Source organism: Alphaproteobacteria bacterium (assembly GCA_033762625.1).
GTDB lineage: Bacteria > Pseudomonadota > Alphaproteobacteria > UBA9219 > RGZA01 > RGZA01.
The window spans coordinates 115,344-230,686 of sequence record JANRLI010000003.1 but is presented as its reverse complement, the minus strand read 5'-3'; the positions used below and the strand labels follow the sequence as shown (position 1 = coordinate 230,686).

Here is a 115,343-nt window from a genome sequence, read left to right as displayed (position 1 = left end):
GCTCATGGTTTCCGCGCCAATCACCAGCGCCTTGCGGATTAGCCCGCCTTTGATCATCTGGTCGGCAACGGTGAGCGCATAAATGAAGCCGGAGCATACCGCCTGTACGTCGAATGCAAAGCCGCGCGTCATACCCAAATTCATTTGCACGCGCGTGGCGGTGGCAGGAAATGTTTCATCAGGCGTTGTGGTGGCAACAATAATGGCATCAATTGCATCAATACCAAGCCCTGCATGGGTCAATGCGGCCTGCGCAGCTTTGGTTGCAAGGTCAGATGTTTTTTCGCCTTCGGCGGCGACATGGCGCTGTTTGATACCGGTGCGCTGGGTAATCCATTCATCATTGGTTTCAACGCGCGCTGCGATTTCCGCATTGGTCAGAATTTTTTCAGGAAGCGCGGAACCAACACCTTTGATAACTGAACGCAACACAGTCATGGGAGTATTTCACCTTCAATGGCTTTGGGCGCAGCATTTGCACCGCTGTTTGGAAGCGCGCCGTAAAGTTTTGCAAATTCGTCTTTAATGCGTTCGTTCAGGCCTTCTTCAATCAATTGTGCAGCAACGAGTACGGAGTTGGTAAAGCCGCGCGCATCGGTTCCGCCGTGGCTTTTTACGCACACGCCCTGCAACCCGACCAGCATCGCGCCGTTATAAGCGCGGGGATCCATGCGTGCTTTCATTTGCATGAATGCACCTCGGGCCAACAACGCGCCCAGTTTGGCAAGCAGCGAAGACTGTAATGCTTCCTTTAAAAAGTTCGAGCAAAGCTTGGCTGTGCCTTCAATCGTTTTCAATGTGATGTTACCGGTAAACCCATCGGTCACCACCACGTCCACATCACCATGTGGGATTTGATCGGCTTCAATATAGCCGATGAATTTTCCATGCAGCGGCGTTTCACGTAAAATGGCGGCAGCAGCGCGCAATTCATCATGCCCCTTCATTTCTTCACTGCCAATGTTCAAAAGGCCTACGCGCGGCGTTTGAATACGCAAGGCTGCACGTGCATACAGCGTGCCCATAATTGCAAATTGTACAAGGTTATCCGCGTCGCATTCCAAATTCGCGCCCATGTCCAACATCACACTTCGGCCAGTCATGGTTGGCACGGTTGAAACAATTGCGGGGCGATCAATACCAGGAAGCGAACCCAGCACAAGGCGCGCCAACGCCATCAATGCGCCGGTGTTACCTGCGCTCACGATACCTTGGGCTTGGCCGTCGGCCACCGCATTAATCGCAAGCCGCATGCTGGAATTGCGGCCCTGACGCAGCGCGGCAGATGGCTTCATATCGCCTGGAATAAAATCCGGTGTATGATGGAAAATAGCGTTTGCAAGGTTAGCATGACGCGCGATAAGCGGGCGCACGCGCGCTTCATCACCAAAGATGCGGAATTTGATATTGGGGTTGATAATCAGCGCTGCTGCGGCACCATCAATAACCGCATCGGGCGCTTTGTCCCCGCCCATAGCATCAAGCGCAATGATTGTCGGCTGAGGCATATATAATCCCGAATTGGGAGACCAACAGAAAACTTAAAACGTACTGCGAATTAGGCAGCAGCCTTATCCTGCTTGCTATTAACCTGACGGCTATCGTAATAGCCACATGAACCGCACACATGGTGTGGGCGTTTGATTTCACCGCAATTGGCGCATTCGGATGTGCCAACAGCTTTCAATGCGTGGTGCGAGCGGCGCATGTTGCGCACTGACTTGCTGGTTTTTCTCTTTGGAACTGCCATATCGGTAACCTTTACTGTTTAAAATCGTGATGTTTATTACCTAAGCAGCAGGGGAAAAGCAAGAACATCCTTCACTTGCGTCGATATTAACATTTTTATTAATAAATACACGGGTTTCTAATCAAACAAGCATGCCAAACCGTCAACAAAAAACTTGGTTTTTCACTGTTTTCACCATATTTGATGTGTTTCACGTGAAACATTTTTTATAAGCGATTGTTCTGCCAACGCTTTTCAAAAACAGCTACTTGTCTTTTTTATCATTCTTTTTGTCACGGAATTCCGCAAGCACCGCGAAGGGATTTATCGGCTTTTCCCCCACCCCCACCTTGGCATTTTTTGGAACTTCGAACGTAGCGCCGGGTTTGCGCGGATGCGGGTCTATCGCCAATGCCAGATGCTGCGCAGTCAATTCACCCAAATCAATATCGCCATTTGCGGAAATAGGTTCTGGCGAATTGTCATCATCAATGTCCATTTCATCCGCTTTTGGAATGGTATCAGGACGCGCATAATAGGCCGTAAATTCTTCTTCCACCAATGCTTCAAACGGTTCCAATGTTACAACGCAATCCTGCACAACATTAGCTTTAAAATGGCCCTTCACTTCTACCATTTCGCCGGAGTGAATGCGTTGCAAACGCAACTTTGCTTCAAGGCTTTTCAGCGCAACAAGCCCCATGCGTTTGGCTAATGCCTCCAGCTCTTCTTCATTCGCTTCGATGCGTTCATCCATTTCATGGCTGCGCAATTTATCAACGGGAAATAGCCGTGAAAATTCAACTTCGGGTTCATGCATAAAATGGGTTCCTTAAATCGCCTTAAACGAAATTTTGCCATCTAAGATATCTGGCGTGGGCTGCGCGGCGAGTATTTGCGCTTGTGCTTCAATATAGTCACGCATCATGTCCAGTTTGGCAAGATCTGTTGATGACGCACCATACAGGTTACGATCTAGCGCGCGGAGAATTTCTTTTTTATCGGCACTGTTTAGCGCAGCTTCATAGGCATTCATCCGGCCATAAAACCCTTCCATAAAATGTTTCATGCGTTTGACAACACCCACATCACCCACACCCATTTCGCGCAGCGTACGGTCTAAATCACTCACCATAAAATCCATCAGCGCTTGCTTAACTTCCTGCCCCTCGCCCTTTAAACGGCGCATCACCAGCAGCATATGCAGGATAAGGGATTCAAATCGTGTCTCGAAATCATCACTTAGACCAAAACGAATAAAAAAATCTTTTGAGCGCGCCTGCGCCATGATAGCGCCATAAAGCAACGCGATTTTATGCGCATCCGGTTCATTTTTCAGAAAGAGTTTGAAAAAGCTTTTCATAAGGGTATGTTCTACCAAAATCATATTGATGTTTTCCATGGTTATCTTTCAATTCCTTACCACTACTGCGGCCATCTTGATGCTGGGGTTAACCCTTGCATCATGCACCCCAACGGTTGCCAAGCGCGGCAACACGATTGAGGACGATCAATTGCAGCAAATCAAAATCGGTGAAAGCACCAGAGAAGATGTGGCCAAGGTTTTGGGAACGCCAACGCAAATGGCAACCTTTGATGACAAGACATGGTACTACATCGGCCAGCGCACCGAAAAAGAAGCCTTCTTTGATCCAGAGTTGAAGGAACAAAAAATCGTTACCGTTGAGTTTACGCCGGAAGGAAAAGTTTCATCCGTGAACAAATCCGGCGCGGAACTTGCGCGCAACATCGACCCTGTTTCGGGTAAGACACCCACCTATGGAAAAGACATCACCATCTTACAGCAATTGCTTGGCAATATTGGCCGCCCGAGCGTGCCCAAGGGTAAAGAAGGCAGATAATTTAGTTTTGATTTTTATTCCGCAACCATTTGTTCAGGTTCGCCGCGCTGCGCTATCCACGACTTTATGTCCTGAATAATTTTTGCCAAATCGCGCTTCAGTACTGCGAAATTTGCTGAACGCTCCAGCGTTTCTTCATCCATATAAAGTGCGCGGTTTATTTCCAGCTGGACGCTGTGAAATCCGGCACGCGGATGGCCGTAGCGATGCACAATTTCAACGCCCTTATAAGGGTCATTATGCGCAACCGAATATCCCAGACGCTTGATAGCATCGGTAAGAACATGGATAAATTCAGGTTCGGATGATGCGCCATCACGGTCACCCAAAATAAAATCCGGACGTGCCTTCACCGCCATATGTGACGGCATAGAATGACAATTGATATGCCACACAGCACCGAACTGGCTATGCACATCATTGATGAGTTTTTTGAGTAGCGCATGATATGGCGTATAGCATTCCTGCAAGCGCTTTTGAATTTCTTCGGCCGATAGTTTGTTGGCATAAACCGCCTGACCACGGCACAAATGACGGATAAGTCCATACCCTGCAAAGCTGCGTTCTGTTGGTTCCAGCGCAAAGGGTAGCGTGCCGGAAATCATCGTCGGATCCAAATCATCGATCGCGCGATTGACATCAATATAACTGCGCGTGAAATTTGCTTTCATGAGCGTTGCGCCAAGTGATGGCGCAAACGAAAATAATTCATCCACGTAGCTGTCTTCGGTTTGGCGCAGCCAGAATTGCGGAACAATATAATGAAAATCCTCAGGATACATGCTGCCGCTATGCGGGCTATCCAACACTAATGGCGCTGCACTGCTCTGCGGGATGCTTACATCTATCATCGCGTTGGATAACACATTGCGCATTATTTTGTTACCATACAGCCGGGGCTGTTACAGGTTGCATTTTTTACCATGAATGCACCGCATTTGGGGCACTGCACGGTATCCTGCACAGGAATTTGCGGATTAACCGGCTTTGTATCGGTCACGGCGGAAGAAAACGGCGCAGCCTTGGGTTTATCTTCGCGCGCCATGCGGCGCACGCCGCTGACCACAATTATTGCCAATATGCCAAAGATTATCCATTGCATGCGCGTATTCTAAAACCATATTGCGAAACTGTCACGCGCCTTATACCGTTTATTTATGAACGAGAGCGCTTCATCTTTTATAACCGTAGAAACACGGTATGGCAAATTCATGGTCAATCGCCATGATGTGTTTGTCGGCAAATCACTGATTCATTATGGCGAATACATTGAGCATGAGTGGCTGCTTATGCAGCGCTTCATCAATCTGGGCGATTGCGTTGTGGATGCCGGCGCAAATATTGGCGGGTTCTCACTCCCCATGGCACACAAGGTTGGAATTGCCGGAAAGGTTCACGCATTTGAGCCACAGCCCGTTTTAAATCACTGCCTTAAACAAAACGCCGCGATAAACAATCTAACCCAGCTTATCCCGCACATTGAGGGGCTGGGCGAAACAGCAGGCATGATTGAAACTGCCGTCCCCGATTATGACAAAGCCAATAACCTTGGCGCGTTTTCGTTTGATACGGTTGGTGATGATTTAAACATAAAGGTTATTACGCTGGATAGTTTGAACCTTCCCAAAATCTCATTCATCAAAATGGATATTGAAGGAATGGAACTTAGCGCATTAAAAGGCGCAGCCAAAACAATCGCGCGCGACCGGCCGGTGATGTATGTGGAAAACGACAAGATGGATGGCGCATCAGCCCTTATTCAATGGTTGCAAGGCCAACGCTATCGGTTGTGGTGGCATACCGCACGGCTGTTTAATCCGGATAACTACAATAAAGTTTCAGAAAATATTTTTCGCGGATTTCGCACCGTGAATATGATTTGTCTGCCGATGGAACGCATTGATTTATTGCCCCTTATCCCAACAGTATTAAAGCCAGTGATTGACGGGGAAGACACTCAGCGCATGCTGGATGGCACAATTGATAGTTATTGTTTTTAACTATCCCATAAATTATCTGCGACCACGTTTTTTTGGCTCGAACCGTTTGGATGCGCGCGGCACGGGAGCCGCAATACCCAGTTCCTTTGCTTCGAGCCGGTGAATTTCATCACGCAGACGCGCTGCTTCTTCAAATTCCAGATTACTTGCAGCTTCCATCATCTGCTCATTCAGCGCCTTTAAATGTGCCTTCATATTATTGCCCACCAGCGCGCCCTCTTCCACGCTAGTATCCACGCTTAAATAATCGCGCTCATAGGCGGAATGTAGAATATCACCGATTTGCTTCTTGATGGTTTCAGGCGTGATGTTATGCGCAATATTATATTCTTTTTGCTTATCGCGGCGGCGATTGGTTTCATCAATCGCAGCTTGCATACTTTTGGTGATACTATCTGCATATAAAATCGCGCGTCCATCCACATTACGTGCCGCGCGGCCAATGGTTTGAATAAGCGATGTACGGGAACGCAAATACCCTTCTTTATCCGCATCCAAAATAGCGACCAAACCGCATTCCGGAATATCAAGACCTTCGCGCAGCAAGTTAATGCCAATCAGAATGTCATATACCCCCAAGCGCAAATCACGAATGATTTCGATGCGCTCCAGCGTTTCAACATCGCTGTGGATGTAGCACACCTTTAATCCCGCATCGCCCATATATTCGGTAAGTGCTTCCGCCATTTTTTTGGTAAGCGTGGTAACCAGAACGCGCAAACCCTTTTCAACCACGCGGCGGCATTCGGCCAATAAATCATCCACCTGATGTTCGGTTGGACGAATAATAACGGGAGGGTCAGTCAGCCCGGTGGGGCGTACAATTTGCTCTGTGAACACACCGCCTGTTTGATTAAGTTCCCAAGGGCCGGGCGTTGCAGACACATAAATGGTTTGCGGACGAAATGCCTCCCATTCCTCGAACTTCAATGGCCGGTTATCAATACACGATGGCAAGCGAAAACCGAATTCCGCCAGCGTGGATTTACGCGCATAGTCGCCCTTATACATTGCGGAGAGCTGAGGAACCATGACGTGGCTTTCATCCAAAATCAGCAACGCATTTTTTGGAAGATATTCAAACAGGGTTGGCGGCGCTTCGCCGGGTTTGCGGCCCGTTAAATAGCGCGAATAGTTTTCGATACCCGCGCAGCTTCCCGTCGCTAGCATCATTTCCACATCAAACTGGGTGCGCTCGCCAATGCGTTGCGCTTCGATCAACTTGCCAGCCTGTGTAAATGCCTCCACCTGCTCTTTCGCATCCCGTTTGATTTGGGCAATTGCCTGATTAATCGTGGGTTTTGGTGTTACGTAGTGGCTGTTAGCATAAAGCTTGACCAAATCGAGTGCGGCGATTTTTTCGCCGGTGAGCGGGTCAACTTCCGTGATACTTTCCAACTCATCACCAAAGAACGACAATCGCCATGCGCGGTCTTCCAAATGCGATGGGAATATTTCAACAATATCACCGCGCACACGGAAGAAGCCGCGACCAAAACTGTCATCGTTGCGCTTATAATGCATTTCAACAAGGTGCCGAAGCACATCATCACGCGACTTTGCCTCGCCCTTTTGCAATACCAGCGTCATGTTGCTATAGGATTCAACCGAGCCAATACCGTAAATACAAGATACCGATGCAACGATAATCACATCATCACGTTCCAGCAGCGCGCGCGTGGCCGAATGGCGCATACGGTCAATCTGTTCATTCACGCTCGATTCTTTTTCAATATAGGTATCGGTGCGCGGGACATAGGCTTCGGGCTGATAGTAGTCGTAATAGGACACAAAGTATTCAACCGCGTTATTCGGGAAGAATGATTTCATCTCCCCGTAAAGCTGGGCCGCAAGTGTTTTGTTGGGGGCAAGAATGAGCGTGGGGCGCTGCACCTGCTGAATGACATGCGCAATCGTGAATGTTTTTCCTGAACCGGTAACGCCCAATAATACCTGGTCACGCGTTTCAGCGCTCAAGCCTTCCAATAGCTCCGCGATTGCCTGCGGTTGGTCACCTGCCGGCGTGTAATCCGAGACCAGCTCGAACTTCTTGCCGCTTTCGGGGCGGAATTCCGGCCGGATTACGTCAGCCATGATAGGAAAAGCGGTTGGATTGGACATAAGGCAGTTTACCTTTATGAAATAGCTCTTGCAGCAATTTTATTAGGCTTCATATTGGTGGGACTGGTTGATTTCTCAAGTGTTTTCCCGAAAGTTTTAAGGCCCATGTCCACTCTTGTACGTATTGCTCCCTCCCCCACTGGATTTTTGCATGTAGGAAATGTACGCACCGCGCTCATGAACTGGCTGTTCACGCGTAAGCAAGGCGGCAAATTCATGCTACGGTTGGATGACACGGATATGGAGCGTTCAACGCAGGCTTTTGCCGATGCAATTGAACGCGATTTCAAATGGCTGGGCTTAAGCTGGGATTTATTCGCCAAACAATCGGACCGCTTTGCGCGCTATAACGAAGTGTTAGAACAGTTCAAGGCAGCGGGCCGTGCCTATCCATGTTTTGAAAATCAGGAAGAATTGGCGCTCAAGCGCAAATCGCAACTCAGCCGCGGGATGCCGCCGATTTATAACCGCGACGCATTAAAACTGACCAAAGAAGAAATCGCTGCAAAGATTGCCGCAGGCCAGAAACCCCATTGGCGCTTTAAGTTAAATGATACACCCGTTGTGTGGGATGATTTGGTGCAAGGCCATAAATCCTTTGCGGGCGGCGCACTCAGCGACCCCGTTTTGGTGCGCGAAGATGGCGTGCCGCTTTATACCTTCTGTTCAGTAGTTGACGATGCGGATATGAAAATCACCCACGTTATTCGCGGCGAAGATCACGTGGCGAATACCGCCGTGCAAATCCAGATTTGGGAAGCGATGAACGCGCCTGTTCCTACCTTCGCGCATTTGCCGCTTATTACCCTCGCCAGCGGTGAAGAGCTTTCCAAACGTCTGGGTAGTATGAGTGTTGCGGGTCTGCGTGACGAAATGGGCGTTGAGCCCTTGGCGATTGCCAGCCTTCTTGCCAAAACCGGAACATCGGATCCAATTGAAGCAGCCAATAGCATGGATGAATTGGTGAATAGCTTCGATTTCAAGAAAATTGGCCGCTCGCCCCCAAAATTTGATACCAAGGATTTGATGCGGATTAACGCACGCATTATTCATCATATGAGTTATGCGCAGGCTGCGCCGCGTCTTGCCGCAATGGGGTTAAGTGCAGTTGATGAAACATTCTGGAACGCGGTTCACCAGAATATGACCCAGTTCAACGAGATTAAAAACTGGTGGCAGATTACGAATGAAAAACTTAGCCCTAAAATTGAAGATGCGGAATTTATCAAGCAAGCTGCTGCATTATTGCCCGCCGCGCCATGGGATGAAACCACATGGGGCACATGGACCAAAGCATTAGGTGCGGCAACAGGGCGTTCAGGCAAACAATTATTCATGCCGCTGCGCCTTGCGCTAACAGGACAAGAACACGGGCCTGAAATGAAGATGATGTTGCCGTTGATTGGCGAAGTACGCGCAAAGGCTCGTCTTGCTGGACAGACCGCATAAAGGTTTCGAAATGCAGCTTTATAATACTCTTACCCGTACAAAAGAAAACTTCACGCCATTGGATGCAAAGAATGTGCGCATGTATGTGTGCGGACCAACGGTGTATGACTTCGCACATCTTGGCAATGCACGGCCTGTGGTGGTGTTTGATACGCTGTACCGCATATTGAAATCGCATTATCCGAAGGTCACATACGTTCGCAACATCACGGATGTGGACGATAAGATCATGGCAAAAGCCAAAGAAACCGGCGAGCCGATTGATAGCATCACAACGCGTACAACCAAAGCGTATCATGATGATATGGCTGCACTGCTAGCGCTGCCGCCGGATATTGAACCGCGTGCTACTGCGCACATTCCGCATATGCTCGCGCTGATTGCTAGGCTAATTGAAAAAGGCCATGCCTACGCAGTAGATGGTCATGTATTATTCAATGTGCCATCGATGCCAAATTACGGCGAGTTATCACGCCGTTCACGCGATGAATTGATTGCAGGCGCACGCGTAGAAGTTGCGCCATATAAGAAAGACGCAGCTGACTTTGTATTATGGAAACCATCGGCTCCTGACCAAGTGGGATGGGATAGCCCCTATGGCCGTGGCCGGCCCGGTTGGCATATTGAATGCTCCGCGATGGCAAAGGAACATTTGGGGGAAACATTTGATATTCACGGCGGGGGATTGGATTTAATCTTCCCGCACCATGAAAACGAAATCGCGCAAAGCCGCTGCGCGCACAATGATGCCCCGCTGGCAAAACTGTGGATGCATAATGGGTTCCTGACCATCAACAATGATAAAATGAGCAAATCATTAGGGAATTTCTTCACGGTTCGCGATTTGCTTTCGATCGCGCCCGGGGAAGCATTACGGCTTGCGCTGCTTACCGCGCATTACCGCCAGCCGCTGGATTTCAGCGAAGATGCATTAAAGAAAGCCAAGCATACACTGGATGGATGGTACGGCGCATTGCGCAACAGCAAGGACATTCCGGTTGATAAAACCATTCCTGCCCCTGCTGCATTCACACAAGCCATGGATGATGATTTGAATACGCCGCAGGCATTCGCTATTTTGCATGATTTGGTATCGCAGCTCAATAAAACGCCGGATACAAAAACCAAATCGGCTTTCGTGAATGCCGCAAACCTCATCGGGTTCCTGACCCAGGATGCTGAAAGCTGGATGCGCGGGCCAAGCGCTGGCGGGATGGATGAGCAAAAAATCATCGCCCTTATTGCAGCACGCAAGGATGCAAAGGCCGCCAAGAACTTTGCCGAGGCTGACCGCATCCGCAAAGAATTGCTGGATAGCGGCATTATTCTTGAAGATAAAGCCAATGAAACGCTGTGGAGGCGTGTATAAACACGCTTGAATCCCACTAGTATCACGCGTTTTGTTTGTATAAGATTTGCTATCTTCATTAACCGGAGCATGCCATGCAACCCACTCGTTCTGATAATCAACTTGGTTTCAACCTCATCGAAGCAGCGTTGGTGCTGGGCATAGTAGGGCTCGTCATCGGTGGTATTTTTGCTGCATGGGGTAATGTGGAATCCCAGCAACGTGTGCGCCGCGCAGCCGATATGACCACAACCATCGTCCAGCAAATCCGCACCACCTATGCTGCACGCACGACATTTGATGCAACCGACACCGCGAGCGGCGCGACCTTTACACAAGCATTAATTGCTGCAAACTTAATTCCTGTTGAATATCTTTCAGGCACAACATTAAAAAATCCATGGGGTGGCGATACACTGATTACGCCAAACACCACGGGTATGAACGTAAGCTATAGCCTGGTTAGAAGATCAGACTGTCTCAAGCTTGCTCAGGCTATTCTCAGCACTGGCAAGACCCAAGGTCTTACAGATATCAGCGGGCAAGCAATTACCAACACCACGCAGTTTTCAACGATTTCAGGTTCGATTTGCGCGACGGATCCTGCAACGCTCAATCTGTTCTTCCTTTTGAAGGCAAACTAAACACCCCATTTTTTAGTACAACGTGAGCGCCACACCCACCATCATTCTGGTTCGCCCACAAATGGTCGAGAATATCGGCACGACTGCGCGCGCGATGATGAATTGTGCGCTGCCGAATTTACGGCTTGTTGAGCCGCGCGACCCATGGCCACTTTCCAATACTTTACAGGAACGGATTGATGCGACATCTGCAGGCGCAACCGATATTCTCAAACAAACCAAAATATATCCAACAACGCAGGAAGGCGTTGGCGATTTGAACAGCGTTTATGCACTGACCGCGCGAACGCGCGATATGGCAAAGGAAATACTTACTCCCCGCGCCGCTATTGCTGAAATTCATAAAAAAATTCAAGCCGGCGAGAAAGTCGGTCTAATGTTTGGACCAGAACGTACTGGTCTTATCAATGAGGATTTGGTCTGCGCTGAAAAACTAATTTGTATTCCGGCAAATCCTGAATTCTCTTCCTTCAACCTTGCGCAATCGGTTCTAATTATGGGGTATGAATGGTTTACCCATGCGCAGTCGCGATTGGGCGAAGCCCAGAGCAGTCGCGCATTAAACTATGGCAAGACACGCCCAGCAACCAAAGCCGAAGTCTTTCATTTATTTGACCATTTGGAGCGTGAATTGGAAGAAGGCGGGTTCTTTACATCGCTTGAGATGAAGCCTGCGATGACGCAAAATTTACGTAATGCTATTTTGCGCGCGGAACTGACCGAACAGGAAGTGCGCACATGGCATGGCATGATTACCGCCTTGGCCGAAGGCCCCAAGAAACCGCGCAACCAAAATGGCTGAAGACGAAAAACAGCATTTCCGTATTTTGTATTACAAAGGCAATAGCAGTATTATTGGCGTGGGAGATTTATTTATAGAAGTGGGCAACCCAGTGCCCGAACCCAGAGATGGAGCATTTATTGTTTCCGACGCCCACGCACATCCGCTTGATTGGAATGCGATAAAAGATACGCCTTATGTACAAAGTCTTTCCGTTGGAGTTCAGAAAATGATTAAACAAACCTTGCTGGAAGAAAAACTAAAAGCCGCACGGCCTGTTGTGGGAAAAGATGCAATGATTTTGGATGATAAAAAAACATTATGAACAAGACCATTCTCATCACTGGTGCGGCACGGCGCATTGGACGGGCAATGGCATTGCATTATGCGGCAAAGGGCTGGCATATCGCCGCGCATTACAGCGATGCAGCCACAGACGCAGAACATTTGCGGGATGACATCAACGCAAAAGGAGGAAAAATAACCCTGTTTCAAGCCGACTTTACGAAGAGTGATGCCGCACAGGAATTATTCAGCGATGTAGTAAAGATATGTGGCACACCTCATGTATTAATCAATAATGCTGCACGGTTTGAACGCGATGATGGTGGCATTACGCAAAAAAGTTTACAGGCACATATGGCAGTAAACGCTGCTACCCCGATTGCTCTCGCACAGCTGATGCGCACGGGTGAAGCCACAGAAAATTCTGGTCCGCGTTTCGTATTTAATATTCTCGACCGTTCACTGGATTGGTCATGGCCTCTTCTTCCCGCTTACGTGCTCAGCAAGCTTGCGCTAGAAGAGTGGACCAAAAAAAACGCTGCCGCATACCAACCCGACTTGTATCTGTTTGGTCTTCGCCTTGGTCCCACGTTGCGTAACCCGCGCGAAAGCAAGACGCATTTTGAAAAAGCCAGTGCCGCGCTAACCGTCACGAAGATTGAAGATATTTTGAGCGTGATGGATGCATCTATGGAAAGCCCAGCGACACAGCCTTGCTTTGTGAATGTGTAGTTTTTGGAGTTCTGGGCGTTTATCAACAGCGAGCAAAATTTTTTACGTTTCGTTAGCAAATTGTGGGTGTATTTCTGAATAAAACCGCTAACTATCGACACTATCGTGGTTAATTTCCTTTTTTAAATGCCTGTTTTTTAAGCAAAGCGGTGAAAACATCGTTTTTCTTGGCCATAATTGGCAAAAAACAAATTTCATCCCAAGACTTATCCACAGGAATCGGGGATATGTTCAAGGTCAGCGACTGCCACCCCCCCCCGAGTTAATACGAGCTGAGCCACCCCGCGTTTGAGCTATATATAATTCCATGAGTAACGACGATCCCAATAATCCTAACCGTATCAGCCGCAGCGCATCTTCCCTGCCCGGCGGTACGGATGATTTGCCAAAAGGTGGTTTCGCGCGGGGCGCGGCAGTGCTCAAGGAGTATTTAAAGAACGTGCCGTTTAGCCCCGGCGTGTACCGCATGGTTTCGGCCAAGGGCGATGTGCTTTATGTGGGCAAAGCCAAAAATCTGAAGAAGCGTGTGACGCACTATACGCAGTTGGAGCGTAACACCAACCGCATTCAACGCATGGTGGCGCAAACCCACCATCTGGAAGTAGTGGTTACGCACACCGAAGCCGAAGCTTTATTGCTTGAAGCCAATCTTATACGACATTACCAGCCACCATTTAACGTGCTGCTGCGCGATGATAAAAGCTACCCCTATATTTTAATCACCAAGAATCATGATTTTCCGCAATTGGTGAAATACCGCGGCAGCAAAGACCGCGAGGGTTGGTATTTTGGCCCGTTTGCATCGGGTGAAGCCGTAACTGAAACCATGACCGTGCTGATGCGCGGATTCTTGCTGCGCAATTGCACCGATAGTTTCTTTGCGGCACGCAAACGCCCATGCCTTCAATATCATATCAAACGCTGCACGGCGCCTTGTGTTGCCAAGGTGAGCGTTGAGGATTACGCGCAGCAGGTAAAGGAAGCACGGGAATTTTTGCTCGGCAAAAACGATGCAGTGTTGGAAGATTTGCAGAACGATATGCAAAAAGCCAGCGCAGATAAGGATTTTGAATATGCCGCACATTTGCGTGACCGCATTAAAATCCTCGCTACTATTCAATCGAAGCAAGTCATCAATATGAATAATATCGGCGATGCGGATGTGGTGGCATTAGCGCGTGAAGCTGGGCAAATCTGCATTCAGGTATTCTTTATTCGAAATGACCGCAACTACGGCAACCGTGCGTTTTTTCCGCAGGCCGATACAACATTAGAAGATGGTGAAATCCTTTCCACTTTCCTTGCACAATTTTATTCCGATAAACCTGCACCAAAGCAGTTATTTGTGAATGAGGCACCCCATGATCTGGAATTACTGGCGGAAGCCTTTAAAACCGATATTATCATTCCAAAACTAGGCGATAAAAAACGGCTGATTGACATGGCGGCACAAAATGCATCGGCGGCATTAGCGCGGCGCTTGGCCGAACGCAAAAGCCAGAATGTGCTATTAGAAGGCGTTGCCAAGACATTCAATTTGCCCGAACCACCGCAACGGATTGAAGTTTACGATAACAGCCATATCTCCGGCACGCATGCGGTAGGTGCAATGATTGTCGCTGGCCCCGATGGGTTTATTAAAAAGGCATACCGCAAGTTTAATATCAAAAGCACCGAGCTTTCAAAAGGTGATGATTACGGCATGATGCGTGAAATGCTCAAACGCCGCTTCACGCGCATGAATGAGGAAACCGATAGCGAAAAATGGAGCCGCCCTGATTTGGTGCTCATTGACGGCGGTTTGGGTCAATTGAATGCGGCCTTGGAAACACTCGCAGAATTGGGGTTGAACGACATTCCTGTGGTGGGGATTGCCAAAGGGCCCGATAGAAATGCTGGCCGCGAACGGTTCTTCATGCCGGGACGTGATGATTTCCAATTGGACATGCGCGATCCTGTCTTGTATTTCCTGCAACGTCTACGGGATGAATCACACCGTTTTGTCATCGGCAGCCACCGCGCGCGGCGCATGAAAGCCATAACCAATTCACCGCTCGACGGTATTGCAGGTATTGGGCCTACACGTAAGAAAAAGCTATTGCTGCATTTTGGATCCGCGCAAGGCGTTTCAAAAGCAGGTATGAGCGATTTACAGCGCGTGCCCGGTATTAATGCGGAGCTAGCGAAGCTAATCTACGATTATTTCCACAGCGGATAATTAAGTCGTTAGTCTTTGTGCGGACGCAGCGTTGGGAATGCAATCACTTCGCGGATGGTCGGGCTATCGGTCATCAGCATCACCAGACGGTCAACCCCGATACCAAGACCGCCCATGGGCGGCATACCAAATGACATGGCTTTCAAAAATTCTTCGTCGACCGGATGCGCTTCGGCATTTCCGGTATCACGCTGCGCCGATTGATGCTCGAAGTTCTTGCGCTGTTCGCGGGGGTCATTCAATTCCGAAAACGCATTGGCGATTTCCCAGCCATTGACATAGGTTTCAAATCGCTGCGCCACATGCGGCTTATCCGGATAAGCTTTGGCCAGCGGCGAAATTTCCTTGGGTAAATCCATGACATGAACGGGCTGAACCAGTTTTTCTTCAACCTTTTCACCAAACACAGCTTCCACAATCTGGCCCCAGTTGGATTTAGGGTCGGTTGGAACTTTTAGCTTTGCTGCTTGCTCGCGCGCAGCTTCTACCGTGGGGAACTGGTGGAAATCAACGCCTGTATGCTCTTTGATTAAATCGAAAATCGATGCACGGCGAAATGGCGGCGTGAAATCCAGTTCCATATCATTAAAGATACACTTGGTCGAACCGTGGATGAGGCGACATGCACCTGAAATCAGCGTTTCGGTCAGCGTCATCATTTCTGCGAAATCCACATAAGCCTGATAGATTTCAACCGATGTAAATTCAGGGTTATGCCGCGGGCTGATGCCTTCGTTGCGGAAAATACGGCCAATTTCATAAACTTTTTCTGATAGCCCGCCAATAACCAAACGCTTTAGATGAAGTTCGGTTGCAATGCGCAGATACAAAGGAATATCAAGTGCGTTATGATGGGTATTGAATGGTTTTGCGAGCGCCCCACCTGCCACATTATGCAAAATGGGTGTTTCAACTTCCAGAAAACCCGCATCATCTAATGTGCGACGCATCGATGAAATGATACGAAAGCGATTACGCAAGGTTTCGCGCGCCTTGTCATTCGCCACCAAATCCTGTTCGCGGTGGCGGTAACGAAATTCGGTATCTTTAAGGCCATGATATTTTTCAGGGGGCGGTTCCAGAGCCTTTGCAAGCACAACGAGGCTGGTTGCATCCACGGTTAGTTCCCCGCGCGGGGTGCGGCGCATAATTCCTTCCACGCCGATAATATCCCCCAGATCAAGCAGCTTCAGAAGCTTTAAAACCGGTTCAGGTGTTTCCTTTAAATTATGGAACACCTGAATGCGGCCACTATCGTCCAGCAAATCGATAAACATACCATTATTGCGCACCGCCATGGCGCGGCCAGCAATCTTGACGACGGCATCTGTCTTTTCGCCATTCGCCAGATGTTCGTATTGTTTCTTTAATGCTGCCGCATGATGGGTTTTATCAAAACGCGTGATATTGAATGGATTACCATAATCCTTCGTCATCTCCGCAAGTTTGTGCGCACGCTGCGCCAGCAAATCATGTTCGGCTGGAGGTGTAGTCGCGTCTGGTAAATCGTTCTTTTTTACTTCCGGCATCTTATCTTCTTTATTCATAAAAAAACGTCATGTCTATTTGCCATTCAGCAGCAGACATGACGTTATACAACTGCGTTAGTGGTGAACTGCGTTCGGATCGGCTGCGGGCGTTGCTTCTTTCTTGGGTCCCTCGGCCTTATTGTTTTCCATCGTCTTCATCGCCTTGCGTGCGGCGCGATCCTTGCTGGCTTGCTGTTTGATTTTTGCCATCAGAATGGAACGCTGTTCTTTGTTTAGCTTGGTGATTTCAGCCATGATGTTTTTGATGTTTTCTTGCTCTGCGGTTTTCAGACGGTCATACCGGTCATTCAAACGGCCTTCGGCCTTCTTTTTCATTTCTTCTTTTTGTTCTGGGGTCATTTTTTTCCAGCGGTCGCGCATTTTTCCAACCGTTGGTTTTGCGGTTTCGGTTTTCGCTGGCTCAGTCTTTGGTGCTTCAGCCTTTGGCGTTTCAACGGCAGGGGCTTCGGGGGCAGTTGGCGCTGCGGCTGCAGGCGTTTCAACTTTTGATGCTTCAGGAGTTGCTGGAACAGGCGCGACCGCTGGCGCTTCGGGAGCGGCTGGAGCAGCAGCCGCAGCAGGTGTTGCCGCATGCGTTTCGGCAAAAGCTGGAGCGGATAAGAGCGCCAGAAGAGCAGCGAATGCGAGTGATTGGGATGCAGAACGCAACATGGGGGGAACCTCTTGAATGGAAGGAGCGAAAGACGACGCGCCAATCATAGTGAGGGGTTTTAGGCTTGTCTATTAGGAAGAATGACTTCTTTTTCGGTAATGATTAGATCTAACCGCTGGTCATATTTGCCCAAAGGAACCGCCTCCACCTCCTGCACGGCATAACCAAGGCCTACTGCGATAATGCTCTTTTGGGCGCGAAGGCTTTGCAAAGTCGCATCGTAATAACCACCGCCATAACCAAGGCGTGCGCCGGTACGGTCAAAAGCCAGCAATGGGCACAACAAAATATCGGGAACACAGATGGGTTGTGTCGAGGCAGGCACACCAATGTTCCACACATGGGGAATCAGGATATCGCCTGTTTTATAAGCGCGGAACAACAGCGGTGTTGCGCGTTCACCGGTAATGGGCAGACAAAGCCGGTGGCCTTTTTTCTCCAGCGCTTCCATCAGCGGCATGGGGTCCATCTCGTTTTTAATAGATGATGTGCCTGCTACAACAAGCTTTCTATCCAAATTCGTGAAGTGCGATAGAAAATGGTCCCGGATTTTCTGCCCTGCATCGCGGTCTTCATGCGCGCGTAAAATCACGTGAATATGTTCGCGAAGTTTTTTCTTGAGGGCTTTTAAATCTGGCATGAAGAACTGCAACGAAAGAAGCGGAAGTAGCCACACAATCGTTAGTACAGTGTATCCCTCACGGCCTGTTGGTACAGGTGGGAACCATATAACAAGACCACGGCCTTGCCAGAGACAGCTCCCTAGAGGTTTTAATTATGGGCCCTGGGGATGATTGACCTCTCGAAGAGCGCAGCATACTTCCACTGAGTAGAATACTCCATTTTCAGAAAAAAGGGGAAATCTTTACGTTTTTAAACCATAAATTTTTGCGGTGTTTTCACAAGAAATATGCCCAATAAGCAATCATTAACCGCATTCGACGATAATTCGGTTTAAGTTATAAAAATGTTTGATGGATTTAATAGTGGGCATTGAAAATAAACCAGCCGAATACGCACTGCCTACTCAAGGCAGACGTTACGCAAATCTTGATATGACAAGGCCATCGACAGGGGGTGGCGGGTATGATGGGCCAGCAGAACCGCCAACACCCACGCCCGCGCCTACCCCGCCCACAAAACGGGCGCAGACAATTATAAAATCCACACTTGGTTGATTAGTGCGCATCAATCCGCGATGTGATGCTGTTGATGCGTTGCGACAGGTGTTCTACCGCTGTTACCAGCATGTTTTCTTCATCGCTTAGGTTACTGCGTTCTTGGGCGATAAATTTATCCTGTGCAGCTTTTGCTTCCAGCACCTCATCCGCCAACATCAAGCCAGCCAGTAAAAACAAGCGTACTTCACCCACTGTTCCCTGGCTGGTTGATATGGCAAGACGCATTTTTTCTTCCACCATTCCGGCTAATTGTCTGACACGCTCATGTTGGTCTGGCGGGCAAGCGAGTTGATAGGAACGACCCATCAGGGAAATTTCAATCATGTTTTTGTCCATAATTATTCCCCTACTATTTTTTCTAAACGAACAATCGCTTGATCAAGGCGACTGGCAACCAGCGAAGTAAGTTCGCGCTGCTTACTTTCTCTGGTCACTGCTTCGCGCTCTTTGGTAAGCGCTTCGCGTTCATTGGCTACGGCTTGGCTTTCGCGTTGCTGGGCCTGTTTTAATGCGCGTTCTGCAGTTTCATTCGCAGCCTTTACGCGTTTGGCGGCTCTCGCTTCAATCACCTTGTCCAGTTCTTTTTGACGGCGCGCCAACGCATCCACTAATCCGTCGATGGATTGGTCTAGATTTTCGAGCGCGGCTTTCAAACGGTCCAAGTGGTATTCCCTACAGCATCTAAGCAAAATTAGATTCGTAGGGATGATGGTAACGAATACTTTCGGATTCGGTCAATTCATTCCGTAGCAAGAAGGGTTGATTTGCATCACGCTACTTTGAAGTAATTCTGAATCGGCTCGAACTGCATATTCCCTGCTTGCAACGCAGCAATTCCCTGCACCACCGCACTGGCTTCGGCCACCGTGGTGTAATAGGGAATTTTATTGAGCAGTGCCGTCTGGCGAAGGCTGAAACTATCCGCCAATGCCTTCGCGCCCTCGGTTGTATTCATGACCAACTGGATATCGCCATTAATCATCGCATCGACGATATGCGGGGAACCTTCCAACACCTTGTTGATGCTGGTGACTTTTAAGCCCTTTTCCTGCAAGGTTTTTGCTGTGCCAGAGGTTGCCACAATTCCAAAGCCCATGCTGATAAGTTGGGTTGCAATCGCAATAACGCTTGGTTTATCGCGGTCACGCACGGAGATGAATACATTGCCTTTTAATGGCAAGTTAACGCCGGCACCCAATTGTGATTTCGCAAAGGCCTTGGGGAAATCCACATCAATACCCATGACTTCGCCGGTTGATTTCATTTCAGGGCCCAGCAATACATCCACACCCGGAAAACGGCTGAACGGGAAAACAGCTTCCTTCACCGCGACATGTTTATAAACAGGTGGCTTTAATTTAAAGCTAGCTAATTTTTCTCCTGCCATGACCCGTGCGGCTATTTTGGCAACCGCAACGCCTGTTGCCTTGGCAACAAAAGGCACGGTACGACTGGCGCGTGGGTTAACTTCCAGAACATAGATATTCTGGTCTTTAACGGCAAACTGCACATTCATAAGACCAATAACGCCGATTTCCTTAGCCATTAATTCAGCTTGTCTGCCCATCTCATCAATCAGCTTTTGTGATAGCGAATATGGCGGCAAGGAACACGCGCTGTCGCCTGAATGGATGCCGGCTTCTTCAATGTGTTCCATAACACCCGCAATATAAACGGTGTCGCCATCGCAAATCACATCCACATCCACTTCAGTGGCATCCGACAAATAGCGGTCAATCAGTACAGGGTTTTTATCCGAAACTTTTACTGCTTCTGTCGCATACTTTGTAACTTCAAGGTTGAAAGTGACTTGATCTCCGCTTGGTATAATTTTCATGCCTCGCCCACCTAAAACATAGGAAGGACGCATCAGGATTGAAAATTCTGAATTCTGACTAACGGCTGCACTAACAGTTGCAACCTGATCCTCAGAAAAGGCAATGCCGCTCTCTGGCTGACGTATGCCACTGTCTGGATAACGCACAGCAAGATCTTCCAGAAATTTCTGGAAGCGTTCGCGGTCTTCAGTCAAATCAATCTTATCGGGCTGCGTGCCAAGTATGGGAATATTGGCTGCTTGCAATTCATCCGCCAATTTTAGCGGTGTTTGACCGCCAAATTGCACAATCACGCCCAGAACATGACCTTTGGATTGTTCGATACGCACGATTTCAATTACGTCTTCGGCGGTTAATGGCTCGAAATACAATCTATCTGATGTATCATAATCAGTAGATACAGTTTCAGGGTTGCAGTTGATCATGATGGTTTCGATACCTGCTTCACGCAATGCAAACACGGCATGCACGCAGCAATAGTCAAATTCGATCCCCTGCCCGATGCGGTTTGGACCGCCGCCAAGGATGATGACTTTCTTTTTATCGGAAACACGTGCTTCGGATTCCGCGCCAATACCTTCATACGATGAATACATATAAGCCGTGGCGGATGCGAATTCGCCGCCGCAGGTATCAATACGTTTATAAACCGGACGCACATTCAACGCGTGGCGCAGGCTTGCTATTTCTTCTTTGGATTTACCGGTTAATGTAGCAAGGCGCGCATCAGCAAAACCCATTTGTTTCAGGCGCATTAATTCATCGGCTGATTTCGGCAAGCCATTTTTCTTAATCGCGCTTTCGGTATCAATAATGCCTTTGATCTGCTCAAGGAACCATGGATCAACCTTACAAATCGCATGAATATCCGCAACGCTCATGCCGTGGCGCATGGCCTGCGCAATCACTAGCAAACGGTCATGGGTTGGCTTACCCAATGCTTCACGCAACACCAGCGGGTCTTTATCCGCACCCGGCAAATTCACATCGTTAAATCCATGAAGACCCGTTTCCATGGAGCGCAGCGCCTTTTGTACGGATTCCTGCCATGAACGGCCAACCGCCATCACCTCGCCCACTGACTTCATTGCGGTGGTTAGCAACGGATCGCAGCCCGGGAATTTTTCAAACGCAAAGCGCGGGATTTTGGTAACTACGTAATCAATCGTTGGTTCGAATGATGCCGGCGTAACCTGCGTCATATCATTTTTCAATTCATCCAGCGTGTAACCGACCGCCAGCTTTGCAGCAATTTTTGCAATGGGGAATCCCGTTGCCTTTGATGCCAGTGCGGATGAACGCGAGACGCGCGGGTTCATTTCAATAACGACCATGCGGCCATCAGCAGGGTTGACGGCAAATTGCACATTTGAACCACCAGTATCCACGCCGATTTCACGCAACACCGCGATGGATGCATTGCGCATAATCTGGTATTCTTTATCGGTGAGGGTTAGTGCGGGCGCAACCGTAATGCTATCGCCGGTGTGGATGCCCATGGGGTCCACATTTTCAATCGCGCAGATGATAATGCAGTTATCTGCCTTATCGCGCACAACTTCCATTTCATATTCTTTCCAACCCAATACCGACTCTTCGACCAACACTTCGGTCACAGGGCTGGCGTCCAACCCACTTGCCACGATGTCGTTATACTGTTGCTTGTTATAAGCGATACCGCCTCCGGTACCTGCAAGAGTAAAGCTTGGACGGATAATGGCGGGCAAGCCTATTTCAGCAAGCGCCGCCTGCCCTTCGGCAAGGTTTTTTACCACACGTGATTTGGGACTGGTAAGGCCAATTTTGTCCATCGCATCCCGGAATAGCTGACGGTCTTCGGCTTTTTCAATCGCGTCTTTCTTTGCGCCAATTAGTTCGATGTTCAGCCGTTTAAGCGTGCCATCTTTATCAAGCGCCATAGCGGTGTTGAGCGCAGTTTGTCCGCCCATAGTTGGCAATAACGCATCGGGTTTTTCTTTTTCTAAAATCTTCGCAACAATTGCGGGAGTGATGGGTTCGATATAGGTCGCATCCGCCAGATTGGGATCGGTCATAATGGTGGCGGGATTGGAATTGATAAGAATAACACGGTAACCTTCCGCGCGAAGCGCCTTACATGCCTGCGCGCCGGAATAGTCAAATTCACAGGCTTGACCAATCACAATCGGGCCAGCACCGATGATGCAGATGGATTTTATGTCTGTTCTTTTAGGCATGTTCTTTTCCTTACTTACCAAAACCAAGATTTAAAATGGGTACAATTGAAATGTGATCATCTGTCCAGTAGAGCGGCGATACTTCATCAACCGATATCCACCCGCCCTTATCCAGCAAAGCTTGAATAACCTGCTTATCCGGGCTTAACACCGCATATTCACTCGGCGTTAAATTCGGCGCATCACGTTCGGGTACATGGTCTTTAATGGCGCCATGCCAGCTTAACTGCTTGGCCGCGCCCGCAACTACATGGCGTAAATTCAGATAGCGATTGGAAATGTGCAATAGCAGCACACCATTTCGATCAAGACGTTCACGATACACCTTGAACATTTCCTCTGTCAGCAAATGCACCGGAATAGCATCGGATGAGAATGCATCAAGGATTAATAGATCATAATAGTTCCTATCACTCGCCAGCGTCATGCGCGCATCACCAATCACGATTTCGGCAGGACAATCATGTAAATAGGTGAAGTATTGCTTTGCCAGCGCTTCCACGCCGGGGTCGATTTCAAAATAACGAATATCGGAGCTACGCGGCGGAATACATGCAATCGCACCCATGCCCAACCCGACAATACCAACATGATGTGGCTGCATAACTTCGACCACATCCTGCAACCCACTGCCCGGCGCATAATAAAGTTGCGGCGCTGTAGTCACACTTGGCGTGCGCTGCTGCATGCCGTGGCTGGTGGTGCCGTGCAATAAGGTTCGGTAGACAACGCCATCATCAAAGGTTCTGTCCATCACGCGCTTCACACCAAAGAAATCGCGCTGCAAGGCAATTGGCGTTGGTGTTACAATTAATGAAATGGCAATCAGCGCTGCTGATGCAACCGCCAATACGGATGGCAGCATCGTAAGCAACATAAGCGACACGACCAACGCAACAGGCGTAACCATACGCGCAACCGCGACATTCAAATTCTGCACTGCCAGCATTACCAAGGTCACCGCAAGCAAACCAAAGATAAGGATGTGCAGCTTTTTAAACTGCGGCATCTTTAAACGTGCGACATCATCCTTCCAATTTGGCAACAGCGTAATCAGCAGGAACAGCATGAATTCCATGGGCAATGGCAGGATGAATGGAACAACGAATACGTTGAATATGCCGCCCAGTGCGCCGCCCAACGCAAGGGTGAGATAGAACGCCGTAAGATATCGTGAAGAAGGACGAAGCTTTACCAATTCACGGTGGCAGCGCCATGCGGTTAGGAAAAACGCCGCAAGGATAATAAGAATATCAAATAGATGCGACGGCTTGAAGTTAGTGAAAATTTCGCGGAACACATAAAACGCAATCAGGAAAATCTGCGCGATGGCTAAATCATCGCTGAAACGGTCTTTGCGTGAAAATGCCAACACAAAAGTCAGCAGATAAAGTGCCAATGGCACCATCGATAACAATGGCAGCGGCGCAATATCGCTTATCAGGTGCGATGTTGCACCAAAGGATAACGCGCATGGCATGAAAGAATAGAACAGCCATTTTAGATAGTGCGGCTTTACTTCATCAATTGCACTGGGCACAGCATCAACCACAGGCGCAGCTTTGGCCGAAAACGCCAAGCAGGAATTAAGCAGAATGACGAATAAACCCGCGCCCCAGAACCAAATCGTCTGGCTCATCCTCACGCCAAATAATGGCTCCAGCAATAACGGAAAAACCAGTAAACCCGCAAAGCTGCCAAAATTGCTGGCGCTGTATAAGAAGTACGGATCTTTCGCATCCGGCTGCGGCAACCCTGCATAGATGTTTTGCAGCATGGGTGAAATAAGCGAAAGCACAAACAGACTAAACCCCGAAAGCCCAAGCAACGCGATAATCACCGATGGTGCATCAATCGCCGTGGAGCTGCCAAGCGCCGCCATATCGGGATACAGGAAATGCTGTGCACCTGCCGCGATAACCAGTAATACAATCGATGACAATGCAAACCATCGCGGCCATGTGTGCGATAAATGCGCAAAGGCATAGGCACCAAGCAATACAGTTTGAAACACAACCAGCGAGACAAGCCAAACGGTTGGCACAGAACCGAATACTGGCAACAGCAAACGGCCCAGCATAAGTTGCTGCCAGAAAAGCAACGCCGCCCCCAGCCCGATTGTCAGGCCGAATACTAGGCGCACGATATTCGTGCGCGATGATGAAGCGATAGCTTGCATAATTCTTTCTTTAAGCGGCCTTACTGATTTTAGCGCGCATCAATTCAACAAAACGCTCAAACAAATGATGGCTGTCTTCCGGTCCGGGAGAGGCTTCGGGGTGGTATTGCACCGAAAACACTGGCGCATTTTTCATGCGCATGCCTTCATTCGTGCCATCAAATAAACTGATATGGGTTTCTTCTGCATAGGCCGGCAATGTTTCAGGCATCACGACAAAGCCGTGGTTCTGACTGGTAATCTCTACCTTGCCTGTCTTTAAATCCTTTACAGGATGGTTGGCGCCGCGATGGCCCGTTTTCATCTTCTTGGTTTTTGCGCCTAAAGCGAGCGATAGCAATTGATGACCAAGACATATGCCGAATAATGGCACGCCGCTGTCGATGATCTTTTGAATAACTGGCACTGCGTATTTACCCGTTGCGGCCGGGTCGCCAGGGCCGTTGGAAAGGAAGACGCCATCAGGCTTTAATGCGGCGATTTCTTCATAAGATGTGGTTGCCGGAACAACGGTAACTTTTGAACCCGTTGCGGCAAGGCAGCGCAAAATGTTCAGCTTTGCGCCGTAATCAATTGCCACGACATGAAATTGCGGTTTGGTTTGCTTTTGATAACCAGAACCCAGAACCCATTTCGCTTCATCCCATGAATAACGCTGCTTGCAGGTTACTTCCGGGACCAAATCCATGCCATCAAGGCCAGAAAACTCTTTTGCTTTTTTGGTGAGTGCGGCGATGTCGAACACGCCTTTTTTATTGTGCGCGACAACGCCGTTCACTGAAACCTGCGCATCACGAATGCGGTGGGTTAACGCGCGCGTATCAATTCCACACAACCCCACAAGATTATTCAGCTCAAGCCATGCTTGCAGATGTTGGGTAGAACGGAAGTTGGATGGCTGCGTGATGTCTTCCCGCAAGATTAAACCGCGCGCTGCAACCTTTTGTGTCTCGATGTCTTCAGGGTTGGTACCGATATTTCCGACATGCGGAAAGGTAAAGGTAATAATCTGGCCTGCATAGCTGGGATCAGTCAGGATTTCCTGATAGCCCGTCATGGAGGTGTTAAAGCAGATTTCGCCAACAGCATCGCCTTCCTTACCGATGCCCCTTCCCCAAAACACTGATCCATCACTTAATACTAAAACAGCATTGGCGGCGGCAGGTTTTTGTGGATAATGGGACGCAGTTGCTTCGGGCATCGCTTTTTCTTTTCTACTTTATATATAATAGGTAAAACGGCGAGAGTATCCACACACTACCCCGCCCCTGCAATCGTTTTTTATAACGCCTGTAAATGCTAAGGAAATAGCCCCATGACCAACAGTTTACGCGAAAAAATCACCGAGTCCTTAAAGGCAGCCATGATCGCCAAGGACGAAGCTAGCGTTTCCATCCTGCGCATGATCAATGCCGCAATTAAGCAAAAAGACATCGATGTGGCCCGCCCGCGCGGGGATCAACAGATCTCCCCCGAAGAAGTTTTATCCTTGATGCAAGGCATGATCAAACAGCGCCGTGAATCCATCGAGCTGTATAAACAAGGTGGTCGCCAAGAATTGGTGGATAAAGAAAATGCCGAAATCGCGGCGATTGAAAAATTCCTGCCTAAGCAAATGAGCGAAGATGAAGTGCGCGGCGTCGTCAAAGGCCTCATCGCTTCCACCGGCGCAGCGGGCATCAAAGACATGGGCAAAATCATGGGCGTTTTAAAAACCCAATATGCAGGTCAACTGGATATGGGCAAAGCTAGCGGTATCATCAAAGAAATGCTGAGCGCAGCGGCGTAACCTTATCCAGAAACAGATGTCCACATTTTCACCCGCCTTTCTTGATGAACTAAGAAATCGCCTGACCTTGTCAGAAGTGATTGGGCGGCGCGTGAAGATAACGCGCGCTGGGCGGGAGTTTAAAGCATGCTGCCCTTTCCATAAGGAAAAATCGCCAAGCTTTACCATCAATGATGCGAAGGGTTTTTTTCACTGTTTTGGCTGCGGAGCACATGGTGACGTGATTGGCTTTACGATGCGCCAAGAAAACCGTTCATTCCCCGAAGCGGTGGAAATATTGGCAGGCATGGCGGGAATGCAGGTTCCCAAATCTTCGCCAGAAGAAGCCAAGCGCTATGAAGAAGAAAAAAACCTTTATACGTTAATTGACGAAGCCGCACGTTGGTTTGAAGAACAGCTGCGTATTCCATCAGGCCGCATGGCATTAGAATATGCAAAGCGCCGTAATCTGTCGCAGGAAACGATTGACCGTTTCCGCCTAGGCTATGCGCCAAATGATGCGCAAGCATTGATTAAATATCTAACCGCCAAAGGTTATAGGCCGCAACAAATGGTGGATGCAGGCCTTGCGAAAAAGTCAGAACGCGATGATGGCGTATACAGTTTCTTTCGTGGCCGTTTGATATTTCCCGTAGGTGACCGGCGGGGGCGCATCGTTGCGTTTGGCGCGCGATTACTGGAAGGCGATGGCCCGAAATACATCAACAGCGCAGACCATGGCTTATTCCATAAGGGCCAATTGCTGTATGGGTTTTCACGCGCGCGCGCCGCAGCGGCGGATGGCAAACCACTGATTATTACCGAAGGATATATGGATGTTATTCGGTTGGTGGAGGCAGGATTTATGGGCGCGGTTGCGCCGTTGGGCACAGCATTAACCGAAGAACAAATCCAATTACTTTGGAAAATTATTCCAAAGCCGCCTGTGCGCCCTGACCTCCTCAATCACATTCCGATTTTATGCTTTGATGGTGATAATGCGGGCAGTAAGGCAGCAGAACGTGCATTGGAACGCATCCTTCCGCATCTTGCGCCAGACCAATCCGTGCGCTTTGCGGCCATGCCTGCGGGTGAAGACCCCGATACACTTATTTTGAACAAGGGCCCCGCTGCGATGCAGGCAGTGTTGGATGCTGCACAACCACTCATTGACTTTATGTGGCAGCGCACGGCGGGCGAGCGCCCACTCAACACACCCGAAGACCGCGCAGGGTTCCGCAGAGCGCTTGATGCACGTATTGCCTTAATCAAAGACCGTGCGTTACAGCAAGATTATAAAAATTCCATTCAGGAACGCTTGCAGCAAAATTTCAGTTCACAAAGCGGCAACGACAACCGACCACAAAACAGATTTGAAAAGCGCACAGGAAACAATTCTAATTCAAAACCTTATGCGCGTTCCTTCATGCCGGTTATCAAGCCGCGCCCGCTGCCCAATAATTTACAGGAACGCATAGTTCTGGCCCTGCTCATCAACCACCCCGCCCTTTTTAGTGAAATGGAAAGCGCGCTTGATACCCTTCCTATTACGGATACGTCATTAGAGCCATTAAGGCAGGGTGTTTTCGATTTCATGTCGGAAAGCGACCTGGAACACGAAAATCCCGTCGCTTTACGCGATTATTTGGAAAAAGCAGGGCTTGGGCAGGTACTTTCGAGGGTTTTGAGCCCCGATTTGTACGTTCATGCCGGTTTTGCCCGCCCTGAACGGCCATTAAGCGCCGCTTTAGCCGGTTGGCACGACATTTGGAACCGTCATGAACGGGTTTCGGCAGAAAATGAGCTAAAAAACCTGAGTTTGGAGCTAAAAAACACGGGTGATTCGGCTATTTTGGAGCGAATTAGCCAGCTTCAAGCCATGCTTATTGATATGGATGAAAAGGCTGAACGCGAAGTTGTGGAGCTTTAAAGGTATACCCCCCCCCAATTCTGCACCCTCATCCCGCCGTTGAAGGTAAAAAAAACATACATATATACTTGTATAGCAAGCGTTCAGCCACTAAACCTTTAAGTCAAGTTTCAGGGATTTTGCCGTCCAGCCAGGTCACCCGGCATTTCGGGATTAAGAAGATCATATGCGCTTTTGGACGACCGCACACATCCTCTGTCTTTTACGGCCCCGACTTCCGCGTGACACAACGCGTGCGCAAGCTTTTGTTTGCGCGCGCATGACGATGTTTTTTTATGTAATCCATTTTAGGAAAAATCATGCCTGCTAAAAAACCTGCAAAGAAATCTTCCGCCAAGCCCGCCGCCAAAGTTACCGCAAAAATCGCCGCTAAAAAAGCCGCCGGAAAACCCGCGCAAAAAACCAGCGCAAAAAAAGACGATAAGAAAAAAGTTGTAAAGATCGTTGCGCAAAAAGCGCTGCCGCTCAAAGGTGGCTCAGGCAAGAAACCGGACCTGAAACTGGTTGCAAAGGGCCCACTGCCAAAAGGCAAAGAAGCAGACAAGAAGAAGCTGCCGGAAAAAGTTCTGCCTAAGAATTTTAAACGCGTGGATATGTCAAAGGGCAAGCCTGCGGAAGCCACAACCGACGCAGCGCCGGTATTGGATGACGCATCGGTTGACGCGCTGAAAAAGCTTATCCGTAAAGGTAAAACACGTGGTTACGTAACCATTGATGAAATTAACAAGGTATTGCCACCCGATCAGGTTTCATCGGAACAGATTGAAGATACTCTTGCGCTATTCTCGGAAGCGGGCATCAACGTCATCGAAAGCGAAGAGGAAGAAGCCGACGATAATGCCGCCGATGAAAAGGAAGCGAAGGATGATGATGAACAGGCTTCAGGTAACATCAACGAAGAATCCGTAAGCCGTACCGATGACCCCGTGCGCATGTATTTGCGCGAAATGGGTTCGGTCGAATTGCTGTCGCGCGAAGGCGAAATCGCGCTTGCCAAACGGATTGAAGCTGGCCGTGAAATGATGATCAGCGGGATTTGTGAATCCCCGCTTACCATTCAGGCGATTTTGGCATGGCATGAAGCACTCTCTGAAGGAAAGATGCTGCTGCGTGAAATTATCGATCTGGAAGCAACCCATGCCGATGAAACTGGTGCACCAGAGCTCCCTGCCCTTGCGCCATCGGGCGGTGAAGGCAGCCTTGCGCTGACCCAAGACGAAAAAGAAGACGAGCCCAAGAAAGAAGGCGAAGAAGGCGGCGAAGGCGTTGGCGAAGATATGACCAGCGAATTCGATGATGAGGAAAACAGCCTTTCCCTATCAATGCTGGAAGAAAAGCTGAAACCCGGCGTTATGGATACGTTTGCACGTATTGCCGTGACCTATGCCAAGCTGTTCAAACTGGTGGCCCAACGCCATCAAGCCTTCATGAAGGGTGAAGCGCTTTCCAAACAATCCGACCGTAAGTTTGAAGAATTGAAAGTCGAACTGGTGGATTTGGTGCGCACCATTCGTTTCAACAACCACCGTTTGGAACAACTTGTTCAGCAACTCTACACCCTCAACCGCCGTTTGATTGGTTTGGAAGGCCGCTTGCTCCGCATGGCAACCGATTGCGGCGTGAACCGTGATGAGTTCCTTGCCCGTTATTATGGGCATGAACTTAATCCAGCTTGGCTCGGCGCTGTTATTGGCCCCAATGCCAAAACAGGCAAAGAAGGCCCATCTGCCTCAGTCATTAAAGGGTGGACGCGCTTTATTGAACGACACAACGAAGAAGTTGACCGTATGCGCGCGGAAATCACCGCAATTTGCAACGAAGCAGGCCTTCCCCTTCCCGACTTCCGCCGCATTGTTGCCACCGTACAGCGTGGCGAAAAGGAAAGCGCGAGAGCCAAGAAAGAAATGGTCGAAGCCAATTTGCGTTTGGTTATTTCGATTGCCAAGAAATATACCAATCGTGGCTTGCAATTCCTTGACCTTATTCAGGAAGGCAACATCGGCCTGATGAAAGCGGTTGATAAGTTTGAATATCGCCGTGGTTATAAATTCTCCACCTATGCAACATGGTGGATCCGACAAGCAATCACCCGCTCAATCGCCGACCAAGCACGCACCATCCGTATTCCGGTGCACATGATCGAAACCATCAACAAGCTGGTTCGCACAAGCCGCCAGATGCTGCACGAGATTGGCCGCGAGCCAACCCCGGAAGAATTGGCCGAGAAATTGATGATGCCACTGGAAAAAGTACGCAAGGTTCTCAAAATCGCTAAAGAGCCGATTAGCCTTGAAACCCCAATTGGTGACGAGGAGGATTCGCATCTCGGCGACTTCATCGAGGACAAAAACGCCATTCAGCCCCTCGATAACGCGATTCTTGGTAACTTACGCGAAACGACCACCCGGGTACTCTCCACCCTAACCCCCCGTGAGGAACGCGTTCTGCGTATGCGCTTTGGAATCGGGATGAATACAGACCATACCCTTGAAGAGGTGGGTACCCAATTCAGTGTTACCCGTGAACGTATTCGCCAAATTGAGGCAAAAGCCCTGCGTAAGCTGAAACACCCTTCCCGCAGCCGTAAATTGCGTAGCTTCCTGGATGACCGCTAGATAATCCTTGACATGCAACCATTTGGTTGCATATAGTGTTCGTATGGTTATTGAAGACGACGTGTTTAAAGCTCTAGCTGATGCAAGCCGCCGCGATTTATTAGACCGGCTTCGTGAGGATAATGGCTTGACACTAAATGCTCTTTGCGAAGGGCATGATATGAGCCGCCAAGCAGTAACCAAACATTTGGCTTTATTGGAAGCGGCAAACCTTGTCGTCACGGTAAAGCGTGGGCGTGAAAAGCTGCATTTTCTCAATCCCATCCCTATCCATGACATTTATACGCGCTGGATCGGTAAGTTTGAAGAAAATCGGGTTCAAGCGCTGCAAAACCTTAAGCAAGCACTAGAGGAGAATAGTGATGAGTAATATAGAACAAATCTACACTACTTACATAAGAAGCACTGAACAAAAAGTATGGGATGCCATTACAAATCCTGAATTTACCCGCCAATATTGGGGCCATGAAAATGTTTCCGATTGGAAAATCGGCTCAAAATGGGGACATGTGGCAAATGACGATCCGACCCGTACTCCCAAAATTATTGGTAAAGTACTGGAATGTAACCCACCTCGTCGTCTGGTTACATCTTGGGCATCCCCCAATAATCTGGCTGATGAATCCAAGGTAACTTATGAAATCCAGCAGGTTGAAGACATGGTTCGCCTGATAGTTACACATAACGAGTTCAAAGCCGGATCAACCATGGCAAATGGCGTTTCAAAAGGATGGCCACGCGTACTCTCTAGCATGAAGTCGTATTTAGAAACTGGAAAAGGTCTAAATGTGTTTGCAGGTATGGAAAAGTCAGCAAGCTGCTCTGCAACTGCTGCATAAACTTAAAACACCGCCCTAATAAAAACCCCGCAACCTAGTTGCGGGGTTTTTTATTGGAACGCTGATTTAAGTATACACACATATATATGTGGCTTCCTATAAACGCCGATATACATGCAACAGACAGCAGTTTATGTGCCACAAAATAAAATACCCCGCCATTTCTGGCGGGGTATTAAATTTAAAAGTAAGCAATTGCTTATCGCGAACTACTTCTTCTTAGCTTTTTTCTTTGCAGCTGGCTTTTTAGCCGGTGCTTTTTTAGCTTTCTTCTTAGCAGCCATTGTATACCTCCAGGTTGTCTAAGTTACGGATTACAATTTCCCACAAATAAAAAATTGTTCAATCTTTTTTTTCACTATTGCATCTCCCAAAATGCATTTTTGTGATGAGAAACGCAATTTCGTGTCTTCGATGCAACGCTTTTTGCGTTTTGACCCTACTTTCGCTCGCATGCGCGAGATGATTCCGTGGATAAGAATCGAAAAAAGCCGATTCCGGACTTCTGTTTCAAGTGCCAGCAACTGGATTCTAAAAATAAAAATGAGTGGAAAAGTTTTTTAAAACACGCGTGTGCGCAAAAATAAAACATGCAAATAACCACTGGTATCATTGAACAAATTGCATATCGATATTTTATTATCATCCATAATTGATGAGCGCGATTCCGTTTGTGCACCCAAGAATCTGTCCAAAAAAAAACCCTGCAGCCCTTTTTGAGGGGCAACAGGGTTTTTTATTGGTGGGCCCGGCAGGATTCGAACCTGCGACAACACCGTTATGAGCGGTGCGTTCTAACCGCTGAACTACAGGCCCTTTTTAATAAAAAAGTAACTAACAACGCGCGATTTCATACGCAATATGCACGCGCATTATAGCTATTCCGTTCATTACTGAAAGTGCTTTTAATACGCTGCAAACAGGCTTAATTGCCTGCTTCTGCGGTTGCCTTGCGGTCGTGGCTGCTGGGTTTTGCCGTGGTGGTGGGTTGATTACGCTCAACCCATGTCATGAGTTCTTTTTTGAAGTTCAATGGGTCAGCGATGTGGTCAATCGGGGTAATCCCACCGCCGGTGCCGTGCACAAATATAGAACCAAAGCCGAGGATACGCCCCCATACCGTCTGGTCGATATTGGCACCTTCCACACGGTTGAGCATCACTTCAAAGGTATTGCGGCTGATAAAACCGACTTTTGCGATTACGCGGCGGTTTGTAACCGCTAATTCCGTGCTGATGAAACGAAGATACGAATGAGCAATCATACCAACGCCTGCGAGCACCATCGACACACCCGTCCATACAATATAGGAACGCATTTCGCCCGCCAAACCGAGCAGGAATGTTTCATTGAGCACTTGCGGTGTAATCAAACATAAAAAGGAGCCGAAGATAGCGCTGGCAAAGCCGGGCACAAAAATAACCCAGTGCAGCGTGCCCGCATATTCTAGTTCTTCACCTTTTAACAGAACGGTCTCAACATATGATCTGGACATAGATAAGCCTTCGGCTGTTGCACACCATGCGATTTCACCCGTTTTGTTTTAACAATTTCTTAATAGAACTGGCAAGTTAACGCTGCACTAACCGTATTAGTGTTGCGCAAGCCAGCGTTCCGCTTCCAATGCGGCCATACAGCCCATACCCGCGGCTGTAACCGCCTGACGGAAGACTTTGTCCTTTACATCGCCCGCAGCAAAGAGGCCTGGGATGTTGGTCGCGGTACTATCCGGCGCGGTGATGATATAACCCGCATCATCCATATCCACATGACCTTTGAATAATTTGGTGGCTGGGTCATGACCAATGGCGATGAAAAGCCCGTGAACCGGAACGGTTGTCACGGCATTGGTCTTCACATTCTTTATCTTGATACCTGTTACGGATTTATGCGGCGTGGTTTCACCCACAATTTCATCCACAATACTGTCCCAGATCACTTTGATTTTGGGGTTGTTTGCCACGCGGTCTTGCAGGATTTTTTCACCGCGGAAGCTATCACGGCGGTGAATCATCGTAACGCTATTGGCAATATGGGAAAGATACAGCGCTTCTTCCATTGCACTGTTACCACCGCCCACCAATGCGACATCCTTGCCCTTGTAGAAAAAGCCATCACAGGTCGCACATGCAGATACGCCAAAACCCTGAAATGTTTTTTCGCTTTCAATACCCAGCCAGCGTGCCTGCGCGCCGGTTGCGATAATAACCGTATCGGCAATATACACATCGCCGCTATCGCCTTTGCAGCGGAACGGGCGGGTCTTGAAATCAACTTCGGTGATGATGTCGTAAAGCAATGTGGTTCCAACATGCTCCGCCTGCTTCTGGAATTGTTCCATCAGCCAAGGACCCTGAACCGCTTCAGCAAACCCCGGGTAGTTCTCAACATCGGTCGTAATCATCAATTGACCACCGGGCTGCATACCTTGCACCAGCACCGGTTTTAAGTTGGCGCGCGCGGCGTATATCGCTGCGGTATAACCTGCAGGCCCGGCGCCAATAATCAGTACTTTCATCTTATGTTCAGTCATCACAAAGCCTTAAGTGGTGAAATGGGATCGTTATATAAGGAATTATCTAGTTTAGGAGGGACACTAATTCAATGGGTTACACTTAGCCCAATAGCAACGGCCCAGAATCTACCTTTAAAATCCAAACATATGGTCAAGACAGAACGCTGCATTGCCATTCATAAGACCATGATAGCCGAATAAGCGGCACGTGATGTCACGGATGATCACATAGCCCCCCTCACCTGCTTCTCGCAACTGTTCAGCTGTAAACGTCTCGCTCACCTTCCAGAATTTTGAACCGCCGCATGGAATGGCGATATGTTGTTTGGCAACTTCCTTGCCGTCACGTGAAGTGAGGATGAGGTCGGTGTTCGATGTGCGATGCCACGGCGTTGATGCCGGATAAACAAGATGACACATCGTATCGTATGGTTTTTGCCCCAATCGAAGGAACAAACGCGTTGAAAGCCCGGGCGCGCGGCCCACATAGCTTTGCGGTTCGTTCTTATACGTCAACACCGTATTGAACATATGGCCACCAAAACTGCTTTCGGCGATGTGGCCTGTTTTCTCATCAACATAACGGAACAGTGCATGCAACCAGCCATCGGCCTCTTTGCCTGCGTTGAAATCATAGACCAGCTCGACATGCCCAAATCCGGATGGGAGTGAAATGTTTTGTGTTTGCAAAACCGCTTTTACATTTAAAAGGCTAGCATGGTTACGTGGCAGATTGCCGAATTTGTGTTCGCCCATCTGCGTACCATTGGCATCATAGATAAGCGCAGCAATCGGCAGGTGTTGTTGCCCTTCCGCCATTGGCGTTGGCAAAATAAGGCTATTGAAGCGGTTTAATGGTAAAATAGGCGCCGGCAAGATGTACCCCTTGCCCATTTCAGTACCAATTTCGGCAAGCATGGGGTCGGGCTTCAAATCGCTGCGCTCCACATTCACATGCGCGATGCGCTGGCGGCCATTTGCCTGAAATACTTCATAGCGCGGACGAACAAAGTATTTACCCGAATGCACTTCAATCTGTTGCGGCCATTTGGCTGTCGGCAATACATCCGCCACAGACAGGCGGTGGACCGCAAAGGCAGGAATAGTTTTATTAAACCAGACGATGGTTTCATCGCCCATCAGGTTTAGGCCGATTTCGCCCGCCGGAATTGGAAAGGGCTGGCTGTTTTGTACCCATAGCACAACATCCTCGCCTTCATCCGGGGCTGGAAGACCTGCATACAAATCAGATGGCCATGAATTTGCATCATGTGTACACGACAACACATCCTCGGCATCGCCATATGTATCAAGCGCATATTTAACGATATCATGTCCTGTAATATTAAAGGCATGCACAAAAATCTGCCCTGTAAATTCTGGCAGGTTAAAGCGCTTGCGTACTTCCGCGCTGTCAATAATCACCGATGCCTGCGCGCCGGGAAGTTTTTCAACCCAATCGGCAAGTACCTTGCCATTGGCATCATACAGACGGCACCAAAACTGGACATCTTTTGCGCCGTAACCGCCCCAGTAATTGGTACTTACGAAGCGTGTGTGCTTGCCATCCGCATCACGGAAGAACACAAAGTTTGTCGCAAAATTTAACGGCGCAAGATAACGCTGTTTATCACTTTGCATATCAATCGGCAGCTTCAAATCATCAAATGATACGACTTTGACATTCGCTGGCAGTAAATGGCGGATATGGTCAGCCATCTTTTGTGCATCAAAGGCCGTAATGAACACCCATGTTGCATCGGTTTTAGAAATTGTAGTAATGAGCTGGGCCTTATGTCCTGCAAAGCTGGTGTTTTTCTTTTCGATGTTCTGAATGAAATAACCGCAAAGAGGCAGCTTGGTTAAATTATAGAACTGGTTGAACGCCTCGACCTGCGATAGCGGGTCGTAGATCGCTACTTTTCCCTTTGCCATTTCGGCAAACAGCGCTTCTATCTTTGGTGCAACAAGCGGATGACTGATGGCTTTGAAAAACGCATTACCGCCGTTGATATTACTGAATGTCTCAAGATTAATAGGCATATTATCTATTTGCCTTTCAAGCGTTTGAAAAACGCGGAAATGCTGTGGCGTAGTCTTTCGCGCACGACTACGCCGTTATCAGTTACCCAGTTCAATTGAATGGACCGGCGCTGGCCTTCAAACGGTTCATGTCCATGCCACGCATTCGGCTTGTTAATAAACGCCAGCAACGTGCCCTGCACGGGGGGAACTTCGGCGATATAGTCATTCAAATTATCGGGGCCGCGCAACATGCGCAACCGGCCACCTGGCGCCTCCCACTTACCATTCAAGTAAACCAGCACGGTTACCAATTTGGTTTTACTATCGGTGTGGATTTGACCATCACGCGCACGTGCTTGCCCCCGCACCGTAATCATCGTCGGACGGTTATCAAGATTAATGCACAGCTTGCGTTCTACGGCATGCCTGAATTCTGGCCCGCGCAATTGCGCCATGAACTCGTTAAAGCCCGAACCATAGCGCAGTGTTTCCAAAGGAAAGCTTCCTGGTTTTGAAATTTCTGGAAAATCCTTTTCAATGACTTGCAACGCCGTTTCATCCACAAACCCTGGAACAATCAGGAATGGATAAGGTTCGCGTATAACTTCCGCATTATTTAAGGCTTCGATATTAAGCATAGACACCCGTAGCTGATGGTTAGCGGTGTATTTAATAGCAGAGCCACTTGATTTGTCAGGTATTTATTGTCGCAGGGACCAATAAATGCAAAATGCTGAATTACTTGGTATTTTTTGTAAGATATGCATCACGCACCAGCGACGCGACGCGGCTCATTTCATCCAGCGGTTTGGGTGACCAGTTAACAAGGGAACCATCGAAAAAACGGATGCGCTTATCAATTAACAGACTTTGATGAAAAGATGAGAACTTATCGGAATGCCCCGGCAGTTGCACCACATGCACGGGCTTACCCGTGCGGCAGGCTTCCGATACCATATTGATGGAATCGCAGGTTACGATAATCGCGTCCGCAAGACCCAACATGCCGTAATAGGGATTATCACTCTGCCCGTCCCATATCATATTGGGACAGTCATGCAACAGCGCGGAGAGCAAGACCATATTCGCATCACCCGTGCGCCGTGATGGAGTAACCAATAAACTGACTTTTTCTTTTTTGGAAAGCGCAGAAAGCTGTTCGCCAAACTGCATGATAAAGCGCGGATCAAGCTTATAAGCGCCGTTGGATCCACCCAGCAATACCGCCACATAAGGGCGAGGCAAATGCGCAAAGGCAGGCGCCCATTTATCAGCTTGCGCTTTCAGTATTTCCGGCGTGACACGATGAAGTGCGCCCTGAACCGATACGACATTTTTACCTTCCAGCTTGTCGTGCTCCGGCACGATAACCATATCGAAATTCGATGTCGGGATAGCCGGATTTTGAATTTGAATGAGAAATGTTTTTCCGCCGCTCATTTGCTTGATATGGAGCGCTGGTAAAATACTTTGACGGCCCGAGGCAATCACCATATCTGGCCAAGGCGGGCGAAGCCTGTCACCTTTGCGGCTGATGGCAAGGCGTTTCCATAGATTGATATAAGGGCTAAAGTCCCGCCAGAATTTGCGCAAGCGCACACGCTTGATAACGGGCGTCAACCCCAGCGCTTCGGCAAGCCCAACGCATTGGCTTTCCATGCCAGCCTTGCCATCGGTCACAACCCACACAGTTGGCGAAAATGCTTGTTCCAAGATTAGTGGTGCTTCACTAGAAAAATAAGCATAAGGCCAAGCAATACAAAAACACTAACGACACTGATTGCCATAGCCTTGGTAAAGCCACCCCAAAAATTGCGGTTATGTTCCACCATAGGCTTTAATTGTTCCGGTGTTGGTTGCTGTGCATGTGAACCCATATATTCCTCCGTAATTGAAACAGGCCGTCAGGATAATAGCGCAGGATTTAAAAGTCCAATTGGCGGCATGGAATCCGTATCTTTGCTTATAATTTTGCCGCCCTGATATCGGATGAAACCACGCGCAATCAACTGCACGGCATAGGGATATAGCTTGTGTTCCAAGGCAAGAACACGTGCAGCAAGTTCGCTTTCCGTATCACCCGGTTTAATGGGAACTGGCGCTTGCACTATAATTGCACCGGCATCCACCTCTTCTTCGACATAATGCACGGTGCATCCCGCGAATAACGCGCCGCTGTCAATCGCACGTTGATGGGTATGAAGCCCGGGAAACGCAGGCAATAAAGACGGATGGATGTTTATCATCCGTCCGCGCCAGCGGCTAATCAGGTAAGGTGAAATCACGCGCATGAACCCAGCAAGACAAATTAACTCAACGCCAGCTTTTTGATGCGCATCATCAATCGCTGCTTCGAACGCTTCCTTATCCGGAAAGGATTTATGCGGGATAGTCAGCGTTGGAATATTCGCAGCCTGAGCCTTAGCAAGCCCCTCCACCCCTTCGATATTGGAAATAACCAGCGCAATTTCGGCTGGAAAATTTTCCTGGGCACACGCATCAATCAAGGCTTGTAAGTTGCTGCCGCGCCCCGAGATTTGTACACCAAGCTTCAGTTTGCGCATAAACCCTCAAGCTTATCAAAGCGCATCACTTCATCAGCACCACTGCGGGCTTCAACTTTTCCAATCAGCATATTTTCGACGCCAGCGGCTTTTAAATTTGCTTGCGCTTTGGCTGCATCATCAGACTTCACCACCACAATCATACCGATACCGCAGTTGAATGTGCGCACCATATCAGCCGCCGAGATTTTGCCTTGTGCTGCAAGCCAGCCGAATACCGCCGGCAATTTCCATGCGGCGCAATCGATGGTAACGCCCAACCCTTCCGGTAAAACGCGTGGAATATTTTCCAACAACCCACCGCCCGTAATATGCGCCATGGCATTGACCGGCAACGCTTTGCACAGCGCCAATAAGGGCTTTACATAAATTCGCGTTGGTCGAAGAAGCGCTTCACCAAGCGTAACGGATGTTTCAAACGGCGCAGGCTTTTTATAATCATGCCCGCCATCTTTTACAATTTTGCGTACCAATGAATACCCGTTACTGTGCACTCCGTTCGATGCAAGGCCGATTACTGCGTCGCCAGCTTTTACATTTTTTCCGGTAATCACTTCATCACGTTCCACTGCGCCAACTGAAAAACCAGCAAGGTCGTAATCATCATTCGTATAGAGCCCTGGAAGTTCTGCGGTCTCACCGCCGACTAATGCTGCGCCTGCCTGTCTGCATCCTTCCGCAACACCGGCTATGACTTTTTCTGCAACATCAACATCCAGTTTGCCACAGGCAAAATAATCAAGGAAAAAAAGTGGTTCTGCGCGGCTTACGACTAAATCGTTCACACACATAGCAACGCAATCGACCCCTATGCCATCATGTAAACCGGTTTCAATGGCAATTTTCAATTTGGTACCAACGCCGTCATTGCTGCTTACAATTAGCGGGTCTTTATAGCCGGTTGCCTTAATGTCAAAAAAAGCACCAAACCCGCCAAGACCTGCATCGGCGCCGCGGCGCGCGGTTGATTTGGCTAGCGGTTTAATCCTGCGTACCAGTTCATTTCCAGCGTCAATATTAACGCCTGCTTTTGCATAAGCATCTTTGGCTGCGGTGTTAGTCGTCATTCACTATCCTGTACTAATAGCTAGAAATTGCCATAAACTTCGTTATGATACCCTCGTTTAGTTCGGTGGCATAAGCCGCCGCCGCGCCAGTCGGCGCGGATGCCCGCACGTTTATTTCATTTTTAAGTGCGCGGGCATGTTCTTTTTACCTAAGCTTGTGACTTTTGCCAATGCTACGTTTTATCTTTGTTTTTGCACTTATATTGCTGGAAGCTGCGCCAGCACTGGCAGCAAGCTCCTCGCCTCTGCCAACGATTGCTTCACCAACCCTTGCTGCGCCTGCCCCCAAAGCAGTAGCGCCCGCACCTGCACCGGCTGCAACAAAACCACAACCTGCACCTGTTAAAGATAATCCGCCGGCGGCGGTTTCAAAAATTGAAAGCGCGCCTGCTGCGAGTGATGGTTCGGGCGAAGTATCAGAAGATGATCCATATACCGTTCATGGCGTAAAGGTGGATGTAAGCGAAAGCACATCCATGAAAGCACGCGACAAGGCATTCACGCTTGGCCAGCAAACCGCCTTCATTGCTCTGGCAAAAAGCTTATCTGGTGATGAACCGCTTAAAGTTTATGATGAAGCCACCATCGGTAAACTTATAAAAAGCTTTGAAGTGGAAAGCGAACGTGCTTCAGGCACTCGTTATACTGCAACACTGACCTATCACTTTAAACCACAAGCTACGGCAGCATTACTGGGCAAAGGCGGCGCAGAAGTGAATGACGACCCCTATAACCGCCCTAAAAAGCCAGATGGTATTCAAGCATTAAGTGCAACCACCATGCCGCCGATGCGCATTCTGGTATTACCCATTTTGCGTGCTCCTGACCGTAGTATTTTATGGGAAGAGAAAACCCCATGGCATCTCGCGTGGTATAATGTGCTTTCCGACAAGCCCACACCGGATTTGATTTTACCCGATGGAACGGTTGAAGATGTGGGTGCAATCACATCCAGCGAAGCATTAGCAGGGCTAAACCTTCCGCTTACCCGCATCATGCGCAAATACCAGGCACGCGGCGCGATCGTTCCAGTGCTATTGGCCAACAATACTATGCCGCAAGCTAACCAGAGCCTTTCCGTACAACTGGCACGGTTTGATGAACGCGGCAAAATGATCAGCACCATCGTGTTGCCTGTGCCCGCGCAACCCAACCGCAAGGATATGGAATGGCTGCAAGCCAGCGTCACCAATTCAATCGCCGCATGGCGCGATAGCGTTTCAAAAACACAGCCCGTTATGCCACAATACGGTGTTGCGCAGCCGGCAATGCCAACCAATACCACGCCGAGCCAATTCTTGCGTGTAACCTTGACCGTGCCGTTTGCAAATATGGAGGAATGGTCAGCCAAGCGTGAAGCATTGCAAGCTATTCCCGGCATGGCGGCACTGGAAGTGTTGCGCATGAACCGTTACCGCGCAGTTGTACAAATTGATTATACTGGTGCACAAAGCCAGCTTGATCAGGCGCTTTCAACGCGTAACATGCAAATCATGCCAACCAACCCGCCCGATGGAACATATATGTTGAGCAGTACCGCGCAGCCGCAGGTGATAAATGGCACACCTGGCCAACCTGTATTCACCACCGTTTATCCAAATGCGCAACCACAGCAAATGCAGCCAACACAACAACCTTATCCGCAAGGCTATCAACCTGCGTATAATCCTGACTATCAGCAACAACAGATGGATGCTGGGCCAGCATCCGGCCAAGACCCAAATATCCAAGACCGATTTGAACAGCAATAATCAACCCCGATGAAACCCCATTCTTCAGACACCGATTATCAAGTACGGTTTTGGCTCTTAGCCATTCTTGGCTTTTGCGCAATTGTGTGGGTGCTTTCAGGTGTTTTGACCCCCTTTGTGCTCGCACTTGCGATTGCCTATTTCCTTAATCCTTTGGTCAGCGGCCTTTGCAAAATTGGGGCACCACGATGGCTTGGCGCAATCATTGTGCTCCTTATCTTCTTGGCGATTATTACCACCGCAACCATCTTCCTTGCACCGCTTATCCGCGCGCAGGTTGTGGAACTTGTAAACTCCCTCCCCTCGTACATCGATACTTTGCAGCGGGAATTATGGCCGCGGATTAAAGATGTGCTGGAGCACCTTCCTGCTGTTGACACCGGCAAGCTCCAAGACACCTTTAGTCAATACACGACGGATGTAGTGAATTTTGTCGGCCGCATGGTGGGCAACGTCGTAACCAGCAGCATGGCGTTACTTGATATTCTTGCGCTCATAGTTTTAACACCTGTAATCGCATTTTATCTGATGCGCGATTGGCAAGGCATGCTTTCAAAAGTAAATAGCTACCTCCCTGTACGCCATGCGCCTGCGATCCGTCAGGAACTCCATAACATCGATATGATGATTGCCGGTTTCATTCGCGGGCAAGCGTTGGTTAGTCTGGCGCTTGCCAGCTTTTATAGCATCACGCTAAGCCTCGCGGGATTGAAGTACGGTATGGTCATTGGCCTTATTAGCGGGCTTTTGTCGTTTATTCCAATTGTTGGAACGCTGATCGGTATCATCACCAGCCTTATTATGGCGTTTATCCAGTTTGATAATATGAACTCGATATTGATGGTGGGCGCGATTTTTGCGATTGCGCAGATACTGGATGGCTATTTTCTCACGCCCAAACTGGTGGGTGACCGCGTCGGTCTGCATCCTGTCTGGATTATTTTTGCCGTGCTTGCTGGCGGAAAGCTATTTGGTGCAATTGGCATCATCATCGCCGTACCGCTTGCAGGAACGGTAGCCATTCTTATCCGCCTTGGCCTGCGCCAATACCGTCGCAGTAAGTATTTCAGCCCCATTCCGCCGTCCACGTATTAGTATGTGCGCGCAACAAATCCCGTTTGCATTACCTGTTGAACCGAGTATGGGAGAAGATGATTTTCTCATCACGCCCAGCAACCAAACAGCGGCGGCCCAATTGAACAACGACAGCACAACATTGCTGCTAGGGCCAAAGGGCACCGGCAAAAGTCATCTCGCCCGCATTTGGCAAAAACGTCGCAATGCCTTTTCGTTTAACATATCAACCACAACCATCGGCACATTATCGCAAGCGGTGCTGTGGGAAGATGCGGATGCAACCAACTGGAACGCATACAGCCAAGAAACAGCATTTCATTTACTGAATACCGTAAAGGAAAAAAAGCTGCCGTTGCTTGTTACCGCAACGAAACCGCCAGCACAGTGGGATTTGACCCTGGCCGATTTGCGTTCACGCCTATTGGCTATTAATGTCGCAACAATAGATATGCCGGATGATGCGTTGGTGGCGGGATTGTTACTTAAACATTTCAAAGACAGACAGCTGCGCGTGAGCGAAGATGTGTTGAATTATATTATTCCGCGCATCGCTCGTGATGGCGCGGTGATTGAAGACACAGTGAAACAACTCGATGTATTATCGCTTGCAAATAACCACGCGATTACCATTCCGCTTATTAAAAAAGTACTGGAATCTGCTTAGGCGGCACAGGCCGTAAAGCCTTTTTGTAATTCATCCACCGGCAAATCGCGGCCAATAAATACCAAACGGCTTTGCTTGTTTTCATTTGCCTTCCATGGGCGTTGAAAGCCGCCTTCCTTTACCATGTGCACGGCTTGGAATACAAAGCGGTCGGGCTCGCCATTCAAATTCAAAATACCTTTTGAACGAAGGATATTTTGCCCATGATTGGCCAAAACATCGCTAATCCAGCCATCGAATTTTTCGGTATCTAGCGGTTTGTCACTACTCAGGGAAATGCTGCTAATCCCTTCGTAATGCGGGGCATGGTCATGGTCGTGTCCGTGATGGTCGTGACCATGGCCATGATCATGGCCGCAATGTTCATCATGCACGTGATGCGGATCATGCGAGTGATTGCACAGGAAATGCGGGTCAGCTTCCAGAATGCGGTTTAAATCAAATGCACCCCTATCAAGGATTTTATCCAGCGCGATAGATGAACGCTGCGTGTGGTAAATCGGTGCAAAGCGGTTAATGATTTTGATTGTCTTTTCGAGTTCTGATAATTCCTTTGGGCTTACCAAATCTGTTTTATTAAGAAGGATAACGTCAGCAAATGCAATTTGTTCCACCGCTTCGCGGCTATCATTTAAACGTGCCGATAAATGCTTGGCATCAACCACCGTAACAACAGCATCTAACTTTGTGCGGCGCGCAACGTCTTCATCCACAAAGAATGTTTGGGCAACAGGAGCCGGGTCAGCAAGACCCGTGGTTTCTACAATAATGCCGTCAAAGCTGCCCTTACGTTTCATCAGATTACTGATGATACGGATAAGATCACCGCGCACAGTGCAGCAGATGCACCCATTATTCATTTCGAACACTTCTTCATCGCTATCGACAATTAAATCATTATCAATGCCGATTTCACCAAATTCATTGACAATCACCGCGTATTTCTTGCCATGTGGTTCCGACAGGATGCGGTTGAGCAAGGTTGTTTTGCCAGCGCCCAGATAGCCTGTGAGTACGGTTACGGGTATTTTTTGTTCCATGATGAAGACCACATTTTTGATAGATTAGAGCACTTCTTTTTCATACAATCTTGCTATTAAGTCTAGTGTGTTCAGAAAGCCTTTCAATATGCCCAAAAATATCCTTGTCGCAGGCGGCGCCGGTTATATTGGCAGCCATTTTTGCAAATTGGCCGCTGCAAAAGGCTATACCCCCGTTACCATAGACAGATTAACCAGCCCTTCCCCGCGCGTGGAGGAATGGCGGCGCAATGCTGTGAAATGGGGCCCGCTGGAAATTGCCGATATGGGTGACGAGGATGCGGTTAAACGTATTGTACAAACCTATAAACCCGTTGCGGTTGTTTGTTTTGCCGCATTAATCGAAGTAGCGGAATCCGTTGCCAAACCTGATATCTACTGGGACAACAACTATCATAAGGCAGTACGTTTTTTCAAAACACTGGAACGTAATAAGGTAGAAAACGCCGTGTTTTCATCAACCGCTGCGGTGTATGGCAATCCCGTTAGTCCACGCCCACTGGTTGAAAACGATGTGCTTGCCCCAATTAATCCATACGGCATGACGAAATTAGCTTGCGAAGTTGCGTTGCAAGGATTATCGCAGCGCAAAGAAGTTTCAAAAAACTTTATCGATGAATTGATACAGCGCAGCGCGACATCTGAATTCAACTCATCCCTTTTTCCATCCATGCGTAGCGTAATCTTCCGCTACTTTAATGCAGCTGGAGCGGATGAAAGCGCAGTGATTGGCGAAATGCACGAACCCGAAACGCATCTGATTGCCAATGCTGTATTGGCCGCACAACATGCACGTGATTTTGCCAAGGATAAAAAATTTACCTTGAATGGAACCGATTACCCAACACCGGATGGCACCTGCGTGCGTGATTACATTCATGTGGAAGATTTGGCTCTATCGCATATTCTTGGCCTTGAATATCTTCTGGCCGGCGGCAAAAGCGATGTATTCAACCTTGGCACCGGTAAGGGGTATAGCGTTAGGGAAGTCATTAACGGCGTAAAGAAAGCGACAGGAAAAGATTTTACAGTGCAAGAAGGCCCGCGCCGCGCAGGTGACCCGGCGTTCCTTGTTGCCGACGCAAACAAAGCAGAACACGTATTAGGCTGGAAACCAACGCATCATCTGGAAACGATTATTAAAAGCGCCACAAATTTCCATGGCAAACACGGTTAGGCGACTTCTTTTCCGTAATACATAACACCGATTTTGATGTTTTCCTCGCCATGGTCGCGGCGGCGTTTATTGGTATCGCGCAAACTGTAGATGCACCCGCAATATTCCTGCTGGTAAAAATGTTCGCGCTTTGAAATATCAATCATGCGCTCGGCTCCGCCGCCTTTGCGCCAGTTATAATCCCAATAACTCAGCCCTTCATAACGGGCAGCAGCGCGGTGTCCGCAGCCATTAATCTGGTTCATATCTTTCCAGCGCGAAATACCAAGACATGATGTAAATAGATTGAAGCCGTGCTCATGTGCATAGAGCGCAGTACGTTCAAAACGCATATCAAAGCATTCGGTGCAGCGCTTACCCTTTTCCTTTTCCCACTCCATCCCTTTCATGCGGTCAAACCAGTTGTCGGTATCGTAATCCGCATCAATAAACGGAATACCCATTTTTTCGGCAAAGCGGATATTTTCTTGCTTGCGCAATTCATATTCTTCACGCGGATGGATATTGGGATTGTAGAAATAAATCATGATATCGAGGCCACTGGCCTGCATGGCTTCCATCACTTCGCCCGAACATGGCGCGCAGCAGGAATGCAGCAACACTTTGTCGGCGCCACCCGGAACAGGCAATTTCAAGCGTTCAGCAGTGGTATTAAAGGGATGCGTCATGCTCTGCTTCCAATGATAGTAAATAGCGTTTCTTTGATAAACCACCGGTGTAACCGCCAATTGAACCATCGTTGCTGATTACGCGGTGACATGGAACTAATACGCATAAGGGGTTTTTGCCATTGGCCGTACCCACCGCACGGCACGCCTTTGGGTTGCCAACCATCATGGCTATATCTTTGTAGCTCGCAGTTTTTCCATATGGAATTTTGGAGAGCGCTTTCCACACTTTTTTCTGGAATGGCGTACCCTTCACCTCAAGTGGCACATCAAAGGATGTGAGCTTGCCTTTGAAATACTTTTCCAATTGCTGTTTTGTTTTATTCAACACAGCATCACGTGCACCGGCGTCCAGTTCCGTTTTATTTGCTAATGGCTTTTCTGAAATACGCAACGCGGTCAGTGCATGACCGTTTCCATAAAGGGTCAAAACACCCAAAGGGCTCTCCATCACAGCCGCGCATGTAGTAGATTTCATGCCCGATTTAGGGGATAACTTGACTGTTCGTTTTATTAGCCTTTTCATTGCTTTTGGCATGATTTCTATCCAGAATTTATGCATTACTTATGCCAGAAGATCAGCAAAAATACACTCCAAATCAATGGCATGAGCGAATAGGCTTGCCAGTTATTGCCAAATTAGGGTAAAAACCATCACGTTTGGCTTAAGACTACGCCCAGATACAACCTATCTTGCGCTACGACTTTGACAAACTTTTGGAGCACATGCTCTTAAAGCAAAACTAAACTGGCAAGAAGGAGTATCACTATGCCATCAGGTACAGTAAAATGGTTCAACGCCCAAAAGGGTTATGGATTCATCACACCAGACGAAGGTGGCCGCGACGTGTTCGTTCACGTTACAGCTGTTGAACGCGCTGGCATGGACGGTTTGCGTGAAGGTCAAAAGATTTCCTACGAAATCGCGACACAAAAAGGCAAAGAATCAGCAGTAAATCTTAAAGCTGTTTAAGCCTTTCGACGAATTTCTGATAAACTCCCCGGAAGTGAATTCCGGGGAGTTTTTTTTATGCCCACAAAACTGTTAAGGTTCGAAAACAAGAAAGAGCCCCTACTGCCACGCAATAAGTGGGTACAACGCCTTATCAACACCGCTTGGCTAGCCACAGGCGTAATCGCCGGCTCCCTGACTATCGGTGTTACGGGTTATCATTTTATTTCAGGGCTTCCTTGGATCGATGCGCTTTTGGAAAGCTCGATGATTTTGGGCGGAATGGGCGCCGTTGCTCCAATGACAACGGATGCCGCAAAACTGTTCGCATCCTTTTATGCACTGATGAGCGGCCTCATCATTATGAGCACCACCGGCTTATTGCTTGCCCCGTTTTTGCACCGCATGATGCACCGCTTCCACGCCGACCCCGATAATCAGAATTAAATAAAAAATGATTGCACCGCTAAAACTCACCCACCAAGACACACTTACCGTTGCGGAATTAAAAGCCGAAGGCATTTGGCCCAATCATTACATATCGGCGATAGGCCTCATCCCACTGCTGCGTAATCTGGGCGACAATATAAAGGGGCTTGAAATTGGCGTATGTCGCGGTGAAAACATTGTGCGCTTTCTCGATGATTGCCCAAATATCGCACACATCGACGCAGTTGATCCTTATGAAGCTTATGATGACCCGAATGGCGGCATGGACCAAGCGATGATGGATACCTTCCATGCACTTGCGGTCAAAAACTTCGAAAGCTATCCGGGCCGCGTGACATTGCACCGTATGAGATCCGTCAATTTTGCGCGCACGATTGATGATCATTTTTATGATTATCTTTTTATTGATGGTGACCATTCCTATGCAGCGGTGCGCGATGATATTGCCGCGTGGTATCCCAAATTAAAAACCGGCGGATTATTTTGCGGACATGATGTGCTGGTGAAAGATGTGCAGCGCGCGATTGTAGAATTCCGTGATACGAATGGTATTAAAACGCCCGTGCAGCTTTGCAAAAACACCGTCTGGTACTGGAAAAAAGAATAGGCCGTCAGGGCGCAGGAATAGCACGTATATCCGCGATGCGGATAGGCGCGAAAGATGGATGGAGGATGATGTCGCCTTGCGGGGTCATGGTTCCGAGTTCTTTCATAATAACATCCCCCTTACCGCGCTTGTGGTTTGATGCGGTTTCAATGTAACCGATCTGGTCATGGTCGATAACCATCGCAACGCCAACGCCTGTTGATACGATACGTGAATCAAGACCGATGGAATTCGGCTTCACATTCGGGATAGTTTTTCCGCTTTTATGGCCATGAAACTGGATCATGCGGCGTACCGCCCCGCGCCGGATACGAATGCGGCTAGTGCTGTCATCGGCCTTGCGAACGCCAGTCTTAACTTCCAGCGACAGATCACGCAAATGAACAGTCTCCAGCAACCCAGTTTTGGCATGCAAAAATGCAAGGCGTGGCAAGTTTTCAGTCGGCATGCGTTCGGCAGACGCATAGAGTGCCGATAATATCTTGAGATGATTGCGCCGCTTCATCTCCACCTTCAACGCATCACGGATTTTTTCAAAATCAATATCCAGTTCCTGCGCGGCCTTGAGAACGTCATGGGAAATATCCCGCTCGCTTTTTGTCGCAGAGGGCGCGGCTTGAACAGGCCTCCTTCTTTGTATCTCCGCAACGCGGATGCGCAGTAATTCAAACCGCTCTTTTAGCTTATTCTTTATAACACCATAACTTTCGGCTGTTTGCAGGCCTCCGCCTTCCAAAAACCAGCAGAGGGACTCATACGTCCAACGCCGTTTTTCGCCGGTCAGCATTTCACGATGCAAATCTTTTGAAACATCGGTGTCCTGAAAGCGTTCACGCGACCCCAACAGAAATAGATTTAAGTTATATTCATGATTACCAACCAGCCCGCTAAAGCTGATGCGGTACTTATGATTTCTACTGCCCTTCTTACCTAACCCCATACGCTCGACCAAAATCTTGAACACGCCTGCGGTATCGGGGCCCTTATCGTTCATATCACCCAGAAATAAAATACGCGCGGTTTGATTTTTCTTTAGCGGATTTTGTTTGATATGACAGTGAACGAGATCAAGCAATCGTTCCAAAATCATCGCATGGCCATGATTATCCGTGATGACATATATTCGTTCATCACCTGAAATTTCCAAATGTTCGTTCAATAAAGGACGCATGTTTAAAAAATAAATATGGACTATATGCGCGTATAACTAACCCATGCTTTGACATATTTCCATGCTGGTTTTATTTTCCAGATACACCTCCTCAAGGCCTGTTTGGCTCCAGGTAATGTGCTGCTAGGAATCGAATTAATCCGCCCCCATAAAATGCCAAGGTGCCAAAAACCCCTATAAATTAAGGGTTTTCTAAACCCGTTTTTACTGATTTCTGTGGATTAAGCCCGTTTAGAAGGCATTTTTCTGCATTTTTTTTGCGAACATGCAAAAAATGCTATCGACAAAGGCGTTTAAAGCTGCTGAGAATTCATTCGTTCGGTGTCGTGATTCTAAGGTTGATAAACAAACCTCACTAAAACAGGCATTGAACAATGACTCTTTAATCTCTTCGAAACCTTAAAAAACAGGACCACTGCTCATGGCTACTGCAACTCAACCAACCGTAACTCTGAAGCAAATCGCAGCTGAACTCGCTGAAAAGAACGATATGCCAAAGAAGACCCTCAACACCCTGATGGAAGGCCTCGTAGCCTCCCTCGTTAAGAACCTGAAGAAGGGCAACCGCGTACGCATGGCTGGCCTCGGCATCTTGCAAGTTCGCAAGCGCGCTGCTCGCATGGGCCGCAACCCAGCTACCGGAGAAACCATCTCCATCCCAGCAAAGAAGAAGATCGCTTTCCGCGCTGCTAAGGAACTTAAAGAAGCAGTTGGCAAGTAATTGCTGATAATTATTCGCTTTATTGCGTAATAATGAACAAAACCCACCCTTTACAGGGTGGGTTTTTTCTTGCGCTTTTATTGGGCACCCCCTATAACAGCACCATTGTTTGACTTAAATGACCGCCTATTTCTGTTATTAGATGCTGTGCTGTCCCTTATGCAAACCTGAGCCAATAAGCCTAGACCGAGTTCTAGCAATGCTCGTGGGGATACCCAAGATGGGATATCCGGACACACACATAACCATGAACTGAACAGAAAGACCCCCATGTCATCCTTTAACGATTTTGCGTTACCGCAAGCCCTCCAACACGCCATCGAAAAACTGAATTTCACCATAGCCACCCCTATTCAAATGGGCGCCATTCCGCCTGCCCTTGAAGGTAAGGATATTTTAGGAACCGCACAAACAGGCACGGGCAAAACCGCAGCATTTGCTATTCCACTTATTGCCAAGCTAATGGCCAATCCCACCGCAACCGCCATCGTTCTTTTGCCGACCCGCGAATTGGCGGCACAGGTTGAAAAAGCAGTCATTGAATTATCGGCTGGTTCAAAGCTTCTTACCGCCCTGCTTATTGGCGGAGATTCCATGGGCAAACAGCTCAACCAGTTACAAAAGAAGCCTCGCGTAATTATTGGCACACCAGGCCGCGTAAACGACCATTTAAAGCGCGGCACATTAAAACTGTCACACGCCGAAGTATTGGTGCTCGATGAAACTGATCGTATGCTCGATATGGGTTTTGGCATTCAAATCGAAACGATTATTGAGAAAATGCCAAAACAGCGCCAGACGCTGATGTTCTCTGCAACCATGCCGGGCGAAATCGTCAAGCTGGCGGGGCGTTATTTGAACCACCCCGTACGCATTTCGGTAGGTGAAACCAACCAAACCGCAGCAAATGTCGAACTAAAGGTTGTTGAAACCGAAGATGGCAAGAAATATGAACATCTTATCCGTGAACTGGGCGAACGCCAAGGCAGCGTGATCATTTTCGTTAAAACCAAATACGGCGCAGACCGTTTGGCCAAACGCCTTCGTGGAGATGATTATGAATCCGATGCATTGCACGGCGATTTACGTCAGCACAAACGCGACAAAGTAACTCGTAATTTCCGTGAACAAAAATACCGCATTCTGGTTGCAACGGATGTGGCAGCCCGCGGTTTAGATATTCCGCACATTGAACACGTGATCAATTACGATCTGCCACAAGCTCCCGAAGATTTCATTCACCGTATTGGCCGCACCGGCCGCGCGGGCGCAAAAGGACAAGCGGTTAGCTTTGTTGCACCATCGGAATCCCGCAAATGGTTTGCAATTGAACGCTTGCTGGACCCAACCAAGAAACAAGGTAAGTCATCTTCCGGAAATTATGAAAAACGTGGCCGTGCTGGCAGTGATGGCGAAGGCTATAAGGGCAAGTCGTTCGGAAAGAAGTTTGGCGGTAAAAAATTTGGCGATAAAAAACGATTTGAACGTGATAATCGTGGAGATGATGATACACCACGATTTGAAAAGAAACGTGAATTCTTCAAGAAAGATCACGTAAACAAGCCAGAAGGCGAACGTGATGAACAGCGTTCATTCGCTAAAAAGCCGTTTAAGAAGGAACGTAGCTTTGACCGCGTAGAGCGTGGAGGTTTTGAACGCAATGAAGAACGCCGCGATGACCGCAAACCGTTTGGCGAGCGCAAGTCTTTTGGCGATAAAAAGCCATTTGGCAAGAAGCCCTTCAACAAAGGTAGCTTTGATCCATTAGATAAGCGTGAAGGTTTTGAGCGCGAGCGCAATGAATTCAACCGTGACGCCGCCGAACGCAAACCATTTGGCAAAAAGCCATTTAAAAAAGAATGGGGCAATAAGGAACGTAGTTTTGACCGCACGGAACGCAGTGGTTTTGATCGTGATGATCGTGAACCCAAGCCGTTCGGCAAAAAGCCGTTTAATAAAGAACGCCGCTTCGATAATGATAGCGAGCGCAAACCGTTCGGCAAAAAGTCATTTGATAAAGAACGTAGCTTTGGTAATGACAATCGCAGAGAAGATCGCCGTGACGATAGACGCTCTGAAAACCGTTTTGGAAAATCTGAGGGTGGCAATAAGCCGTTTGGTAAAAAATCATTTGGTAATAAGGGCGGCAAGCCTTCATTTGGCGGGAAGCCAGCTTTTGGCAAACGCAGAGATGAAGAAGGCGCTGGCAAGCCCCGCTCCTTCCATAAGAAACGCGGCTAGCACCTTTAAAACCGCTTGAATGACGATTCCATAAAATTGCTTATGGGATGCCATGCGGTCGCCTTAATTGGGGTAGAGCCTCTTTGGTGTTTTCCACCTTATCCATATCAGGAGCATCCTATGACACTTGCTAAATCACTAGCCCTTGCAGCGGTACTTACAGTTGGCGTTGCATCCAGCGCATTTGCATACCAAGTAACCGGCCCGATCCTTGAACTAACCGACAGCAAAATTGTTGTTCAAAAAGGCAAAGAAAAATGGGAAATCGCGCGCACCGGCGCAACCGAAATTCCAGTCGATGCAAAAGTTGGTGATAAAGTCACCATCGAATACGGCATGACTGCAGAAAAGGTTGAAATGAAGGGCGCAAAGAAAGCTGAAAAGCAGCCAACCGCTCACCCTGCAACGGCAACAGCAGGCGAGGCCGCACCGACCCATGTATCAACCAAAGCGCCAAAGCCGGTTCCAGCACCAGCCGTAAGCCACTAATTTAATAAAATCGTGAAACCGCCTTTTGGGGAAACCTGAAAGGCGGTTTTTACGTCTGAGTGGAAGCAGTAATGAGCGCATCCAGTTCAAGCCAGCGCTGTTCAGCCTTTTCCAGCTCATGCGTGGCTGCGGCGTGCCGCTTGGTTGCTTCATGAAATGCATCAATATCACGGGCATAGAAATCAGCATCTTGCAGCAGCGTATTTAAATCTGCGATTTCATGCTCCAGCTTTGCGATTTTATCAGGAAGCTGTTCCCATTCGTATTGATGCTTGTATGACAATTTAATAGCAGGTTTTTCAACCTTGCGCGGCTCGCTTTTTACCGGTTGCGCTTTCGGTTTTTCCTGAACTTGTTCTCCTGCGGGTTTCTTGGCATCGCGCTTTTGCTTGAACGCCAGGTAATCCTGATACCCGCCGATCACACCTTCCACTTTTCCATCGCCTTCAAACGCCAACATTTTGCTGACCGTTTGGTCTAAAAAATCACGGTCATGGCTAACAACAATCAAGGTACCCGTATAACCCGCTAGAATATCCTCCAGCATATCAAGCGTATCCATATCCAAATCATTGGTAGGTTCATCAAGGATAAGCAGGCTGCCGGGGTTCGCTAGAATTTTAGCAAGCAGTAAACGGTTTTTTTGCCCACCCGACAATGTGCTAACCGCGTGATGCACCATTTTGGGGTCGAACATGAAATCTTTTAAATAGCCGCAGATATGGCGGGTTTTGCCCATCACATCCAGATGGTCGCTGCCATTAGGACATAAGGTTTTATGAAGCGAATTTTCAGGGTTTAAGTCCTTGCGCTTTTGGTCGAAATACGAGAACTGTAAATCCTTGGTTAGCTTGACCTTGCCCATATCAGGGGCAAGTTCACCCACCAGCATTTTCAAGAAACTGGTTTTACCGGAACCGTTTTTACCCACAATGCCAATACGATCTCCGCGCATAATGCGCAGATTAAATCCATCAAGAATAGTTTTTGTGCGCCCTTCATCGACATAACTTTTGTGCACTTTGAAGAACTCCGCGACGATACGCGTAGATGATACTTCTTCTTCCTTTAACGGCGTGAATTCGATTTTGGATAACATGCGGGCAAGTGAATTTTTATCTGCGCGCAGTCTGTCACGCTCAATCTTCATCAGTTCTACGCGGCGCACATTGCGTTTACGGCGCGCTTTTACACCCCTACTTGCCCACTCCACCTCCTGATCCAACACCTTCTGGCGGTTTTTTAATTCGCGTTCTTCATGTTCCAATAACTGCGTTGACCATTCTTCGAAATGACCAAATCCTTTGGGGCATACGCGTAAGCGGCCTCTATCCAGCCAAAACACCTTATCGGATATATTCGCCAAAAACGCCTTGTCATGGCTGATACATACAATCGCGCCATGATAGAATTTCAGGTACGTTTCCAGCCATTCAATCACATCCAGATCCAGATGGTTGGTGGGTTCGTCTAACAACAGAATATCCGGACCTTCAACCAACGCGCGCGCCAGCGCCGCGCGGCGCAATTGTCCACCCGATAGCGCAGCCATTTTATCATCCAGATTCAGGTGCAATGGCGCGATGACCATTTCAATTTTATAATCCTGAGCGCCGTCTTGATTATCGGTATTCAGGCCTTCAAAAACAAAATCGTAAACGGTTTGGCCGGGTTTAAACGCCACTTCCTGCTGTAAATAACCAACGCTGGTGCCCTGCAATTGCCAACGCTCGCCTTCATCCAATTCTTTGATACCTTGGATAATATTCATCAGTGTTGTTTTGCCCACGCCGTTTTTACCGACCAAGCAAATCTTGTCGCCTTCACAGATTGAGAAGGATAGGTTTTCGAACAAGACTTTCTCGCCATACTGGATAGCGGCATCTTGAACGCTGAGCAAAAGGGTGGCGGCCACGAAAAGCTTTCAATAGTTGTGAAACGGATTAGCTAAATAGGCCTTAAATGGCCTGAAATCAAAGCAAACCTTGCATGATTTGGTAAAAAACCATAAATAAACAGCCATGAAAAAGCTAAAAACCAAACTGCTTGGTAAGGCAACACCCATACCGCAATCACCACATAAAGCGATATTGGAAGCCGTGCCCAACCCGCACCCAGACCATTATGTTGCGCGCTTTACTGCGCCGGAATTTACATCGCTGTGCCCCGTGACGGGCCAGCCGGATTTTGCGCATATCGTTGTTGATATTGTTGCTAACAAATGGCTGCTCGAAAGCAAATCATTCAAGCTGTACCTGTTCTCCTTCCGCAACCACGGTGCATTCCATGAAGATTGCACGGTGCGTATTGGCAAAGACATTGCCGCGACCATCAAGCCGCATTACCTGCGAATTGGTGGTTACTGGTACCCACGCGGCGGCATTCCGATTGATGTGTTCTGGCAAACCGGCACATTGCCCAAGGGCGTATGGCTCCCAGACCAAGGCGTTTCACCCTATAAGGGTCGCGGTTAAATGGTCTATTCGGTAAAGGAAATTTTTAAAACATTACAAGGCGAAGGCGGACAAGCCGGACGCGCCGCGGTGTTTTGCCGTTTTGCCGGATGCAATTTATGGACAGGCCGCGAAGAAGACCGCGCCAATGCCACATGCAATTTCTGTGACACCGATTTTGTTGGAACAGATGGCATTGGTGGCGGCAAATACACCGATGCTGTGGCATTATGTAATGCACTGGTCACGTGCTGGGGCGCAGATACACAGCGCCGCTTGGTTGTATTCACCGGCGGTGAACCCTTACTGCAATTAGATGACGCGGTCATCGCCGCCGTGCATAACGCCGGATTTGAAATTGCCATAGAAACGAATGGTACCCTTCATGCGCCCGCCAGCATTGACTGGATTTGCGTGAGCCCAAAAGCCAAGGCCGAACTAAAGCAAAAGACAGGCAAGGAATTAAAACTGGTTTACCCGCAAGACGGCGTATCCCCTGCTGATTTTGAAAATCTGCGCTTTGACCATTTCTGGCTACAACCCATGGATGGGGTGGACCGGGCAAAGAATACCCAATTGGCAGTCGAATTTTGCATGAATAATCCACGCTGGCGGGTCAGCCTGCAAACCCACAAGCTTATGGGCATTCCTTAATGTACGAACTCAGCAAACAATTCCGCTTTGATGCCGCACACACATTGAACCGCAATGTAAACAACGCGAAAGAAGAAAACCGTAGCCGTGAAATTCATGGCCATTCCTACCGTGCGGAAATTACCCTGCGCGGCGAGCCAAACCCGGCAACCGGAATGCTGATTGATTTATATCAGTTCGAGAAAATAATTGAAGAAGCACGTGATGGATTAGAACATAAGTTCCTTGATGATTTAAAAGACCTTGGTCCTGCCACAATGGAAAATCTATCCGCATGGATATGGAAGCAACTGGCGCCCAAGCTGCCAATGCTGCACAGCGTGACCGTTTACCGCGATAGCGGTAGCGAAAAATGCGTTTATTTTGGGCCTAAAAAATGAGTTCCGCACTGGTTCTTTTCTCCGGCGGGCAAGATAGCACCGTATGCCTTGCGTGGGCACTGAACCAATTCGAAACCGTACATACGATTGGGTTTGATTACGGGCAACGGCATAGTGTTGAATTGACCTGTCGTAAAACAGTCATCGAAAAAATAAAAACCGCATATCCTATGTGGAGCAAAAAAATTGGCAGCGATACGCTAATTGATTTGAAATCGCTGAGCAGTATTGCCGAGACATCGCTTACCCGTGAAATGGAAATCAAATTTAACAAAAACGGCCTACCCAATACATTTGTGCCGGGGCGCAATTTGCTGTTTTTCAATTACGCAGCTGCCCTTGCCTACCGCCTGGGCGTTAAAAACCTTGTGGGCGGAATGTGCGAAACGGATTATTCAGGTTATCCCGATTGCCGCGATGAAACATTGAAAGCGTTGGAACGCGCCATCAACTTTGGTATGGGCGAGGAATTTAAAATCCACACGCCACTGATGTGGGTAGATAAGGCGAAGACATGGGAATTAGCAAAAACCCTTGGTGGACAGCCGTTAATCGACATTATCGTAAATGAAACCCATAGCTGTTATATGGGTGACCACACAACTAAACATACATGGGGCTATGGCTGCGGCACTTGCCCTGCATGCGAATTGCGTGAAGCTGGCTATCATAAATATAAGGCGAGCTGACTATTCGAAAATACGCGTCACCTTGGGGCGTACGAACAACGTGTCGTCACGTTTAATGACCAATTTATCAAGAACACTTTTTGGAACTTCGGCTTGCAGCACGCGGTTGCTATTGGATTCCAGTTCCATTTTTACTAGCGGCCCCGCAGGGTTGATGTGAATGACCTTTACTTGGATGCCGTCATCATCTAGCGGGTCACGCGATACCAGCATTTCATGCGGGCGCGCATAAAGCTTAATGGCCTTCGCACCTTCGGGCATGCGCAAGATGCGTTTCTTTTCCGGCAATAGCAGGCGTTCGGTTTCTGCTTCTTCTTGGCTCGCAACTTCATCGGCGCTATCTACCACATCGGTTTCAGCGATATGGATGCGGCCATCGCGGTCCTTCCAACCGTCAAATTCGTTATAATTGCCCATGAAGTCATAGACGAATGCGTTGGCTGGCGTGTGATAAACCTGTTCTGGCGTCCCCACCTGTTCAATACGGCTGCTGTTCATGACCACCACGCGGTCAGCAACTTCCATTGCTTCTTCCTGATCATGCGTTACAAAAATACTGGTGATGTGCATATCGTTATGCAATTTACGCATCCAGCGACGAAGCTCTTTGCGCACCTTGGCATCAAGCGCACCAAAGGGTTCATCGAGCAGCAAGACTTGGGGCTCCACCGCAAGCGCACGCGCAAGCGCAACACGTTGGCGCTGCCCGCCCGACAACTGGCTTGGATATCGATCCCAAAATGCCTCTAAATGGACAAGGTTTAAAAGTTTCACGACCTTGCGGCGGATAGCAAATTCGGTTGGGCGGTATTTTTTATTACGTACACGCAACCCAAAGGCAATATTTTCAAACACGGTCATATGTTTGAACAGGGCATAATGTTGGAATACGAAGCCGACATGCCTGTCCTGATCATTTGTACGGGCTTCTGCGCCATCAAATTCCACGCTGCCACTATCCGGAAAATCAAGCCCAGAGATAATTCGCAGCAAGCTGGTTTTACCTGAACCCGATGGGCCAAGCAGTGCAACAAGTTCGCCTGATTTCACATCAAGGCTGACATTATCCAGCGCGACGAATTCCTTGTAACGCTTGCAGATGTTTTTTGCGCTAATACCCATTGTCTACCCTTACGTCGTTATCTTTTTGGTTTTGGCGCCGTATTTTTCAACCATGCGTTTGAGCATTAATGTGACGAGCGCCAATAAAGTGAGAATGGATGCCACTGAAAACGCAGCGACAAAATTATATTCGTTATACAAAATCTCAACCTGCAACGGGATGGTGTTGGTCTCACCTTTAATATGGCCTGACACCACCGAAACTGCGCCGAATTCGCCCATGGCGCGGGCATTGCACAGCAATACGCCATACAGCAACCCCCAGCGGATATTCGGTAAAGTGACTGATATAAAGGTTTGCCAGCCCGATGCACCAAGCAAAATGGCGGCTTCTTCCTCTTCCGTACCCTGCTCTTCCATCAATGGAATAAGTTCACGCGCAACAAAGGGGAACGTAACAAAGACGGTCGCAATAACCAGCGCAGGCACCGCAAACAGGATTTGAATATCATGCTCCAACAGCCACGAGCCAAGCAGCGATTGCGCACCAAACATCAACGCGTAAATCAAACCTGAAATTACAGGCGATACTGAAAACGGTAAATCAATCAGCGTGATCAGCAGACGCTTACCCGTAAATTCAAATTTGGTAATCGCCCAGCTGGCAGCAATGCCGAATACAATGTTTAATGGAACAGCAATCGCCGCAACCAGCAGCGTAAGACGAATGGCCGCCAGCGCATCCGGTTCGACAATACTGGCCATATAGGCATCAACACCTTTGCGCAAGGCTTCGGTGAACACCGCCGCCAATGGCAAGCCAATAACTGCGCCAAGGAACAGCATGCCCAGGATAATCAGCGTTATGCGTACCCATAACACTTCACCTATGCCATTTTGTTTATTTTGGGGAATGGAGAGCGACATTAATTATCCCTCAGCATCCGGGTTTGACCCCATTTTTGTAACGCGTTGATGAGGTAGAGCATAACAAAAGAAACAAGCAGCATAACGATTGCCAGCGCAGTTGCTCCTGCATGGTCGTATTGCTCCAGCTTCGTCATAATCAGCAGCGGGATGATTTCTGAAATCATCGGCTTGTTGCCTGCGATGAAAATTACCGAACCATATTCACCCAGCGCGCGGGCAAAAGCCATGGCAAATCCTGTCATCAATGCAGGCGTAATATGCGGCAAGAAAATCAGTAAAAAGATTTGTGTGCGGGTTGCACCTAAACTAGCTGCCGCCTCTTCCAATTCGCGGTTCATGTCTTCCAATACTGGCTGAACGGTGCGTACCACAAACGGCAACCCCACGAAGATAAGCGCAATCGTAATCCCAAGCGGGGTAAAGGCGATTTTGATGCCAAGGGGTTCCAGATACTGCCCAATCCAGCCCGACGGGGCATAGAGCGATGTCAGCGCAATACCGGCAACGGCGGTAGGCAACGCAAAAGGTAAATCCACCATCGCATCAAATATTTTTTTGAACGGAAAATCATACCGCACTAAAATCCATGCAACGATAAGACCGAATACAACATTGATAAGCGCCGCGACAAAAGCTGTGCCAAAGCTGACGCCATAGGCATGCATTACACGTTCAGCAGTAATAGTATTGAAAAATTCAGCCCAAGAAAGCTTGGCGGTTGCAAAAAACAAACCCGAAAGCGGTAAAAGTACAACAAGCGCAAGATAAACCAGCGTGAAGCCAAGCGTAAGACCAAATCCCGGCAACACGCTTGGCTTTTTAAGCTGTTTAAAAAAAGATGATGTCAGGGTTGTGGTCATGCTTATTTTTTCGAAAGCTCGTCGAATAACCCGCCATCATCAAAATGTTTTTTCTGCGCAGCTTTCCAGCCTCCGAAATCGGCAATGGTCATCATCGGCACAGTTGGGAAACGGTTTTTGTATTTTGCCAATACCGCTTTATCTTGCGGGCGGTAATAATGCTCGGCCGCCAATTCCTGGGCCTCTTTTGAATAGAGATAAGTCAGGTATTCTCTAGCGGCATCTTGGGTTTTCTTTTTCTCGGCATTCTTTTGGATAACTGCCACAGGCGGTTCTGCTAAAATGCCAACTGGTGGCACTACAATGTCGTACTTGTCTTTGCCAAGCTCGTTTACAGCCAAATAAGCCTCGTTTTCCCATGTCAGCAATACATCGCCAATACCGCGTTGAACAAATGTGGTCGTTGAACCGCGCGCCCCTGTATCCAACACCGGCACGTGTTTGAATAACTGTTTCATATAATCCATGATTTTAGCTTCATCGCCTTTGAATTTCTTGTCGGCATAACCATACGCAGCAAGATAATTCCAGCGCGCACCACCAGATGTTTTAGGGTTAGGCGTAATGACTTCCACGCCTTCTTTAATCAGATCGCCCCAATCCTTGATACCCTTGGGATTGCCTTTCTTTACCAAAAACACAATCGTCGATGTATAGGGTGAACTGTTATTCGGCAACAATTCCTGCCAGTTCTGGGGCAAGAGATTACGGTTTTGTGCAATGACGTCGATATCATAGGCAAGCGCAAGCGTAACAACATCTGCCTGCAATCCGTCAATCACTGCGCGTGCCTGTTTTGCCGAACCACCATGGGATTGGCGAATGGAAATATCGCCGGCAGTTTTATCTTTCCAATGCTTTTGAAACAGCGCGTTGTATTTTTCATAAAATTCACGCGTCGGATCATAGGAAACATTCAGCAATTCCAGCTTACCTGCAGCATGTGCAGGCCATGACGCGCCCAGCGCCAATAGCAACCAAAATGCAGCAATTACAGCTTTCAACATCGAAATCTCCCGGCTTGATTTGTCTTTTTAATTTAACCGGCCATATCAAGAATGGAGGTGTGATCAAGAACCTCCGACATTGCATCGCGCACTTTCTTCATCGTTTTGCGGATGGTGCAGGCACGTTCATCCTTACAATCATCACATTTCTGGTAAGCAGACAAACTCGCGCAGCGAACTGGCGCCAAGGGGCCATCGATAATACGCATTAATTCTGCGACAGTAATATCCTTGGCAGGTTTTGCCAGATAATATCCGCCAAACACCCCGCGCTTGCTTTCCACAAGATGATTACGTTTCAATTCCTGAAGGATGTTTTCAAGAAATTTGATAGGCACACCGGCTTCTCTGGCGATGACTTTACTTTGGGTCATCTCTTCTTTACTTTTTGCAAGGACTGTAAGAGCGCGCAGCGCATATTTGGCCTTCATCGACAGCATAAAACAAGCTCCCCAGCACTTAATAAACAAGAGTTGGTTTTAAGCCATATATCATACCGAGTAAATAGAGTTTACAAAATCAAGGCTATTACTTAATTACGCCGCTTGTTTCAGGCTTTGAAATAAATCGTCCTTCAGTTTCAAGCGCAGCTTTTTTAAGGTTTCAGTATGTTCATCACTTGCCGTTTCTATACCCGTTTCGATGCGCAAAATATCTTTGTTAACCTGGTTATATTGTTCAAATAATTTTGCAAAATGCCCATTGGTAGTTTTTAGTGTATGGATAGCCTGCTTGAATTCTGGAAATTCACTGGCAAAATCATGTGCTTCGGTAATCATCGTTTAAACTCCTTCATTAACAGATGCTTACATACTACCCCTTGTCCGCCTCTCCTGCCCCATGGCAAACTGACGCAGCTGAATTTACAAGTAAATCGCCATTTTTTTTGACAAATTACATGAAAAAAGCATAGTCTGCGGCCCATGAATTATACCGTTGCCGCATTATATCGTTTCACGCCGATTGCAGATATTTCTGCCCTCCGCAATGCTCTGAAACCTGCCTTTGCCGAATTGGGCATTTGCGGATCGCTGCTTATTGCACCGGAAGGAATCAATGGCACATTGGCGGGAAGCGAAAAAGCCGTGGATAGCATGCTGGAATTATTGAACCAGAATACCGGCCTCTCACGCAGCGAGGTAAAATTTTCTGTATCGCCGTTCAAGCCATTTGACCGTTTGAAAGTGCGCCTCAAAAAGGAAATTGTAACCTTTAAACAGCCATCAGCCAATCCGAATGAACGTGTTGGAACTTATGTGGAACCTAAAGACTGGAATGCGCTCATCAACGACCCAAACGTGACGGTGCTTGATACGCGCAATACTTATGAAACCATGGTCGGTGTATTTGAAGGCGCGATAGACCCAAACATCGAACAATTTACAGACTTCGCAGAATTTGTGAAAAAGACATTAGACCCAAATAAGCATAGCAAAATCGCAATGTACTGTACTGGGGGTATTCGCTGTGAAAAAGCATCGGCATATATGCTGGCGCAGGGTTTCCCGGAAGTATATCACCTGAAAGGCGGCATTTTAAAATACCTTGAAGAAATTCCGCGTAGTGAAAGCAAATGGAATGGCGAATGCTACGTTTTTGACCGCCGCATGGCTGTTGGTCACGGGCTTTCGACGGGCGAACATGTAATGTGTTTTTCATGTGGTTATGCGTTAAACGCGGCAGATCAACACCATCCGCTATACGAAGCGGGCGTTTCTTGCCACCATTGCCATGCAACGACCAGCGATACCGATAAAGCACGTTTCCGTATGCGCCACACCCAGATGACGGCCGGGCAGCGCGCCGGATAAGATGAGCAACATCACGAAACAGATTCATAGCCGCATTAAGAAAAAGAAGAAGCCATCATTATTTATTCACCTGTTTGTGGTGTTTGTAATTGCAATGCTGGGCAGCGCTGCATGGCGCATGTTGGAAGACAAACACCTTTTCGAACAAAAGCAAATCCGCACCGAAGAAAAACAGCAGATGCAGGAAGCATTGGGCTGGGGCAGCGAACTGCGTATTGAAAAAAAACAAGACAATATTGCCCGCATCCGTTTCATGCTGCGCGATAAAGCTCATAAGCCTATTCAGAATGCAGAAGTGCAGCTCACCCTATCCCATGTGAAAGATGGCAGCGGCATTGTGGCGCAAAGCAACATTTCTATACCGCTGAGTATGGTGGAGCCAGGTGTTTATCGTGGGCAAGCCAAACTGCCTTTGCCAGGCGATTGGGACGCCAGCATTACTGCGCAAATCGGTAATAATAGCTACCAGACCAATGAACGCGTAAATCTGCCTTAAAAATCTGTTTTAATTAGCCAAAATCCGAATCCGCTTTTTTTCGGGATAAATCGATCTACGCTTACTACACTCTGTCAAAAGCTTGGGAGTAATCGTGTCGGTATCTAAAAATGTTCTTGAATTGGTAGGCAATACACCACTGGTTAAGGTCAATCATCTTGATTGCGGGCCTTGCGAATTATTTCTGAAACTGGAAAGCCACAACCCCGGCGGCTCGATTAAAGACCGCATCGCCCTTTCCATGATTACCGCCGCCGAACAAGACGGAAGTTTAAAACCCGGCGGCACATTGGTAGAAGCAACCGCTGGCAATACCGGCCTTGGGCTTGCTCTGGTTGCCAGCCAAAAAGGTTATAAACTCATTCTCGTTATTCCTGATAAAATGAGTCAGGAAAAAATCTTCCATTTGAAAGCGCTTGGCGCGGAAGTAGTGATTACCCGCACCGATGTGGGCAAAGGCCACCCTGAATATTATCATGATATGGCGGAACGTATCGCCAAGGAACGAGGCGGATTTTACGTCAACCAATTTGAAAACCCCAATAATCCCGTTACGCATGAAAGAACCACCGGCCCTGAAATATGGGAACAGATGAACCATCAGGTCGATGCCGTAGTATGCGGCGTGGGGTCTGGCGGTACATTAACAGGCCTTGGCCGCTATTTTGCACGCGTAGCACCGACGTGCGAAATGGTGCTCGCTGATCCCAAAGGCTCTGTGCTTGCGCCGTTCATCAATGAAGGGGTGATGATTGAAGCCGGAAGCTGGCTGGTGGAAGGTATCGGCGAGGATTTCATTCCTAAAAACTGTGACCTTAGCCTTGTAAAAAAGGCTTACACCATCTCCGATACAGAAAGCATTTCAACGGCCCGTGAACTGTTACACAAGGAAGGGATTATTTGTGGTTCGTCATCCGGAACATTGATTGCCGCCGCGCTTAGTTATTGTCGCGCGCAAAAAACGCCAAAGCGCGTAGTCAGTTTTGTATGCGATAGCGGCAATAAATATCTTTCAAAAATTTACAATGAATATTGGCTGGATGATCACGGCTTGGTCATTAAAAACGAAGCGCATGATTTGCGTGATTTAATTACCCGTCCCCATACCGGTAAGAATGCCATTACGATTATGCCATCAGATACATTGCAAGCAGCTTACCGTAAAATGCGCATGTACGATGTATCGCAGTTGCCGGTAATGGATAACGGTAAGCTCGTCGGGATTGTCAATGAAACCGATATTTTATTGGCGATTACCGGCAACCCGAAAGGGTTTGGCATTGAAGTTGCGCAGGCCATGACCAAAAACCTGCTTACCATTCAAATGGACAAGCCCATGGAAGATTTGCTGCCGATTTTTGAACGCGGCATGGTTGCAATCGTTATGGACAAGTATGAATTTTTGGGCATCATCACACCGATTGATTTGCTCCAGTATCTTCGCAAGCGCACAGGTGTAGCATGACCCAAAAACGAGATAACAAAAACTGGGGCTTTGATACCAGAGCCATTCACGCCGAACAGCATGTGGATGAAGCAACCGGCGCTGTCATTACCCCCATTTACGCGACCTCCACCTTTGCGCAAAGCGCACCTGGTGAGCACAAAGGATTTGATTACGGGCGTAGCCATAACCCCACCCGCTTTGCTTATGAACGTGCAATTACGAATTTGGAAGGAGGCAGCGCGGGCTTTGCATTCGCATCCGGCATGGCGGCATCGTCCACCGTACTAGAACTGCTGGAAGCAGGATCCCATGTTATTGCGATGAATGATTTATATGGGGGAACCTACCGTTTGTTTGAACGCGTACGTAAACATTCCGCCAAACTGGAATTCTCGTACGTTGATTTAACTGTGGCAGGCGAACTGGAAAAAGCCATTCGTCCCAATACGCGAATGATATGGGTTGAAACCCCCACCAATCCTCTACTGAAGCTCGTTGATTTAAAAGCCGTGGCAGCAATCGCCAAACAACACAAATTGATTGCCGTGGCCGATAATACCTTTGCCAGTCCCTTTATCCAAAAACCTATATCCCACGGGTTTGATGTGGTCGTTCATTCTGCAACGAAATATTTAGGCGGGCATTCGGATATTATTGGTGGTATCGCAGTTGTTGGAAGTAACGCTGAAATTGCCGAGCGTTTGGGGTTCCTGCAAAACGCCACTGGTGCAATTGCTGGCCCGTTTGACAGTTTTCTTGCCCATCGCGGCCTTAAAACATTGGGGTTACGCATGGAGCGCCATTGCCGAAATGCCATGACGGTAGCCAATTTTCTTTCAAACCACAGCAGTATTGAACGCGTAATTTATCCCGGCCTTCCTTCCCACCCGCAGCACGCAATTGCCAAACAGCAAATGAATGGATTTGGCGGAATGGTATCCGCGATTATCAAAGGCGGTGAAAGCGCTGCCAAGAAGATGCTGTCGAACTGTCATGTGTTCACGCTCGCTGAAAGTCTTGGGGGAATTGAAAGCCTGATTGAACATCCCGCTATCATGACCCATGCCAGCATTCCTGTAGATGTCCGTAAAAAACATGGGATTGATGATGGGCTTATCCGTCTTTCAGTTGGCATAGAAAACGAGACCGACCTAATCAAAGATTTAGAAAGCGCCCTCGCCTAGCCATGAAAAACCCGCTGCACAACATGTTGGATAAAGCTTTTCTTGAACATCCAAGATTAAATGGCGAAAGCTACGCGCAGCATATGGCGTTCACATTGAAATACGGTGCTATTTTACTGGTTACGGCTTTTTGCTTGCTTGTACATGGGCTTATCCCCGGTCTGTTTACCCATACAGCCAGCAATAAGATCAAGGAATTAAATAGTATTTTCGAACAACGCCGCAATCGTACAAACTACGATTAAACTGTTTCAATAATCGAATGCGGATTTTGAAAGCCTGCGGCGCTTTCAATAGGCAGCCGTGTCATTTTATCAAAATCAGGGGAAATCCATACCAGCTGTCTATCTGTACCCAGATAGCCCTTCAGGCTATCATCCCAAACAACACCCTTAAACGGTGCATTGATGGATTTAAGAACTTTTTCATTCACAACATCTAGCAAAACGATATTTCCAACCAACGGATTGGTAACTGCCGCGCGGGTATGATCATCATTGAGCGCAATGCTCAATATCACGCCTTTAATCTGGGTTTGCAAATCATGTCCCCAATCCATGACTTTAAGGGACTGCTTACCATCAGAACTGAAATACACATATCCGCTGTTATTGTGGTCAGCTGTACGCATATTATAATTATCCAGCTGCTTTTGCGGACAGGTCAGCGCGATGATTTTTCCAGTTTTGGTAACTTGAAAATGACCGATCATTTGCCACGGGTCGTCAATCGTCAATTCCCTGACAACATTTCCCTTGCCTGCAATATCAACAAACACGATAGATGATTTTGCTATGCGCATTCCTTTATTTGGATCGCTATATTTCTCTGCCCTCACACCAGAGCTTGCGATGGCAAGTGTTTTATCTGCCATACGATGACAATCATGCAACCCGCCAGGTGTCACTTGGAATGCTTCGCCAGGCTTATAGGTTTCAGGATCATAAGCTGCATAATATCCTTTGCCCGTTTCAAGCGATACACGCGCCAAATAAAACGCGTCTTTTTCTTCAATATAATGCCCATGTCCATAAAACCAGTTTTCCTTGCCGGCATCTATTTTCATGACAGTTTCGGTCTCAAAATCCACCACCGCCGCGTTGGCGCCCCATTTCTGGGTCGTCAAATAGCGTGATGGATATTTAGGGTGACGAATAAAAGCATGTCCCGGAAAACCCAGATCAACCTGTTTGACGGTTTGCGTTGACAGATTGGCATAGACCGCTTTGTTGACTGAACCAACAACGATGCATTCCTGAGTAGCTGACCTCGCCAGCACACGAAGCGGGCTCATGGCTGATCCCGCAGCGCTAACTGCCATGACATATTTCAGAAATTCGCGCCGTGAATGGTCCATAGAATAATTAGACTGTCTCAAGAATAGAATGGGAACTGCTATAACCGGCTTTGTTTTCAATAGGCAGTTTGGTCATTTTGCTGAAATCAGGTGCTATCCAGACCAGATGCCGTTCGCTGCCAATATAGCCTTTTGAAAGCGGATCCCACACAATGCCACGGAACGGCGCTTCAACCGATTTGATAACTTTCTGTTTCTCCAGATCAAGCAACACCACATTTCCAGCAAGTGGATTGGTGACGGCCGCCTGGGTGTGGTCTTCATTGAGCGCTATGCTTAGGATCTCCCCCTTAATCTGCATTTGCAAATCATGCCCCCAATCCATTTCCTTGAGAGGCTCTTTACCATCGCGGCTAAAATAAACATAACCGGCATTATTCCTGCTGGCGGTACGAAGATCCCCGCCCAAAAATTGGCTTAGCGGACTGCTTAGAGCAATGATTTGGCCGTGCTTGGTTATTTCAAAATGGCCGATAACCTGTTTGTCATCTTGAATTGACAAGTCTCTAACGACTTTACCGCTGCCAACAATATCAACAAATCTGAGCGATGAAGGTTCAACACGCTTTCCTTTGCGTGGATCACCGTAATCATCCGCTTTAACACCGGAACTGGTTACTGCGTAGGTATTATCAGGCATGCGACGGCATTCATGCAGCCCGCCCATACATACATGGATGGCATCTTTGGCCTCATATGTTTCGGGGTCATAAGCAGCAAGATAACCTTTGCCTGTTTCAACTGAAACACGCGAAACATAGAACGCGTTTTTTTCAGGCACATAACGGCCATGACCGTAAAAGTGTTGATTTTCACCACCCAACACTTTTTTGACTTCGCCAGTTTCGAAATCAACCATCGCGGCATTAGGGCCCCATTTTTCCATCGCAAGATAACGATGCGGATATTTTGGATGACGCAGCAAGCTGTGCGCCAGAAAACCGATTTCCAACTGCTTAACGGTTTGCTGCGTGAGATTTGCGCGAACGGCTTTGGTATAAGAACCAACGACTAAATATTCCTGTACGGTTGATGCGGCCGCGAACACGCGCAGCGGATCAATGGCAAGGCCTGTTGAAGCCGTAAGGGCCATGACATATTTCAGAAAATCGCGCCGTGAATGATGCATCGATAAAGGTTATTTCACAAAGGGTTAAAAAACTATCTATTTGAAATAACATAATAATTACAATCTCACTTTTTTGCTTAATTCCCATATACCAACAAAAATGGCAGCGCTTTTATCAGCTATTTTTTATGGGATAGGGTCGCTGTTTATGCTAATCAACATCCAGTTCATGTAGCAAAAAATTCAACCAAATCATTAGTATGGCGGCCGTTCTTCAACCCATAACTTTGCATCTATCAACTAAAGCGCGCCGCTTGCGCGCGCAGTTGAATGCGGCATGGCCACAGGACGCTAACCCTGCTGGCAAAAAACGCGCAATCCATGCTATCAGCAGCTATATCAAGACCGCCCTAACCCATGATTATGATGGGGATGTAAGCCTGTTTCTTAGCAATGAAACGGAAAACTCGGCTGCTATCGAGCAGGGGTTTCTTTACCACCTCACCCAACATCACATCATCACCACACCCCAAGGGAACAACAGGCATAGAGCCTTATTATATGTGCATTACGAAACTGCTCTTGCGGCAGAAAAAGCCGAAGAAAAAAACGATACGACTATTCCACAATCACGGATTGAACAAATCAAGCAATGGCAGCAAGAAACCGTAAAGGCTGTATTACAGTGCATGGCAGATACCGCGCTGAGCATGGAAGCACAAACGGCTCTGCGCGGTGCGATGACTGGCCTTAATAAACTCGGCGCACTGATTAACGCTTCGAGCAAATCAACCATTAAGCAAAGAGCACAAAAAAATGTGCACCGGGAGGTTGCTTCAACCCTGTCCGATGTGCGCAGCAGTTTGAATGGCGCAAGCGCAAATGGTATTAAACCGCCAAGCAAAGCGCAGATGGCGATCCGCGCGCAGTTGAACAAGCTGGACAAAATTCTTCCTGCACAACAAAAACTTACGGCTAAAGCTATCCCTGCGGTTAAAGCAGCGATCAAAAGATCACTTGTTCAAAGACCAGCATCCAAACGAGTGACTATTGGGGTTAAAACCTTACGTAAAATTAGTGTCGGAAGAACCACCTTATTATCACATCAGCACTTTAGAATAGCGCCGCGCCTCGTCGCAATATTACCACGTATTCTTCCCCCTATTGCCACGCTTCTCCGACATGGTTTTACAACGGTACAGCGCTTTTCGATCATTTCATCCAAACCCATATTTCAAAAATTGGCCGTTACATTGCGCACGCCGCTAGTCAAACCGGCTCAACGCATGACCATGCGTTTTCAAGTCAGCCGCCCTGCGATGATTGCGCGACGCGTAGCGCCTATCGCAATACCAGCACGACAAGCGCAACAGCCTATGCATAAGGCACCTTTGGTAAAAGCGCCTATCCTGCCTATAATGCTGCCACACAAACCTCAAAGCCAGATAGTGTTGCCCGCTTCTGCTAACAGACAATATAAACCGCCCATCATTCCGCAACGCATTGCAAGACAACCCGCACAATATGCAGCGATTGCCACTTCGGTTGCCCCGCCGCGCCAAATTGCACAAAAAGCAACGACCATGTCGATTGCACCGCTTAATATTCGTTATGAAACCTTATCGCTGCCAGCCACTATCCCCCCCGTGGTAACGCGAGTTGAGGCAGTTATTCGTAGCGAAACAGCACATCAGGCGCCTCTTACAACTGAAAAAATGGGTGAGCCAGCACCACTAAGCACAGCGACTTCGGCACCGCGCAGTCTTATTGAAAAATTGCGGGGTGCGCAGCAGATTGAGCCACCTAAAATCGAAACGCAGATTGCTGCACAAATTGAAATTCCAAAAGCCGTTGCGTTCATCGCGCCGCAACTCCTGGTCAGCACACTTATCGTACCGCCAACGCACACAGCTCCGCCTGCTGCAGACCAACCGCATAATAATATTATCCAGCTTTCTGAGCGGACAATTCATAAACCACAACACACCCGCATCAGCGCAGACACAACTTTAAAAGCGGATTACATTGCGGTTCCACGCACGCAAACAGACGTTAAGTCTATCGGTTCGAATGTTATTCAGTTCAAACGCCCTGCGGTTGTCAGCCCCATTCAAAAACTACGTGATGGCTGGCTGGGCCGCGAGCGCAATAATGCCAGCGTAGGAACGCTTGCTTTTGCAGGAAGCCGCGTGGTTCAAACCCATGCCATACGCGGCGATAGCATAACCATTTTGCCAGCGCCGCTGTCATCTAGCACTAAGGGGCAACAACAGGATACAAAGAAAAAAGTGAAAGTTTTAAAGATTGGTATTTGCGGCCCTTGTTGAGTTAGACTGAATTTAATTTTTTAAAGTGATTAGAAATGCCTGAACTTCATATTATCGAACTGAACAGCAGTAACGAAGCTGCTTTTGATGCAATTGCAAAACAGCAAGCAAAAAAGGAAGACTGCGATAAATTATCAGATCCACGTGTGCAGGCTGAAATTCAGACATTCATAACCTCACAACGCGCCATGGAATTATCCGCATCTCTTGCTGCACCAATTGGGGATAGGCAACGGCATATTTTTTCGCATGATTCAGCGGTAACTACTGATCTGGGCGCGCTAGCCGTATCTAAAAACAGCAGCCGCGACACTTATATTAAAACTCTGCACAAACTGATTATCGCAGATATTACTGATGCTGGTAAAAAAGTGAATATCACCATGGACCCGCTGCCAATCGGAAAGCGTTTGGCCATCTTTTTCAAAGCCGAACCTGGCGATGTATGGTCAATTGCCACCGCGGTTTCAACTCCCAAGGCTGATTACATCAAAGGCCTTTTAAAGCATGATGATGTACCAGGTCTCGGCGCGCAAATGTCGATTTATGAATATGATAACGGCACTACCAAAACACGCATTCTGGCACGCCGTTACATGATGGAGTTTAGAGACCCTGCCAATCCATCAAAGCAGATAAAGCCTAATCAAATTCAACTCACCGCCATGTATGTGCAACACGGTGATCATTGGATTGAAACGCAGCACACCCCCGAAGATGCATTTATTTCAACCGATAAATTCCAGCCGGTCGTCGCTTGGAAACGTGAACAGGTCAGAAAGTACGGACGTCAAACCGCGCACCGCTTCGTAAGAAACGCAAATGAATGTGATGATTTTGTAAACGGCGATGTGCATTTTACCATTTACAAAACCAGCCATGCAGATAGCACCGGCACAATAACGGGTCAGTATTTGCAAACAGATAACGATGGCGAATTACAAGTACAAAGCCGTAATGCCAGCGTGGTTGAAAGCAAAATCGATGAACTGTTAAAACAGCGCGCCGTATTTGTGTTAAACACCTATGTCAATCATACCCCCAACGCAAAGGCATGGGCAGATAGCGGGTTTAAAGATGTACAGCAAGTAAATGCGGATACGGTAAAGGTCAAACTAAACGCCACCAGCCATATTATCGAAACACGAAGCAATTTGTCACTCTATGGCGATGCAAACGAAGAGCATATGCGTGCGATGCTACGCCATGCCAAAGAACATTGGGGTGGTCGCATCCGAATTGAAAGCGGCAGTGATGCTGAAAAGAAAGTGCTAAGCAGAATTGCCGCAGAACAAGGGGTTACCATCATTGAACCAACAATACCTGCGCGGCCAACCCCAGTAACACGTAGGCCAGCCGCAACCGCACAGGCGCGCGCTGCCGCTTAAATCTGCTTCATCAAGGCTTCCAGCTGGGATTCCTGCGTTTCGATATCCTCTTCGAGCTTTTTATGGGCAGATGTAAGGCGTTTCAATTCCGCAGCATGTTCTGGCTTTGCAAAAAATTCCGCCATTTCCCCTTCTAAATCCTGCTTGCGCTTTTGCAGTTCGGCAATTTTCTTCATCTGTTCTTCAGCTTTGGCTTCCGCATCACAAATTGCGCTATCGGCATTATTATCATTTTTGGGTTTGCGCGCATCCTGCTTTAATTTATCGCGTTCCATCTTGCGTTGTTTAATAACCAGTTTGGAATACGCATCCAAATCATCATCAAATGCACTTACTTTGCCATCTGCGACTAGCCACAGCTGTTCCGCTACGGTTTTTACCAAATGCGCATCATGGCTTACCAGAATGACTGCGCCTTCGTAATTATTAATGGCTTGCGCCAATGCTTGCCGCGCATCGATATCAAGGTGGTTTGTTGGTTCATCAAGCAACATGATATGCGGCGCATCAAAACTCATCAGGCAAAATAGCAAGCGCGCCTTCTCACCGCCCGACAAACCGCCGACTTTCGTATCGGCCTTGTGCCTATCAAACCCAAAGCGCGCCAACATGGAGCGCACCTGAACCTCGGTTTTATCTTTCATCGCCATAGTCATGGTTTCAACCGGGGTTACAGTCACATCCAGTTCATCGGTTTGAAATTGTGCAAAGTAACCGATTTTAAGTTTGCCTGATTTGTGCAGCTCACCTTGTAATGGCGATAAGCGCTCGGAAAGGATTTTGACAAGGGTGGACTTACCGTTACCGTTTGCGCCCAGCAAAGCAATACGATCTTCCATATCAATTCGTAAATCGAGCTTTTTAAGAATGGGCTTACCGGGCGTGTAGCCTGCATCCACCTGCTCCAAACGGATAATGGGTGATTTAAGCGGTTTGGGTTCAGGAAATGTGAATGATGTCACGCGGTCTGCAATCACGGCATCGACGATATCCATTTTTTCAATAGCCTTGAGGCGACTTTGTGCCTGACGCGCCTTGCTTGCTTTCGCTCGGAAGCGTTCGACGAACTTCATCATCATTTCTTTTTGCGCAGTTTGCTTTTCGTGCATGGCCTGCTGGTTCATCATGCGCTCTGCCCTACGACGCTCGAACTGGTCGTAATTGCCTGTATAGGCATTCAGCGTTTTGTTTTCGAGATGAAGGATATGCGTGACCGTTTTGTTCAAAATATCGCGATCATGGCTGATGATAATCAGCGTTTGCTGATAGCGCATAAGAAAATTTTCGAGCCATACCATGGATTCAAAATCCAAATGGTTCGTCGGCTCATCGAGCATCAAGACATTGGGTTGGCAGAATAGCACCGCAGCCAATGCGACGCGCGCGCGCCAACCGCCGGAAAATGACGAAATGGGATTTTGCTGCGCTTCATCACTGAACCCCAACCCAGCAAGAATGGTTGCTGCGCGTGATGGCGCATCATACGCACTAATGTCATTCAGGCGATCAAAGATATAGGAAATACGTTCGGGGTCGGTTGCAGTTTCGGATTCTTTAAGAAGTGCTGCGCGTTCAGTATCGGCATTCAGCACCACATCTAAAATCGATGTACCATCATCGGGAATATCTTGGCGCACCATGCCGATGGTTGTGCCTTTGATGAATGAAATTTCGCCCCCATCTGGTTGTAATTCACCAGCTATCAGCTTGAACAGGGTTGATTTGCCCGCACCATTTGGCCCCACCAAACCCACGCGGTGACCCGCCGGGATATTTACCGAGACATTTTCTAATAATGCGCGCCCGCCAATGCGGTACGTAAGGTCGTGTATTGAAAGCATGCCGCTTTTTTAGAAGGCTTTTTGGAAAGTGCAACAGTTTAATCGGCAGTTTACGTAATAACATCTGGTTTGCTATCATGCAGGTACACATTGACTTGACCAGACCTTCATGCCGTACAGTATCGACCCAGATAATATAGCAAATGGGCGCATGCGCCGCAAAACGCTGATTAAGATGCGTTGGCTGGCCATTTGTGGCCAAAGCGCTGCGTTGGCCGCAGCAGGCTTTTTGTTCAACTTGCCGATCGATTTTCTGCCGCCCGCTCTTGTTATTCTCACCTCAATTATCTTTAACTGTGTTGCAATCGCGCGTATGCGCGGAAAAACCTATTTGCACAATAAAGGCGCCACCTTTGCGCTGGGATTTGACACGCTACAACTCGCATCATTGCTGTTTGTCACAGGCGGCTTTAGTAACCCGTTTATTGTATTAATGCTCGCACCCATTACGATTGCTGCAACGGTACTATCGGGACGCAGCGTATTCGTCCTGCTTTCCATCACCGCGTTTTTCTATTGCGCAATGTTTTTTGCGCCCCCTCTCCCCTGGCCACAACCACAGCAATTCTCCCCACTTTTTTTAGAAGGGTGCGCGGCGGCTGTTTTTATATCCGGTTCATTCTTGGTGTTTTATGTAAGACGCGTTGCACGCGAGGCGCGCCGCTTATCAGAAGCATTGAGCGCCAGCCGGCTGGCATTGGAGTATGAGCAAAAAATATCCGCGTTTGGCGCCCTTGCAGCTGCGGTTGCGCATGAACTTGGCAGCCCCTTAAGCACGATTGCGATTATTAGCAGTGAATTGGCGCACAGCCTTAAAACGACACCGATGAAAGAAGATATTGAATTACTGCAAAGCCAGATAGAGCGTTGCCGTATTATTTTATCAGATTTTTCAAAACATAACGTGTTATCCGATCAATCCTTTCATTCCTTGCCATTACGCGATTATATGTTGCATGTATTGGAACCCTACCGTCGTCCACATCTGGCCATTGAAATTATTACAAATGGCACGGGCACGGAACCCACATGGCCATTAAGCCCGGGATTGATGCACGGCGTTGGCAATATTCTCCACAATGCTTGCCAGTTCGCAAAAAGTGTCGTGCGTATTGCGATTGATTGGCAAGACGATGCCGTAAAGCTGTGCATTGAAGATGATGGCCCGGGTTTTTCTGCTGAATTACTGCCACGCCTTGGCACCCCCTATATTAAAGAAAGCGCTAGCGGTATGGGTTTGGGCCTATTTATCGCTAAAACATTACTGGAACGCAGCGGCGCAACCGTTGCGTTTGCCAACCGCAGTACCGGCGGGGCGCAAATAATCCTTTCATGGCCGTTTGCGCCGACTTAATATGCAACTATGAACGACACCGCCAAACAGCTTTTAATTGTTGATGATGATGCACCGCTACGCAACCGTTTAGCGCGCGCGATGGAACGCAAAGGCTTTGCGGTGATGACCGCCGAATCCGTCAAAGACGCAATTAGTTCCGCAGAGAAAACACCGCCCGATTATGCCGTAGTGGATTTACGCCTGACCGATGGATACGGATTGATGGTAGTCGAAGCATTACGTAAGTTCAATCCTGCCACGCGAATTGTTATTTTAACGTCATATGGAAATATCGCATCGGCCGTGACCAGCATGAAATTGGGCGCTGTTGATTACCTTGCAAAACCGAGCGATGCAGACGCTATTGAAAATGCATTACTTGCTGAAAAAACTGAAGGCCTTCCCCCACCACCAGAACAGCTGATGTCGGCTGAACGCGTAAAGTGGGAGCATATTTCACGCGTGTACGAGCAGTGCGAGCGCAATATTTCCGAAACTGCGCGCCGTTTGAACATGCACCGCCGTACCTTGCAGCGTATTCTTGCCAAACATGCTCCCAAAGAACATATCGAAATTGATGATGAATAGTTTGATTCATCATGTCTTGTAACCTCTTATCGCTACCTGATGTCTGCTTCACAAAAAAATGCCTATCTTGAACTTAATTTAAGCAACGCTGCATTTGCCTGTTATGTCCTGTGCATTACACTTCTGCCAATTGGATTTGGCGGAAACCGTGATATCCCTTTTGGCATTGCACAAATCGTTCTGGCCATTAGCGCCTTACTCCTCGTCTTCGAAAAAAATTTGTTAAAAGAATGTTTTTGGCCTAAACGCATTCTGTGGGCATTCTGGCTGTTTGGATTGACGATACTGTGGGGCTTTTTACAATCGCAAAGCTTCATGCCAAGCGATTGGCATCACCCGATATGGCAGGAAGCGGCAAAGGCGCTGAACAAACCGCTTGAAGGCAGTATTGCCTTATGGCGTGGTGAAGCATTTTTTAGCTTGAACCGTCTTATCACCTACATTGCCGCTGGGGTGTTGGGATATGTGTTCGGGCAAGACCATGGCCGCGCGAAACTGATGCTAAAAGCATTATGGTATTCTGGTATTGCGCTCTGTATTTATGGTTATTTTAACGTCGCAATCGACAGCACCAAAGTATTGTGGGTTGAAAAACTGCAATACGGACATGATTTAACATCAACCTTTTTCAGTAAAAACCATTTTGCGATTTATGCTGCGCTGGTGTTTCTGTGCGGCTGCTGTCTGTTGTATCAGTCATGGCGCAAGGATTTGCGCGAAACACGCGAAAAGAAACTTATACGAACCTTTGTGGCATGGGTTTCGAAAAAAGCCCCTCTTCCGTTTTTTTTAATCCTGTTCGTGTTTGGGGCAATTTTAATGGCGCATAGCCGCGCTGCGCTGCTGCTTAGCCTCGCCGGCATTTCCGTCTATTTCATCTGTTACCAGATTTATGCAAAAAAATGGAATCGTGCCATCTTGCTGCTGCTGGTATCTGTGGGAATTGGCGCTGCGATTATTTCCTTTGCTGTGGAGTCATCACAGCAATTCGCCAATTTATTCATTGACCAATCATCCAAAGACCGTGCCACTGTATATAATTTATGCGTAGCTGCAATTGCTGATAATCCGTGGTTTGGCTATGGGCTGGGCTCATTTCATGCCGTTTTTAGAATGTACAATGATAGTGTCAGCGCATCCTTCAATCATGCGCATAGCGATATTCTTGAAAGCCTTGTTGATTTGGGGTTACCCGCGGGCCTGATGTTGTGGACCGCCATAGCATTACTTATCAGCGGTGTTATTCGCGGGCTGTTCAAACGTCGCCGTTATGGACTTTTCCCTGCACTTGGCTGCGCGGCATCTTTTATTGTGTTTGCGCACAGCGCAGTTGATTTCAGTTTACAAATTCCTGGCGTTGTTATGCCATTTGCGATGCTGTTGGGGCTAAGCCTTGCACAAAGCTGGGGTTCTTCTGAAAAAAACCACAACTAATGTTTGCGTGTTTTATTGAGTTTCGCGAGCAATTGCGGATCGCCTTCAATCGCCTTATCAAAAACATGATGCAATCGATGCGCGGCAATCACGTTATATAAATTATCCCAATCGCCGCGGTAGGCTTTGCGCCACATTTGCACTTCACGTTCTTTATCCGCATCGGTATGAATATCAGCATAATCATGCCACATCAAAATGCGTTCCATCCCGCCAACATTATCCGGTTGGGCAATTTTATCGGCAAAGCGCAAGGCATCAAATGCGGATTGGCGGGTATCACCAGTATTGAGACGCAGATATGACAAGCGCATCCATGCATAAGGCTCAATCGGATTTTCAACCAGCAACGCTTCCTGCCGCTGCAGCAATTCGGCAAAGCGCGCAACCCGCGCTGTCATTCGCAATGCCGTTGCCTGATTTAACTGGATTGCCAATGTATCATTTGCATTCACCACTGGCCGGAAGTCAGAAAACAGGTTGACCCCAGCAAAATATATCAAAGCAGCAGCCAACGCCGCCATACTAACCAAGCGTGCAGGATGTGTGGTTAGAGCAGCAGATTCCATGGCTTAGGACTAATTGGTATAATAATCTTTGTACTTGCCGTAATAATAGCCGTAATCGCCATAGCCGTACTCTTTCTGCTCCTCCAAATCGACCTGATTGAGCACCACGCCAGCTAACTTCACATTATAATCGGTAAGACGTTTGATACCTTGCTTGACCACTTCGCGCGGGGTTGATGCCCAGCGAACAAGATAAAGTGTTGTATCAACCAGTTTTGATACAACGGCACTATCGGAAACCGCGATAACGGGCGGGGTATCTACAATCACGATGTCATACTGATTGCGCGCTTCGGCCAGCAGGCGTTCCATTTGTTTGGATGCCAGCAAATCATGCGGATTTGGCGTTTTAGCGCGGGCAATCACCACGTCCATGCCGCTGATATCGCGCTGCGCAGCATCAGACAATTGTACTTCACCCGTTAAAATACGCGCTAAATCAGGCTTGGTCTTATCAAGGCCCAGCACACTGTGTACGCGCGGGCGGCGCATATCGGCATCAATCAACAATACACGCGCACCCGATTTTGCCATCACACGGCCAAAGCAAAGGGAGAAAATGGTCTTACCTTCACCGGGCAGTGAACTGGTAACCATGATAACACGTGGCGGCGTATCCACATTCGAAAAATGCACGGCAGTGCGCACCCCGCGAATGGATTCCGCGTAAACCGACAACGGCTTTTCAAGCACATAATCAGTGGGCAGTTGATCACCACTTTCGATCAACGGAACGATACCCAGCCCCGCAACACCCAGTGCGCCTTCCATAACATTCAGGTCGCGGTAGCCTCGTTCCATGTACTCAAGGATAAGCGCAAGCCCAAAACCAAGCATCGTGCCAAGCACGAGGCTTAGGGCGAAGAAAATCATCGGATCAGGAAAGTATGGACGCAACGGCACTTCGGCTTTTGCCACAATCCGGGCATCTGCCATTTGCAAATCCTGCTGCTCTGCTACCTGCTTGAAACGAGCGAGGAAGCTTTCATAAAGGGTTTTATTGGCATCCGCTTCGCGGCGCAGCTGGCGTAGCGTTACCATCGCCTGATCCCCCTCACCGGTTTGACTTTTCAGCGCTTGCACGCCTTCTTCAAGGCTTTTGACCTTGCTACGGGCAATGTCTAAGTCGCTGTCTGCACCGCTTAGAATCTTTTGTGTTTCTTCTTCTACTTTCGCAGAAATATCCCGCAACTCGTTATGAACATTGATCATTGTCGGATGACGATCCCCATAACGCGCAGATAAATCTGCTTCCTTACGGCGCACTTCGGCAGCTTGGCGCTTGAGCTCCTGAATAAGCGGTGATGTCATAACTACGGAAGCGGTTTTGCCATTACCCTTTAAATTGGCAATGGTTTTTTGACGGGCTTCAGCCTGTGAAAGCTCGGCTCTCGCGGAAATAAGCTGGGTGCTCAAATCAGTTAATTGCTTTTGTGTAACGGTTTCTTCATCTACACCGATAAGATTGTGTGTCCGGCGGAAATCTTCGACCGCTTTTTCACTGCTGCGCAATTCATCGCGCAACCCATCCAGACGCTTACCAAGCCATTCGTTGGCACGCTGACTAGCATCAAACTTTACTTCCAGCTGGTCAACAAGGTATTGGTCGGCAAATGCATTTGCAATTTTGGCAGCACGCTGCGGGTCGGTATCGCGGTAGCGAATCGTAATACTATAGGAGCGGCCATCATTTTCGACTTCGAGATACTTCTTAAGCTTGCCCGCAATCATAGTGCGTTCGGTGCTCTCATCCTTTGCCTTTGCTTCATCGCTTGACTTCCAAGGCAATAATTTCGCAAGCCAGCTAAGGCCGCGCAGATTGGGATTAAAATCCGGATCTTCGTTAAGCTTGAGTTGCTTTTGTACACGGTCAATTACGGCACGCGAACTAATGATATCAATTTCAGTGCGAACCGCTGATGTATCCAGCGTCATATTGGAAACAACCGCATCCATGTTCGTTACGCGGGTTTTGCGGCTATCCATCATGACTATCGCTTCGCTGACGTAGCGGGGCGTTGCCACAAACGCATACAGCATCGCCAACACAACCGTACACAAAATCACGCGGCCAATCAGTAGCGAGTTACGTCGGACGAAGTACCAAATTTTGAGCAGTTCACCTGATGAAATAAAATCGTCTTGTTCTTGTTCCACTGTGGACATGTGTGACCTTATAAATTTAATCTTTAAGATTAGGGCAATTTATATAGGTTCCCAAATGACCGCGCCACTTAAAAGAGTGCGCACTTTCTTTCCGCTAATAACCGTTACTTTTTTGGCCCATTTTGCGTATTGTCTGTTCCAACAAGGCGTTAAAATGGTAGCGGAACAGCCCCACCTCAAAGCGTTCGGCGTTGCTGCGAATGATCTGCTTATCAAACGATGACACAAGGCTTTCAAATCGTTTCACTGCATCAATTAACGAGGTAGTGGTTTGCTCAGCAAAAAAGACACCTGTTTTGCCATCTACAACCGTTTCTAATGCGCCGCCCTTGCCATAGGCAATAACGGGCGTACCGCAGCCCTGTGCTTCCACGGGAACAATTCCAAAGTCTTCTTCGGCAGCAAAAACAAATGCCTTGGCACGCTGCATGTAGTCGATGACGACCGAACGCGATTGGCGGCCAAGGAATTCAATATGTGGTCCAGCGACTTGGCGCGCCGCATCATGTTCTGGCCCATCGCCAATCACCACCAGTCTTTTATCCGGCATACGCGCAAAGGCCTCGACAATCAGCGGGATTTTTTTATAGGGCACGAAGCGCGAAACGGTTAAATAAAAATCCTCTTTCGGTTTTTGAGCAACAACGAATTCATCAAGCTGCACAGGCGGGTAAATGACTTCCGCTTTTCGTGCATAACATTTCTTGATACGCCGTGCGATAAAATTGGAATTGGCAATGAAATAATCAACACCATTCACTGTGCGGGCATCCCACACGCGCATATAGTGCAAGATGATGCGCGCGATGGTGCTTTTGATGCCCTTTTCCATTTTGGCTTCGCGCAGATACATATGCTGCAAATCCCAGGCATACCGCATCGGGCTATGCACATAGGAAAGATGGACTTGATCTGGGCCGGTTATCACACCTTTGGCAACGGCATGCGATGAGCTGATGACCACATCATAACCCGACACATCAAACTGTTCGATGGCAAGCGGCATCAGCGGTAAATAACTACGGTAATGTTTTTGTGCGAAAGGAAGGTTCTGAATAAAACTGGTAAAACAGCGCGAACCGTTTAACAATCTTGAATCTTCAACATTTAAAAAGTTGACGAGCGTAAAAACATCGGCGCCCGGATACATGAGTAATAATTGTTCCAGTACGGCTTCCGAGCCAGCCTTGGTAACAAGCCAATCATGGATAATGGCGATTTTCATAAAAGCATCCTTGGGGTCGTCCTTGTTGCCACAATAAACCAGTTTTCACCTATCTTAGCAATTTGGATTATGATACCCATAACCTGCATCGTTCAGGCATAGCATTATGCTTTTTACTATATTCACGACCTCATGACCACGCTGGACCAAGCTTCAAAAATCAATATTCTTCAGGTTGTTGCTGATGGTAATCCGGGCGGCGGCACGACTTTCGTCATCAGTCTGGTTGAGGAATTGCTGAAAAATAATAACCTAGCCCTTCATGCGGTAACAGATAGCGGCTCCTACGGACATAAGGCGCTAACCGGGCTATGCGCCAAAACTTTTGGCCTGGATTTTTTTAAACGCAAGCTTAGCTTTAGCCTTCCACTTCAGCTGAGCGCAATAATTGAGGAAGTAAAACCTGACATCGTGCACCTGCATGGTGGGCGGGCTGCGTTTCAGTGTTTGCTTGCACGCTTCATGCATCCACGCATTACGTTTATTTATACCGTTCACGGCTATCACTTTGTGCGAAAAAATCCTGTCGCGCGCACCATAGGGATGATTGCCGAAAAACTTATTTCGATATGCATGGATGCAGTTGTGTATGTATCAAAAGGCGATGAAGCGATTGCCAAAACATATCGGCTTTTAAAAAACCGTTCAGTAATCATTTATAACGGTATCAGGCCTGTCACTCTGAGCACAAGCACAGATAAGCGTTTTGATGTAGTGTTTGTTGGGCGCATGGTAAGACAAAAAAATCCTGAACTTGCGATTGAGATATTCAAACAATTGAACGATAACGGCTATCGCTTTGCCATGGTGGGCGGCGGTGAAAAAGAAGCTGAGATTAAGCACATGATTGGCAATACAGGGCAGATTGAATTTTTTGGCGCACAAACACATGCTGAAACGCTAGACATACTACGCAGCGCAAAAATCATTCTGCTACCATCGCGCTGGGAAGGATTGCCACTTACCTTATTGGAAGCCATGCAGTTTGGCATACCCGCCATCGTTTCCAATGTGACTGGAAATAATGAAGTTATCGCGGATGGGTTAAATGGGCATGTTATCGATGATGAAGATGCCACAGCCTATGCAATAAAAATCAAAACATTGCTGAATGACGCCAATCTTTATAATCGACAATCCTTGGCTGCCAGAAAGATATTTGCAGAAAAATATCAGATGGAACGCTGCGCACAACAATATGCACAATTATATCAAGACGTGATGACCCAAAAGGCCAGCGCATGAGCAAGCAACGCATACTCATCGTTTCATCCCTCTTCCCACCCCATGTGCTAGGCGGCGCAGAAAGTTCTGCCTACAACCTTGCATTGCATTTCCGTGATAATGGTTGGGATGTTGGCGTTTTAACGACTGCACTCGATACCGGTGATGCCGTTGATAACCAGCTTTTTGAAGGAATGCGGATGTGGCGTGTTCTTATGCCGCGCCCCTATGCAACCTTTCATTTTCAAAAAGCAAAAGGGTTGCAAAAACTGCTGTGGCATTTCCTTGACCATTTCGACCCGCGCAATAAACGCATCATGGCGGATGTGCTGGATAACTTTAAGCCGGATGTCGTCAGCATTCATTTACTCCAAGGTCTTGGCTATAACGCATTACAGGAAATCACCAGGCGTAATATCAAAATCAATTTTGTACTGCACGACCTTGGCCTTGCCTGTATCCGAATGAACATGTTCAAAAACGGCAGCGAATGCGCCATGCAATGTACCAGCTGCAAAATTTCATCTGCTTACAAATGGAACATGTTGAAGCAAAGCAAGAAACTGGGCTTTATTTCACCATCGCAAGCTAACATTGAAACATTATCCAGATTTCTTCCCATAAAATCCTACCGAAATCAGGCTATTTTAAACCCCAACACCTATCCGCCAGCAACAGCGCAGCGCGTGGCCAGTGACAATATCCGCTTTCTATATGTGGGTCGCTTGCACAACACCAAGGGCGTTGATTTACTGCTGAATGTGCTTTTGCAATTAAAAGACAAGTACAAGTTCAAGGTTACTGTGATTGGTGATGGGCAGGAAAGCGCATCCTTGCGTGCCACATATGCAAAAGAAAGTTGGTGCGATTTCACCGGATATATATCGCAATCGGAAATCAGTAATTACATGGTGAATAGTGATGTGATGTTTATTCCATCCATCTGGGCAGAGAATTCACCGGGCGTGGTGGTTCACGCGTTATCACTAGGGCTACCCGTAATGGGCAGCCGCAAGGGCGGTATTCCTGAACTCATCAAGGATGGTATTACAGGCAAAGTTATTGAAGCAGGAAATAAAGCTGCCTGGCGCGATGCAATAGAAGCCGTTTTACAAAAACCCGAAATTCTTGAGGAATGGCGCAATAATTGCCTTGTCCATATCCATGATTTTGAAATTACCACTATTGTCAAACAGCAATTGGAATTCGCCAGCCATGAATAAAATTGCGTTATACCTGCTGATGTTATTTTTGGCTGTGCCGCTATACGCCGCGCCATTAAGGGAAACGTCTATTCCTAACGGGTTTGGCGTAAATGTGCATTTTCTTGGCAAAGCTGAAGATCATATCAAGCTTTTAAAGGAAGCCGGCTTTGGTTGGGTGCGCAAGGATTTTGATTGGGCATCCATAGAGAAAGAACGCGGCGAGTATAATTTTGAAAAATATGATACGTTTGTAAATGCGATGAATGATGCGGGAATAAAAGTCCTTCTCATTCTGAACTATCGCAACCCTTTGTATGACAGCAATCTTTCGCCTTATACCAATATCGGGCGGCGCGCTTTTGCGGGTTTTGCCGAAGCGGCTGCCAAGCATTACGCCAATAACGATGTAGCATGGGAGATCTACAACGAACCGAATTGGGGTTTTTGGAAACCAACACCAAAGGTTGAGGATTATATCGAGCTTGCACGGGTGGTTACACGGGCGTTAAAGCGCGCGGCACCGCACCAACCTATTCTTGCGCCTGCTCTTGCTGGCCCCACATCTGACCAAAGCAAGAAAGAAGCTTCTTATACTTATTTAAACGCTGTGCTCAATGACCCTATTGCTAGACAGTGGGATGCTATCAGTATTCACCCCTATTGCACTCCTAAAAAGCCTGAGTGTATTTTTAATGAAACATCGCGCCTAAATGCACTACTCACAAAGCATGGCATCCGCGCGCCTTATATATTCAGTGAATGGGGCTACCACACCGCCGATACAAAGGGTGTAAGCGAAGATATGCAAGCGGCCTATGCTGCGCGCGCCTTCCTGATTACCAGTTCTATGCGCATGCCATTCTCCATCTGGTATGACTGGCAAGATACCAGCGATGATACCAGTGATGGCGAGCATAATTACGGCTTACTGCATTACAATATGCTGGATAGCGACAGCGATGAAACCCGAAAACCAGCCTTTCATGCTATTCGCGAGTTAGGCCAAGCATTAAACGGCTACCGTTTTGATAAAATTATATCGCACACCAACGGGATTTATGGTTTGCGGTTCAAAAAAGGCCGCAACCTCGCCTATGCGCTTTGGACCAGCGAAATAGAAACGCAGCCCTATCAATTGGCCCTGCCTGCCGGACGCTGGCAAGTAGCCACTTTGCTGTCAAATAGCGTTGTGATTGACGTTAAAGATAAACAGCCTCTTGCCTTGCAACTACAGGCGATGCCGCTTATTGTCAGCCGCGTTATCAAATAACCCGTTGCCATTTCATGCTGCCCACCGAGATTAGAGCCAACAGTCCCTACCATAAAAAATCATGGGGAACCTACGCGTTGAAACAGGCCATTGTGCTTGCCATGTGCCTGGTCATTCTGAATGAAATGTTGGGCGGGGTTATCAAATATTATACCGCCAATTCTGCCCTGCTCTACCTTTCTTATATTCCTATCGTATTCGCTGGCGTTGTGGTGATCGGATATTTCGTTATTTATGGATTAACGATGCATATCCATAAGCAGATGGGGCTCTTTCTGCTGCTCTTCATGTCCTATTCAATATACGGGCTATTTATGGGGCGCGAATTAGGGGCGGTAGCGTTCGGACTTTATATCTGGCTGCCATTCTTTCTTGGCTTGCTGGTCAGCTCATTCGAGCTTCAGGGCCATTTTCAGAAAAACATATTGATATGGTGGCTGATTGTAACCACTGGCGTCTTAATTAATGCATTTGTTGTATTTCCATGGACTGGTGAAAGTTATCAAATATTTGGGCAAACTATGCAAACATCACGCGACTGGACAACGGCCGGCTTTAACCGTTTGGCTGGATTTTCACGCGCCAATTATGCCGCATCCAATCAAATCGCGCTGTTCTGTGTTGTCGTATTGACCATGCGCATGAATATTTTTCTAAAAATTGTAATATGGTTGATGTCTACCGTTGCTATTTATCTTACCACATCAAAAACCACATTGATTGCAATGGCAGTTGTGCCATTGATGATTATACTTGTAGAATTCCTGCAACAGCAGGATTATGCTAAGAAAAAACCCACCAAAAATGCTGAACGGGTTGCGCTGGCTGTTTTAACTGGATTGGCGTCTGTTTCGGTATTGCTGCCGGTGCTTTTTTTAACCAGCCGCTCGCAAATTACATCCAGCGAAGGCATTGGATTTATTAACTTAAGCTCAATGATGGATCGCGGCGCATGGATGTGGCCCAACGCATGGGATTTGATTTTCAAGACCGATGAAGTCTTTCCTATGATATTTGGCCGTGGCATTGGTGGAATTGGCACGCCGCAATATTTCTTTGAACGTCTGAATGCAAATTCAGCGGATAACTTATTCATATATCTGTATGTTACTTTTGGTGCATTCAGCATTTTTTTCATACGCTTTTTGGTCATGGGCGTACGCAAATGGCTTCCTATCAATAGCAGCGAGTTTCTGGTTTATTATACACTGACTTGCGTGGTTTTCATTGTTGGCATGACCTCGAATGTTATAGAAAGCGCAAGCATGTGCTTGATTATTGGCATTCTTATTGGTAAATCCGCACCTGCTAAATGGCGCAATAAAAACGAATTTGCGTAATCCAGAGATAATATATGCCCGCGCACGAACAACATAAAACGCCTGAAGGATTTTGGAAAAAAATAACCAGCGATGCTGGTTATTATCCGCCGCGCATTAAATCCATATTCTTTTTACCATTGTATATTTTTTATCTGCTTTTACTGGTACCTGGTTTTCAATTGGCACTATCCGTCAGGCTGCAAGAAGTATTCGGCAAAATCCCGTTATTGGGCAAGTTATTGCGGCGGGTTTTATGGTATGTGACAACCATCTATTTTGGTTCAGAAATTGATATTAAAGCAACCATCGGCTCTGGCATCTATATGCCGCATCCTTACGGGATAGTAATTGGCGGTGAATGCGTGATTGGCAAAAATGTTTCTATCAATCAGAACGTGACGCTTGGCCGGCGTGATAGCGATGAAACAGGCGACCCTATTATTGGCGATAACGTAGCGATTAATAGCGGAGCGGTAATAGTTGGCGCTATAAAAGTTGGCAATCATGCAAAAATTGGCGCCAATTCGGTTGTACTCAAAGATGTACCGGACCATGCAACAGCCGTTGGCGTTCCTGCGCACATTGTATCGAAATAGCGCTAGCCAGCATCCATAAACATAAAATTATTGTTCGATAATTCCTGAATCTTTGGCAAATGCACAGCGATGGTATTCTGCAAATTGCTACGTTCATCAATAAATTACTCAATTTTGGCGATTAAACCTTGCGTTTCAAACGCGGCATTCGGGCTGACCAATAACCATTCCGGCAAATCGAAATAATCAAACAAACCCTGGAATTTATCTTGATATGTCAGCGCCAGAACCGGCACGCCCATGCCAAGCGCGGCGATTGCCAAATGCATACGGCCCGTGACAAGCCCATCAGTCAGACCAACCATCGCTTTCAGCGTTGCGGCAGTGGGCTGCCCTGTAACTTGTAGGGCATTTTTTAGGCTCCTCCCCTGCAATTGCTGCGCGATTGCATCTAAGCAGACATTATCTGCCACCTTGTCACGAAAATCATGCGGGACAAGCAGCCAGCTAATTTTCTTGTGCTGCGAAACACCTGAAATAACATTCACTATGCCATCCACCAGCGCTTTAATTTGCTGCGCACTTGCATGTTTAATCAACATGGGGTGCAGGTTGAAACCAAGTACCAGATTTCCTGCCTCGCGTTGCTGGCGGGCCCAATGGCTAACACTCTTATACTCCGCGCTCTGCACATCTGGCTTAAGACAAAAGGCTGCATCTGCAACCTGATGCGTATCGCGCGATGTAAATTCCTTGAAACGACGGTTTGAAATCGCATCACGCAAGTTGAAGCTCACGGCTGGATGCATTTGCTGGAAAGCTGCTTTAAGTTCCGGCGCTGGCGCAGCATTAAAACTAAAACCAATAAACGCAACTCGTGCGCCCAAACGCGCGCATACATCGCCAATAATTAAATAACTTAGTGTGCCATAGGATGTGTAATACCCATCCATCGCATCTGCACCAAGCAGTGCCACTGCATCAGGTGCATAGCTCTTTAAATCCGCATAAAGCCGTTCCGGATTAATCCTATCTTGCCATACGCGCAACGGCACGCAGCCCATTTTATGCGCTGCTGCATCCGCTCCATTCGTTGCGGTCAGTAATGCAATTTTTATGTTTGGATTTTTTAATCGCGCCTTATCAATAATGGCGGTCATCATCGCATGGTCACCGCGTGAGCCGATTAACGTGTACGGTTCAGATGGAATAATCAGCAACCTATCAAAACACTGCGATGCGGGTTTAGCCGTTGCAGATTGGATAAACAACGACCATTGCTGCAGGGTCTTATTATATTGGTGCTTGGTGCGTAGCGCGGCAACAAATGGAATACGCGACAAAACCGCATTTACAATACGCTTAATGGTAATTTTTTTTGTCATGAACCCTTCAAACGACCCATAATGTTCAAGAACGCGAGTATAGACATCATGCGTTCGCGCGCAAACAGCAAAACTCCGCATGCATAAACGATTACAAACACCGCGCCCAATATCACACCGCGAATGAATGTTCCGTCAATAAGACCTACAAACATATCGTGCGAGAGCACAACAGCCGCAAATCCGAGCGATGCTGAGAATATGAATGGTACAAAACGGCGCACCAGATCCATTATTTCTATTTCAAGTACGCGTGATGCAAAAAAGAAGCTCGGCAATACCACTGCGGACTGCGCAATGCAGAAATAGGTGACGAAGGTGAAGATGTCCTCATCCTTGCTGAATATAAACACAGGTGCGAGCGCTAGAACCTTGATGATATTCAAGTACAGAAGGTAGATCGGACGGCCCATGGATGAAAAATACGATGCATTTAAAATCATCAGGCATTGAACAGAGCCAAACAGCAGCAACGGGCGTACCAACATGTCGATCATCGCCCATTTATGCCCAAACAGAACCGCGCAAATTTCAGGAGCCAGCGCCGACAACATAATGAAAATGGGCGAAATGATAGCCATGTTGGTTGTTATGGTATTGAGGTACACATTTTGAATGCGCGGTCGGTCATGGGCAATTTTTGATAATAGCGTCGATGCCACATCGGATAACACCGATTGCAGTAAGATAATAAGCACCTGAAGCAGTCGGTAACTGGCGCTATATAGTCCAAGGGTTGCGGTGCCAAACAAGGTCACAATCATAAAATCTGCGGTACGCACAGATGAATAATCCAGAATACGCATTCCAAAGATTGATGCGCTAAACCTGACCAATGGCTTTAAAGCTGTTGTTGCAAGTTGAAAGCTGGGTTTCCACACTGGCCGTGACCATAGCCAGATAAGGTTCACAAAAATCATTACATACATCTGTGTAACCAACGCCCACACTCCGCCCCCACTATAAGCAACACCAATAGCAATTGCCCCGCCAAGTGCTGTACCCGACAAAGTGCGCAGCGCCAATTGCTTGAACTGTGTATGACGCCGATATAAGGATTCCTGAAACAGGGCCGCCGTATTAAAAGGCGATAAAAACGCGATTGCCTTCACAACCGGCGCTAGCCCCGCAACGCCGATCCATTCCTCGACCAGATTGGCATTCCATATCACCACAATGCTCAGCAGCACCGAAAGGCCAATCGAGATAAAGAATGGCAGGTTGATATCTTCATCTTTTAAATCCTGCTTTTGGATCATTGCTTCACCAAAGCCGAATTCCGCAACGATAGTCATGAGTGTTAGCACCAGAATACCTGCGGCAACGGTGCCGTATTCCACCGGCGTCAACAGCCGCGCCAGCACAATAAACAAAACAAAGGTCAGGACTTTACTGCCCCAGCTTTGCGCGGCCGCCCACATCAAACTATGAATGGCTTTTTTTCTGAAATCCTCGCCTACGCTCATGCGGCTAACACCTGTTTAGTGAGCTGATTGCTATTTGCCGCACAATATTCATCCCATTTACTAATAATGTGCTGGCGCATAGCTTCTTGCTGTGCGGGATCATTTTTCAAACGTACAATCGCCTGCGCTGCCGCCTCTGGATTATCAAGCTTAATCGTTGGCACGATATCCAAAAATTCAAAACCGCGCAGGGATTCTGCTGTAGCAACGATGGGGCTACCTGCCATCACCGCTTCCAAGACTTTTATCTTGATGCCCCCACCATGCACCACAGGGCTGATCACCGCCAAGCCTTCACGCAGTAATTCTGACAACTGCTCGTCTGAAACAAACCCTATATGCCTGATATTGTGTTTGTTTGCATTTGGTAAATCCGCGCTCCCCTTACCCACCAGCATGATGGATATAGAAGCATCGAGCGCAGCAAGCGCAGGTGAAAGATGATTGATAATCCATTCCAGCGCAGCCTTATTGGGTAAGAACCCGGTGCCACCAACAAATGTAATATAAGGTTTAGCATGGCCTCTATCACGATTATCATGGCTCTGCCGTTCAGTCAGGATAGGACATAGCGACAAGGTTTTAGCACGAAGCCAACCATAGAACTGCTCGTCATAGCGCGATAAAAAAACAGTCAACGCGGAATGCTTGACAAGAATAGCTTCAACAATCCACGCCTTGATGGCATCACCATATAAAAACAGCTTCGCAAGAATATTCGTTTTAAGCTTGCTGGTGCCAAGCAGATAGAGCGGCATGGCATCATGCGCAATCAATATTATTTTGTATTTTAATGCTAGCAACGATGAAAATGGAATATTGCAGAGTGCCAGCAAGTGATCAATGATAACCAGATCATATGGCTTGGAAATTTCTGTACTTATCTCCCGTTTAGCGGCATCACACTGAAATGCATAGGCTGCCAGCGGCGCACAATTGAATAGAACCGATTTCAGTTTTTTGATAACACGCGATGCCCCGCCCGCTTCACGCTGCAAATCTCCCGTATGAATTGTAAAATTCGGCCACTGATTTGACTTAGCGCTTGATATTGCTCCGGCCACACCGGGCTCGACAATGATGCCGCGCAATTCAATGTCACGGCATTGAATAAGCTCCAGAATATGTTCGCGCAATACAACATCCATGCCGCTGCTGGGCTGGATGGGATTTCCGACACCTATATATAGGACTTTTTTAGGCATTAAAACGCGGAGACGAGCATGGGGATCATACGCATCTATATACGGGAATAACTGCTTAAATAGAAGTACGTTTTAATGGCGGTTTAACGCAGCATTCCAACAGTCGGAAGCCTGCGTTGACGCTTCTGCCATTCATCATCAAAGATAAGGAACTCAGGAATTGACAAAAGCGTTTGTATGCTCTTCTTGACAGTATTTGGAAGTTGCAACGCAAGTGACCTATCCGGCGCAGGCGTTACATCGACTACCACCGGCGCTCCGGTCGCAAGAATATCTGCGATCGTGACTGCACTGGAATTATAGGTGTAGTTGCTGCTATCCGCACCCGTCAAAGTGAGACCAATCACGTTAACAGGCTTATTACTGCCTATGCTGCTGCTTGAATAATGCGCCCCGCTATAGGTATAGGTCAAGATATCGCCGGACACGCGATTATCATTAAGGGTAACAATTGCGTTATCATTCCCATCATAGATTTTATTTACGCCCGTTGCACTAATCAGCAATGCACGTGGTGTAATATCAGCGTTGGCTGCGCCCGTACTCGCACTTGTATAATTGGCGCTATCCACACCGACGAGGCCGATGCCTGTTACATTGATTGTTTTGCCAACTCCCACATTCTTGTTGCCAAAATTGGCGTTGTAGTTATAGCCAAACACATCACCTGCTATTCGATTATCGGTGATGTGGATGCCTGCGTTTGTTGTCCCATCATATATTTTATTGTGGCCAACAATACTGGCTACAAGTGTGCGCGGCGTAATTGTCGCCGAAGCGCTTGCCGTTGTGTTGAAGTTGTAATTGCCAGCATCACCTGTTGAAACATTGATGCCAGTTACGCTAATGGATTTACCTACGCCCACATTTTTATTCACAAAGTTTGCAGCGCCATAGCTGGTGATGAATACATCGCCCGCAACGCGGTTATCATTCAGGGTAACGCTTGTAGCGGTCAAACCGTCATATATCTTGCTTGCGCCTACTGCCGTAACAAGTAAGGTACGTTTGGTGATGTTGGCCGCAGCGGTGTCCGTTGTATTAAAGGTATAATTTCCGGAATCGCCGCCCGTAATATTTAGTCCTGTAACAGTGATGGCCTTGGTAGTTCCTACATTTTTATCTGCAAAGGTCGAACTGCCATAGGTTGTGGTGAATACATCGCCCGCTACGCGGTTATCCGAAAGCGTAATACCCGCATTCACAGAACCGTCATATACTTTGTTCACACCCGTTGCGTTTATATTCAGCGTGCGCTGCGTGATATCGGCTGAAGCGCTGGCAGTTGTATTAAACGTATAATTTCCAGCATCGCCTGTAGTGATGTTTATACCCGTTACGCTGATGCTCTTACCGACACCCACATTTTTATTACTGAAGTTCGCTGCGCCATAGCTGGTGTTGAATACATCACCTGCAACGCGGTCATCGGTAAAGGTAATTCCAGCAGTTGTGTTACCGTTATAGACTTTATCAACGCCCGTTGCGCTGATGGTAAGTGCACGCTGGGTAATATCGGCCGATGTTGAAGCCGTGGTATTAAACGTATAGTTTGCAGCATCGCCGGTCGTGATGTTTATACCGGTTACGCTGATGCTCTTACTGATACCCACATTTTTATTACTGAAGTTCGCTGCACCATAGCTGGTCGTAAACACATCACCTGCTACGCGGTCATCGGTAAAATTGACGCTGGCGGTTGTATTACCATTATAAACTTTATTCACACCCGTTGCACTGATGGTAAGGGCGCGCTGGGTAATGTCAGCGGAAGCAGAAGCTGTGGTATTAAATGTATAATTTCCAGCATCGCCTGTTGAAATATTGATTCCGGTTACACTGATTGACTTGGCAGTGCCAACATTTTTATTAGCAAAGTTCGCTGCGCCATAGCTGGTCGTAAACACATCACCTGCTACGCGGTCGTCGGTAAAGGTCACGCCAGCAGTTGTGTTACCGTTATAGACTTTGTCAACGCCCGTTGCACTGATAATAAGGGCGCGCTGGGTAATGTCAGCGGAAGCACTGGCAGTTGTATTAAACGTATAATTTCCAGCATCGCCTGTTGAAATATTGATTCCGGTTACACTGATTGACTTGGCAGTTCCAACATTTTTATTAGCAAAGTTCGCTGCGCCATAGCTGGTCGTAAACACATCACCTGCTACGCGGTCATCGGTAAAATTGACGCTGGCGGTTGTATTACCATTATAAATTTTATTCACACCCGTTGCACTGATGGTAAGGGCGCGCTGCGTAATATCTGCGGAAGTGCTGGCAGTTGTATTATATGTGTAATTGCCAGCATCACCTGTTGCGATGTTTATACCCGTCACGCTAATTGCCTTACCGGCACCTACATTCTTATCACCAAAGGCGGAAGAACTGTAACTGATGGTGAACACATCACCTGCTACACGGTCATCGGTAAAATTGACACTGGCGGTTGTATTACCATTATAAACTTTATTCACACCCGTTGCAGTAATGGTCAGGCTGCGCTGCGTGATATCGGCTGAAGTGCTGGCAGTCGAAGCGTAGCTATAATTGCCGCTATCGGTTCCGGTCAGGTTAATTCCCGTTACGCTAATTGCTTTACCAACACCTACATTTTTATCGCCAAAATTACCAGTGTAATTGATAGTAAATATATCTCCTGCTACACGGTCATCACCAAAGCTTACGGCAGCAGCGGTCAAGCCGTTATAAACTTTATCAACGCCAGTTGCGGTTATAGTGAGTGCGCGCTGCGTGATATCCGCGGAAGCACTGGCAGTTGTATTAAACGTATAATTTCCAGCATCGCCTGTAGTGATATTGATACCCGTCACGCTAATTGCCTTGCCGGTACCTACATTCTTATCACCAAAGGTGGAAGAACCGTAACTGGTGGTGAACACATCACCTGCTACGCGATCATCGGTAAAATTGACGCTGGCAGTTGTATTACCATTATAAACTTTATCAACCCCAGTTGCCGAAATCGTCAAGGCACGCGGTGTAATATTGGCTGTCGTACTGGTGGTTGTGTTAAAGGTGTAGTTATCAGCATCAATATTGGTCAAATTGATGCCACTTACATTGACAGTCTTACCATTCGCCACATTCTTATCAAGGAAGGTTGCTGTGGTATAAGATGCGGTAAGCACATCGCCCGATACGCGATTATCACCAAGATTTACGGTTGCACCTGTCAACCCATCATAAACGCGGTTCACACCAGTTGCACTGACGGTAAGCGGACGCTGCGTGATTGTAAGACCGGTTGGTGCTGCGAGGTAGGTAATATTATAGTTGCTTGCCAGACCCGATGTGAAAGTTGCACCATTCGCCGAAAGCGCCCACGGTGTTGCCCGGTAATTGTAATTGCCGGATGACGATAGTGTTGCATCGGTCGTTAAGTTCAATGTAGCCGCATCGGTGCTATAGAATGAACCGCTAGCAAGTGTGTATGCGGTGTTTAGCGGCGCGTTACCATAAACGCGCGTTTGATCGCTGACCTGCACAGTAATCGCACGCTGACCAACGGTAAGGCCTGTTGGCGAGATATAATTAAATCCATAGCCAAGATTGGATGTAAATGTGCTGCCATTATTAGTAATGGTGAAGCTTGTACCGGCATTATCACCTTGGACATAGCTGGTTGCGAAATTCCCCACACCGCCCACGCTACCCTGCGACGAATCCAATGCATTCAAGTAACCCGATGTCTGCAACGTATAACCCGTTGGCGGAATAATCGCGTCTCCATAGTTATAGGTTTGCGGGTCAATCGTCACATCAAGCATTGGTGTATAGGAATACAATAATCCATTCCCTGTTCCAGGAATAGTTGGGCACGAACCGCCATAGGTACAGGTGTAGCGGTTGAACGCATTGCTCATAGTCTCTTCACCGGTCGTATCGGTCGGGTTTGTGCTGTACACAAGCCAACGACCACCCGCACCTGTAGTGAGCGGATTTGCACCGGCAGTATTAATAAAGTTACGACCTGCAACAAGCACAATCGCGTTTGCTGATGTGTTTGTGGTTGTGATGGTTTGCGTCAGCAATACATCACGTGCCGCGCGAATAAAGATTGTATCCGAACTAGTCAATGCCACAGAGCTTGCAAAATCATTGCCCGAGGTAAACGAGACAGGATCATTCCACGCAGATATGGTATTGGTAAGCGCACCCGAAGTTGTATTACCAAATACGATCGAGCCCCAGCCATTTACCAGACGATTAACTTCGGCGGTGCTTAAATTAAAGCCATTGGTCGTGAGGTTATCCGCTTGTGCGCCGCCCAGTACAATAATGCGCGCTGCCGTTGACGGCTGCAGGGTAAGTGTTCCCGTACCATTTACATTTGCGCTTATGGTAAGGTTGTCGGCCGTGACCGAAAGATTACCAAGCGCTGTGGTGCCACCAACAATACCGGTGAAGGTCATGGTGCCCGTACCTGCAACAACTGACAGATTCTCGGTTGTGCCGCCAGCTGTGCCATTGAGAGTTGTACTGAAGCTCACCGCTGCATTTGTAGTGGTAAGCGTTACACTCGCCGCCTCTGCAATCGCTGTCGCATTGCTATAGGTTTGTGTGCCGGTGCTTGTGATGTTAGCGCCCAGCACAGTCAATGTATTATTCGAATTAGTGATGGTGCCCGTTGAATTGATGGCACGCGAGATAGTTAGTGTCGAAAAGCCTTGCGTATTGAAGTTACCCACCGTTGCTGCCATAGCAAGATTAGTACTGTTCAATGTTAATGCTGGTCGCCCGCCATTGTTTCCGGACAATAATGTAAAGTTACCCGTACCCGCCGACATGTTGCCTAAAATATTCAAATTGCCAGTGCCGCCCGCAGCGCCGTTCGCAGCCTGCAAGCTGTAAGCAGAAGCTGCACCCCCCGTGAGGGTATTGCCCGCATTGATATTTAAATCACGATTGGAAATGATCGCAACTGCAGCTGATGAAGTTAAACTGCGGTTAAGTGTAAAATCCAGAAAGCCAGAAATGCTCAGCGCGCCAAGTGATGCGCCTTGCTGCGTAAAGTTCGTAGAGGAAAGTGTGTAGGATGGGCGCGTTCCGTTAATACCTGATAGCAATGTCAACGCACCTGTGCCGACAGATAGATTGCCGCTTAACGTCAGATTACCAGTTCCCGCGACAGTGTTATTTGCAGCGGTAAGTGTAAGTCCACCCGCAGCTCCGGTTGTAATCGTTTGTGACGTGTTCAATGTTAAATCACGCTGCGTAGCGATAGTTATACTACCACTGCCAGGAAGATTCATTGCGACAGTTACATCCTGGAAGCCGGTAATGCTCGTGGTACCGACGGTCGCACCGAGTAAAGCCAGCGAACTGCTATTCATCGTCCAGCTGGGGCGCGTGCCATTAATACCAGAAACCAATGTCAACGCACCTGTACCGATGTTGATTTTACCACCAAGCGTGAGATTGCCCGTGCCAGTCACCACCGCATTTGCTGCGCGCAAGCTTACGCCGCCCGTTGCACCAGTAGTAATATTACTGGATGCGTTGGTAATAATGTCGCGCAATGCCAATACGGTAAATACGCCTGCGCCGCCAACTGTAATGGTTTGCGATGCTGATAAAATAAAGTCACGCTGTGGGTTGATGGTGATATTGCCGCTACCGGTCACCGCCTTGGAAACGGTAACGTCTTGGAAGCCATCGATGGTAACAACGCCAACCGTTCCGCTATTCTGTGTGTAGGTGGTGTTATCCATCGTCCATGATGGGCGCGTACCATTGATACCTGAGCGTAAAGTCAAAGTGCCTGAACCAACAGCAAGATTACCGTTTAGGGTCAAATTGCCTGTACCAGCTACGACGTTATTCGCAGCCTGCAATGTGATGGAACCCGTTGTTCCTGCGCTAATCACACTGGTTGCAGCAGTGGTGATATCACGCAGGGCCAATATGGTGATCGCAGATGCCGAATTAGTTGAAAGCGTGAAGCCTGAATTAAGTGCGAAGTCACGCTGCGGTGAAATCGTGACAGTGCTACTGCCCGGCAAGTTTCTAGCCAGCGTCACATCCTGAAACCCAGTGATACTGATTGCGCCCACCGTTGCACCAACCAATGTAAGTTTAGTGCTATCTAGCGTTATGCTTGGGCGTGTTCCATTAATACCCGACAACAACGTCAACGCCCCCGTACCAATATTGATCGTACCGCCTAGCGTTAGATTACCCGTGCCTGCGATAACCGCATTTGCCGCGCGCAAACTTACACCGCCCGTTGCACCAGTTGTAATATTGCTGGTTGCAGCTGTAGTGATGTCACGCAGCGCCAAAACCGTGAATACACCTGCAGCGCCAGTTGTTATGGTGTTTCCCGCCGATAGAATGAAATCACGCTGTGGGTTGATGGTAATGTTACCAGTTCCGGTCAGATTCTTCGAAACAGTAACATCTTGGAAACCATTGATGGTCACAACGCCAACCGAACCCGTCAATTGCGTATAGGTTGTGTTATCAATCGTCCATGAGGGGCGAGTGCCATTGATACCGGATGAAAGCGTAAGCACACCTGTACCCATTGAAACATTTCCGCTGAGTGTCAGATTACCCGTGCCAGCTACGACATTATTCGCTGCCTGTAATATCAGCGATCCGGTATTACCGCCGGACATTGTCGCACCCGCTGCAACAGTTATATCACGCAACGCCAATATGGTGATATTTGCTGTACCAGTTGTAGTTAGCGTTGCGGAATTATTCAGTGTGAAGCTTTGCTGCGGTGAAATGGTAATAGCGCCGCTGCCAGTAATATTTCGCGCAACCGTCACATCTTGCATGCCTGTAATGCTGATGGTGCCAATCGTGGCGCCAAGCGGTGTCAGCGTAGTTGAATTTAGTGTAAGGGATGGACGCGTACCATTGATACCGGAAACAAGGGTCAATGTACCTGTACCAATCGAGAGATTACCATTTATGGTAAGATTACCCGTGCCTGTAATAACATTATTCGCGGCCTGCAAACTAATAGCGCCTGTTGCTCCAGTTGTAATGCCACCTGTTGCATTGATGGTGATGTCGCGCTGGGCTAATGATGTGAATGTACCGCCAGTGGTAATCACTGCGCCTGCGTTGATAATAAAATCACGCTGTGGTGAGATGGTAATGTTACCGCTGCCAGTAATATTTCGTGCGACAGTAACATCCTGCAACCCCGTGATGCTAATAGCGCCAATTGATGCACCGAGCGGCGTTAGTGTTGTGGTGTTAAGCGTAAGCGATGGTCTTGTACCATTGATGCCGGATACCAGCGTAAATGAACCGGTGCCCACCGAAATATTACCGGTGATGGTAAGATTACCTGTGCCTACAACTGAATTGTTTGCAGCTTGCAGCGATAAGCCACTTCCTGCGTTCGATGACACGGTAGTTCCAGCACCAATAGTAATATCACGCTGGGCAAGAACCGAGAATGAACCACCAGCTGTCATGCTTGCCGTTCCGCTGGTGATGAAATCACGACCCGGATTGATGGTTATACCACTCGTGCTGGTGATGACGGATGTGCCACTCGCAAAAAAATCGCGTGTTGCGCCCGTTGCTGCTATAGTCAGCGCCGCACTGGTAGCCAAATTGGTAGAAAGTGTAATATCCTGAAAACCGCTTAACGAAACGGTGCCAACTGTTGCGCCAAGTTGAGTAAAGGTTGTGGCGCTAAGCGTAAGGTTCGGGCGCGTGCCGTTTATACCCGAAAGCAATGTCAGATTACCCGTACCAATCGAAAGATTTCCGTTCAGCGTCAGGTTACCCGTGCCAGCGGTTGAACCATTTGCAGCTTGCAATGAGATAGCGCCGGTTGCACTTGTAACGATAGCACTGCTCGCGTTGAGTGTAATATCACGCTGGGCTAAAATTGAAATCAACGAACCAGCGCCAGTGCTGGTCAAGCTGCCTGCGGATGTCAGCGTAATATCCCGCTGCGGATTAATTGTAATAGTGCTGTTACTGGTTATCGCGCGTGCGATGCTTACATCCTGAAAGCCAGTGATACTTACGGCGCCAAGCGTACCTGCATTTTGTACCAGCGTTGTGTTATTACCGGTATAATTGGGGCGCGTACCGTTAATACCGGAAACAAGGGTAAGGCCACCTGAACCGACAGAAAGATTGCCGCTAATGGTGAGATTACCTGTGCCCCCTATTACGCCATTCGCTGCCTGAAGGTTCATGGCGCCTGTTGCACCTGTCGTCAATGTGCGCGTAGCGTTCAAAGTTATATCACGGTTAGCCAGCATCGTAATCGAACCACCCGTTGATATATCCGAAGCGATGGTGATGCTGCCTGCTGCCGCAATATTTGCATTAAGGGTAATGCTGCCGGAACCTGAATTGGTAATCGTATTATTGACGATGATGTTATTCGATGCCGTCACGGTCAACGCGTTACTGCTGTTCCATGAAACCGCATCCACAAAAGTAATATTACCTGTACCACCTGTGCCTGCCGCACTGGTAATCGTCACCGCGCCGCTCGCCAATGCGTTTTGTAAGGTTACTACATCAAGATTTGATGTTGCTGCACCGGTTGAATCGAATGGTGATGACGGGGTGATGTCAGCATCAATCGCGTTGCTGATGGTGATATCCGCAGGGTCAAGCAGCAGCATGCCATTTGCGCCGTTCGCGGCATGAGTATTTACTGTACCATTGAAGCCTAGCCAGTCTTTACCCGAAACTTCGATGAAGCCGCCATTGCCACGAATGCCTTTCGCACTGAGATCCGCGTGACCATAATACGCAGTGCCGTTGTTCGACCATGTGATGATGCGGCCCGCATTTCCTACATCCGAGCTTGCAACCATCATCACGTTCTTGTCGATGAATACGCGCGATGCGGTTGGCACGTTTCTGTTAGTCGACAACCCTTCGTAATAAGCAGCAAAAAACGCAGCCGTTGGTGATGTGTTGATAGCGGAATAGCCGCCTGGGGTATTCCCCCATTCAACAGCAGTTGCAGGTTTATCAAGCATACCGCGGTAAGCACCGCCATGATAATCGCCGCCAACCAAAATTTCGCCAGCGCCTGCATTCCCTGAAACATCGACGCGCGTATTGTTCATAAGCGCGATGCGGTTGCCGATAATGTGGATAGCGCCGCCTGTCTGACCGGTAGCAAGGCCTGATGCTTCAATCAGCCCATCGATAATCACATCGCTGAGACTGTTTCCTGCGATTAAAATCTTGCCGCTGCTATTTCCATTATTGTTTTGCAACGGAATAGTCTTTGCAGAAATTGTTCCTTTGCCGCTAATAACGCTATCGATAATATTTTTACCTGCGGCGGCGGTCATTGCAACCAAGCCGCCATCCGCATTAATTACGCCTGTATTACTAACAAATTGTTTTGTTACCTTGTCGCTAACCGCAACTTCCAAAAGACCATCACCATAGAAATCAACTGTTGCCGTCTCGCCAGATGCCAAATGCACGCGGCCCAAACGCGCCGCAATCACGCCGCGGTTTTCAACACGGGGCGCAACTAATCCAACTAAACCTGCATCTTTTGCGGTAATGCGGCCTTCATTGATGATTTGCGCATTGGGATTACTGCTGGGTTTATCAAATACCAGCTTTCCGCCAGACATGAACTGTTCGTTACGGATATCGGATGTTGTTGCGATAAGACTGTTAACGTCAACCTGCGCGCCGCGGCCAAACACCACTCCGTTCTGGTTGACGATAACAATATTACCATTGGCACTTAGCTGGCCATCAATATGGCTGGCACCACCGCTGTTAACACGGTTAAGCGCAATCGAACCACTGCTCGGCTGTTGGAATTCGGTACGCTCATTGGGTGCAATATCGAAGCCGCGCCAGTCAATTACCGCACGATCAGTATGTTGGTTGATATGGACTGTGGATCCATTGCTACTGATTGTTGCCGAACCGGCATTAACAACACCGCCCTGCGGATTTGCACGCAGGGGTATTGCATGGGTGAAAATCAACCACGCGCATAGACATCGCAAAAATTTATTCCAGAATGGATTTCTCCACCAAGAATTTCGATACGAGTTAGCCACAGAAAAATCCGCTCATGAAAAGGCGTTTTATTTTGTAAAAACAAGCCTTTAGGATAAGCGGAAAAGGTTAAAATTTTTGGTTGAACTGCATCATTATTCTGGGGAAATAACGATCATTTCCATATAATGGCGCGAGTTGAGAATGGTTAATTGGCATAGCGAAACCAATATTAGCACTTTGTCCCCATTCTGTGGCAAAACGCATACCTAACCCGGCTGAAGAGGCAGAATCGCTCTTAACTTGACTAATATCATCATTAAAAACGGCTCCGTAATCAATAAAAGCGTATGGTTCAAGGTTAATAGGCCTTAATGAACGCACCCCTCCATAGCGAATTTCCAGTCCGGTTGCGAAACCATGATCACCCACTAGTTCGGAAGAGTCAAAGGCCCGTCCATACCCCTCCCCCCCGTATCCAAACTCCTCGGAGGAGTAAAGCGGGCCCGAAGCCAGCTGGCCTGAAAATTTAATTAGCCCGGACCAGTCATCGGTAATTTCTTGTAAGCGCGCGATTGAAATTTCTGCTTTTGTGAAATCAGGCGTAGCTTGACCACGCGATAAATTCAATTCACCCGGCTGGCTTGCTCCAAGCCAATCAAGCCCTTGGCTCAATTTAAAATTTAGCACACTAGATCCATGCCAATCATCCGAACGATCATACGATAAACCAACGCGCAGCGCTCGGACTTGTTCACGCGTAAGCGGCGTTCCCAGAATATCACTCGTTACATCACGGCCATCCAGCGCCATCATCAATGCAAAATTTTCCTGTCGCTGACGTATCCATTGATACTTCATTCCTACACTGACGTTCAGCGCCAAACTATCGATGTCAAGCGGTTCAAGCGTATGAACCGGATGTGCGCGCGTAACAGCCGCATCTAGATTCAAAATTATATCCGGCAACGCCGTGAATGAATTATGGATTGAACCATAATTGAGCATGGATGGTTCAATACTGGTCATCCCGTAAAAAGTGGTTTGATTAAGCGGCACAACACTGCCGCTGATTGACATGTTTGCTTCATGCGGACCTAGGAATTTCGAACCCGAATTATCAAATCCGATGGAAGCATCCATCGATGTGTCTTGGGGAATAAGGGTAAGCATACTCGCCCCGTCTTCCGCACCGGGAAGTGCTGATAATACTGCTCTGAAGCTCTGTCCCGGCAAATCATTCAAACGCAATAGTGCACTTTCCAGTGTTGCGGAGGTAAGTGGCTTTTCGTCTTTGATACGCTGGATATAACTGCGCACAACATAATTACTTTGGCTTGGGTCGGTTAGCACAACTTCCTTGATATAGCCTTCGCGCACGCATATGCAAACCGTATCGCCTTTGATGGTATCAGTATCAACCGTTGCACGGGATAAAAAATACCCTGCTTCGCGGTAACGTGCGCTTACCGCATCCGCCATCGCATAAGCTTCTTTCAAGGTTACGGTTTTACCCAAACGGTCTGCAAACGGCTCACCTAATTCTTCCTGCGTGAATGCGGTTGCACCTTCAAAAATAACCCGGTTTAGGATAAAGCGTTTTTGTTCTGCGCCGGAAGGTGCATTGTTTTTTGGCGCGGGTGCCACCTTAATTGGCGGCGGTGCCTTTTTTAAAATATCATCGGTTGAAAGTGGGATGCTGCGTTCAATACGCGAAGGATCAGCTGGGCCAGGCACACGTGGCTGCGATACATCGCTCGTTTGCGCCCATGCTTGCCCTGCACTGAATCCAGCGAAGAGAAAAATCAAAAACCATTTATAAAAATTTCGAAAGTACATTAAGGGCAAGGCGCAAGAATCTGAGGACATGTCAGGCTAAATGGGACGTTAAGTGGGGTCAATCAGACCTCGGCTCTGCGCTTTACTTGATGGTGGATAAGGCAGTGGATAAATGATGTGTGCTGTTCAGTGGATAACCTTGTGGATAAAAATTGAATTCACTGTGAATGCTGCCTCTCTGATGAACAGTTTATCTTTTTATGCCTGCTTTATTCGCTAATACGGATTAAAAGGCCAATGTTACAAACAATCACCACTGACCATACATGAACATTTGATTTCTTACCGACTGGCAAAATTTTATGAGCAGCATCATTTCATTTTTTACAACGCTAGCTTCTGCCCTGTATCTACACCTTGGGCTTGCTGTTGCAAACCTACCCAGCTACTTCAGCACCACGCAAATCATCCATAATGTTCCATATGGTTCTAACCCCAGCCAGACAATGGATATTTATGTTCCCAAATATGCGGAACGCAGAAAGCTGGACGTTGTTGTGTTTTTCTATGGCGGCCGCTGGACCTTTGGAAAGAAGGAAGATTACCGTTTTATAGGCAACACCTTCGCCAGCGCCGATTTCATTACGGTTATTTTCGATTACCAGAAATACCCGAAAGTACGCTTTCCAATTTTCATCGAAGATGCGGCAAAAGCATTAGCTTGGGTTCACGACAATATCGGCAAATATCACGGCGATAATACACGGATTAACATTGTCGGCCATTCGGCAGGCGCACATATTGGCGCGCTTGTTACAACCAATCCAGCTTACTTAAAGCATGAAGGAAAGACACCAGCACAGGTTATTCATCGCTTCGCAGGACTTGCAGGACCATACAGCTTCACGCCCGATGAACCCGATTTAGAAGCCATATTTGCACCGCCTGCAAATTATCCAAACATGCGCGCATCAACATTCGTGACCGGAAAAGAACCGCCGATGCTCTTGATGTGGGGCGATGCCGACACGGATGTCGGTGCTTTCAATCTGGAACAGATGGATAGTGCCCTCCGCATGAAGCGAGGAACTGTGAAAAGCATTATTTATCCTGGCCTTGACCATATAGGCATCATCCGCGCACTGACGTGGATGTTTAAAGACAAAACATCTGTCTTTCTGGACACCATCAACTTCTTCAGGCAATAAGCGGCGCTTGACAGCATATGCGTCAGCGGCAACTCTTGGTGGAACGCTCACCTGAGAATCTTAACTAATCATGGCTGATTTTGACATCACGATAATTGGCGGCGGCATTAATGGCACGGCCATCGCGCGTGACGCGGCAGGTAGAGGCCTGCGCGTACTTCTGGTTGAGCAAAATGATTTAAGCTCCGGCACATCGTGGACTTCATCGAAACTCATTCACGGTGGGCTTCGCTATGTGGAACAAGGTGCATTTCGACTGGTGCAAGAAGGGTTGCTTGAACGCAGTATTCTTTTAAAAACTGCGCCGCATATCATCTGGCCTGCGCGATTTGTATTGCCGCATCACAAAGGACTTCGCCCGGCATGGATGCTGCGCGTCGGTTTATTCATATATGATTTACTCGCCGGAAAAAGCCTGTTGCCCGGGGCACATGCTGTTGATCTTACAAAAGATGATGCTGGTATGCCGCTGCAATCACAATACCACACAGGTTTTGAATATTCTGATTGTTGCGTTGATGATGCACGACTGGTCGTATTAAACGCAGTTGATGCAGCAACGCGCGGCGCAGAAATCCGCACCCGTACACGTTTTGAAAAAGCAGAACGCCACAATAACGAATGGCACATTCAACTAAACAACAAAAGCGTTACATCACGCATTCTTATCAACGCATCCGGCCCATGGATTGAAGAAGTGAATGGGATGATGCCACCCGAAATTGCGCAGGATCACATCAAACAAATCAAAGGCAGCCATATTGTTGTACCCAAGCTGTTCAATCACAACAAAGCATATATTTTCCAGCATGCGGATGGGCGAATAGTATTTGCTATTCCCTACCATACCGATTTTACACTTATTGGTACAACCGATGTCACGGTCACGGGCGATCCGGCCAAGGTTGCAATTTCGGATGAGGAAATTGACTACCTCTGCAAATTGGCAAGCGATTATTTCAAAACCGGCATCACGAAACATAATGTGGTGTGGAGCTTTGCAGGTATCCGCGCGCTATATGATGACCGCAGCTTGAAAGCCAAGGATTTATCGCGTGATTATTTATTGAAACTGGATGGAGGTGCAACCAAACCACCCCTGCTTTCCGTTTATGGTGGTAAGCTGACGGCAGCGCGGCATCTTGCGGAAGTTGCGCTAGAACACCTTGCCCCGTTTATCCCCGCAACAAAACCGTGGACTGCACATTCACATCTTCCCGGCGGCGATTTTGCATGGAACGGCTTCACAGAAATGGTAGAAAACACCTGTAAACAATGGGCTTTCTTAACACCTACGCATGCGCGGCGCTTGGTTCGCGCTTATGGCACACGCACATCGATGATTATTGGCAAGGCGACCCGAATGGCGGAAATGGGTGAATGCTTTGGCGCGGATTTGACGGCAAACGAGGTTCGTTATCTCATGCAACATGAATGGGCGCAAACAGCAGATGATGTGTTATGGTTGCGCAGTAAATTGGGGCTGCGTTTCACGCCTGAACAAAAAAATAAGCTTTCGCAATTTATGATGAGTGAAAAAACATGAGCGATGTCATCCTAGCAATCGATCAAGGCACCACATCATCCCGTGCAATTGTGTTTGACACCGAACTTTTGCCAATCGCAACATCACAAAAAGAGTTCAAGCAGCACTTTCCCGCTCCAGGCTTTGTGGAACATGACGCAGAAGAAATCTGGAAAACGGTTGTTGAAACCACCAAAGCCGCGCTGTTGCAAGCAAATCTCACAGCCAAGCAGATTGCCGGTATTGGCATCACCAATCAGCGCGAAACAACGATAATATGGGATAAAACCACAGGAAAACCTATTTATAATGCAATTGTTTGGCAAGACAGGCGCACGGCAGATGCATGCCAAACGCTGCGTCAGCAAGGACACGAAGCGTTAGTAAACAAAAAAACCGGCTTGCTACTTGACCCCTATTTCTCCGCTACCAAAATTGCATGGATACTCGATAATGTATTTGGCGCGCGCGATGGCGCGAATGCGGGCAAGCTTGCTTTTGGCACGATTGATTGTTTTTTATTGTGGCGATTAACCGGCGGCAAGGTTCACGCAACCGACGCCACCAACGCATCACGCACCATGCTGCTGAATATTCATACCGGCACATGGGATGATGAACTTTTAAAGCTATTCAACATTCCTCGGAGCATTTTGCCAGAAGTACGCGATTGTTGTGCTGATTTTGGTACAACAACGCCCGATTTATTCGGTACACCTATTGCCATTTTAGGAATAGCGGGCGACCAACACGCCGCAACGGTTGGTCAAGGGTGCTTCACCGCAGGTATGATGAAAGCCACCTATGGCACAGGCTGTTTTGCTTTATTGAATACCGGCGAAAAAGCTATTCAATCAAAGAATAAACTGCTTACCACCATCGCATACCAATTGAATGGAAAGCGCACTTATGCGCTGGAAGGTTCGATTTTCATGGCAGGCGCAACGGTACAATGGCTGCGCGATGGATTGAAAATTATCGCGCATGCCAATGACGCAGATGTAATTGCAAGCAGGGCCAATAGCGCAGAACAGGTCTATCTGGTTCCGGCATTTGTTGGTCTTGGCGCACCATGGTGGGATGCAAATGCCAGGGCCAGCATTACAGGTCTTACGCGCAATTCCGGCGCGCCGGAAATTACACGTGCAGCATTGGAAGCAGTTGGTTATCAAACACGCGATTTACTCGAAGCAATGCACGCCGATTGGCCGAATAACAGTAACACTGTTCTGCGCGTGGATGGCGGCATGACCAAAAGCGAAGTGACTATGCAATTTCTTGCGGATATTTTAAATGCGCCTGTTGATCGTCCCGTTGTTATGGAAACCACTGCACGCGGCGCTGCTTACTTAGCTGGATATAAGGCAGGATTGATGCCGGATTTAGAAAAATTTGCGGCAAATTGGCAGCGAGACAAACGCTTTGAGCCAAAGATGGAAGAAGGTGCGCGTAATCAAAAATGGTCAGGCTGGAAAGATGCTGTTCAACGCACCATTTCGCAGCGCTAACGCTTATATTATCCACATCAATTTTAAGCTAAGTCCCTAATACGCTTCATTTAATCGCTATGCAGCCTTAGGATTACTCCGCGTTCTTACCCTATATATACGAGCATGCCATGCGCGCAGTTCAATTACTTATCCCTGTACTTTTCAGCGTGCTTTTTTCTTCGCCGCTGCTTGCTGCGTATGATACTGGCGGTACGCCATCCACCAAACCGCTCGAAATTATCAAAATCACACCTGAAGGCGATGATGTCCCGGCAGGCAAACAAATTGTTGTGCAATTTAACCGTCCCGTTGTGCCAATTGGCAAAATGGAACGCGCATCATCCGACATCCCCATTATCATCACACCCGCACTAACCTGTGAATGGCGATGGATAAATACATCCGCGCTTGCATGCAATTTATCCGATAAAGCACCGCTGCAAAGCGCAACCCATTATACCATGGAGGTAAAGCCCGGCATCAAGGCTGAAGACGGCACGACAATTGAAAAAACAGTCGAACATCGTTTTATCACTGACCGCCCCGACATCCGTTACAAGGAATTCCATCAATGGAAATCACCCAGCCTTCCTGTAGTGCGCTTGGTATTTAACCAGCCCGTCGATCAGGAGAGCGTTGCTGCACATGTATATATGGAGGTGGGCGATGCAGCCAAACGTGTAAGCTTAAAGGCATCGCCAGATCCAGAAGACCATGACCAGCCTACTATTATGCCCATTCCGGGCGAAAAAGCTGCGCTGGTATTCAAAAAAACAGAAGCGAAAAAGAGTGATGATGATTTGCGCAAAAGCGGCGGACGCGAAGCGCGACGCATCTGGCTCGTGCAACCGGAAAAAGAATTGGGGTTAGACCAGCATGTAAATTTGAAACTGGAACCGGGGTTAATCTCTGCACTAGGCCCGGAACCCGGTGTTACGGCAAGCGATGTGGTGCAGTTTGATACCTATCCTGAATTCAAATTCCTTGGCATTCGCTGCATGAATAATGCGGGCGAAGCGTTATTCTTTGAACCCGGACAATCACCAGATGGCAAATGCAATCCCATGCAAATCGTCAATCTTTCCTTCTCGGTTCCTGTTGACCGCGACAAGATGGGCAAGATGCTGGCCTTCACGCCGCCTGTTGGCGGCTGGCGACAAACCGCAGAAGAGGATAGCGAGGAAGGCGACGCAGCGCCCGATACTTCTGGAACGATTGGGTATCAATTCCGCCGCCCACACAGCAAAGACAAAACCTACGACATCTGGTTGCCGCCCGGTTTGAAGGCCGCGCAGGAATATACTGTTAAAACACGCTTGGAAACATTGTACTTCTTCCAACGTATCGGACATTGGCTGCTTGCACTATTCGGCCAATCGAATGTCATGGATGTGAAAGATATTTTTGGCCGCCCGCTTACATCAGCCATCGCATCAAAATTTACAACCGATCATCGCAACCCGAATTACGTATTGGATTACAGTGATGCTGTTTTGGAAAAAGGCGTTGATAGCGAAGTACCACTCTATATCAATAACATTACCAACTATGCCCTTTCCTATCGTCGCCTAACCAATAAGGGCGCAGAAGCAAATCTAAGTTTCAATAAGAACACGCCGGAAGTAAAAGATATTCAGTTTGCTACCCCGCTGGGCGTTCGTGAAATGCTGGGCGGTAAAAGCGGTGCAATGTTTGGTTATCTGACCACTACGCCGTCTCTCGGCGGAACGCCGCCACGTTTGTTTGCCGAAGTCACCCCGTTTCAAGTGCATTTTAAATTCGGGCATTTTGCATCACTTGCTTGGGTCACCAGCCTTGCTACGGGTGAACCGATTGTTGGCGCAAAGCTAAGTATGTACCAAGATGCATTTACAACGCTGGATGTCGCCAAAACCCTTGCCAGTAAAGGCATAACCGATGCCAACGGCGTTGCATTATTGCCGGGCACCGACAGCCTTGATCCGGATTTATCGTTAAGTGAACGCTATCAGGATGAAGAAAAGCGCTTTTTTCTAAAAGTTGAAAAAGATGATGAGATGGCATTATTGCCCATCTCCCCACGTTTTGCAATTAACAACTACCGTTCATCTGGCAGCGAGGATATTTGGCCTTCGAACAAACAGCGCTATGGACACATGCGCGCATGGGGCACGACTGCACAGGGGATTTACCGTGCAGGCGATACCATTCAATACAAAATATTTGTGCGTAATCAGGATAATGACCGTTTTATTCCTCCGCCAACCAAAAGCTATCATCTTCGGGTCATCGACCCGATGGGCAAGATTGTGCATGATGTAAAGGATATTACGCTTTCAGCGTTTGGCGGCACAGATGGCTCCTTCACGGTTCCAAAGGAAGGCGCAGTGGGCTGGTATAAATTCAAACTAAGCGCGAGCTTTATTCCGGGTAGCGATGAACCTATTCCCGAAGATGAAGAAGCATCAGCAGATATTGATGATGGTAAGTCATGGGTGCCCATGCGGGTGCTAGTGAGCGATTTTACGCCCGCATCATTCAAGGTTAGAAACCAGTTAAACGGCGATTTATTCCACAGCGATGACAAGGTGGAAGTCACCACGCATGCTGAATTGCATTCTGGTGGCGCATATACCGATGCATCCGCGCGCATCACCGCCATTTTGGATAGCAGTGCGTTTACATCCAAAAACCCGACCGCCAAGGATTTCCAATTCGATAGCTATGAAAACGAAGTAACGACGCAGCAATTATTCCAGAAAATTGACAAGGTCGGTGATAAAGGTGAACTAAACCTCGACTTCTCTGCCGGCAAACCAAAAATTGTCTATGGCAAGCTAATGGTGGAAAGCGCGGTTGCGGATGACCGCGGCAAATATGTTTCCGGCCAAGCCCATGCGGATTATATCGGTGTTGACAGGCTCGTTGGTTTGAAATCAACCGAATGGCTTTATACCGTTGGCAAACCTGCAAACGTCCAATACATCGTTGTAGATGATCATGGCAATCCGATTAAAGGAACCAAAGTTGATATCGTCATTGAATATAAAGTCACGAAGGCCGCGCGTGTAAAGGGCGCCGGGAACGCCTATCTGACTGAATATCATACCGATTGGGAAAAGGCGGGTGCGTGTGATGGCACATCATCAAATGACGCCCTCAGCTGCACGTTTACGCCTGCAAAAGCCGGGATTTATCGTGTTGTCGCAAAAATTAAAGACAGCAAGGGTAATGACCATGCAACAACACTCAATACCTACGCAACCGGAAGTGATTATGTGGTGTGGGATGATGAAAATGACAGTAGCCTAACCATCGTTCCACAAAGCACGAATTATAAAGTGGGCGATACCGCACGTTATCTTATTAAAAATCCGTATCCTGGCGCAAAGGCGTTGGTGACGATTGAACGCTACGGCGTGATTGAACATTTCGTACAAACCCTAGATGGTTCAACACCAATCATTGAGTTCAAAATTAAACCGGATTATTTGCCGGGCTTTTATCTTTCGGTCGTGGTCATGTCACCGCGCGTTGAAAAACCGCTGGGCGAAGGTCAGGTGGATTTGGGCAAACCAACCTTCCGCATGGGTTACATCACTGTGCCAGTAAAAGATCCTTATAAGGAAATGGCGATTACTGCCAAAACCGATAAGGATGTTTATAAGCCACGTGACAAAGTCACCCTCACGCTTCATGCCGAACCGCGCATGAAAGACAAGAAAGAACCCGTTGAACTAACCGTTGCCGTGCTTGATGAATCTGTGTTCGATTTGATTGCGGGCGGCAAAGAATATTTCGACCCCTATGATGGTTTTTATAAGTTAGAGAGCCTTGATTTGCGCAATTACAGCATCCTCACGCGGCTTGTGGGTCGCCAAAAATTTGAGAAAAAAGGCGCAAACCCCGGCGGCGATGGCGGCAATGATTTAAGCATGCGCTCCGTCTTCAAATTCATAAGCTATTGGAACGGGCAGCTTGTTACCGATAAAGATGGCAATGCAACGGTGAGCTTTGATGCTCCCGATAATCTGACAGGTTGGCGCGTTCTGGCAATTGCCACCACGCCAACTGACCGTTTTGGTTTGAGTGATGCAAATTTCAAGGTCAACCGCCCAACCGAAATCCGCCCTGTTATGCCAAACCAGTTGATGGAGGGTGATAATTTCAACGCAGGCTTTAGCGTAATGAACCGCACCGATAAGGAACGTACGATTGATGTTCGTATTCATGTTGATGGCGCGTTGGATACAGAAAAACCAGTGGAAGATTTAATAAAGAAAGTAACGCTGGGCCCATATAAACGCACAACCGTGTTTATGCCTATTCAGGCATCCATCTTGCCGCAATACCGCGATAAACCCTTTGGCAATCTAATCTTCTCGGTTAATGCTGGCGACACATCAGACAGCGATGGTATTGTGCACGAAGTACGCGTCAATAAGCGCCGCAGCCTTGATGTCGCTGCAAATTACGGCACAACGATACAAGACACCGCCGAAGAACACATCGATTTCCCGAAAGGTATTTTGACAGATACGGGAAGTGTTTCGGTCGTAGCATCACCCACCGTTATCGGCAACATCTCTGGCGCTTTTAGCTATATGCGTGACTATCCTTATCTGTGCTGGGAACAGAAGTTGAGTAAGGCGGTTATGGCTTCGCACTACAAGAATTTGAAAGCCTATTTACCTGACACACTAAAATGGGATAGCAGCGCCGAATTACCGCAAACAACGCTTGATCAAGCCGCAAGTTTCCAAGCACCCAACGGTGGTATGGCGTATTTTCAAGCGAATGATGAGTACGTTGACCCTTATTTAAGTGCCTATACGGCTATTGCATTTAATTGGCTGCGCAAGAGTGGCTATACCATTCCAGAGCAGGTTGAAAACAAGTTGCACACTTACTTAAGCAACCTACTGAAAAATAACGCCGTGCCTGATTTCTATTCTGAAGGAATGACATCAACGGTTCGTGCGGTTGCATTGGCAGCGTTGGCGCAGCGGGGCAAAGCCGATTTGGCAGATTTGCAGCGTTACCAGCCCCATGCCAAGAAAATGTCGCTGTTCGGTAAGAGCTATTTCTTGCAAGCAGCTTTGGCCATTAAAGGCGGTATGCAATACGCGCCTGATGTTGCGAAAATGATATTAGCGGCATCGAACGAGACCGGCGGCAAATATATATTCAGTGAAACATGGGATGATAGCTATACGCGTATCCTCGCCTCCCCGCTTCGTGAAAACTGTGCAGTCTTAGATGCTTTTACCGCCTTTGGAGAAACCAAGGAAGGCGAAGGGTTAGTGGGCGATGTGCCATTCAAACTTGTACGCACGATTACCCAAGACCGCAAAAACCGTGACCATTGGGAAAACACGCAGGAGAATATGTTCTGCATGAATGCGCTCATCGACTTTGCGCGCGTTTATGAAAAGGACGCGCCGCAATTTACTGTTGCTGCGTCCCTTGATAATGAAGCCATGGGCACAGCGACGTTTAAGGATGTGCGCGATGCCGCGGCAACGCTGGAGCGCCCGATTAAACCCGGCGATGATGGCCGCAAAGCAACGCTGAAAATTGAGCGCAATGGAACAGGGCGTTTATATTATGCAACACGCCTTGCCTATGCACTACCGATGGAAATGAGTAAACCCGCGAATGCCGGCATTGAAATCACCCGTGAATATAGTGTGGAGCGAAATGGCAAATGGGAATTACTTAAATCGCCTGCCATTATCAAACGCGGTGAGCTGGTACGGGTTGACCTATATATATCCGTGCCTGCAGCGCGTAATTTCGTGGTTGTTGATGATACCGTACCTGGCGGTTTGGAACCCGTAAACCGTGATCTTGCAACTGCATCGGAAGTAGATGCAAAGAAAGCAGACTTTAAAGCATCCGGCGGTTCATTCTGGTTTAAATATTCCGACTGGATTGATTTTGGTGTTAGCCGCTGGAGCTTCTACCATCAGGAAATCCGCCATGACAGCGTACGCTTCTATTCCGATTATCTGGACGCAGGAAACTATCACCTCTCATACGCCGCGCAAGCGATAGCAACGGGCACTTTCAGCGCACTACCTGCCTTTGCTTCGGAAATGTACGACCCGGATGTGTATGGAAAAACCGAAGGCCTCAGTTTGAATGTGAGTGAGCAGGAAGAAACCAAACCATAGGCTGGTCATGCCAAAGCTAAAACGCATCACACTATATATATTGCGCGGCTTGGCGCTTTGCGTTGTCTTGCTCATCATCAAAACTGTATTGGATGTGCAAACGCCGAGCTTATCGCTGCGCAATCTCTCCGCCGATGCGGGGCGGTTTCAGGTGCACGACAGAAACGGCGTGCCTATGGGGATATCATACCAAAACGCATACAACACATCGCAAATTCTGGCGCTACATGATATTCCCGAAACCTTGCGGCAAGCATTTGTTACATCCGAAGACAGGCATTTTTTTGAACATCATGGTGTTGATTGGAATGCGCGAATGCAGGCCATCTGGCAAAATATTCGTGCGCGCAAAGCTGTGCGCGGCGCCAGCACAATTACCGAACAAGTTGTGCGTATTATTCACCCTCGTCCGCGTACCATCTGGTCTCGCTGGGTCGAAGGATTTGAAGCCATGCTACTCGAAGCCAGTTCAAGCAAAGGCGACATACTGGAATTTTACTTAAATCAGGTTCCATACGCTGCCAACCGCCGCGGCATTGCGCAAGCTGCGCGCTATTATTTCAACCGCGATATAGATACACTAACCCACAAAGAAATGCTTGCCCTTGCCGTGTTACCACGCGCGCCATCCACGCTGGATTTATACAGAAGTCAGGAAACAATTGAACCCGGCATCGCGCGTTTGGCTGATGCCATGCAAAACCGTAATGAAATAACCAGTGATGCCGCAGCGCAGATTAAAGCCACACGTATGACCTTGGAACAAGCGCTGCCTCCACTTAATTCCACACATTTTATCAACTATATCCGCGAAACCATCCCCTACCGCGTCAGTGATAACGGAAAACTGACCACAACCTTGGATAGCACAATACAAAGCCGCGCGCAAAGCCTGCTGGAAGAACGCTTAAAAGCTTTGTCACGCAAGCATGTGCAACACGGCGCAGCAATGGTGGTTGACCACACCACAGGCGAAATTTTGGCATGGGTTGTGGGCAGTGGACCAAACACTACAACCGGACAAGACATTGATGCTGTACGCGTACCGCGCCAGCCGGGTTCATCAATGAAGCCGTTTTTATATGCGCTTGCGCTTGATATGGGCTGGTCACCTGCAACTGAATTGGATGATGCGCCAATGGCAGAAGCGATTGGGACAGGCCTACATGACTTTCATAATTACAGCCGTACATTTTATGGAAAAATTTCATTGCGCGAAGCACTTGGCAACTCACTCAACATTCCTGCGCTGGAAACCATCGGCTTTGTTACGCCTTCGCGTTATCTTGATACGCTTCACGCGTTGCATTTCGAAAGCCTGACACAGCCTGTTGAATTTTATAAGGAAGGATTGGCCTTGGGTAATGGCGAAGTTACCTTATATGAAATGATGCAAGCATATGCGGCTATTGCCAATCGCGGTATCTTCCGCCCGCTTACGCCCCTTCCCCAACCACCCTTTGCGCGTGAAAACAAGCGTATTTATTCACCCGAAGCCACTTCACTGATTGGAAATATTTTATCCGACCCCTTTGCTCGGCGGCGAGAGTTCGGCTCCGGCAGTGTGTTGAATTTACCCGTACAAACCGCCGTAAAAACAGGCACATCATCTGATTACCGCGATGCCTGGGTGTTTGGATTTAATTCGCGTTTTCTGGTGGGTGTCTGGATTGGTAATCTTGATCAAACGCCGATGGATGGCGTGACTGGTTCAACTGGCCCAGCTCTAGTCATGCGCGGAATTTTTGCAGGACTGAATGAACACACAAAAGCTTCACCATTGTATTTAAGCCCCAAACTGGTGCGCAAGGAAATCTGCGCAGCAGGTGATGCCTTATCTAAAGGCACATCATGCTACCCGCATACCGAATATTTTATAGCGGGTTCTGAACCTGCCAATCAACATCACGCGCCCACAGCAAAAGGCATTAACGTGGTACGGCCAACCGAAGGGCTGCAAATCGCATATGACCCACGCATCAAACCCGAACAACAGGCTTTTGAATTTGTAAGCGACGGCGCATCGCCAAATAACAGTGTGGAATGGTTGCTAAACGGTAAGTCATTAGCGACCACAAGGAACGGACGATTTTTATGGCCGGTTGAACGTGGTACATACACACTTCAAGCACGTGAAACAGATACCAGCAACACGACGTTTTCCATCGACTTAGTCCATTTTCAAGTCAAATAA

At 47.9% G+C, this 115,343-nt stretch carries 96 protein-coding genes and 1 tRNA gene (1 of these 97 only partly in view); 50 read left to right on the top strand and 47 right to left on the bottom strand.

Annotated features, from left to right (window positions below; genetic code table 11):
• From SFW65_01820 to SFW65_01800, 5 genes are all read right to left on the bottom strand, one after another.
• Window positions 1-438, bottom strand: the 5' end (the start) of a protein-coding gene (locus SFW65_01820; GenBank protein ID MDX1921855.1) for a beta-ketoacyl-ACP synthase III. It extends 540 nt beyond the left edge of the window; only the first 438 of its 978 coding nucleotides appear in the window; its start codon is at window positions 436-438; its stop codon lies off the left edge, out of view.
• The gene (plsX, locus tag SFW65_01815; protein ID MDX1921854.1) at window positions 435-1,508 is read right to left on the bottom strand and encodes a phosphate acyltransferase PlsX; all 1,074 of its coding nucleotides are present in this window, start codon (window positions 1,506-1,508) and stop codon (window positions 435-437) included. Before plsX ends, SFW65_01820 begins: the two co-directional genes overlap by 4 nt.
• 50 nt (window positions 1,509-1,558) lie before the next feature.
• A complete protein-coding gene (rpmF, locus tag SFW65_01810) occupies window positions 1,559-1,750 on the bottom strand; it encodes a 50S ribosomal protein L32 (protein ID MDX1921853.1) in 192 nt (63 codons plus the stop codon).
• Window positions 1,751-1,994: 244 nt separating this feature from the next.
• Window positions 1,995-2,549, bottom strand: a complete 555-nt coding sequence (locus SFW65_01805) for a DUF177 domain-containing protein (GenBank protein MDX1921852.1) — start codon at window positions 2,547-2,549, stop codon at window positions 1,995-1,997.
• Window positions 2,550-2,561: 12 nt separating this feature from the next.
• Window positions 2,562-3,131 (bottom strand): ubiquinol-cytochrome C chaperone family protein, encoded by a 570-nt coding sequence (locus SFW65_01800; protein MDX1921851.1) that lies wholly within the window; start codon window positions 3,129-3,131, stop codon window positions 2,562-2,564.
• On the opposite strand from SFW65_01800, the gene bamE reads away from it, so the two are divergent.
• The gene (gene bamE / locus SFW65_01795) at window positions 3,130-3,591 is read left to right on the top strand and encodes an outer membrane protein assembly factor BamE (GenBank protein MDX1921850.1); all 462 of its coding nucleotides are present in this window, start codon (window positions 3,130-3,132) and stop codon (window positions 3,589-3,591) included. The two genes, SFW65_01800 and bamE, sit on opposite strands and share 2 nt — an antisense overlap.
• Before the next feature lie 14 nt (window positions 3,592-3,605).
• Here bamE and SFW65_01790 read toward each other — a convergent pair whose 3' ends face one another.
• Window positions 3,606-4,466, bottom strand: coding sequence for an N-formylglutamate amidohydrolase (locus SFW65_01790; protein ID MDX1921849.1), 861 nt, complete (start codon window positions 4,464-4,466; stop codon window positions 3,606-3,608).
• Window positions 4,466-4,693: a hypothetical protein gene (locus tag SFW65_01785; GenBank protein MDX1921848.1), complete on the bottom strand. Its 228-nt coding sequence runs from the start codon at window positions 4,691-4,693 to the stop codon at window positions 4,466-4,468. The genes SFW65_01790 and SFW65_01785 overlap by 1 nt, the downstream gene beginning before the upstream one ends.
• A 55-nt stretch (window positions 4,694-4,748) precedes the next feature.
• Here SFW65_01785 and SFW65_01780 point away from each other — a divergent pair, with 55 nt between their 5' ends.
• Window positions 4,749-5,591: an FkbM family methyltransferase gene (locus SFW65_01780; protein MDX1921847.1), complete on the top strand. Its 843-nt coding sequence runs from the start codon at window positions 4,749-4,751 to the stop codon at window positions 5,589-5,591.
• 12 nt (window positions 5,592-5,603) lie between these two features.
• On the opposite strand, the gene uvrB is transcribed toward SFW65_01780, so the two are convergent.
• A complete protein-coding gene (gene uvrB / locus SFW65_01775; protein ID MDX1921846.1) occupies window positions 5,604-7,685 on the bottom strand; it encodes an excinuclease ABC subunit UvrB in 2,082 nt (693 codons plus the stop codon).
• 132 nt (window positions 7,686-7,817) lie between these two features.
• Between uvrB and gltX the strand changes: the two genes are divergently transcribed.
• From gltX to uvrC, 7 genes are all read left to right on the top strand, one after another.
• A complete protein-coding gene (gene gltX, locus SFW65_01770) occupies window positions 7,818-9,161 on the top strand; it encodes a glutamate--tRNA ligase (GenBank protein MDX1921845.1) in 1,344 nt (447 codons plus the stop codon).
• 10 nt (window positions 9,162-9,171) lie between these two features.
• Window positions 9,172-10,530: a cysteine--tRNA ligase gene (gene cysS, locus SFW65_01765; GenBank protein MDX1921844.1), complete on the top strand. Its 1,359-nt coding sequence runs from the start codon at window positions 9,172-9,174 to the stop codon at window positions 10,528-10,530.
• Between the two features lie 74 nt (window positions 10,531-10,604).
• Window positions 10,605-11,153: a type 4 pilus major pilin gene (locus SFW65_01760; protein MDX1921843.1), complete on the top strand. Its 549-nt coding sequence runs from the start codon at window positions 10,605-10,607 to the stop codon at window positions 11,151-11,153.
• A 22-nt stretch (window positions 11,154-11,175) separates the two neighbouring features.
• The gene (locus SFW65_01755; protein ID MDX1921842.1) at window positions 11,176-11,955 is read left to right on the top strand and encodes an RNA methyltransferase; all 780 of its coding nucleotides are present in this window, start codon (window positions 11,176-11,178) and stop codon (window positions 11,953-11,955) included.
• Complete coding sequence (locus tag SFW65_01750; protein MDX1921841.1) at window positions 11,948-12,259, top strand: hypothetical protein; 312 nt, start codon at window positions 11,948-11,950, stop codon at window positions 12,257-12,259. The genes SFW65_01755 and SFW65_01750 overlap by 8 nt, the downstream gene beginning before the upstream one ends.
• A complete protein-coding gene (locus SFW65_01745; GenBank protein MDX1921840.1) occupies window positions 12,256-12,951 on the top strand; it encodes an SDR family NAD(P)-dependent oxidoreductase in 696 nt (231 codons plus the stop codon). The genes SFW65_01750 and SFW65_01745 overlap by 4 nt, the downstream gene beginning before the upstream one ends.
• Before the next feature lie 307 nt (window positions 12,952-13,258).
• Window positions 13,259-15,169 carry an excinuclease ABC subunit UvrC gene (uvrC, locus tag SFW65_01740; GenBank protein ID MDX1921839.1) on the top strand — a complete coding sequence of 637 codons (1,911 nt, stop codon included), beginning with the start codon at window positions 13,259-13,261 and terminating at the stop codon, window positions 15,167-15,169.
• A gap of 8 nt (window positions 15,170-15,177) precedes the next feature.
• Here uvrC and lysS read toward each other — a convergent pair whose 3' ends face one another.
• The 3 genes from lysS to SFW65_01725 are packed head-to-tail and all read right to left on the bottom strand — an operon-like array spanning window position 15,178 to window position 18,011.
• The gene (gene lysS / locus SFW65_01735; GenBank protein ID MDX1921838.1) at window positions 15,178-16,716 is read right to left on the bottom strand and encodes a lysine--tRNA ligase; all 1,539 of its coding nucleotides are present in this window, start codon (window positions 16,714-16,716) and stop codon (window positions 15,178-15,180) included.
• Between the two features lie 57 nt (window positions 16,717-16,773).
• The gene (locus tag SFW65_01730) at window positions 16,774-17,370 is read right to left on the bottom strand and encodes a hypothetical protein (GenBank protein ID MDX1921837.1); all 597 of its coding nucleotides are present in this window, start codon (window positions 17,368-17,370) and stop codon (window positions 16,774-16,776) included.
• 59 nt (window positions 17,371-17,429) lie between these two features.
• A complete protein-coding gene (locus SFW65_01725; GenBank protein MDX1921836.1) occupies window positions 17,430-18,011 on the bottom strand; it encodes a 5-formyltetrahydrofolate cyclo-ligase in 582 nt (193 codons plus the stop codon).
• Window positions 18,012-18,357: 346 nt separating this feature from the next.
• On the opposite strand from SFW65_01725, the gene SFW65_01720 reads away from it, so the two are divergent.
• Window positions 18,358-18,549 (top strand): hypothetical protein, encoded by a 192-nt coding sequence (locus SFW65_01720; protein MDX1921835.1) that lies wholly within the window; start codon window positions 18,358-18,360, stop codon window positions 18,547-18,549.
• Here the strand turns inward: SFW65_01720 and SFW65_01715 are convergent, their stop codons facing one another.
• The 5 genes from SFW65_01715 to carA all read right to left on the bottom strand — a co-directional run bounded on the left by SFW65_01715 (window position 18,550) and on the right by carA (window position 25,986).
• Window positions 18,550-18,876 (bottom strand): cell division protein ZapA, encoded by a 327-nt coding sequence (locus SFW65_01715; GenBank protein ID MDX1921834.1) that lies wholly within the window; start codon window positions 18,874-18,876, stop codon window positions 18,550-18,552. It abuts the gene before it with no gap.
• 14 nt (window positions 18,877-18,890) lie between these two features.
• The gene (locus SFW65_01710; GenBank protein ID MDX1921833.1) at window positions 18,891-19,214 is read right to left on the bottom strand and encodes a hypothetical protein; all 324 of its coding nucleotides are present in this window, start codon (window positions 19,212-19,214) and stop codon (window positions 18,891-18,893) included.
• Between the two features lie 107 nt (window positions 19,215-19,321).
• The gene (carB, locus tag SFW65_01705) at window positions 19,322-22,606 is read right to left on the bottom strand and encodes a carbamoyl-phosphate synthase large subunit (protein ID MDX1921832.1); all 3,285 of its coding nucleotides are present in this window, start codon (window positions 22,604-22,606) and stop codon (window positions 19,322-19,324) included.
• Window positions 22,607-22,616: 10 nt separating this feature from the next.
• Window positions 22,617-24,785, bottom strand: a complete 2,169-nt coding sequence (locus tag SFW65_01700; protein ID MDX1921831.1) for a fused MFS/spermidine synthase — start codon at window positions 24,783-24,785, stop codon at window positions 22,617-22,619.
• Window positions 24,786-24,795: 10 nt separating this feature from the next.
• Window positions 24,796-25,986, bottom strand: coding sequence for a glutamine-hydrolyzing carbamoyl-phosphate synthase small subunit (gene carA / locus SFW65_01695; GenBank protein MDX1921830.1), 1,191 nt, complete (start codon window positions 25,984-25,986; stop codon window positions 24,796-24,798).
• A 114-nt stretch (window positions 25,987-26,100) separates the two neighbouring features.
• On the opposite strand from carA, the gene SFW65_01690 reads away from it, so the two are divergent.
• The 6 genes from SFW65_01690 (at window position 26,101) to SFW65_01665 (ending at window position 32,243) form a co-directional block, all read left to right on the top strand.
• Window positions 26,101-26,574 carry a GatB/YqeY domain-containing protein gene (locus SFW65_01690; GenBank protein MDX1921829.1) on the top strand — a complete coding sequence of 158 codons (474 nt, stop codon included), beginning with the start codon at window positions 26,101-26,103 and terminating at the stop codon, window positions 26,572-26,574.
• A 16-nt stretch (window positions 26,575-26,590) separates the two neighbouring features.
• The gene (gene dnaG, locus SFW65_01685; protein ID MDX1921828.1) at window positions 26,591-28,483 is read left to right on the top strand and encodes a DNA primase; all 1,893 of its coding nucleotides are present in this window, start codon (window positions 26,591-26,593) and stop codon (window positions 28,481-28,483) included.
• Between the two features lie 593 nt (window positions 28,484-29,076).
• On the top strand, window positions 29,077-31,098 hold the full coding sequence (gene rpoD, locus SFW65_01680; GenBank protein MDX1921827.1) for an RNA polymerase sigma factor RpoD: 2,022 nt from the start codon (window positions 29,077-29,079) through the stop codon (window positions 31,096-31,098).
• A 43-nt stretch (window positions 31,099-31,141) separates the two neighbouring features.
• A complete protein-coding gene (locus SFW65_01675) occupies window positions 31,142-31,468 on the top strand; it encodes a metalloregulator ArsR/SmtB family transcription factor (protein ID MDX1921826.1) in 327 nt (108 codons plus the stop codon).
• Window positions 31,461-31,937, top strand: a complete 477-nt coding sequence (locus SFW65_01670) for an SRPBCC family protein (GenBank protein ID MDX1921825.1) — start codon at window positions 31,461-31,463, stop codon at window positions 31,935-31,937. The genes SFW65_01675 and SFW65_01670 overlap by 8 nt, the downstream gene beginning before the upstream one ends.
• 114 nt (window positions 31,938-32,051) lie before the next feature.
• On the top strand, window positions 32,052-32,243 hold the full coding sequence (locus SFW65_01665) for a hypothetical protein (GenBank protein MDX1921824.1): 192 nt from the start codon (window positions 32,052-32,054) through the stop codon (window positions 32,241-32,243).
• Window positions 32,244-32,677: 434 nt separating this feature from the next.
• Here SFW65_01665 and SFW65_01660 read toward each other — a convergent pair.
• From SFW65_01660 to purM, 9 genes are all read right to left on the bottom strand, one after another.
• Window positions 32,678-32,753 (bottom strand) — tRNA-Ile (locus tag SFW65_01660).
• A gap of 109 nt (window positions 32,754-32,862) precedes the next feature.
• Window positions 32,863-33,432 carry a PH domain-containing protein gene (locus SFW65_01655; GenBank protein MDX1921823.1) on the bottom strand — a complete coding sequence of 190 codons (570 nt, stop codon included), beginning with the start codon at window positions 33,430-33,432 and terminating at the stop codon, window positions 32,863-32,865.
• A 96-nt stretch (window positions 33,433-33,528) separates the two neighbouring features.
• Window positions 33,529-34,470, bottom strand: a complete 942-nt coding sequence (gene trxB, locus SFW65_01650; GenBank protein MDX1921822.1) for a thioredoxin-disulfide reductase — start codon at window positions 34,468-34,470, stop codon at window positions 33,529-33,531.
• 114 nt (window positions 34,471-34,584) lie between these two features.
• Window positions 34,585-36,495 carry a hypothetical protein gene (locus SFW65_01645; GenBank protein MDX1921821.1) on the bottom strand — a complete coding sequence of 637 codons (1,911 nt, stop codon included), beginning with the start codon at window positions 36,493-36,495 and terminating at the stop codon, window positions 34,585-34,587.
• Window positions 36,496-36,500: 5 nt separating this feature from the next.
• Window positions 36,501-37,115, bottom strand: a complete 615-nt coding sequence (locus SFW65_01640; GenBank protein MDX1921820.1) for a 2OG-Fe(II) oxygenase — start codon at window positions 37,113-37,115, stop codon at window positions 36,501-36,503.
• A 100-nt stretch (window positions 37,116-37,215) separates the two neighbouring features.
• Window positions 37,216-38,190 carry a mitochondrial fission ELM1 family protein gene (locus tag SFW65_01635; GenBank protein ID MDX1921819.1) on the bottom strand — a complete coding sequence of 325 codons (975 nt, stop codon included), beginning with the start codon at window positions 38,188-38,190 and terminating at the stop codon, window positions 37,216-37,218.
• A gap of 2 nt (window positions 38,191-38,192) precedes the next feature.
• Window positions 38,193-38,354, bottom strand: a complete 162-nt coding sequence (locus SFW65_01630) for a hypothetical protein (GenBank protein ID MDX1921818.1) — start codon at window positions 38,352-38,354, stop codon at window positions 38,193-38,195.
• A gap of 27 nt (window positions 38,355-38,381) precedes the next feature.
• Complete coding sequence (gene purN / locus SFW65_01625; GenBank protein MDX1921817.1) at window positions 38,382-39,041, bottom strand: phosphoribosylglycinamide formyltransferase; 660 nt, start codon at window positions 39,039-39,041, stop codon at window positions 38,382-38,384.
• A complete protein-coding gene (purM, locus tag SFW65_01620; protein MDX1921816.1) occupies window positions 39,029-40,108 on the bottom strand; it encodes a phosphoribosylformylglycinamidine cyclo-ligase in 1,080 nt (359 codons plus the stop codon). Before purM ends, purN begins: the two co-directional genes overlap by 13 nt.
• 170 nt (window positions 40,109-40,278) lie before the next feature.
• Here purM and SFW65_01615 point away from each other — a divergent pair, with 170 nt between their 5' ends.
• The 3 genes from SFW65_01615 to SFW65_01605 are packed head-to-tail and all read left to right on the top strand — an operon-like array spanning window position 40,279 to window position 43,600.
• Window positions 40,279-41,859, top strand: coding sequence for a hypothetical protein (locus SFW65_01615; GenBank protein ID MDX1921815.1), 1,581 nt, complete (start codon window positions 40,279-40,281; stop codon window positions 41,857-41,859).
• Between the two features lie 9 nt (window positions 41,860-41,868).
• Window positions 41,869-42,954, top strand: coding sequence for an AI-2E family transporter (locus tag SFW65_01610; GenBank protein ID MDX1921814.1), 1,086 nt, complete (start codon window positions 41,869-41,871; stop codon window positions 42,952-42,954).
• Between the two features lies 1 nt (window position 42,955).
• The gene (locus SFW65_01605; GenBank protein ID MDX1921813.1) at window positions 42,956-43,600 is read left to right on the top strand and encodes a DnaA/Hda family protein; all 645 of its coding nucleotides are present in this window, start codon (window positions 42,956-42,958) and stop codon (window positions 43,598-43,600) included.
• Here SFW65_01605 and SFW65_01600 read toward each other — a convergent pair.
• Window positions 43,597-44,640 carry a GTP-binding protein gene (locus SFW65_01600; protein ID MDX1921812.1) on the bottom strand — a complete coding sequence of 348 codons (1,044 nt, stop codon included), beginning with the start codon at window positions 44,638-44,640 and terminating at the stop codon, window positions 43,597-43,599. The two genes, SFW65_01605 and SFW65_01600, sit on opposite strands and share 4 nt — an antisense overlap.
• A gap of 88 nt (window positions 44,641-44,728) precedes the next feature.
• Here SFW65_01600 and SFW65_01595 point away from each other — a divergent pair, with 88 nt between their 5' ends.
• Window positions 44,729-45,817, top strand: coding sequence for a UDP-glucose 4-epimerase (locus tag SFW65_01595; GenBank protein ID MDX1921811.1), 1,089 nt, complete (start codon window positions 44,729-44,731; stop codon window positions 45,815-45,817).
• Here SFW65_01595 and SFW65_01590 read toward each other — a convergent pair.
• Window positions 45,814-46,485 (bottom strand): epoxyqueuosine reductase QueH, encoded by a 672-nt coding sequence (locus tag SFW65_01590; GenBank protein MDX1921810.1) that lies wholly within the window; start codon window positions 46,483-46,485, stop codon window positions 45,814-45,816. The two genes, SFW65_01595 and SFW65_01590, sit on opposite strands and share 4 nt — an antisense overlap.
• Entirely contained in the window at window positions 46,469-46,963 is a 495-nt protein-coding gene (locus SFW65_01585; GenBank protein MDX1921809.1) for a methylated-DNA--[protein]-cysteine S-methyltransferase, read from the bottom strand. Before SFW65_01585 ends, SFW65_01590 begins: the two co-directional genes overlap by 17 nt.
• A gap of 291 nt (window positions 46,964-47,254) precedes the next feature.
• On the opposite strand from SFW65_01585, the gene SFW65_01580 reads away from it, so the two are divergent.
• From SFW65_01580 to SFW65_01570, 3 genes are read left to right on the top strand one after another with little or no spacing between them, the layout of a single operon-like run.
• The gene (locus SFW65_01580) at window positions 47,255-47,458 is read left to right on the top strand and encodes a cold-shock protein (protein ID MDX1921808.1); all 204 of its coding nucleotides are present in this window, start codon (window positions 47,255-47,257) and stop codon (window positions 47,456-47,458) included.
• Window positions 47,459-47,515: 57 nt separating this feature from the next.
• Window positions 47,516-47,884: a hypothetical protein gene (locus tag SFW65_01575; GenBank protein MDX1921807.1), complete on the top strand. Its 369-nt coding sequence runs from the start codon at window positions 47,516-47,518 to the stop codon at window positions 47,882-47,884.
• A gap of 7 nt (window positions 47,885-47,891) precedes the next feature.
• On the top strand, window positions 47,892-48,494 hold the full coding sequence (locus SFW65_01570) for a class I SAM-dependent methyltransferase (GenBank protein ID MDX1921806.1): 603 nt from the start codon (window positions 47,892-47,894) through the stop codon (window positions 48,492-48,494).
• Window positions 48,495-48,498: 4 nt separating this feature from the next.
• Here SFW65_01570 and SFW65_01565 read toward each other — a convergent pair whose 3' ends face one another.
• Complete coding sequence (locus tag SFW65_01565) at window positions 48,499-49,653, bottom strand: hypothetical protein (GenBank protein MDX1921805.1); 1,155 nt, start codon at window positions 49,651-49,653, stop codon at window positions 48,499-48,501.
• Window positions 49,654-50,086: 433 nt separating this feature from the next.
• Between SFW65_01565 and SFW65_01560 the strand changes: the two genes are divergently transcribed.
• The 3 genes from SFW65_01560 (at window position 50,087) to SFW65_01550 (ending at window position 53,116) form a co-directional block, all read left to right on the top strand.
• Entirely contained in the window at window positions 50,087-50,386 is a 300-nt protein-coding gene (locus SFW65_01560; protein ID MDX1921804.1) for an HU family DNA-binding protein, read from the top strand.
• A gap of 270 nt (window positions 50,387-50,656) precedes the next feature.
• Window positions 50,657-52,627, top strand: coding sequence for a DEAD/DEAH box helicase (locus SFW65_01555; GenBank protein MDX1921803.1), 1,971 nt, complete (start codon window positions 50,657-50,659; stop codon window positions 52,625-52,627).
• A 120-nt stretch (window positions 52,628-52,747) separates the two neighbouring features.
• On the top strand, window positions 52,748-53,116 hold the full coding sequence (locus SFW65_01550; protein ID MDX1921802.1) for a hypothetical protein: 369 nt from the start codon (window positions 52,748-52,750) through the stop codon (window positions 53,114-53,116).
• 49 nt (window positions 53,117-53,165) lie between these two features.
• Here SFW65_01550 and SFW65_01545 read toward each other — a convergent pair whose 3' ends face one another.
• Entirely contained in the window at window positions 53,166-55,031 is a 1,866-nt protein-coding gene (locus SFW65_01545) for an ATP-binding cassette domain-containing protein (GenBank protein MDX1921801.1), read from the bottom strand.
• A 106-nt stretch (window positions 55,032-55,137) separates the two neighbouring features.
• On the opposite strand from SFW65_01545, the gene queF reads away from it, so the two are divergent.
• From queF to queC, 4 genes are read left to right on the top strand one after another with little or no spacing between them, the layout of a single operon-like run.
• Window positions 55,138-55,590, top strand: coding sequence for a preQ(1) synthase (queF, locus tag SFW65_01540; protein MDX1921800.1), 453 nt, complete (start codon window positions 55,138-55,140; stop codon window positions 55,588-55,590).
• The gene (queE, locus tag SFW65_01535) at window positions 55,591-56,223 is read left to right on the top strand and encodes a 7-carboxy-7-deazaguanine synthase (GenBank protein ID MDX1921799.1); all 633 of its coding nucleotides are present in this window, start codon (window positions 55,591-55,593) and stop codon (window positions 56,221-56,223) included.
• A complete protein-coding gene (locus SFW65_01530; protein MDX1921798.1) occupies window positions 56,223-56,603 on the top strand; it encodes a 6-carboxytetrahydropterin synthase in 381 nt (126 codons plus the stop codon). The genes queE and SFW65_01530 overlap by 1 nt, the downstream gene beginning before the upstream one ends.
• A complete protein-coding gene (queC, locus tag SFW65_01525) occupies window positions 56,600-57,292 on the top strand; it encodes a 7-cyano-7-deazaguanine synthase QueC (GenBank protein MDX1921797.1) in 693 nt (230 codons plus the stop codon). Before SFW65_01530 ends, queC begins: the two co-directional genes overlap by 4 nt.
• On the opposite strand, the gene SFW65_01520 is transcribed toward queC, so the two are convergent.
• From SFW65_01520 to SFW65_01495, 6 genes are all read right to left on the bottom strand, one after another.
• Complete coding sequence (locus SFW65_01520; GenBank protein MDX1921796.1) at window positions 57,293-58,414, bottom strand: sulfate ABC transporter ATP-binding protein; 1,122 nt, start codon at window positions 58,412-58,414, stop codon at window positions 57,293-57,295.
• Window positions 58,415-58,423: 9 nt separating this feature from the next.
• Window positions 58,424-59,281 carry a sulfate ABC transporter permease subunit CysW gene (gene cysW, locus SFW65_01515; protein ID MDX1921795.1) on the bottom strand — a complete coding sequence of 286 codons (858 nt, stop codon included), beginning with the start codon at window positions 59,279-59,281 and terminating at the stop codon, window positions 58,424-58,426.
• Window positions 59,281-60,144 (bottom strand): sulfate ABC transporter permease subunit CysT, encoded by an 864-nt coding sequence (gene cysT, locus SFW65_01510; protein ID MDX1921794.1) that lies wholly within the window; start codon window positions 60,142-60,144, stop codon window positions 59,281-59,283. Before cysT ends, cysW begins: the two co-directional genes overlap by 1 nt.
• A 2-nt stretch (window positions 60,145-60,146) precedes the next feature.
• Complete coding sequence (locus tag SFW65_01505) at window positions 60,147-61,151, bottom strand: sulfate ABC transporter substrate-binding protein (GenBank protein MDX1921793.1); 1,005 nt, start codon at window positions 61,149-61,151, stop codon at window positions 60,147-60,149.
• A gap of 32 nt (window positions 61,152-61,183) precedes the next feature.
• Window positions 61,184-61,591: an Rrf2 family transcriptional regulator gene (locus SFW65_01500; GenBank protein ID MDX1921792.1), complete on the bottom strand. Its 408-nt coding sequence runs from the start codon at window positions 61,589-61,591 to the stop codon at window positions 61,184-61,186.
• Window positions 61,592-61,687: 96 nt separating this feature from the next.
• Window positions 61,688-61,930, bottom strand: coding sequence for a DUF465 domain-containing protein (locus SFW65_01495; protein ID MDX1921791.1), 243 nt, complete (start codon window positions 61,928-61,930; stop codon window positions 61,688-61,690).
• A 144-nt stretch (window positions 61,931-62,074) separates the two neighbouring features.
• On the opposite strand from SFW65_01495, the gene SFW65_01490 reads away from it, so the two are divergent.
• The 5 genes from SFW65_01490 (at window position 62,075) to SFW65_01470 (ending at window position 66,334) form a co-directional block, all read left to right on the top strand.
• Window positions 62,075-62,962: a rhodanese-related sulfurtransferase gene (locus tag SFW65_01490; GenBank protein ID MDX1921790.1), complete on the top strand. Its 888-nt coding sequence runs from the start codon at window positions 62,075-62,077 to the stop codon at window positions 62,960-62,962.
• 1 nt (window position 62,963) lies between these two features.
• On the top strand, window positions 62,964-63,458 hold the full coding sequence (locus SFW65_01485; GenBank protein ID MDX1921789.1) for a FixH family protein: 495 nt from the start codon (window positions 62,964-62,966) through the stop codon (window positions 63,456-63,458).
• Between the two features lie 94 nt (window positions 63,459-63,552).
• Entirely contained in the window at window positions 63,553-64,923 is a 1,371-nt protein-coding gene (locus tag SFW65_01480) for a cystathionine beta-synthase (GenBank protein ID MDX1921788.1), read from the top strand.
• Complete coding sequence (locus SFW65_01475) at window positions 64,920-66,089, top strand: PLP-dependent aspartate aminotransferase family protein (protein MDX1921787.1); 1,170 nt, start codon at window positions 64,920-64,922, stop codon at window positions 66,087-66,089. Before SFW65_01480 ends, SFW65_01475 begins: the two co-directional genes overlap by 4 nt.
• 2 nt (window positions 66,090-66,091) lie before the next feature.
• Window positions 66,092-66,334 carry a DUF6356 family protein gene (locus tag SFW65_01470; GenBank protein ID MDX1921786.1) on the top strand — a complete coding sequence of 81 codons (243 nt, stop codon included), beginning with the start codon at window positions 66,092-66,094 and terminating at the stop codon, window positions 66,332-66,334.
• Here SFW65_01470 and SFW65_01465 read toward each other — a convergent pair.
• Both SFW65_01465 and SFW65_01460 read right to left on the bottom strand, forming a co-directional pair.
• Entirely contained in the window at window positions 66,331-67,383 is a 1,053-nt protein-coding gene (locus SFW65_01465) for a DUF1513 domain-containing protein (GenBank protein MDX1921785.1), read from the bottom strand. The two genes, SFW65_01470 and SFW65_01465, sit on opposite strands and share 4 nt — an antisense overlap.
• Window positions 67,384-67,453: 70 nt before the next feature.
• Window positions 67,454-68,539, bottom strand: a complete 1,086-nt coding sequence (locus SFW65_01460; protein ID MDX1921784.1) for a DUF1513 domain-containing protein — start codon at window positions 68,537-68,539, stop codon at window positions 67,454-67,456.
• Between the two features lie 236 nt (window positions 68,540-68,775).
• Here SFW65_01460 and SFW65_01455 point away from each other — a divergent pair, with 236 nt between their 5' ends.
• Window positions 68,776-70,842 (top strand): hypothetical protein, encoded by a 2,067-nt coding sequence (locus SFW65_01455; GenBank protein ID MDX1921783.1) that lies wholly within the window; start codon window positions 68,776-68,778, stop codon window positions 70,840-70,842.
• A 35-nt stretch (window positions 70,843-70,877) separates the two neighbouring features.
• The gene (locus tag SFW65_01450; GenBank protein ID MDX1921782.1) at window positions 70,878-72,230 is read left to right on the top strand and encodes an LPD7 domain-containing protein; all 1,353 of its coding nucleotides are present in this window, start codon (window positions 70,878-70,880) and stop codon (window positions 72,228-72,230) included.
• Here the strand turns inward: SFW65_01450 and SFW65_01445 are convergent.
• Window positions 72,227-74,071: an ATP-binding cassette domain-containing protein gene (locus tag SFW65_01445; protein ID MDX1921781.1), complete on the bottom strand. Its 1,845-nt coding sequence runs from the start codon at window positions 74,069-74,071 to the stop codon at window positions 72,227-72,229. The genes SFW65_01450 and SFW65_01445 overlap by 4 nt on opposite strands.
• 109 nt (window positions 74,072-74,180) lie before the next feature.
• Between SFW65_01445 and SFW65_01440 the strand changes: the two genes are divergently transcribed.
• From SFW65_01440 to SFW65_01430, 3 genes are read left to right on the top strand one after another with little or no spacing between them, the layout of a single operon-like run.
• The gene (locus SFW65_01440) at window positions 74,181-75,425 is read left to right on the top strand and encodes an ActS/PrrB/RegB family redox-sensitive histidine kinase (protein MDX1921780.1); all 1,245 of its coding nucleotides are present in this window, start codon (window positions 74,181-74,183) and stop codon (window positions 75,423-75,425) included.
• A gap of 9 nt (window positions 75,426-75,434) precedes the next feature.
• Window positions 75,435-75,995, top strand: a complete 561-nt coding sequence (locus tag SFW65_01435) for an ActR/PrrA/RegA family redox response regulator transcription factor (GenBank protein MDX1921779.1) — start codon at window positions 75,435-75,437, stop codon at window positions 75,993-75,995.
• Between the two features lie 39 nt (window positions 75,996-76,034).
• Window positions 76,035-77,429 (top strand): O-antigen ligase family protein, encoded by a 1,395-nt coding sequence (locus tag SFW65_01430; protein ID MDX1921778.1) that lies wholly within the window; start codon window positions 76,035-76,037, stop codon window positions 77,427-77,429.
• On the opposite strand, the gene SFW65_01425 is transcribed toward SFW65_01430, so the two are convergent.
• From SFW65_01425 to SFW65_01415, 3 genes are all read right to left on the bottom strand, one after another.
• Window positions 77,426-77,998 (bottom strand): hypothetical protein, encoded by a 573-nt coding sequence (locus tag SFW65_01425; GenBank protein MDX1921777.1) that lies wholly within the window; start codon window positions 77,996-77,998, stop codon window positions 77,426-77,428. The genes SFW65_01430 and SFW65_01425 overlap by 4 nt on opposite strands.
• Before the next feature lie 9 nt (window positions 77,999-78,007).
• Entirely contained in the window at window positions 78,008-80,164 is a 2,157-nt protein-coding gene (locus SFW65_01420) for a polysaccharide biosynthesis tyrosine autokinase (GenBank protein ID MDX1921776.1), read from the bottom strand.
• 94 nt (window positions 80,165-80,258) lie between these two features.
• The gene (locus tag SFW65_01415; protein ID MDX1921775.1) at window positions 80,259-81,389 is read right to left on the bottom strand and encodes a glycosyltransferase family 4 protein; all 1,131 of its coding nucleotides are present in this window, start codon (window positions 81,387-81,389) and stop codon (window positions 80,259-80,261) included.
• A gap of 132 nt (window positions 81,390-81,521) precedes the next feature.
• Between SFW65_01415 and SFW65_01410 the strand changes: the two genes are divergently transcribed.
• From SFW65_01410 to SFW65_01390, 5 genes are read left to right on the top strand one after another with little or no spacing between them, the layout of a single operon-like run.
• Entirely contained in the window at window positions 81,522-82,634 is a 1,113-nt protein-coding gene (locus SFW65_01410) for a glycosyltransferase (protein ID MDX1921774.1), read from the top strand.
• Window positions 82,631-83,836: a glycosyltransferase family 4 protein gene (locus SFW65_01405; protein ID MDX1921773.1), complete on the top strand. Its 1,206-nt coding sequence runs from the start codon at window positions 82,631-82,633 to the stop codon at window positions 83,834-83,836. Before SFW65_01410 ends, SFW65_01405 begins: the two co-directional genes overlap by 4 nt.
• Complete coding sequence (locus SFW65_01400) at window positions 83,829-85,088, top strand: cellulase family glycosylhydrolase (protein ID MDX1921772.1); 1,260 nt, start codon at window positions 83,829-83,831, stop codon at window positions 85,086-85,088. The genes SFW65_01405 and SFW65_01400 overlap by 8 nt, the downstream gene beginning before the upstream one ends.
• 14 nt (window positions 85,089-85,102) lie before the next feature.
• Window positions 85,103-86,428 (top strand): hypothetical protein, encoded by a 1,326-nt coding sequence (locus tag SFW65_01395; GenBank protein MDX1921771.1) that lies wholly within the window; start codon window positions 85,103-85,105, stop codon window positions 86,426-86,428.
• A gap of 14 nt (window positions 86,429-86,442) precedes the next feature.
• Window positions 86,443-87,006 (top strand): serine acetyltransferase, encoded by a 564-nt coding sequence (locus SFW65_01390; GenBank protein ID MDX1921770.1) that lies wholly within the window; start codon window positions 86,443-86,445, stop codon window positions 87,004-87,006.
• Window positions 87,007-87,110: 104 nt separating this feature from the next.
• Here SFW65_01390 and SFW65_01385 read toward each other — a convergent pair whose 3' ends face one another.
• From SFW65_01385 to SFW65_01365, 5 genes are all read right to left on the bottom strand, one after another.
• Complete coding sequence (locus SFW65_01385) at window positions 87,111-88,331, bottom strand: polysaccharide pyruvyl transferase family protein (GenBank protein ID MDX1921769.1); 1,221 nt, start codon at window positions 88,329-88,331, stop codon at window positions 87,111-87,113.
• Entirely contained in the window at window positions 88,328-89,797 is a 1,470-nt protein-coding gene (locus SFW65_01380; GenBank protein ID MDX1921768.1) for a lipopolysaccharide biosynthesis protein, read from the bottom strand. The genes SFW65_01385 and SFW65_01380 overlap by 4 nt, the downstream gene beginning before the upstream one ends.
• A complete protein-coding gene (locus SFW65_01375) occupies window positions 89,794-91,002 on the bottom strand; it encodes a glycosyltransferase (protein MDX1921767.1) in 1,209 nt (402 codons plus the stop codon). The genes SFW65_01380 and SFW65_01375 overlap by 4 nt, the downstream gene beginning before the upstream one ends.
• An 83-nt stretch (window positions 91,003-91,085) precedes the next feature.
• Window positions 91,086-100,979: a YDG domain-containing protein gene (locus SFW65_01370; protein ID MDX1921766.1), complete on the bottom strand. Its 9,894-nt coding sequence runs from the start codon at window positions 100,977-100,979 to the stop codon at window positions 91,086-91,088.
• Window positions 100,980-101,121: 142 nt separating this feature from the next.
• On the bottom strand, window positions 101,122-102,801 hold the full coding sequence (locus tag SFW65_01365; GenBank protein MDX1921765.1) for a ShlB/FhaC/HecB family hemolysin secretion/activation protein: 1,680 nt from the start codon (window positions 102,799-102,801) through the stop codon (window positions 101,122-101,124).
• Window positions 102,802-103,133: 332 nt separating this feature from the next.
• Between SFW65_01365 and SFW65_01360 the strand changes: the two genes are divergently transcribed.
• From SFW65_01360 to SFW65_01340, 5 genes are all read left to right on the top strand, one after another.
• Entirely contained in the window at window positions 103,134-103,979 is an 846-nt protein-coding gene (locus tag SFW65_01360) for an alpha/beta hydrolase (GenBank protein MDX1921764.1), read from the top strand.
• A 70-nt stretch (window positions 103,980-104,049) separates the two neighbouring features.
• Window positions 104,050-105,525, top strand: a complete 1,476-nt coding sequence (glpD, locus tag SFW65_01355; GenBank protein MDX1921763.1) for a glycerol-3-phosphate dehydrogenase — start codon at window positions 104,050-104,052, stop codon at window positions 105,523-105,525.
• Complete coding sequence (gene glpK, locus SFW65_01350) at window positions 105,522-107,012, top strand: glycerol kinase GlpK (GenBank protein MDX1921762.1); 1,491 nt, start codon at window positions 105,522-105,524, stop codon at window positions 107,010-107,012. The genes glpD and glpK overlap by 4 nt, the downstream gene beginning before the upstream one ends.
• Window positions 107,013-107,122: 110 nt before the next feature.
• Window positions 107,123-113,149 (top strand): alpha-2-macroglobulin family protein, encoded by a 6,027-nt coding sequence (locus SFW65_01345; protein ID MDX1921761.1) that lies wholly within the window; start codon window positions 107,123-107,125, stop codon window positions 113,147-113,149.
• A gap of 7 nt (window positions 113,150-113,156) precedes the next feature.
• The gene (locus SFW65_01340; protein ID MDX1921760.1) at window positions 113,157-115,343 is read left to right on the top strand and encodes a transglycosylase domain-containing protein; all 2,187 of its coding nucleotides are present in this window, start codon (window positions 113,157-113,159) and stop codon (window positions 115,341-115,343) included.

Bases quoted from the DNA above. Each gene is read 5' to 3' on its own strand.
- purM (MDX1921816.1), bottom strand. From the start codon at position 40,108: ATGACGACTAACACCGCAGCCAAAGATGCTTATGCAAAAGCAGGCGTT.
- SFW65_01640 (MDX1921820.1), bottom strand. From the start codon at position 37,115: ATGCTTAATATCGAAGCCTTAAATAATGCGGAAGTTATACGCGAACCT.
- SFW65_01580 (MDX1921808.1), top strand. From the start codon at position 47,255: ATGCCATCAGGTACAGTAAAATGGTTCAACGCCCAAAAGGGTTATGGA.
- SFW65_01495 (MDX1921791.1), bottom strand. From the start codon at position 61,930: ATGATTACCGAAGCACATGATTTTGCCAGTGAATTTCCAGAATTCAAG.
- SFW65_01600 (MDX1921812.1), bottom strand. From the start codon at position 44,640: ATGGAACAAAAAATACCCGTAACCGTACTCACAGGCTATCTGGGCGCT.
- SFW65_01575 (MDX1921807.1), top strand. From the start codon at position 47,516: ATGCCCACAAAACTGTTAAGGTTCGAAAACAAGAAAGAGCCCCTACTG.
- cysW (MDX1921795.1), bottom strand. From the start codon at position 59,281: ATGTCGCTCTCCATTCCCCAAAATAAACAAAATGGCATAGGTGAAGTG.
- SFW65_01805 (MDX1921852.1), bottom strand. From the start codon at position 2,549: ATGCATGAACCCGAAGTTGAATTTTCACGGCTATTTCCCGTTGATAAA.
- SFW65_01400 (MDX1921772.1), top strand. From the start codon at position 83,829: ATGAATAAAATTGCGTTATACCTGCTGATGTTATTTTTGGCTGTGCCG.
- SFW65_01760 (MDX1921843.1), top strand. From the start codon at position 10,605: ATGCAACCCACTCGTTCTGATAATCAACTTGGTTTCAACCTCATCGAA.
- dnaG (MDX1921828.1), top strand. From the start codon at position 26,591: ATGTCCACATTTTCACCCGCCTTTCTTGATGAACTAAGAAATCGCCTG.
- SFW65_01615 (MDX1921815.1), top strand. From the start codon at position 40,279: ATGCTACGTTTTATCTTTGTTTTTGCACTTATATTGCTGGAAGCTGCG.
- SFW65_01675 (MDX1921826.1), top strand. From the start codon at position 31,142: ATGGTTATTGAAGACGACGTGTTTAAAGCTCTAGCTGATGCAAGCCGC.
- SFW65_01670 (MDX1921825.1), top strand. From the start codon at position 31,461: ATGAGTAATATAGAACAAATCTACACTACTTACATAAGAAGCACTGAA.
- SFW65_01570 (MDX1921806.1), top strand. From the start codon at position 47,892: ATGATTGCACCGCTAAAACTCACCCACCAAGACACACTTACCGTTGCG.
- glpD (MDX1921763.1), top strand. From the start codon at position 104,050: ATGGCTGATTTTGACATCACGATAATTGGCGGCGGCATTAATGGCACG.
- SFW65_01750 (MDX1921841.1), top strand. From the start codon at position 11,948: ATGGCTGAAGACGAAAAACAGCATTTCCGTATTTTGTATTACAAAGGC.
- SFW65_01340 (MDX1921760.1), top strand. From the start codon at position 113,157: ATGCCAAAGCTAAAACGCATCACACTATATATATTGCGCGGCTTGGCG.
- SFW65_01780 (MDX1921847.1), top strand. From the start codon at position 4,749: ATGAACGAGAGCGCTTCATCTTTTATAACCGTAGAAACACGGTATGGC.
- SFW65_01460 (MDX1921784.1), bottom strand. From the start codon at position 68,539: ATGGCCCTTACGGCTTCAACAGGCCTTGCCATTGATCCGCTGCGCGTG.
- SFW65_01585 (MDX1921809.1), bottom strand. From the start codon at position 46,963: ATGAAATCTACTACATGCGCGGCTGTGATGGAGAGCCCTTTGGGTGTT.
- queC (MDX1921797.1), top strand. From the start codon at position 56,600: ATGAGTTCCGCACTGGTTCTTTTCTCCGGCGGGCAAGATAGCACCGTA.
- SFW65_01715 (MDX1921834.1), bottom strand. From the start codon at position 18,876: ATGATTGAAATTTCCCTGATGGGTCGTTCCTATCAACTCGCTTGCCCG.
- SFW65_01440 (MDX1921780.1), top strand. From the start codon at position 74,181: ATGCCGTACAGTATCGACCCAGATAATATAGCAAATGGGCGCATGCGC.
- SFW65_01435 (MDX1921779.1), top strand. From the start codon at position 75,435: ATGAACGACACCGCCAAACAGCTTTTAATTGTTGATGATGATGCACCG.
- SFW65_01745 (MDX1921840.1), top strand. From the start codon at position 12,256: ATGAACAAGACCATTCTCATCACTGGTGCGGCACGGCGCATTGGACGG.
- SFW65_01475 (MDX1921787.1), top strand. From the start codon at position 64,920: ATGACCCAAAAACGAGATAACAAAAACTGGGGCTTTGATACCAGAGCC.
- purN (MDX1921817.1), bottom strand. From the start codon at position 39,041: ATGCGCAAACTGAAGCTTGGTGTACAAATCTCGGGGCGCGGCAGCAAC.
- plsX (MDX1921854.1), bottom strand. From the start codon at position 1,508: ATGCCTCAGCCGACAATCATTGCGCTTGATGCTATGGGCGGGGACAAA.
- SFW65_01690 (MDX1921829.1), top strand. From the start codon at position 26,101: ATGACCAACAGTTTACGCGAAAAAATCACCGAGTCCTTAAAGGCAGCC.
- SFW65_01790 (MDX1921849.1), bottom strand. From the start codon at position 4,466: ATGCGCAATGTGTTATCCAACGCGATGATAGATGTAAGCATCCCGCAG.
- SFW65_01375 (MDX1921767.1), bottom strand. From the start codon at position 91,002: ATGCCTAAAAAAGTCCTATATATAGGTGTCGGAAATCCCATCCAGCCC.
- SFW65_01425 (MDX1921777.1), bottom strand. From the start codon at position 77,998: ATGGAATCTGCTGCTCTAACCACACATCCTGCACGCTTGGTTAGTATG.
- trxB (MDX1921822.1), bottom strand. From the start codon at position 34,470: ATGACTGAACATAAGATGAAAGTACTGATTATTGGCGCCGGGCCTGCA.
- SFW65_01730 (MDX1921837.1), bottom strand. From the start codon at position 17,370: ATGTTGCGTTCTGCATCCCAATCACTCGCATTCGCTGCTCTTCTGGCG.
- cysS (MDX1921844.1), top strand. From the start codon at position 9,172: ATGCAGCTTTATAATACTCTTACCCGTACAAAAGAAAACTTCACGCCA.
- SFW65_01380 (MDX1921768.1), bottom strand. From the start codon at position 89,797: ATGAGCGTAGGCGAGGATTTCAGAAAAAAAGCCATTCATAGTTTGATG.
- SFW65_01550 (MDX1921802.1), top strand. From the start codon at position 52,748: ATGACACTTGCTAAATCACTAGCCCTTGCAGCGGTACTTACAGTTGGC.
- glpK (MDX1921762.1), top strand. From the start codon at position 105,522: ATGAGCGATGTCATCCTAGCAATCGATCAAGGCACCACATCATCCCGT.
- rpoD (MDX1921827.1), top strand. From the start codon at position 29,077: ATGTCAAAGGGCAAGCCTGCGGAAGCCACAACCGACGCAGCGCCGGTA.
- SFW65_01385 (MDX1921769.1), bottom strand. From the start codon at position 88,331: ATGACAAAAAAAATTACCATTAAGCGTATTGTAAATGCGGTTTTGTCG.
- SFW65_01415 (MDX1921775.1), bottom strand. From the start codon at position 81,389: ATGAAAATCGCCATTATCCATGATTGGCTTGTTACCAAGGCTGGCTCG.
- gltX (MDX1921845.1), top strand. From the start codon at position 7,818: ATGTCCACTCTTGTACGTATTGCTCCCTCCCCCACTGGATTTTTGCAT.
- SFW65_01470 (MDX1921786.1), top strand. From the start codon at position 66,092: ATGAAAAACCCGCTGCACAACATGTTGGATAAAGCTTTTCTTGAACAT.
- SFW65_01645 (MDX1921821.1), bottom strand. From the start codon at position 36,495: ATGCCTATTAATCTTGAGACATTCAGTAATATCAACGGCGGTAATGCG.
- SFW65_01430 (MDX1921778.1), top strand. From the start codon at position 76,035: ATGTCTGCTTCACAAAAAAATGCCTATCTTGAACTTAATTTAAGCAAC.
- SFW65_01725 (MDX1921836.1), bottom strand. From the start codon at position 18,011: ATGCCAGATTTAAAAGCCCTCAAGAAAAAACTTCGCGAACATATTCAC.
- SFW65_01505 (MDX1921793.1), bottom strand. From the start codon at position 61,151: ATGTTGAAAGCTGTAATTGCTGCATTTTGGTTGCTATTGGCGCTGGGC.
- SFW65_01405 (MDX1921773.1), top strand. From the start codon at position 82,631: ATGAGCAAGCAACGCATACTCATCGTTTCATCCCTCTTCCCACCCCAT.
- SFW65_01450 (MDX1921782.1), top strand. From the start codon at position 70,878: ATGCCTGAACTTCATATTATCGAACTGAACAGCAGTAACGAAGCTGCT.
- SFW65_01590 (MDX1921810.1), bottom strand. From the start codon at position 46,485: ATGACGCATCCCTTTAATACCACTGCTGAACGCTTGAAATTGCCTGTT.
- SFW65_01610 (MDX1921814.1), top strand. From the start codon at position 41,869: ATGAAACCCCATTCTTCAGACACCGATTATCAAGTACGGTTTTGGCTC.
- lysS (MDX1921838.1), bottom strand. From the start codon at position 16,716: ATGAATAAAGAAGATAAGATGCCGGAAGTAAAAAAGAACGATTTACCA.
- SFW65_01465 (MDX1921785.1), bottom strand. From the start codon at position 67,383: ATGAGCCCGCTTCGTGTGCTGGCGAGGTCAGCTACTCAGGAATGCATC.
- SFW65_01560 (MDX1921804.1), top strand. From the start codon at position 50,087: ATGGCTACTGCAACTCAACCAACCGTAACTCTGAAGCAAATCGCAGCT.
- SFW65_01630 (MDX1921818.1), bottom strand. From the start codon at position 38,354: ATGGGTTCACATGCACAGCAACCAACACCGGAACAATTAAAGCCTATG.
- carA (MDX1921830.1), bottom strand. From the start codon at position 25,986: ATGCCCGAAGCAACTGCGTCCCATTATCCACAAAAACCTGCCGCCGCC.
- SFW65_01345 (MDX1921761.1), top strand. From the start codon at position 107,123: ATGCGCGCAGTTCAATTACTTATCCCTGTACTTTTCAGCGTGCTTTTT.
- SFW65_01420 (MDX1921776.1), bottom strand. From the start codon at position 80,164: ATGTCCACAGTGGAACAAGAACAAGACGATTTTATTTCATCAGGTGAA.
- SFW65_01395 (MDX1921771.1), top strand. From the start codon at position 85,103: ATGCTGCCCACCGAGATTAGAGCCAACAGTCCCTACCATAAAAAATCA.
- cysT (MDX1921794.1), bottom strand. From the start codon at position 60,144: ATGACCACAACCCTGACATCATCTTTTTTTAAACAGCTTAAAAAGCCA.
- SFW65_01665 (MDX1921824.1), top strand. From the start codon at position 32,052: ATGCAACAGACAGCAGTTTATGTGCCACAAAATAAAATACCCCGCCAT.
- SFW65_01555 (MDX1921803.1), top strand. From the start codon at position 50,657: ATGTCATCCTTTAACGATTTTGCGTTACCGCAAGCCCTCCAACACGCC.
- SFW65_01800 (MDX1921851.1), bottom strand. From the start codon at position 3,131: ATGGAAAACATCAATATGATTTTGGTAGAACATACCCTTATGAAAAGC.
- rpmF (MDX1921853.1), bottom strand. From the start codon at position 1,750: ATGGCAGTTCCAAAGAGAAAAACCAGCAAGTCAGTGCGCAACATGCGC.
- carB (MDX1921832.1), bottom strand. From the start codon at position 22,606: ATGCCTAAAAGAACAGACATAAAATCCATCTGCATCATCGGTGCTGGC.
- SFW65_01455 (MDX1921783.1), top strand. From the start codon at position 68,776: ATGGCGGCCGTTCTTCAACCCATAACTTTGCATCTATCAACTAAAGCG.
- SFW65_01520 (MDX1921796.1), bottom strand. From the start codon at position 58,414: ATGGGTATTAGCGCAAAAAACATCTGCAAGCGTTACAAGGAATTCGTC.
- SFW65_01530 (MDX1921798.1), top strand. From the start codon at position 56,223: ATGTACGAACTCAGCAAACAATTCCGCTTTGATGCCGCACACACATTG.
- queE (MDX1921799.1), top strand. From the start codon at position 55,591: ATGGTCTATTCGGTAAAGGAAATTTTTAAAACATTACAAGGCGAAGGC.
- SFW65_01410 (MDX1921774.1), top strand. From the start codon at position 81,522: ATGACCACGCTGGACCAAGCTTCAAAAATCAATATTCTTCAGGTTGTT.
- uvrC (MDX1921839.1), top strand. From the start codon at position 13,259: ATGAGTAACGACGATCCCAATAATCCTAACCGTATCAGCCGCAGCGCA.
- SFW65_01655 (MDX1921823.1), bottom strand. From the start codon at position 33,432: ATGTCCAGATCATATGTTGAGACCGTTCTGTTAAAAGGTGAAGAACTA.
- SFW65_01595 (MDX1921811.1), top strand. From the start codon at position 44,729: ATGCCCAAAAATATCCTTGTCGCAGGCGGCGCCGGTTATATTGGCAGC.
- SFW65_01390 (MDX1921770.1), top strand. From the start codon at position 86,443: ATGCCCGCGCACGAACAACATAAAACGCCTGAAGGATTTTGGAAAAAA.
- SFW65_01700 (MDX1921831.1), bottom strand. From the start codon at position 24,785: ATGCAAGCTATCGCTTCATCATCGCGCACGAATATCGTGCGCCTAGTA.
- SFW65_01445 (MDX1921781.1), bottom strand. From the start codon at position 74,071: ATGCTTTCAATACACGACCTTACGTACCGCATTGGCGGGCGCGCATTA.
- SFW65_01360 (MDX1921764.1), top strand. From the start codon at position 103,134: ATGAGCAGCATCATTTCATTTTTTACAACGCTAGCTTCTGCCCTGTAT.
- SFW65_01785 (MDX1921848.1), bottom strand. From the start codon at position 4,693: ATGCAATGGATAATCTTTGGCATATTGGCAATAATTGTGGTCAGCGGC.
- SFW65_01485 (MDX1921789.1), top strand. From the start codon at position 62,964: ATGAGCAACATCACGAAACAGATTCATAGCCGCATTAAGAAAAAGAAG.
- bamE (MDX1921850.1), top strand. From the start codon at position 3,130: ATGGTTATCTTTCAATTCCTTACCACTACTGCGGCCATCTTGATGCTG.
- SFW65_01500 (MDX1921792.1), bottom strand. From the start codon at position 61,591: ATGCTGTCGATGAAGGCCAAATATGCGCTGCGCGCTCTTACAGTCCTT.
- SFW65_01605 (MDX1921813.1), top strand. From the start codon at position 42,956: ATGTGCGCGCAACAAATCCCGTTTGCATTACCTGTTGAACCGAGTATG.
- SFW65_01490 (MDX1921790.1), top strand. From the start codon at position 62,075: ATGAATTATACCGTTGCCGCATTATATCGTTTCACGCCGATTGCAGAT.
- queF (MDX1921800.1), top strand. From the start codon at position 55,138: ATGAAAAAGCTAAAAACCAAACTGCTTGGTAAGGCAACACCCATACCG.
- uvrB (MDX1921846.1), bottom strand. From the start codon at position 7,685: ATGGCTGACGTAATCCGGCCGGAATTCCGCCCCGAAAGCGGCAAGAAG.